91 protein-coding genes, 1 tRNA gene and 1 riboswitch are annotated in these 89,527 nt (G+C 58.3%); of the genes, 50 read left to right on the top strand and 42 right to left on the bottom strand.

Annotated elements, in window-relative coordinates; genetic code table 11:
- The coding region (locus BUB69_RS25880) for a transposase (RefSeq protein ID WP_141121912.1) at positions 1-322 on the top strand (322 nt) is incomplete at its 5' end.
- Between the two features lie 264 nt (positions 323-586).
- Here BUB69_RS25880 and trxB read toward each other — a convergent pair.
- Entirely contained in the window at positions 587-1,549 is a 963-nt protein-coding gene (trxB, locus tag BUB69_RS25875; RefSeq protein WP_024689449.1) for a thioredoxin-disulfide reductase, read from the bottom strand.
- 157 nt (positions 1,550-1,706) lie between these two features.
- Entirely contained in the window at positions 1,707-2,306 is a 600-nt protein-coding gene (locus BUB69_RS25870) for a peroxiredoxin (protein ID WP_073172512.1), read from the bottom strand.
- Positions 2,307-2,594: 288 nt separating this feature from the next.
- On the opposite strand from BUB69_RS25870, the gene cysZ reads away from it, so the two are divergent.
- From cysZ to BUB69_RS25855, 3 genes are all read left to right on the top strand, one after another.
- Positions 2,595-3,356: a sulfate transporter CysZ gene (cysZ, locus tag BUB69_RS25865; protein WP_073172508.1), complete on the top strand. Its 762-nt coding sequence runs from the start codon at positions 2,595-2,597 to the stop codon at positions 3,354-3,356.
- Positions 3,357-3,536: 180 nt separating this feature from the next.
- Positions 3,537-3,890: a hypothetical protein gene (locus BUB69_RS25860; protein WP_073172505.1), complete on the top strand. Its 354-nt coding sequence runs from the start codon at positions 3,537-3,539 to the stop codon at positions 3,888-3,890.
- Positions 3,891-4,679: 789 nt separating this feature from the next.
- Positions 4,680-5,894, top strand: a complete 1,215-nt coding sequence (locus BUB69_RS25855; protein ID WP_073172501.1) for a glycosyltransferase family 4 protein — start codon at positions 4,680-4,682, stop codon at positions 5,892-5,894.
- Here BUB69_RS25855 and BUB69_RS25850 read toward each other — a convergent pair.
- From BUB69_RS25850 to BUB69_RS25840, 3 genes are all read right to left on the bottom strand, one after another.
- Positions 5,863-6,972, bottom strand: coding sequence for an NADH:flavin oxidoreductase (locus BUB69_RS25850; protein WP_163032193.1), 1,110 nt, complete (start codon positions 6,970-6,972; stop codon positions 5,863-5,865). The two genes, BUB69_RS25855 and BUB69_RS25850, sit on opposite strands and share 32 nt — an antisense overlap.
- A 170-nt stretch (positions 6,973-7,142) precedes the next feature.
- A complete protein-coding gene (locus BUB69_RS25845; RefSeq protein ID WP_073172493.1) occupies positions 7,143-7,631 on the bottom strand; it encodes a glutathione peroxidase in 489 nt (162 codons plus the stop codon).
- Between the two features lie 130 nt (positions 7,632-7,761).
- Entirely contained in the window at positions 7,762-8,247 is a 486-nt protein-coding gene (locus BUB69_RS25840; RefSeq protein ID WP_024689456.1) for an FKBP-type peptidyl-prolyl cis-trans isomerase, read from the bottom strand.
- Positions 8,248-8,260: 13 nt separating this feature from the next.
- Here BUB69_RS25840 and BUB69_RS28340 point away from each other — a divergent pair, with 13 nt between their 5' ends.
- The 3 genes from BUB69_RS28340 to BUB69_RS25825 all read left to right on the top strand — a co-directional run bounded on the left by BUB69_RS28340 (position 8,261) and on the right by BUB69_RS25825 (position 11,699).
- Complete coding sequence (locus BUB69_RS28340; RefSeq protein WP_175561861.1) at positions 8,261-8,566, top strand: DUF3565 domain-containing protein; 306 nt, start codon at positions 8,261-8,263, stop codon at positions 8,564-8,566.
- Between the two features lie 79 nt (positions 8,567-8,645).
- Positions 8,646-10,736, top strand: coding sequence for a phosphate acetyltransferase (pta, locus tag BUB69_RS25830; protein ID WP_073172490.1), 2,091 nt, complete (start codon positions 8,646-8,648; stop codon positions 10,734-10,736).
- A gap of 63 nt (positions 10,737-10,799) precedes the next feature.
- A complete protein-coding gene (locus BUB69_RS25825) occupies positions 10,800-11,699 on the top strand; it encodes an acyltransferase (protein WP_073172487.1) in 900 nt (299 codons plus the stop codon).
- Positions 11,700-11,791: 92 nt separating this feature from the next.
- On the opposite strand, the gene BUB69_RS25820 is transcribed toward BUB69_RS25825, so the two are convergent.
- The 6 genes from BUB69_RS25820 to rutR form a co-directional block, all read right to left on the bottom strand.
- Complete coding sequence (locus tag BUB69_RS25820; protein WP_024689459.1) at positions 11,792-12,499, bottom strand: YiaD family glycine zipper/OmpA-like lipoprotein; 708 nt, start codon at positions 12,497-12,499, stop codon at positions 11,792-11,794.
- A gap of 97 nt (positions 12,500-12,596) precedes the next feature.
- Positions 12,597-13,523 (bottom strand): ABC transporter permease, encoded by a 927-nt coding sequence (locus BUB69_RS25815; protein ID WP_073172483.1) that lies wholly within the window; start codon positions 13,521-13,523, stop codon positions 12,597-12,599.
- Positions 13,523-14,638: an ABC transporter permease gene (locus BUB69_RS25810; RefSeq protein ID WP_073172481.1), complete on the bottom strand. Its 1,116-nt coding sequence runs from the start codon at positions 14,636-14,638 to the stop codon at positions 13,523-13,525. Before BUB69_RS25810 ends, BUB69_RS25815 begins: the two co-directional genes overlap by 1 nt.
- Complete coding sequence (locus BUB69_RS25805; protein WP_073172478.1) at positions 14,631-16,145, bottom strand: ABC transporter ATP-binding protein; 1,515 nt, start codon at positions 16,143-16,145, stop codon at positions 14,631-14,633. The genes BUB69_RS25810 and BUB69_RS25805 overlap by 8 nt, the downstream gene beginning before the upstream one ends.
- Positions 16,142-17,233: a BMP family ABC transporter substrate-binding protein gene (locus BUB69_RS25800; RefSeq protein ID WP_073172475.1), complete on the bottom strand. Its 1,092-nt coding sequence runs from the start codon at positions 17,231-17,233 to the stop codon at positions 16,142-16,144. Before BUB69_RS25800 ends, BUB69_RS25805 begins: the two co-directional genes overlap by 4 nt.
- A 439-nt stretch (positions 17,234-17,672) precedes the next feature.
- Positions 17,673-18,377, bottom strand: a complete 705-nt coding sequence (rutR, locus tag BUB69_RS25795; protein ID WP_163032192.1) for a pyrimidine utilization regulatory protein R — start codon at positions 18,375-18,377, stop codon at positions 17,673-17,675.
- Positions 18,378-18,685: 308 nt separating this feature from the next.
- On the opposite strand from rutR, the gene rutA reads away from it, so the two are divergent.
- From rutA to BUB69_RS25765, 6 genes are all read left to right on the top strand, one after another.
- Positions 18,686-19,768, top strand: a complete 1,083-nt coding sequence (gene rutA / locus BUB69_RS25790; RefSeq protein ID WP_073172468.1) for a pyrimidine utilization protein A — start codon at positions 18,686-18,688, stop codon at positions 19,766-19,768.
- On the top strand, positions 19,768-20,508 hold the full coding sequence (gene rutB, locus BUB69_RS25785; RefSeq protein WP_073172465.1) for a pyrimidine utilization protein B: 741 nt from the start codon (positions 19,768-19,770) through the stop codon (positions 20,506-20,508). The genes rutA and rutB overlap by 1 nt, the downstream gene beginning before the upstream one ends.
- 10 nt (positions 20,509-20,518) lie before the next feature.
- Positions 20,519-20,902, top strand: coding sequence for a pyrimidine utilization protein C (gene rutC, locus BUB69_RS25780; protein WP_002552194.1), 384 nt, complete (start codon positions 20,519-20,521; stop codon positions 20,900-20,902).
- A gap of 42 nt (positions 20,903-20,944) precedes the next feature.
- Entirely contained in the window at positions 20,945-21,724 is a 780-nt protein-coding gene (gene rutD / locus BUB69_RS25775; RefSeq protein ID WP_073172462.1) for a pyrimidine utilization protein D, read from the top strand.
- 12 nt (positions 21,725-21,736) lie between these two features.
- Entirely contained in the window at positions 21,737-22,270 is a 534-nt protein-coding gene (gene rutF, locus BUB69_RS25770; RefSeq protein WP_073172459.1) for an NADH-dependent FMN reductase RutF, read from the top strand.
- Between the two features lie 303 nt (positions 22,271-22,573).
- Positions 22,574-23,758: a cyclic di-GMP phosphodiesterase gene (locus BUB69_RS25765; RefSeq protein ID WP_073172456.1), complete on the top strand. Its 1,185-nt coding sequence runs from the start codon at positions 22,574-22,576 to the stop codon at positions 23,756-23,758.
- A 10-nt stretch (positions 23,759-23,768) separates the two neighbouring features.
- On the opposite strand, the gene BUB69_RS25760 is transcribed toward BUB69_RS25765, so the two are convergent.
- The 5 genes from BUB69_RS25760 to BUB69_RS25740 all read right to left on the bottom strand — a co-directional run bounded on the left by BUB69_RS25760 (position 23,769) and on the right by BUB69_RS25740 (position 32,899).
- Positions 23,769-26,501, bottom strand: a complete 2,733-nt coding sequence (locus BUB69_RS25760) for a winged helix-turn-helix domain-containing protein (protein WP_073172453.1) — start codon at positions 26,499-26,501, stop codon at positions 23,769-23,771.
- A gap of 219 nt (positions 26,502-26,720) precedes the next feature.
- On the bottom strand, positions 26,721-28,085 hold the full coding sequence (locus BUB69_RS25755) for a DUF1329 domain-containing protein (protein ID WP_163032191.1): 1,365 nt from the start codon (positions 28,083-28,085) through the stop codon (positions 26,721-26,723).
- A 30-nt stretch (positions 28,086-28,115) separates the two neighbouring features.
- Positions 28,116-30,053, bottom strand: a complete 1,938-nt coding sequence (locus tag BUB69_RS25750; protein ID WP_073172446.1) for a DUF1302 domain-containing protein — start codon at positions 30,051-30,053, stop codon at positions 28,116-28,118.
- Positions 30,054-30,417: 364 nt separating this feature from the next.
- Positions 30,418-32,100, bottom strand: coding sequence for a fatty acid--CoA ligase (locus tag BUB69_RS25745; RefSeq protein WP_073172442.1), 1,683 nt, complete (start codon positions 32,098-32,100; stop codon positions 30,418-30,420).
- Positions 32,101-32,269: 169 nt separating this feature from the next.
- Entirely contained in the window at positions 32,270-32,899 is a 630-nt protein-coding gene (locus BUB69_RS25740; protein ID WP_073172439.1) for a LysE family translocator, read from the bottom strand.
- An 86-nt stretch (positions 32,900-32,985) separates the two neighbouring features.
- Here BUB69_RS25740 and BUB69_RS25735 point away from each other — a divergent pair, with 86 nt between their 5' ends.
- From BUB69_RS25735 to BUB69_RS25725, 3 genes are all read left to right on the top strand, one after another.
- A complete protein-coding gene (locus BUB69_RS25735; RefSeq protein ID WP_073172436.1) occupies positions 32,986-33,954 on the top strand; it encodes a 2-hydroxyacid dehydrogenase in 969 nt (322 codons plus the stop codon).
- Positions 33,955-34,348: 394 nt separating this feature from the next.
- Positions 34,349-35,347, top strand: coding sequence for a methyltransferase (locus tag BUB69_RS25730; protein ID WP_073172433.1), 999 nt, complete (start codon positions 34,349-34,351; stop codon positions 35,345-35,347).
- A 38-nt stretch (positions 35,348-35,385) separates the two neighbouring features.
- Positions 35,386-35,524, top strand: a riboswitch (yybP-ykoY riboswitch).
- Positions 35,525-35,593: 69 nt separating this feature from the next.
- Entirely contained in the window at positions 35,594-36,178 is a 585-nt protein-coding gene (locus tag BUB69_RS25725; RefSeq protein ID WP_073172430.1) for a TMEM165/GDT1 family protein, read from the top strand.
- A 58-nt stretch (positions 36,179-36,236) separates the two neighbouring features.
- Here BUB69_RS25725 and BUB69_RS25720 read toward each other — a convergent pair whose 3' ends face one another.
- From BUB69_RS25720 to BUB69_RS25705, 4 genes are all read right to left on the bottom strand, one after another.
- The gene (locus BUB69_RS25720) at positions 36,237-37,055 is read right to left on the bottom strand and encodes a M48 family metallopeptidase (protein WP_073172427.1); all 819 of its coding nucleotides are present in this window, start codon (positions 37,053-37,055) and stop codon (positions 36,237-36,239) included.
- Between the two features lie 157 nt (positions 37,056-37,212).
- On the bottom strand, positions 37,213-37,842 hold the full coding sequence (locus tag BUB69_RS25715; protein WP_073172424.1) for an SOS response-associated peptidase: 630 nt from the start codon (positions 37,840-37,842) through the stop codon (positions 37,213-37,215).
- A 32-nt stretch (positions 37,843-37,874) separates the two neighbouring features.
- Positions 37,875-38,138 (bottom strand): putative signal transducing protein, encoded by a 264-nt coding sequence (locus tag BUB69_RS25710; protein ID WP_073172421.1) that lies wholly within the window; start codon positions 38,136-38,138, stop codon positions 37,875-37,877.
- Positions 38,138-38,320: a CPXCG motif-containing cysteine-rich protein gene (locus tag BUB69_RS25705; RefSeq protein WP_073172417.1), complete on the bottom strand. Its 183-nt coding sequence runs from the start codon at positions 38,318-38,320 to the stop codon at positions 38,138-38,140. Before BUB69_RS25705 ends, BUB69_RS25710 begins: the two co-directional genes overlap by 1 nt.
- 105 nt (positions 38,321-38,425) lie before the next feature.
- On the opposite strand from BUB69_RS25705, the gene BUB69_RS25700 reads away from it, so the two are divergent.
- Positions 38,426-39,589 carry a 1-acyl-sn-glycerol-3-phosphate acyltransferase gene (locus BUB69_RS25700; RefSeq protein WP_073172414.1) on the top strand — a complete coding sequence of 388 codons (1,164 nt, stop codon included), beginning with the start codon at positions 38,426-38,428 and terminating at the stop codon, positions 39,587-39,589.
- 157 nt (positions 39,590-39,746) lie between these two features.
- Positions 39,747-39,953 carry a hypothetical protein gene (locus BUB69_RS25695; RefSeq protein WP_073172411.1) on the top strand — a complete coding sequence of 69 codons (207 nt, stop codon included), beginning with the start codon at positions 39,747-39,749 and terminating at the stop codon, positions 39,951-39,953.
- Positions 39,954-40,026: 73 nt separating this feature from the next.
- Here BUB69_RS25695 and BUB69_RS25690 read toward each other — a convergent pair whose 3' ends face one another.
- Positions 40,027-40,611: a YajG family lipoprotein gene (locus BUB69_RS25690; RefSeq protein WP_073172408.1), complete on the bottom strand. Its 585-nt coding sequence runs from the start codon at positions 40,609-40,611 to the stop codon at positions 40,027-40,029.
- Between the two features lie 204 nt (positions 40,612-40,815).
- On the opposite strand from BUB69_RS25690, the gene BUB69_RS25685 reads away from it, so the two are divergent.
- Entirely contained in the window at positions 40,816-41,049 is a 234-nt protein-coding gene (locus tag BUB69_RS25685; RefSeq protein ID WP_073172404.1) for a hypothetical protein, read from the top strand.
- A 724-nt stretch (positions 41,050-41,773) separates the two neighbouring features.
- A complete protein-coding gene (gene mqo / locus BUB69_RS25680) occupies positions 41,774-43,282 on the top strand; it encodes a malate dehydrogenase (quinone) (RefSeq protein ID WP_073172401.1) in 1,509 nt (502 codons plus the stop codon).
- 94 nt (positions 43,283-43,376) lie between these two features.
- Here mqo and BUB69_RS25675 read toward each other — a convergent pair whose 3' ends face one another.
- Entirely contained in the window at positions 43,377-44,273 is an 897-nt protein-coding gene (locus BUB69_RS25675) for a homocysteine S-methyltransferase family protein (protein WP_073172398.1), read from the bottom strand.
- A gap of 110 nt (positions 44,274-44,383) precedes the next feature.
- On the opposite strand from BUB69_RS25675, the gene BUB69_RS25670 reads away from it, so the two are divergent.
- Both BUB69_RS25670 and BUB69_RS25665 read left to right on the top strand, forming a co-directional pair.
- Entirely contained in the window at positions 44,384-45,205 is an 822-nt protein-coding gene (locus BUB69_RS25670; RefSeq protein ID WP_024686029.1) for an ABC transporter substrate-binding protein, read from the top strand.
- Positions 45,202-46,029, top strand: coding sequence for an amino acid ABC transporter permease (locus BUB69_RS25665; protein WP_073172395.1), 828 nt, complete (start codon positions 45,202-45,204; stop codon positions 46,027-46,029). Before BUB69_RS25670 ends, BUB69_RS25665 begins: the two co-directional genes overlap by 4 nt.
- A gap of 66 nt (positions 46,030-46,095) precedes the next feature.
- Here the strand turns inward: BUB69_RS25665 and BUB69_RS25660 are convergent, their stop codons facing one another.
- The 3 genes from BUB69_RS25660 to BUB69_RS25650 form a co-directional block, all read right to left on the bottom strand.
- Positions 46,096-46,383, bottom strand: coding sequence for a PA4642 family protein (locus tag BUB69_RS25660; RefSeq protein ID WP_073172392.1), 288 nt, complete (start codon positions 46,381-46,383; stop codon positions 46,096-46,098).
- 66 nt (positions 46,384-46,449) lie between these two features.
- A complete protein-coding gene (locus tag BUB69_RS25655) occupies positions 46,450-46,944 on the bottom strand; it encodes a hypothetical protein (protein WP_073172389.1) in 495 nt (164 codons plus the stop codon).
- 70 nt (positions 46,945-47,014) lie between these two features.
- On the bottom strand, positions 47,015-47,572 hold the full coding sequence (locus BUB69_RS25650; RefSeq protein ID WP_002552171.1) for a hypoxanthine-guanine phosphoribosyltransferase: 558 nt from the start codon (positions 47,570-47,572) through the stop codon (positions 47,015-47,017).
- A gap of 213 nt (positions 47,573-47,785) precedes the next feature.
- On the opposite strand from BUB69_RS25650, the gene upp reads away from it, so the two are divergent.
- Positions 47,786-48,424: a uracil phosphoribosyltransferase gene (gene upp, locus BUB69_RS25645; RefSeq protein ID WP_002552170.1), complete on the top strand. Its 639-nt coding sequence runs from the start codon at positions 47,786-47,788 to the stop codon at positions 48,422-48,424.
- Between the two features lie 4 nt (positions 48,425-48,428).
- On the top strand, positions 48,429-49,706 hold the full coding sequence (locus tag BUB69_RS25640) for a uracil-xanthine permease family protein (RefSeq protein WP_024686034.1): 1,278 nt from the start codon (positions 48,429-48,431) through the stop codon (positions 49,704-49,706).
- A gap of 81 nt (positions 49,707-49,787) precedes the next feature.
- Here BUB69_RS25640 and hemH read toward each other — a convergent pair whose 3' ends face one another.
- Both hemH and BUB69_RS25630 read right to left on the bottom strand, forming a co-directional pair.
- Positions 49,788-50,810 carry a ferrochelatase gene (gene hemH, locus BUB69_RS25635; protein ID WP_073172386.1) on the bottom strand — a complete coding sequence of 341 codons (1,023 nt, stop codon included), beginning with the start codon at positions 50,808-50,810 and terminating at the stop codon, positions 49,788-49,790.
- Between the two features lie 23 nt (positions 50,811-50,833).
- The gene (locus BUB69_RS25630; RefSeq protein WP_073172383.1) at positions 50,834-51,736 is read right to left on the bottom strand and encodes a TIGR01777 family oxidoreductase; all 903 of its coding nucleotides are present in this window, start codon (positions 51,734-51,736) and stop codon (positions 50,834-50,836) included.
- Between the two features lie 300 nt (positions 51,737-52,036).
- Between BUB69_RS25630 and BUB69_RS25625 the strand changes: the two genes are divergently transcribed.
- From BUB69_RS25625 to BUB69_RS25570, 12 genes are all read left to right on the top strand, one after another.
- On the top strand, positions 52,037-53,023 hold the full coding sequence (locus BUB69_RS25625; protein ID WP_073172379.1) for an NAD(P)/FAD-dependent oxidoreductase: 987 nt from the start codon (positions 52,037-52,039) through the stop codon (positions 53,021-53,023).
- Complete coding sequence (locus BUB69_RS25620) at positions 53,020-53,235, top strand: TIGR02450 family Trp-rich protein (RefSeq protein ID WP_073172376.1); 216 nt, start codon at positions 53,020-53,022, stop codon at positions 53,233-53,235. The genes BUB69_RS25625 and BUB69_RS25620 overlap by 4 nt, the downstream gene beginning before the upstream one ends.
- A gap of 255 nt (positions 53,236-53,490) precedes the next feature.
- The gene (locus BUB69_RS25615) at positions 53,491-54,453 is read left to right on the top strand and encodes a YbgA family protein (protein WP_073172373.1); all 963 of its coding nucleotides are present in this window, start codon (positions 53,491-53,493) and stop codon (positions 54,451-54,453) included.
- Between the two features lie 2 nt (positions 54,454-54,455).
- Complete coding sequence (locus tag BUB69_RS25610; RefSeq protein ID WP_032610638.1) at positions 54,456-55,358, top strand: MerR family transcriptional regulator; 903 nt, start codon at positions 54,456-54,458, stop codon at positions 55,356-55,358.
- 9 nt (positions 55,359-55,367) lie between these two features.
- Positions 55,368-56,816 (top strand): deoxyribodipyrimidine photo-lyase, encoded by a 1,449-nt coding sequence (gene phrB, locus BUB69_RS25605; RefSeq protein WP_073172370.1) that lies wholly within the window; start codon positions 55,368-55,370, stop codon positions 56,814-56,816.
- The gene (locus BUB69_RS25600) at positions 56,809-57,234 is read left to right on the top strand and encodes a nuclear transport factor 2 family protein (protein ID WP_073172366.1); all 426 of its coding nucleotides are present in this window, start codon (positions 56,809-56,811) and stop codon (positions 57,232-57,234) included. The genes phrB and BUB69_RS25600 overlap by 8 nt, the downstream gene beginning before the upstream one ends.
- Entirely contained in the window at positions 57,231-58,028 is a 798-nt protein-coding gene (locus BUB69_RS25595) for an SDR family NAD(P)-dependent oxidoreductase (RefSeq protein ID WP_073172363.1), read from the top strand. Before BUB69_RS25600 ends, BUB69_RS25595 begins: the two co-directional genes overlap by 4 nt.
- Positions 58,025-59,272 carry an NAD(P)/FAD-dependent oxidoreductase gene (locus BUB69_RS25590; RefSeq protein WP_073172360.1) on the top strand — a complete coding sequence of 416 codons (1,248 nt, stop codon included), beginning with the start codon at positions 58,025-58,027 and terminating at the stop codon, positions 59,270-59,272. Before BUB69_RS25595 ends, BUB69_RS25590 begins: the two co-directional genes overlap by 4 nt.
- Positions 59,269-60,069, top strand: coding sequence for a DUF1365 domain-containing protein (locus BUB69_RS25585; RefSeq protein WP_073172357.1), 801 nt, complete (start codon positions 59,269-59,271; stop codon positions 60,067-60,069). Before BUB69_RS25590 ends, BUB69_RS25585 begins: the two co-directional genes overlap by 4 nt.
- On the top strand, positions 60,056-61,324 hold the full coding sequence (locus tag BUB69_RS25580; RefSeq protein WP_073172354.1) for an SAM-dependent methyltransferase: 1,269 nt from the start codon (positions 60,056-60,058) through the stop codon (positions 61,322-61,324). Before BUB69_RS25585 ends, BUB69_RS25580 begins: the two co-directional genes overlap by 14 nt.
- Positions 61,317-61,838, top strand: coding sequence for a DUF2878 domain-containing protein (locus tag BUB69_RS25575; RefSeq protein WP_073172351.1), 522 nt, complete (start codon positions 61,317-61,319; stop codon positions 61,836-61,838). Before BUB69_RS25580 ends, BUB69_RS25575 begins: the two co-directional genes overlap by 8 nt.
- 8 nt (positions 61,839-61,846) lie before the next feature.
- Positions 61,847-62,149: a YkgJ family cysteine cluster protein gene (locus BUB69_RS25570; RefSeq protein ID WP_122697432.1), complete on the top strand. Its 303-nt coding sequence runs from the start codon at positions 61,847-61,849 to the stop codon at positions 62,147-62,149.
- A gap of 125 nt (positions 62,150-62,274) precedes the next feature.
- Here BUB69_RS25570 and BUB69_RS25565 read toward each other — a convergent pair whose 3' ends face one another.
- The 6 genes from BUB69_RS25565 to hemA form a co-directional block, all read right to left on the bottom strand.
- Positions 62,275-62,793 carry an acyloxyacyl hydrolase gene (locus tag BUB69_RS25565; protein ID WP_073172348.1) on the bottom strand — a complete coding sequence of 173 codons (519 nt, stop codon included), beginning with the start codon at positions 62,791-62,793 and terminating at the stop codon, positions 62,275-62,277.
- Positions 62,794-62,909: 116 nt separating this feature from the next.
- Complete coding sequence (gene murI, locus BUB69_RS25560) at positions 62,910-63,725, bottom strand: glutamate racemase (RefSeq protein WP_073172345.1); 816 nt, start codon at positions 63,723-63,725, stop codon at positions 62,910-62,912.
- Positions 63,718-64,488, bottom strand: a complete 771-nt coding sequence (locus BUB69_RS25555) for a molybdopterin-synthase adenylyltransferase MoeB (protein ID WP_175561859.1) — start codon at positions 64,486-64,488, stop codon at positions 63,718-63,720. The genes murI and BUB69_RS25555 overlap by 8 nt, the downstream gene beginning before the upstream one ends.
- Positions 64,482-65,315 (bottom strand): peptide chain release factor N(5)-glutamine methyltransferase, encoded by an 834-nt coding sequence (gene prmC, locus BUB69_RS25550; RefSeq protein WP_073172338.1) that lies wholly within the window; start codon positions 65,313-65,315, stop codon positions 64,482-64,484. Before prmC ends, BUB69_RS25555 begins: the two co-directional genes overlap by 7 nt.
- On the bottom strand, positions 65,316-66,398 hold the full coding sequence (gene prfA / locus BUB69_RS25545) for a peptide chain release factor 1 (protein ID WP_073172334.1): 1,083 nt from the start codon (positions 66,396-66,398) through the stop codon (positions 65,316-65,318).
- Positions 66,395-67,672 carry a glutamyl-tRNA reductase gene (hemA, locus tag BUB69_RS25540; protein ID WP_073172331.1) on the bottom strand — a complete coding sequence of 426 codons (1,278 nt, stop codon included), beginning with the start codon at positions 67,670-67,672 and terminating at the stop codon, positions 66,395-66,397. The genes prfA and hemA overlap by 4 nt, the downstream gene beginning before the upstream one ends.
- 226 nt (positions 67,673-67,898) lie before the next feature.
- Here hemA and BUB69_RS25535 point away from each other — a divergent pair, with 226 nt between their 5' ends.
- The 11 genes from BUB69_RS25535 to BUB69_RS25480 all read left to right on the top strand — a co-directional run bounded on the left by BUB69_RS25535 (position 67,899) and on the right by BUB69_RS25480 (position 78,286).
- Positions 67,899-69,626: a tetratricopeptide repeat protein gene (locus tag BUB69_RS25535; RefSeq protein WP_073172327.1), complete on the top strand. Its 1,728-nt coding sequence runs from the start codon at positions 67,899-67,901 to the stop codon at positions 69,624-69,626.
- A gap of 4 nt (positions 69,627-69,630) precedes the next feature.
- Positions 69,631-70,248: a lipoprotein insertase outer membrane protein LolB gene (gene lolB / locus BUB69_RS25530; RefSeq protein WP_073172324.1), complete on the top strand. Its 618-nt coding sequence runs from the start codon at positions 69,631-69,633 to the stop codon at positions 70,246-70,248.
- Positions 70,249-70,250: 2 nt separating this feature from the next.
- Entirely contained in the window at positions 70,251-71,099 is an 849-nt protein-coding gene (gene ispE, locus BUB69_RS25525) for a 4-(cytidine 5'-diphospho)-2-C-methyl-D-erythritol kinase (RefSeq protein ID WP_073172321.1), read from the top strand.
- A gap of 37 nt (positions 71,100-71,136) precedes the next feature.
- A tRNA-Gln gene (locus BUB69_RS25520) sits at positions 71,137-71,211 on the top strand.
- Between the two features lie 45 nt (positions 71,212-71,256).
- On the top strand, positions 71,257-72,198 hold the full coding sequence (locus tag BUB69_RS25515) for a ribose-phosphate pyrophosphokinase (RefSeq protein ID WP_002552145.1): 942 nt from the start codon (positions 71,257-71,259) through the stop codon (positions 72,196-72,198).
- Between the two features lie 138 nt (positions 72,199-72,336).
- Positions 72,337-72,945, top strand: a complete 609-nt coding sequence (locus BUB69_RS25510; protein WP_073172319.1) for a 50S ribosomal protein L25/general stress protein Ctc — start codon at positions 72,337-72,339, stop codon at positions 72,943-72,945.
- Positions 72,946-73,110: 165 nt separating this feature from the next.
- Entirely contained in the window at positions 73,111-73,695 is a 585-nt protein-coding gene (gene pth / locus BUB69_RS25505; protein WP_024686059.1) for an aminoacyl-tRNA hydrolase, read from the top strand.
- A gap of 21 nt (positions 73,696-73,716) precedes the next feature.
- Positions 73,717-74,817: a redox-regulated ATPase YchF gene (gene ychF, locus BUB69_RS25500; RefSeq protein ID WP_073172317.1), complete on the top strand. Its 1,101-nt coding sequence runs from the start codon at positions 73,717-73,719 to the stop codon at positions 74,815-74,817.
- Positions 74,818-75,014: 197 nt separating this feature from the next.
- Positions 75,015-76,235 (top strand): tyrosine-type recombinase/integrase, encoded by a 1,221-nt coding sequence (locus BUB69_RS25495; protein ID WP_073172521.1) that lies wholly within the window; start codon positions 75,015-75,017, stop codon positions 76,233-76,235.
- An 871-nt stretch (positions 76,236-77,106) separates the two neighbouring features.
- Positions 77,107-77,328, top strand: a complete 222-nt coding sequence (locus tag BUB69_RS25485; RefSeq protein WP_073172311.1) for an AlpA family phage regulatory protein — start codon at positions 77,107-77,109, stop codon at positions 77,326-77,328.
- A 7-nt stretch (positions 77,329-77,335) separates the two neighbouring features.
- Positions 77,336-78,286, top strand: a complete 951-nt coding sequence (locus tag BUB69_RS25480) for a replication protein RepA (protein WP_073172308.1) — start codon at positions 77,336-77,338, stop codon at positions 78,284-78,286.
- 74 nt (positions 78,287-78,360) lie between these two features.
- Here BUB69_RS25480 and BUB69_RS25475 read toward each other — a convergent pair whose 3' ends face one another.
- Entirely contained in the window at positions 78,361-79,587 is a 1,227-nt protein-coding gene (locus tag BUB69_RS25475) for a hypothetical protein (RefSeq protein ID WP_073172305.1), read from the bottom strand.
- 907 nt (positions 79,588-80,494) lie between these two features.
- Between BUB69_RS25475 and BUB69_RS25470 the strand changes: the two genes are divergently transcribed.
- Entirely contained in the window at positions 80,495-81,337 is an 843-nt protein-coding gene (locus BUB69_RS25470) for a DUF3800 domain-containing protein (RefSeq protein ID WP_073172303.1), read from the top strand.
- A 258-nt stretch (positions 81,338-81,595) separates the two neighbouring features.
- Here the strand turns inward: BUB69_RS25470 and BUB69_RS25465 are convergent, their stop codons facing one another.
- The 4 genes from BUB69_RS25465 to BUB69_RS28705 form a co-directional block, all read right to left on the bottom strand.
- Positions 81,596-82,552, bottom strand: a complete 957-nt coding sequence (locus tag BUB69_RS25465; RefSeq protein WP_245825329.1) for a tyrosine-type recombinase/integrase — start codon at positions 82,550-82,552, stop codon at positions 81,596-81,598.
- Positions 82,549-83,427, bottom strand: a complete 879-nt coding sequence (locus tag BUB69_RS25460; RefSeq protein WP_073172301.1) for a TIR domain-containing protein — start codon at positions 83,425-83,427, stop codon at positions 82,549-82,551. Before BUB69_RS25460 ends, BUB69_RS25465 begins: the two co-directional genes overlap by 4 nt.
- Positions 83,428-84,121: 694 nt before the next feature.
- The gene (locus BUB69_RS25455) at positions 84,122-84,739 is read right to left on the bottom strand and encodes a DUF5677 domain-containing protein (RefSeq protein ID WP_073172298.1); all 618 of its coding nucleotides are present in this window, start codon (positions 84,737-84,739) and stop codon (positions 84,122-84,124) included.
- Positions 84,740-84,820: 81 nt separating this feature from the next.
- The gene (locus BUB69_RS28705; protein ID WP_141121911.1) at positions 84,821-85,210 is read right to left on the bottom strand and encodes a hypothetical protein; all 390 of its coding nucleotides are present in this window, start codon (positions 85,208-85,210) and stop codon (positions 84,821-84,823) included.
- Between the two features lie 141 nt (positions 85,211-85,351).
- Between BUB69_RS28705 and BUB69_RS25450 the strand changes: the two genes are divergently transcribed.
- The gene (locus tag BUB69_RS25450) at positions 85,352-85,546 is read left to right on the top strand and encodes a phage integrase N-terminal SAM-like domain-containing protein (protein ID WP_245825328.1); all 195 of its coding nucleotides are present in this window, start codon (positions 85,352-85,354) and stop codon (positions 85,544-85,546) included.
- 149 nt (positions 85,547-85,695) lie between these two features.
- On the opposite strand, the gene istB is transcribed toward BUB69_RS25450, so the two are convergent.
- Together istB and istA are read right to left on the bottom strand one after the other, a co-directional pair.
- On the bottom strand, positions 85,696-86,499 hold the full coding sequence (gene istB, locus BUB69_RS25445; protein WP_024677664.1) for an IS21-like element ISPsy20 family helper ATPase IstB: 804 nt from the start codon (positions 86,497-86,499) through the stop codon (positions 85,696-85,698).
- Positions 86,492-87,991 (bottom strand): IS21 family transposase, encoded by a 1,500-nt coding sequence (gene istA, locus BUB69_RS25440; protein WP_141121913.1) that lies wholly within the window; start codon positions 87,989-87,991, stop codon positions 86,492-86,494. The genes istB and istA overlap by 8 nt, the downstream gene beginning before the upstream one ends.
- 267 nt (positions 87,992-88,258) lie before the next feature.
- On the opposite strand from istA, the gene BUB69_RS25430 reads away from it, so the two are divergent.
- Positions 88,259-88,636, top strand: coding sequence for a hypothetical protein (locus BUB69_RS25430; RefSeq protein ID WP_005768891.1), 378 nt, complete (start codon positions 88,259-88,261; stop codon positions 88,634-88,636).
- Positions 88,637-88,641: 5 nt separating this feature from the next.
- Here the strand turns inward: BUB69_RS25430 and BUB69_RS25425 are convergent, their stop codons facing one another.
- Both BUB69_RS25425 and BUB69_RS25420 read right to left on the bottom strand, forming a co-directional pair.
- Positions 88,642-89,295 (bottom strand): hypothetical protein, encoded by a 654-nt coding sequence (locus BUB69_RS25425; protein WP_245825327.1) that lies wholly within the window; start codon positions 89,293-89,295, stop codon positions 88,642-88,644.
- Positions 89,296-89,314: 19 nt separating this feature from the next.
- Positions 89,315-89,527, bottom strand: a 213-nt coding sequence (locus tag BUB69_RS25420) for a transposase (protein ID WP_141121910.1), incomplete at its 5' end; no start/stop codon positions are given.

The following is an 89,527-nucleotide window of genomic DNA, read 5'->3' as shown; positions in this document are numbered from 1 at the left end:
GTACAACCGAGGCGACTTTAAAAGCAGCGATTCTTTCATCGCTTTTTTGGGCATGGATCTGAGGGTGAGTGACTCGGGCCAAAAAAATGGTCGTAGATCCTTAACCAAGCGAGGGTGCTCGGAAGTTCGTCGATTACTGCATAACGCAGCCATGTCGGCCTGTCGATCAAGTACCTGGAAAGGGTTCTACAACGAACACCTGAGCAGCGGAAAAGCGACTACCCAGGTGCTTGTCATGCTCAGCCGTAAGCTCGCTCGGATCGCGTTCTCCCTGCTGAAAAATCAGAGCGAGTACCAACCGAAAGGGCTGATTATGGCTTGATGACAACCATAGAATCTCCCACGATCACACTCAGCCCGTAGGAGTGGACTTGTCCACGAAGACTGCCTATCAGACGCTGCATCTCACGCAGATGGACCCCTTCGCGGACAAGTCCGCTCCCACGATCACACTCAGCCCGTAGGAGTGGACTTGTCCACGAAGGCTTACGGCAGGGCAATGGAGCGACCTGTTGTGTCGTACAGCGAGTGAAGCCCCAAAAAAAACCGGCACGAGGCCGGTTTTTTTTACACCTGAAAAACGCAATCAGAACGAGGCGTTCGCCAGGCCGTCCAGATAACGCTCCACGTCCAGTGCAGCCATGCAGCCCGCACCGGCAGAGGTGATCGCCTGACGGTAGACGTGGTCAGCCACATCGCCCGCCGCGAATACGCCCTCGACGCTGGTCGCAGTGGCGTTGCCTTCACGGCCGCCCTGCACAACCATGTAGCCGTCTTTCAATGCCAACTGGCCGTCGAACAGCGACGTGTTCGGGGTGTGGCCGATGGCGATGAACACACCGTCGACTTTCAGTTCGCTGGTGCTGCCGTCGTTGTTTTTCAGGCGAGCGCCGGTCACGCCCATGTTATCGCCCAGCACTTCATCCAGCGTAGCGTTGAGCTTGAGCTCGATCTTGCCTTCGGCAACGCGTGCATGCAGCTTGTCGATCAGGATCTTCTCGGCACGGAAAGTCTCACGGCGGTGAACCAGTGTCACCTTGCTCGCGATGTTGGCCAGGTACAGCGCCTCTTCCACGGCAGTGTTACCACCCCCGACAACGGCGACTTCACGATTGCGGTAGAAGAAACCGTCGCACGTGGCGCAGGCAGACACGCCCTTGCCCATGAACGCTTCCTCCGACGGCAGGCCCAGGTAACGTGCGCTGGCACCGGTCGCAATGATCAAGGCATCACAGGTGTAGGTCGCACTGTCGCCCTGCAGGCTGAATGGCTTGCCTGCCAGATCGACCGAGTTGATGTGATCGAACACGATCTCGGTCTCGAAACGCTCGGCGTGCTCACGCATGCGCTCCATCAGGACGGGGCCGGTCAGGCCATGGGGGTCGCCCGGCCAGTTATCGACTTCAGTGGTCGTGGTCAGCTGACCGCCAGCCTGCATGCCCGTAATGAGCAGCGGCTTGAGGTTGGCACGTGCGGCGTACACCGCAGCGCTGTAACCGGCAGGGCCGGAACCGAGAATGATCACTCGGGAATGACGTACGTCTGACATGACACACTCCTATCGACCGGCCGTTTACGCCGCGGTCGGAACGGCTGGATAAGTAAGGATGGCTGAGAAATCCGAGACCGCTCAGCCGTCCTGAAAATTCTGCTGCGACGATCCGGCCGTCAGCCGGATCGGCACAATCAGCTACAGGCTCTTGCAGTTACAGGCTCTTGGCGTTGGATGCCAGATAGTCGGCGACGCCCTGGGCGTCGGCCTTCATGCCTTTCTGGCCTGGACGCCAGCCTGCAGGGCAGACTTCGCCGTGCTCTTCAGTGAACTGCAGCGCTTCGACCAGACGCACCATGTCGTCCACATCACGGCCCAGCGGCAGGTTATTCACCACCTGGTGCTGAACAACGCCAGCCTTGTCGATCAGGAACGAGGCGCGCAGTGCGACGCCGTCATCATGCTCGATGCCGTAAGCACGAGTGATCTCATGCTTGACGTCAGCCACCATGGTGAACTCGACTTCGCCAATGCCGCCTTTTTCTACCGGCGTACTGCGCCAGGCGAAGTGGGTGAATTGCGAATCGATAGAAACGCCAACCACTTCGACACCCAGATCGCGAAATTTGGCGATGCGGTTGTTATGGGCAATGATTTCCGAAGGGCAGACAAAAGTGAAGTCCAGCGGCCAGAAGAACAAGACCACGTATTTGCCGCGCAGGGAGGACAGCTTGAAGCTGTCGACGATGGAACCGTCACCCAATACCGCTGCTGCGTCGAAATCCGGGGCTAGCTTGTTTACCAGTACGCTCATTGATAACTCCATGAAAATTGAAAGGACAGATCCTGAAAGTGCTGACAAGCCTATCGGGGTGGGAGAGAGTAAGGAAATATCGTTTCACAATCCACCTCATAGGTCACTTCTATAGAACGCCGACCGCGTGAGCATTCTGTTTATAAGCCTGTTGTCGAGCGATTCCATCTATCGATCAGCGTTGGGACCACAAGCAGGGCGACGCTGACCAAAAACCCTTGCAAGCGGCTCTTTCACGGCTACCGCAAAGCCGGTAAGGTCACGCCTTTCCAGCTTTCGGAGGCTGCCATGCCCGCTCCCGCCCTCACCGGCCCGCAATACCTCAGCGAAGGCCTGAAACTGGTCCTCAGCCCAGGACTGCGCCTGTTCGTCCTGCTGCCCTTGAGCATCAACCTGGTGCTGTTCTGCGCAGTGATTTACCTGGCCATCCACCAGTTCGAAATGTGGGTCGATGCCTTCATGCCCACCCTTCCACACTGGCTTGGTTTTCTCAGCTACATTCTCTGGCCATTGTTCGTAGCGCTGGTGCTGCTGATGGTGTTCTTCAACTTCACCATGGTCGCCAACATCATCGCGGCACCATTCAATGGATTTCTGTCGGAGAAGGTCGAAGCCGTGGTGCGCGGCGTGGACGAATCCCCAGCCTTCAGTTGGGCAGAACTGGTTGCCATGGTGCCTCGCACCCTGGCGCGTGAGGCCCGCAAGCTGGGCTACATGCTGCCTCGTATGCTAGGGCTGTTCGCCCTGTCCTTTATACCGGTAGTCAACATCATTGCCGCGCCGCTGTGGCTGCTGTTCGGGGTGTGGATGATGGCGATCCAGTACATCGACTATCCGGCCGACAACCACAAGCTGGGCTGGAACGAAATGCTTGCCTGGCTCAAGAGCAAACGTTGGCAGAGCCTGAGCTTCGGCGGCATCGTGTACGTTGCGCTGCTGATTCCGGTGGTCAACCTGCTGATGATGCCGGCTGCGGTGGCGGGCGCGACGTTGTTCTGGGTGCGCGAGCGCGGGGCGGATGCATTGCCGACACGAGTGACACAGGCCTGACGGGCAGTAGACGATTGTCGCAAGCCAGCCTTGCGACGACTCACAAAAAATCACCCTTGGTAAATATCTACAACTTCCCGGCTTCAGAACCCTTGTCTAATAGGCCCTCAATCAAACCGTTCATGGGGGCCGCGTTCAATCACGCGTGATGACCTGTGAACTCGACAAGGAAGTTAAATCATGACACTGCACACTCACCCTGACGTTGCCGCAAAACAAGCCAATGCCGACGAAATCAAAGAACAGATCCGCGCGTTTCTGGTCAGCGAACTGTTCGAATACTCCATCGACCCGGACGCCGTCTACATCAACGGCGTCAACAACATGGACGCGCGCGTCGTAACCTTTTCGAAGTCCATCAGCCAGGAAGCCTGGGATCGCGTCTACGAGAATGACGCCCCGGACTACCGCGCTTCGCCACACATCGGCCTGTTCAGCGTGCAGTATTCGTTTGCCGACGAACATCGCGTTGCCGAGCCAGACCTGGAAATGGTCTACCGACTGATCGGCCAACTGGTCGCTGACCTGGGTTAAGCGGTTCTGATTCCCGATCACAGGATCTGATACTGCCAATCGATCATACCGGGCACAGTCCAGGACTTGCCCGGCATGACGGTGTCAACCGAGAGACATGCACCTTTCAACGTCACGAGACGCCTCTTTTTTGTCGCTGACCGGCGCCTTATTTGCCTGAAATCGTCATGCGCCGGCAACCCTTCACCTTGAGCGGCAATTTTTTGTCCCTCTTCAAATTGCCTATTGTGTAGGAAGTGTATGTAGGACTAAAAAATAGATAACCGGGTTTACTCAGTGACATCCTGTAGGACTTGAAAAAATCATAAAACTGGCACTCGACTTGCTCTATCTGTTTCAACTAACAGGAGAGCATTTGCCATGGAAATAGACACACCTGCGGCCACTTTCCGGCTGAGCCAGACACGTCAGTCATCCGCACTGGAGAAAACGCCGCACCCTCGTTCAGGCTCATTTGCGCAGGTATTGAAAGGGGTTGAGTCATCAAATGCCCGCACCTCCATACCGCCTGCGTCCGCCACATATGGATGAACGGATATAAATCCGACAACCCGACGTTACTCAAAAGATCAGTAAAAGAACCTTAAATAAATACTGCAAACTACTTAGAGAAAAAACCCACACCGTCAAAGGCAAAAAGTTAACGCGATATAGTCCTGCCCATAAACGTTCTTGAACAGGACAGACCTGATACCGCCTCCACACCTGGCACCCATACCGTGGCAACCGATCACAAATCCATCACATACCCGCCACATAACCGACACGTCTTCGGCCGACACTCTTCTCATGAGCCAATCCTTGCATGTCACCCTTATCACCGAGACCTTCACGCCCGAGATCAATGGCGTTGCCAACACCCTGGGGCGGCTGTGTGACGGTTTGCGTTTGCGCGGGCACAGGGTCGAGTTGATCCGTCCGCGTCAGAGTGAAGACGCTGTGGCGGGCGCGGCCGATGATCTGATGCTGTGCCGGGGCTGGCCGATTCCGGGCTATCCGGGGTTGCAGTGGGGGCAGTCGTCGATGCACAAGTTACTGCGACGCTGGCAGCGCAAACGCCCTGACGTGCTCTACATCGCCACCGAAGGGCCGCTGGGTTTATCGGCTTTGCGTGCGGCCAGGCGCTTGGGCATCGCCGTGATCAGCGGTTTCCACACCAACTTCCCGCAGTACACGCAGCAATACGGTATGGGGTTCATCACGCGCCTGCTCACGCATTACCTGCGCTGGTTTCACAATCGCTCACGCGTCACGCTGGTGCCCAGTGTCAGTCAGAAGGTGGAACTGGAGCGGCGGGGTTTCGAGCGGATCGAACTGCTGTCTCGCGGTGTGGACAGCCAATTGTTCACGCCCTCCAGACGCTCACAGGCGCTGCGTGAAAGCTGGGGGCTGAGCGCGGGTGACGTCGGGGTGATTCATGTCGGAAGGCTCGCACCGGAGAAGAATCTGGGGCTGCTCAAGGCCAGCTTCGAGGCCTTGAGGGCCAGTTACCCACAGCGCAATCTCAAGCTGATTATCGTGGGCGACGGTCCACAGCGGGCTGAGCTCGAACAGCAGATCCCCGAGGCCATTTTCTGTGGCACACAGCGCGGCGAGACGCTGGCGACCCACTATGCATCGGGGGACATGTTTCTGTTTCCCAGCCTGACTGAAACCTTCGGCAACGTGGTGCTGGAAGCGCTGGCTTCAGGTCTGGGCGTGGTGGCTTATGACGAGGCGGCCGCCGGGCAACACATTCGTCATGGCCATAACGGCGCGCTGGCCATGCCTGGCGATGAAGCTGCGTTCATCGACGCTGCGCACTGGCTGCTGGAAGACAGCGAAACCCTGCGCCGCGTGCGTTTGAACGCAAGACAACATGCCAGCAGGCAAGGATGGACGGCGATCATCGATCAGTTCGAGCGACAACTGCTGCAGGCCTGCCCGCCTCAGGCGTCTGTCGCCGAGGTCGGGAAGCCCAAGCGTCAGCCCGTCAGACCAGCGTCGTCAGCGCCTCTCGACTGAACGGCAGGATGTCCTGCTCGCGCCCCTCGCGCACTTTTACTGCCCAATCCGGGTCAACCAGCAGCGCACGCCCGACCGCCACCAGGTCGAACTCGTCATTGCCCAGCCTTTCCAGCAGGTTCTCGAGGCTGGCCGGCTGGGCGACCTTGTCAGTGTTGACCATGAATTGCAGAAACTCGCCATCCAGCCCGACACTGCCCACGGTGATGGTTGGTTTGCCGGTCAGCTTGCGCGTCCAGCCTGCCAGATTAAGCTCGGAACCTTCGAATTCAGGTTCCCAGAAACGTCGGGTGGAGCAGTGAAAGATATCCACACCCGCGTCCGACAGCGGCTGAAGGAATTCACCCAAGGCTTCCGGGGTTTGCACCAGACGCGCGGTGTAATCCTGCTGCTTCCATTGTGAGAAGCGAAAGATGATCGGGTAGTCCGGTCCGACCGCCGCACGCACCGCCTCAATCAGCTCAATGGCAAAGCGCGAGCGATTGGCCAGGCTGCCACCGTACTCATCGGTGCGCTGATTGCTGCCTTCCCAGAAGAACTGGTCAATCAGGTAGCCATGAGCGCCATGGATTTCCACGCCATCCATGCCGATGGCCTTGGCGTCAGCGGCCGCCTGGGCAAAGGCGGCGACGATATCATCGATGTCCTGCTTGCTCATGCCATGCACCAGGACCTGCCCATCCTTGGACTTTTCCATAGGTCCATAGGCAGGCACGCTGCCGTCAGGCTCGGTACCGAGGCGACGAACCGCGCCAACATGCCAGAGCTGCGGAGCGATCTTGCCGCCTTCGGCGTGAACGGCATCGACCACTTTCTTCCAGCCCGCCAGCGGCGCATCGCCGAAGAACTGCGGAACATTGGGGTAGCCGTTGGAAGCCTTGTGATTCACCGTCGTGCCTTCCGTGATGATCAGCCCGACGCCTGCGGCGGCGCGACGTCTGTAATACTCGATCACCTTCGAATTTGGCACATGGCCTGGCGAAAAGGAGCGCGTCATCGGCGCCATGACCACACGTGACGATAATTCCAGGCTGCCCAGCTGAAAGGGTGTGAACAAGGCTTTTACCGGCATGCGCAGGTCTCCGATGAGGATGAGGTGTCGGCAATCCGGCGCGAGGGGGCCGAATCAAAGGCGCAGCATAGGGCTGACTGCGAGCGCAGGCCCAGTACTATTGATTTGACTGATTTTGATTCAAAAGCCGCATAGACGAGGGTGGCCGAAGCCTTTCAGGCCACCCGTGCGGACAGTCAGTTCAGGCCAAGGGCCTTTTCGATGGCCTGGATGACGGCGGCGTCATCAGGCAGTGTGCGCGGCGAGAAACGCGCGATCACTTCCCCGCTCTTGCGAACCAGGAATTTTTCGAAGTTCCAGGTAATGTCACCCGGAAACTCGGCACCCTCGCCCGCCAGCAGGCGATAAAGCGGGTGACGGTGCGGCCCGTTGACTTCAAGCTTTTCGCCCAGCGGAAAGGTCACACCGTAACTGAGCTCGCAGAACTCGGCGATTTCCTTCTCGCTGCCCGGTTCCTGACCTGCAAACTGATTGCACGGCAGACCTAGAATCGTCAGGCCCTTGTCCTTGTATCGCTGGTACAGGTTCTCAAGTGCAGCGTACTGCGGCGTGAGTCCGCACTTGGACGCCACGTTGACGACCAGAACCACGTTGTTCTTGAAATCCGCCAGTGAAAGCTCATGGCCATCCAGCGCCTTCAGCTTGATATCGTGAAAAGCACTCATGAAGAACCCCCTTGAAGCCCGAACGCTGCGCAAGAACCCGAAAAGGCGCAATGACCGCACGCGTAACGAAAGTCGTCATCGCAGAACAGCCAGAGCGCCTTTGTCAGTGACCTGAGCTTAGCAGCACAAATCAGTGATGATGGCCGCCTTCGCCATGAACGTGGCCATGAGCTACTTCTTCTTCGCTGGCATCACGGACGTTAACGATTTTTACGTCGAAATTCAGACGCTGACCAGCGAGCGGGTGGTTGCCGTCGACAGTAACGTCATCACCATCCAGGTCGCGAATGGTCACGATCTGCATGCTGCCGTCAGGGCCGGATGCGTGGAACTGCATGCCGACCTGAAGCTCATCGACGCCTTCGAACATGCTGCGGCTCAGGGTGCTGACCAGTTCGGCGGAGTATTCACCGTAGGCGTCTTCCGGCTCGATGGCGACTTTCAGTTCGTCACCGACGTCCTTGCCTTCGAGGGCTTTTTCCAGGCCCGGAATGATGTTGCCGGCACCTTGCAGGTAAACCAGCGGCGCGCCGCCAGCGGAGCTGTCGATGACCTCACCAGCGTCGTTGGTCAGGGTATAGTCAATGGAGACAGCCTTATTGGCGGCGATCGGCATGGGGACAAGACCTTTGCTTAAGATTGAAGAACGAGCAAGTTTAACCAAGCCATCGCCCGAAAGCGAACGCAACTCTGACAGACGGGCCCAATTGGAAAATTCAACGGTTGTCGATTTCAGGCAGGATGAGGACGGGCACTGGGTTGCGGTACTGTCCTGCGGGCATACGCAGCACCTTCGCCATCAGCCACCCTGGCAATCGCGCGCCTGGGTTCTGGACCCTGTTCGACGCCAACAGAAAATAGGTCAGGGCTTTCACTGCGGCTGGTGTGCGAAAGCCCCGGATAACGATAGTCTTGGCACAGAGGATCCGCGTTAGACGGTTCCCGGCCTTTTTTTGCGGTTGTCGGCTGTTCACCTGCGCCGCAACCCTTGCACTGCTCAATCGAGAAGCCAGTATGCAAACTTTTTTCATCGCCCCCACAGACTTTGGCGTGGGGTTGACCTCCATCAGCCTTGGCCTGGTGCGCACTCTGGAGCGCGCAGGCCTCAAGGTGGGCTTCTTCAAGCCCATTGCGCAGCCGCACCCCGGCGACCTGGGCCCGGAACGCTCCACCGAATTGATGGCCCGAACTCACGGTTTAAAACCACCCAAGCCTCTGGGCCTGGCGCACGTCGAGCGCATGCTGGGTGACGGCCAGCTCGATGAGTTGCTCGAAGAAATCATCAGTCTTTATCAGCAGGCAGCCGTCGGCAAGGACGTGCTGGTGGTCGAAGGCATGGTGCCGACGCGCAGCGCAAGTTACGCCGCACGCGTCAATCTGCACCTGGCCAAGAGCCTGGATGCCGACGTCATTCTGGTGTCCGCGCCGGAAAACGAAGTGTTGACCGAGCTTTCCGGGCGGGTCGAGTTGCAGGCGCAACTGTTCGGCGGCCCCAAGGACCCGAAAGTGCTGGGCGTGATTCTTAACAAGGTGCGCACCGACGAAAGCATGGAAGTCTTTGCCGCCCGCCTCAAAGAGCATTCGCCGCTGCTGCGCAATGGCGATTTCCGCTTGCTGGGCTGCATTCCTTATCAAGCCGAACTCAACGCGCCGCGCACCCGTGACGTCGCCGAGTTGCTCGGCGCGCAGGTGCTCAATGCAGGCGATTACGATCAGCGCCGTATGTCGCGGATCATCATCTGCGCACGGACCGTGCTGAATACGGTGCCTCTGCTCAAGCCGGGGGTGCTGGTGGTCACGCCGGGCGACCGCGACGACATCATTCTGGCCGTCAGTCTGGCAGCCATGAACGGCGTGCCGCTGGCCGGGCTGCTGCTGACCAGCGATACGGTGCCCGACCCGCGCATCATGGAGCTGTGCCGAGGCGCGTTGCAGGCAGGCTTGCCGGTGCTGTCGGTGAGCACCGGTTCCTACGACACTGCCAATCGCCTCAACCAGTTGAACAAGGAAATCCCCATCGATGACCGCGAGCGCGCGGAAATCATCACCGACTTCGTCGCCAGCCATCTGGACGCCAACTGGCTGCATCAGCGTTGCGGCACGCCGCGCGAGCTGCGCCTGTCGCCTGCGGTGTTCCGCTATCAGTTGATTCAGCGTGCGCAATCGGCCAACAAACGCATCGTGCTGCCGGAAGGCAACGAGCCGCTGACCATTCAGGCAGCAGCGATCTGTCAGGCACGAGGCATTGCGCGCTGCGTGCTGCTGGCAAAGCCCGAAGAGGTGCAGGCCATTGCCCAGGCCCACGGCATCGAGTTGCCGCCGGGCCTGGAGATTCTGGACCCGGACCTGATTCGCGAACGGTATGTCGCGCCCATGGTGAACCTGCGCAAGAGCAAGAGCCTGAACGCGCCCATGGCCGAACAGCAACTTGAAGACCCGGTGGTGATCGGTACCGTGATGCTGGCGCTGGACGAGGTCGACGGGTTGGTATCGGGCGTCGTTCATTCCACGGCCAACACCATCCGCCCTGCCCTGCAACTGATCAAGACCGCGCCGGGCTGCACGCTGGTCTCGTCGGTGTTCTTCATGCTCTTCCCCGAACAGGTGCTGGTCTATGGCGACTGCATCATGAACCCGCACCCCAGCGCCAGCGAACTGGCCGAGATCGCCCTGCAAAGCGCCGACTCCGCCATCGCGTTCGGTATTTCGCCTCGCGTAGCGATGATCAGCTATTCGAGTGGCAACTCGGCCAGCGGTGAAGAGGTCGAGAAAGTCCGCGAAGCCACGCAACTGGCGCGCGAATCCCAGCGTGATCTATTGATCGACGGGCCGCTGCAGTATGATGCCGCCGCCAACGAGCATGTGGCCCGGCAACTGGCCCCTGACAGCCCGGTCGCGGGACGCGCCAATGTGTTCGTGTTCCCGGACCTCAACACGGGCAACACCACCTACAAAGCGGTGCAGCGCAGTGCTGACTGCGTGAGCCTGGGGCCGATGCTGCAAGGCCTGCGCAAGCCGGTCAACGACCTGCCACGCGGCGCTCAGGTCGACGACATCGTTTACACCATTGCATTGACTGCCATTCAGGCCGACACACTGGCCTGATACACACTCAGGTGCCGCAGGCGAATCTGCGGCATCCCATCACTCTGCGGAGCTTCATCCTTCATGGATTTCCTGCCTGCCCCATTGCGCGGCGTCATTGCCTCGCTGCTGTTGGCGCTGAACACCATCATCTGCTGCACGGTGCTGTTCGTGGTCACGATCTTCAAGATCTGCCTGCCTTTCTCTGCCGCCCAGCGCCTCACCGACTGGATGATGAGCCATATTCAGGAAACCTGGATCGGCAACAACAACGCGTGGATCAGACTGCTGTGCAACACCCGCTGGCACCTGACGGGTCTGGAAGGGCTGGATTACAAACACTCGTATCTGGTCACCAGCAACCACCAGAGCTGGGTCGACATCATGGTGTTGCAGTACGTGCTGAACCGTCGAATCCGCCCGTTGAAGTTTTTCCTCAAACAGGAATTGATCTGGGTCCCTGTGATCGGTCTCGCGTGGTGGGCATTGGGCTTTCCGTTCATGAAGCGCTATTCCAAGGCGTACCTGGCCAAGCACCCGGAGAAGAAAGGCAAGGACCTGGAGACCACTCGCCGCACCTGCGCGAAGTTTCGCCACAACCCGGTGGGAATCTTCAACTTCGCAGAAGGAACGCGCTTTACGCCGGGCAAACATGCCGAGCAGAACTCACCGTTCCGCTATTTGCTGAAACCCAAGGCGGGCGGCATTGCCTTCGTACTGGATGCGATGGGCGAGCAACTGGAATCGATCATTAACGTGACGATCCACTACCCCGCCGGCCGGCCAGGCTACTGGGACCTGCTGTGCGGCAGGGTGAAAGACGTGGTCGCCCACTTCGAGGAGATCAGTATCCCGCCGCAGTTCGTGGGTAAAAACTATGATCAGGACGGTGAATACCGCCTGGAATTCCAGCAGTGGATCAATGGACTCTGGGAAGAAAAAGACCAGTTGCTGAAGCGGCTGCACGAGCAGTATCGCGGGTAACTTGCCTACGGAGAGTTTTCACAAAGGGAGGCGGAGCGTCCCGTGCTGCATACCCACGCAGCGCGTGGGTATGGCCATCACATCAGGCGAGCTTACTGCTGATACTGCTGGTATTGCTGACCCGGAATCGGCTTGAGGTTGACCTCGACGCGACGGTTCTGGGCGCGGCCGTTGGCGTCGGCGTTGCTGGCGATAGGCTGGTCGGGACCTGCGCCACGTACCGACAGGTGCGAGGGATCGACACCTTGTGAGGTCAGGTAGGTCGCAACACTCTGCGCGCGCTGTTGCGACAGGTCCATGTTGTGTTGACGCCCGCCGGTGCTGTCGGTGTAACCGATGATTTCAATGTTGCTCTGATTGAATTGCTTGAGCGAATTCGCCAGGTTGTTGAGCGGCGAATAGAAGCTGCTGGCGATGGCCGAAGAGTCGGTGGCGAAGGTGATGTTGCCCGGCATGATCAGCTTGATCTGATCACCCTGACGCTGAACCTCGACACCGGTATTGGCCATGCTTGCACGCAGCGCCGCTTCCTGTTTGTCCGCGTAGTAGCCGTAACCTGCCGATGCGGCGCCTACCACGGCAGCGCCGATCAATGCGCCCTTGCCGCGACTGTTATGGTCGATGGCCGCGCCTGCCAAGGCACCAGCCAGTGCGCCCAGCCCACCGTATTTGGCGGTCTTGTTCATGCCGCCGGAGCTTTGAGCCTGACCCTGGTTGTCATAGGGATTGGACGACGTCGCACAGCCAGACAGCAGCGCTACGGCGGTGGCGACAATAATCAAACGACGCGAGGTGAACATTCAGATGCTCCTGGGTTGGACTGACGCTGATGACCGATTAGAGCATGGCGCCTGTCAAAAATTCCTTAACCCGGCCTGAACCGTCTGCGTCGCACGGTCAGCGTCGCTCTTCGCGAATATACGGCTCGCCCAGCGCACCTGGCTGACTTGACGATTGTCGTTTGCCGGCGGCCACCCAGACCATGACCAGCAAGGTCACCGCATACGGCGTCATCAGCACGAAATACTGCGGCAGCTTCACGCCAGTGGCGGCCAATTGTGGTATCAGCGCTTCAATCCCTCCGAACAACAATGCACCGGCCAACGCGCGCCACGGCGACCAACGCGCAAAAATCACCAGTGAGACAGCGATCCAGCCGCGTCCGCCGGTCATGTCGGCAATCCACATTTTGGTGCTGAGCACCGCGATGAAGCCGCCCGCCAGGCCCATCAGGGCCGAGCCCGCAACGATGGCCGCCAGCCGATAGCCCAGCACCGAAATACCCGCCGCATCGGCCGCCTGAGGATTTTCGCCCACGGCACGCAAACGCAGCCCCGTACGCGTGCGTTCCAGCAGCCAGACCACGGCGATGAAAATCAGCACGGTCAGGTACACCAGTGGATTCTGGATGAACACCTTGCCCACCACAGGCAGCTCTGACAGGGGCCACAGCTCCACAGCCTGCAAGCCGCTCACCGGACGGTTGGTCCAGCCCAGCAGTGTGCCCAGCAACCCGGTCAGGCCCTGACAGAAGAACACCAGCGCCAGCCCCGCGATCACCTGATTGATGCGCAGCACCAGCACCATCAGGGCAAACAGCAACGACACCGCACCGGCTGCCACCATCGACGCCAGCAAGGAAATGCCGGGCGAGCCGACACTCAGTTGCGTGCCGATGCCCGCCAGCGCACCGACCAGCATCATGCCTTCGACGCCCAGCGCCAGAACGCCGCTGCGTTCGATCAGGATCAGGCCCAACGCGGCCAGCGCAAAGGGTACGGCGAAATCCGGGGCGCTGCCCAGCCAATGAGAAAGAAGGTCCATCAGCGTGCTCCTGCCTGGATACGACGCAGGCGATGGCGGATGAAAAAGTCGGACGAGGCCACACAGATCACCAGAATCGCCTGGATCAGTTGCACCATCGAAAACGGGATCTGGTAGAACACCTGCAGGTTGCGCCCCGCCACGAACAGCATGGCGATCAGCAGCGCCACGAGGGTCGCCGCCACAGGATTGTTACGAGCCAGAAACGCGATGAGAATCCCGGAAAACCCGTAGCCCTGATAGAACGACTGGGTGAGGCGCCCCTCTTGCCCCGAGGTCACGACGAACCCTGCCAGCCCTGCCAGCGCCCCGGACAGCAGGACTGTGCCAATGATCATCTTGCGCACCGGCACGCCAACTGCGCCGGCCACTTTGGGATTGGCATCGACGAAGCGCAGATAAAGACCGGCCCTTGAGATACCGATAAACCACAAGGTCAGCAGCGTGACCAGCAGCGCCAGAACGATGGCCGCGTTATAGCCGGCAAACAGATCCGGCAGACGTTCGAAACTGCGCAGTGCAGGTGAATACGGAAAGTTATCCCGCGGGTCTTTCCAGCTCCCGTAGACCAGATGCTGCAGGAAGTTGGCGGCGATGTAGTTAAGCATGAGGGTCGAGATGATTTCGTTGACCTGCCATTTGAGCTTCAACAGGATCGGCCCCAGGCTCCAGAGCATCGCGCAGCCAATCGCCGCAGCCATCATCATGGGCAGACGCAGCACCTGCGGCCCCACGTCAAACAGTGAAATGGCCGTGGCCCCGATGGCGCCCCAGATCATCTGACCCTCCAGCCCCAGGTTCCAGAACCTCGCACGGAACGCCATGCAGCCTGCCAGCCCGACCATGATCATGGGCGAGGCCTGAAACAGTACGGCTTTGAAGTTCTGTGCGTCGAATACCGTCTGCATGACGAACTCGTTGAGCAGTTCGCCTGCCGGAACGCCCGCCAGGATCAGTATCGCAGTACAGATCGCCAGCCCCACCAGCAACGCCAGCGCAATGATCAGCACCTGCAACGGCCAGCCGGTCTGCTGGCGGATTTCCAGCGTGTAGCGTCGCGATAACAAAGGGCTTCGCGGCGTACTGCCAGCGTGCAATACAGTCGATTCAGTCATGGCTCACCATCGCTTTGCCAATCGCCTGACGATCAGCGGGATGTTCGAACTCGGCGACGATACGCCCACCGTTCATCACGCCGATCCGGTCAGACAGGGTCAGAACCTCGTCCAGGTCTTCGCTGATCACCAGCACGGCTGCGCCTGCGTCACGCGCAGCACGCAGACGGTCGTGCACCGCCTGGGTGGCGCGAACGTCCAGGCCCCTGCTGGGACTGTGGACCAGCACCAATTGCGGGTTGCGACTGAATTCCCGCGCGATCACCAGCTTCTGGGCATTGCCACCCGACAACAGCGCAGCTTTCTGATCGAGCGAACGCACGCCCTGCACATCGAAATCCGTCACGGCCTGCTGCGCGTCCTGTTTCAGGCGCGTGTAACGCATGCGCCAGAACGAGCCGTACTGGCCGCCATGAATATTGCCGATACCGAAGTTTTCGGCCACCGAGAGCGAACCGGCCAGGGCGGCTCCGTAGCGATCCGCAGGAATCGACGCAATGCGCAACTGCCGCCGTTGCTCGGGCGATGCGCTGCGCAGATCGCCGAACTGCGCCAGATGAATCTCGCCTTCGGTGGGTTGTGGCAGGCCCATCAACGCGTTGGCCAGTTCCGCCTGACCATTGCCGCCCACGCCTGCGATGCCGTAGATCTGCCCGGCGCGCAGGGTCATGTTCACCCCGTTGAGCGCGCTGCTGCCTGCCACGCTGCGCAGGTCACGCACCTGCACACGAACCTCTCCCGGCGTCACCGGACTGCGCTCACTGACCGGTGCGGAATCGCCCACGGTCAATTGCACCAGTTGCTGAACGCTGACGGAGTGCGGATCAAGGGTCTGAATCGTGCGACCGCCACGCATCACGGTCACCCGATCGGCGTAGCGCTTCACGTCAGCCATCTTGTGCGTCACCAGAATCACGGCAGCGCCCTGACGGGCAAACGCCTGCACCGTCGTCAGCAACCGTTCGGCCTCCTGATCGGTGAGCACTGCCGTGGGCTCATCGAGAATCAGAATCCGCGCACCGGCCAGCAGCACCTTGAGAATCTCAACGCGCTGCTGCTCGGCCACCGACAAGCTGTCGACGCTGCGGGTTGGGTCGAGCACAAAGCCCAGTTCCTCAGCCTTGCTGACAATGTCCTGCTCAAGCGCCCGCAGACGCTTGCGATAACTGCCCTCGCCCGGCTGCTCACGCAGCCCCAGCAGAATGTTCTGCGCCACGGTGAACGGTTTCACCAGTTTGAAATGCTGATGCACCATGCCGATCCGATAGCGACTCGCATCCTTGGGGCCTTGGAGCTGGACCAGGTTGTCGTCGATCAGCAGCGAGCCGGTCTCCGGCGCATACAACCCGGCGGCAATGTTCATCAGCGACGATTTGCCCGCACCGTTCTCGCCCAGCAGCGCATGAACCTCGCCCCAGTGAGCCGTGAAGTCGGCGTCGATCAAGGCCTTGAAACCGTCGAACGACTTGCTGATACCAGTGAGTTGAAGCGCATTGACCTGACTCATTGCTGGGTCATCACGCCTTCGACGAACCAGTCCATTTTCCACAGGTCCGGGTCGGACATATGCTGCCCGGCGGCGATCCTTTCTTTACCGTCGCGATCCGCCATCGGCCCGCTGTAGAGGATTTTGCGGCCCGCCAGCAGCTCGGCACGCTCAGCCTCGATCTTCTGCCGGTTATCTGCCGAGATGATTGCGTCCTTGGTCAGGCTGATATCAGTGCCGCCCTGCTCCATCGACAGCAACGCGCCATTGGCCGCAGGCGTCCAGTTGCCAGCCATGACTTTCTTGAGTTCAGGCCCCAGGAAGCGTTCCCAGACCCAGACCGACGAACAAACGGTGGCCTTGGGGGCAAACTCGCTAAGGTCGCGGTGGTGGCCGGTGCCGTGAATGCCGCGCTCCTGAGCGACGATCTGGGGTGTCGGGCTGTCGACATGCTGGCCGACCACATCCACGCCGTTGTCGATCAGCGCCATGGTGGCCGCGCGCTCTTTCACCGGATCGTTCCAGGCACCGGTGTAGATGACAGTGACTGTCGCCTTCGGGTTGATCTGCCTGGCGCCCAGCTCGTAGGCGTTTATGGTCCAGTTGACCTGACCGAACGGGTTGGCGGCGACAAAGCCCAGCTTGCCGGTTTTCGACGCCGCGCCTGCCGCCATGCCGCATAGGTACTGGCTTTCATAGGTGCGCCCGTAGAACGACTCCAGATTAGGTGCGTTGGTGGTACCCGAACCGTTCAGAAACGCCACATCAGGGTATTTTTTGGCCAGCGTCAGGAAGGTGTCCGAGTAGCCGAAAGCGGTGCCGACGATAATATTGGCGCCACGTGCGATCAGGCGATCAACCACTGGTGTGATGGCTGCCGCGTTTTCAGGAACGCTTTCCACGTACTGGATCTTGGTGTCCAGGTCCTTTTCCAGCTTTTGCCGGGCTTCGTCGAACGCTTGGGTCCAGCCCCCGTCGTTGCGCGGGCTGATGTACACCATGGCGATTTTCGCCGGGCCTTTGAGGGTCAATCCTTCTGCCTGGGCAAGGCTGCCCATCCCGAACGCAACAGCCGCACACAAAGTCCCGGGCAACAGTTTCTTGTACATAGACGTTTTCCTGAGGGTAATGGCCTGCAAGAACAGCGCGGGGCCGACCCTGCAGGCCATAGCAGCATCCATGCCACTGCAGAAAAGACGTTATGAAACAACGGACTGTAGAAAACAGCATGACCAAAACGGATCAGATGGTCCGATTCAGAGCACTTGGTTTGTGCAGAGTGACCGATTGCTGCTCAGCCGGGGTGCGTAAGGCAAACACCGGACTGTAGGAGGCGCCACCACGTCTTCGACGTAGCGCTGTCGCGCGGCAAACTCAGTGGGAGCGGACTTGTCCGCGAATGCAGTATTTCAGCCACTGCATATGCGTCGGATGTACTGGCCTTTTCGCGGACAAGTCCGCTCCCACAAAATCGCGTCATCGTTCATCGCCGGCAAGCCGCCTCCCACACTGGAGCTAGCGTTACTTCAGCGATCACCTTGAGATATCTCAAGCACCCCGCGGCAGGATGCCGTCCAGAATCATGCTGCGCAGGCTCTCCAGCACCTCGTCAAAAAACGCGGGATCGTCCAGCGTTCTGCCGGTCACCGCCTCGACCTGCGTGCGAAAGTCTGCGTAATGCTGAGTGGTCGCCCACAACGAGAAAATAAGGTGATGAGGATTGATGGGCGCCAACTGTCCGCTGTCGATCCAGTGCTGAATCACTGCCACCTTGGCCTGCACGGTATCGCGCAACGGGTGCTGTAACTCACCCTGGATCAGCGGCGCACCCTGCATCACTTCCATGCAGAACAGGCGGGACTCGGCCGGGTGATCGCGGGACATCTCCAGCTTCGCCTTTATATAGGCACCGATGGCCTGCTGCGGATCCTTGTCGGCGGTGAAATGCAGCAGCGGGCTGAGCCACACCTCCAGCAACTGGCGCAGCACGTTCAGGTACAGGTCGTCCTTGCTGCTGAAGTAATAAAGCAGGTTGGTCTTGGACACATCCGCCAGGCTCGCCACCTGATCCAGGCTGCTGCCATGCACGCCATAACGGGAAAAGATTTCCAGCGCGGCATCGAGAATCACACTGCGCTTGCCTTCCATGAGACGCATGCGGCGCTTGAGGGCCGACGCACTGGGTTCACGGGTTGCCTTGATTGCCTTCTCGGGCTTGACCTTGCGCACGCGCTTGACCGCGGGCTCTGTCACGGGAGGTTTCTTGTTCACACACGTCAACCAGTGATGCCGAAATGAGCAGGCATCTTAACGGGCGGACACACTTTGTCGATATGAATGCAAAACGCATCGCGCATTCATGCGCCACATGCCCCATCACCGTGCGCACTGCACAAACCAAGTGCTCTCATCCAGACCAAATGGTCCGAATTAATGCGGTTTATTTTCTAACCCGTTGAATAAAAACAACAAAACAAAGCTGGCCCGCTTCATGCAAATTCGATTTCAAGTGCCGCCCGTTGTCCTTGGGGCACGCATCGACTATCGCAGAGAGGCCTCATATGGACATCGGTATCTTCATCCCCATTGGCAATAACGGCTGGCTGATTTCAAGCAACGCACCGCAATACCTGCCGACCTTCGAACTCAACAAACAGATCGTGCAGAAGGCCGAAGGCTACGGCTTCGACTTCGCGCTATCGATGATCAAACTGCGCGGTTTCGGCGGCAAGACCCAGTTCTGGGAACACAATCTGGAGTCCTTTACCCTCATGGCGGGGCTTGCCGCCGTGACCAGCAAGATCCAGCTGTTCGCCACCGTCGCGACCCTGACGATTCCACCCGCGATTGCGGCACGAATGGCCTCGACCATCGACTCGATTTCCAACGGCCGTTTCGGCATCAATCTGGTTACCGGCTGGCAGAAGCCCGAGTACGAACAAATGGGTCTTTGGCCCGGCGACGAATTCTTCCATACCCGCTACGAGTACCTGGCCGAATACGCCCAGGTGTTGCGCGACTTGTGGGCCACGGGCAGCAGTGACTTCAAGGGTGAGCATTTCAGCATGCAGGACTGCCGCGTCAGCCCGCGTCCGCAAGCCGATATGAAGCTGATCTGCGCCGGGCAAAGCGAAGCCGGCATGGCGTTCTCGGCCCAGTACGCCGACTACAACTTCTGCTTCGGCAAGGGCGTGAACACCCCGACGGCCTTCGCGCCCACCGCACAGAAACTGATCGAGGCCAACGAAAAGACCGGGCGTAATGTCACCTCCTGCGTACTGTTCATGATCATTGCCGACGATACCGACGAAGCCGCCCGGGCGCGCTGGGAGCACATCAAGGAAGGTGCCGACGAGGAAGCCATCGCCTGGCTAAGCGACAAGGGCTCGGCCGACAAGAGCGCAGGCTCGAACCTGCGGCAGATGGCCGACCCGACCTCGGCGGTCAATATCAACATGGGCACGCTGGTGGGCTCATGGGCCAATGTGGCACGCATGCTCGATGAGGTGGCCAGCGTCCCGGGCACCCAGGGTGTGATGCTGACCTTCGATGATTTCGTGAAAGGCGTCGAGGATTTCGGCCAGAAAATTCAGCCACTGATGAGCAGCCGCAGTCACATCGCGCAGCTCAAGGAGGTGGTGTGATGAACGCCCCGGCAACGATTGCCGGCGTGGATCTGCCACTGGATCTGCAGCCTGCACGCGAACTGCCCGCACGCCCCGAAAACCTGCGCATGAAAGCAGGCGAGACAGCCCTGGTGGTGGTCGATATGCAGAACGCCTACGCCTCGCTCGGCGGCTATCTGGACCTGGCAGGGTTCGATGTCAGCAGCACGGGGCCGGTGATCGCCAATATCAAGAAGGCCTGCGCCGCTGCGCGTGCGGCAGGTATCCCGGTGATCTTTTTCCAGAACGGCTGGGACCCGGCCTATGTGGAAGCCGGTGGCCCCGGCTCACCGAACTGGCACAAGTCCAACGCGCTGAAAACCATGCGCAAGCGCCCCGAACTCGAAGGTCAGCTACTGGCCAAGGGCGGCTGGGACTATCAACTGGTCGACGAGCTGAAACCTGAGCCCGGCGACATTGTGGTGCCGAAGATCCGCTACAGCGGCTTCTTCAATTCCAGCTTCGACAGCGTGCTGCGCAGCCGAGGCATTCGTAACCTGGTGTTTACCGGAATCGCCACCAACGTCTGCGTCGAGTCGACCTTGCGCGACGGCTTTCACCTGGAATATTTCGGCGTGGTACTGGCCGACGCCACTCATCAGGCAGGCCCCGAATTCGCTCAGCAGGCCGCCCTGTTCAACATCGAAACCTTCTTCGGCTGGGTTTCCAGCGTCGAGGACTTCTGCACCACTTTCAGCCCGGTCGGGCAACCTTCGTGAGGACGTACGCATGACCAAGAAAGCGATCATTCCTGCTGGCACCACCAAGCCTATCGCACCATTCGTACCGGGTTCGATGGCTGACGGCGTGCTCTATGTGTCAGGCACCCTGCCCTTCGACAAGGACAACAACGTGGTGCATGTCGGCGACGCCACCGCCCAGACCCGTCACGTGCTGGAGACCATCAAAAGCGTGGTCGAAACCGCAGGCGGGACGATGGATGACGTGACCTTCAACATGATCATGATTCGTGACTGGGCCGATTACGCCAAGGTCAACGAAGTCTATGCCGAGTACTTCGCTGGCGAAAAACCGGCGCGCTACTGCATCCAGTGTGGCCTGGTGAAACCTGAAGCCCTGATCGAAATCGCCAGCATCGCCCACATCGGCTGAACCTCGACCGTGGGCGCTCGCCGCCCACCTGGAGCGCCCCGCATGTTCCATGAACTTCATGCTTCGCAAAAAGCCGGTGCACCGACGCTGGTGCTCAGCTCGGGACTCGGCGGTTCCGGTCAATACTGGAGCAACGATTTGCCCATCCTGACCCGGGATTATCAGGTGCTGATCTACGATCACGCCGGGACAGGACGCAGTCCGGCCGTGATCCCGCCCGACTACACGATTCGGCATATGGCGGTCGAACTGATGGAGCTGCTCGACTCGCTCGACATTCAGCACTGCCATTTCATGGGCCATGCGCTGGGTGGGCTGGTCGGCCTGGAGCTGTCGCTGTTACGCCCGAAAATGCTCGACAGCCAGGTGCTGATCAACGCCTGGAGCGGCCCGAACCCGCACAGCGCCCGCTGCTTTTCGGTGCGCAGGAAACTGTTGCTGAACAGTGGCCCAGAGGCCTATGTGCAAGCCCAGGCGTTGTTTCTGTACCCCGCCGACTGGATCGCAGCCAATACCACGCGACTGGCCAGCGATGAAGCACACGCACTGGCGCATTTCCCCGACACCGACAACCTTTTGCGGCGCATTCACGCATTGGAAAGCTTCGACATCGAGGCAAGGCTTGCGGACATACGCACACCCACTCTGTTGATCGCCAACCGCGACGACATGCTGGTGCCGTGGCAGCGATCACAGCACCTGGCCGACACCTTGCCCGACGCCAGGCTGGTGCTTCTGGAATATGGCGGTCACGCCTCGAACATCACTGATCCACAGCCCTTTCACCGAGCCCTGCTCGACTTTCTCAGCGCCCAGGCCTGAAGGACCGTTGCCATGCAAACTCAATCAGCGATATGCCCAGCCGACGCCACTGCCGTCACCCAGGTTCAGTTTCGCGACGCCATGTCCAGCCTCGCTGCCGCGGTCAACGTCATCACCACCGACGGCCCGCACGGTCGCGCCGGGTTCACGGCGACGGCCGTCTGCAGCGTGACCGATCAGCCGCCGACCCTGCTGGTCTGCATCAATCGCAGTGCCTCGGTGTATGACGCGTTTGTCGGCAACGGCACACTGTGTGTCAACACGCTGGGTCATGACCAGCAAGCGCTGTCCAACCTGTTCGGTGGCAAGACCTCGCAAGTGGAGCGTTTTGCAGGCGGCCAATGGCTGGAGGGATTGACCGGCGCTCCGTTGCTCGACGGCGCCAAGCTGGCACTGGACTGTCGCATCAGCCGGTCAGTAAGTGTCGGCACCCACGACATTCTGTTCTGCGAAGTGCAGGACATCCGGCATGAAAGCGAATCGGATGCGCTGGTGTATTTCGGGCGTCGCTATCATCCACTGCCCGGGCTGCTGCCGACGCCCTGACCGAATAACGGCTTTAACTTTCACTGGCAACTCTGAAACAGCGATTGAATGTTTTTATCGAGTGATCGACGCACACCACATAAACGACGTAACTTATTGATTTAATTGGTACAAAAACAAAAGCCCTCTTTTTGACGCCTGACAGATACACAAGATTTTTTCTTTATCTGATGCGTATACTGGCGTTATGAGATCAGGATGATCCTTGTCGTCTAAAGAGGTGAAATCATGTCGATCAACAACCCTGGCGTTGTCACTCCCCCGAGCCCTTCTTTCAGTCACCCGACATCCGGGTGACTGAACATGCTGAAAAAAATTCCTGTTTCCGAACTCTCCCTGGGTATGCATATCCACAAGTTCTGCCGCCCGTGGAACAGCGACCCCTTCTGGATCACTCACGTCGAAACCGTTCTTCACGATGCCGAAGTGCTCAAGCGCATTCAGACGTCCGATACCCTGGAAGTCTGGATCGACACGTGTCTAGGCGCAGACAGTACGGCAACACTCACCCAGGCTTCGTCTGAAAGCGACACAGCGGCTGTCAGCCTGGAACAGGAGGTCGAGCGCGCCAAGGCCATCTGTGGCCGTGCCCGAGACGTGGTCATGACCATGTTCAACGAGGCTCGCATGGGCCAGGCCATGAAGATGGATAACGTGCAGTTGATGGTCGAGGAAATCTCCAACTCGATCCTGCGCCATCCGCATGCACTGATCAGCCTGTCGCGTCTGAAGACGTCGGATGAATACACCTACATGCATTCGGTCGCCGTCTGCGCATTGATGGTGGCACTGGCCAGAAGAATGGGCATGGCAGATGAGCAGATTCGCGAAGCGGGCGTCGCAGGCCTGATGCACGATGTCGGCAAGATGATGATCGCGCCTGAAGTCCTTAATAAACCCAGCAGGCTGACCACCGAAGAATTCGACCTGATGAAGACCCACCCTGAGCAGGGTCTGAAAATTCTTGAAGAGAATCTGCCCGTCGCCACCGCGGTCATGGACGTGTGCCTGCATCACCACGAAAAGTTCGACGGCTCCGGCTACCCTCACGGCCTGCTGGGTTCAGACATCAGTCTTTTCGCCAGAATGAGCGCAGTGTGCGATGTGTACGATGCAATCACCTCCGACCGCCCGTACAAAAAGGGCTGGGGCGTTGCGCATTCGATTCGTGAAATGGCGTCCTGGAAAGGCCACTTCGATGAGCGGGTATTCCAGAGTTTCGTCAAGACCGTGGGCATCTACCCGGTAGGCGCGCTGGTGCGCCTTGAGAGCGGAAATCTGGGGGTGGTGGTCGAGCAGAGCGAGACGTCACTGCTGCGTCCCAGAGTGAAGGTATTCATGTCGGCGCGAACCCGAAAAGCCTTCGTGCCACGAATCATCGACCTTGCCAGCGAGACGGACAGGGACGCGATCGTGAAAATCGAACTGCCCGACGACTGGGGCCTGGAAAATGTGGATCACTTGTGGTCGCAAGGCAAGCGGGACTGAACCGGATTCGCTACCCCAACAGCCCTAACGCCTTGGCCCGGGCTACGGCCTGGGTGCGACGCTCGACCCCCAGCTTGCTGTTGATATGACTGGCGTGGGTCTTGACCGTGTGCAGCGAGATGAACAACTGCTCGCTGATTTCCTGATTCGAGCAGCCTTGGGCAATCAGATGCAGAACGTCCAGTTCACGCACGCTCAGGCAATCGCCACCCGGCTGAGACTCGGCAATCGGCGGCGCTGAACAGGAAGGCAGTTGCTCAAGCAACGCATTGCGCAGCGGACACGGTGGCGCAGGGAGTAATTGCTCACGCAACCACTGCGCGTGCTCGGTGAGCAGTGTCCTGAACGGCATCAGCGCTCCACCTGTTGCGGCCTTCATGCTGCGAACAAGCATCCCGCGCGCCTCCTCAAAGCGCCCGGCCGTGAGCATCAGGCCTGTCTGTTGCGTCATTGCGATGACGGCGAGCAACTGCGCCCCCACTTCCTGAGCGTGCTGGCCGAGCCGTTGCAGGCGTTGTTCGCTGGCAGCGGCATCGCCCTGGATACGCTCCAGCAAAGCGCGCTGAAACTCGATGTGCTGAGACAATTGGGGATGACATTCAGGTGCAGCAGCGGCCAGATCGCCGCGGTACGTCTGAGTCAGACGCAACAACCAGCCTTCGGCCAGATCGACACGCCCCTGCGCCAGCCAAAGCTCGCATTTGACCAGGGTAATCATCGCCAGGTAATAAATCGGCGGGACGTCCCAGATGTGCATCAACCTCTCGGCCTCTGCCAGCTCCGCGAACGCTTCAGCAAAGCGACCGGCGCAGCCTTCCATGGTGGCGATGACACAGTGACCGATCAACACACTGATGTCGCGACAGGCGCGCGCTTCGGCAAGTCCGGCCAGTAATTTCGCGCGCCCTGCATCGACCTGCATGCGCAGGGTCAGCAGGTAGCCTTCATACAACGTCAGACGCGCACGGACGGCGTAGAGCCTTGATGCAGAAAGTCCCTTGAGGCGTTGCAGGCCCTGACGCACCTCGTCCAGTGCGCGAAGAATCTCGCCGCGAGCCTGCAGCGCTCTGGCACGGTCGTAATGCGCCAGGGCTTCGAACAACGGATTGGCGACCCGTTGCGCCAGTTCCAGCGCATCACGATTCAACGCACGGGCGCGCCATAGATCGCCCTGGGCAATGGCCAGGTTGGCCAGCGTGGAGAGACACACCAGGCGCTGGCCGTAGCGTTTTTCCGGCAGGCTGAGCAGGGCTTCGCTGCAATACCTCAGGGTCTTGGCACTATCGCCCCGGCCGCGGGCGATGACGCCACTCAACGCCAGCCATTGGGCAAGCATGGACTTCTGCGCGGTGGCCGAGGGGGCGGGTAAAAACCGGCTCAACTTGTCGGCCAGTTCTTCGGCAGCGTCCAGCTGGCAGGCCAGCCCCAATGCCCAGGCGTACAGCACGATCAATCGGGGCGTGCTGGTCAGCAGGCTGTCAGGCAAATCCATTTTCCAGCGCAGCAGCATGCCGACATTCTGCTCAGCCAGCAGTTGTTCTTCGGAGAGGTTTTGCACCAGGTTGGCCGCGACATCCAGATTCCCGGCGCGCAGGGCCTGCTCGACCGCTTCGTCGAGCAGGCCCTGGTCGCTGAACCAGCGGCAGGCGTTCAAGTGCAGGCGCGTCTGTTGCGGCCTGCTGGCCTGACGTGCGCGCAGCAAGTCCGAAAAAAGATGGTGGTAGCGAAACCAGTGCCCCTGTTCTTCCAGTGGCACCAGAAACACCTGATGGGCCTGCAGATAGCGCAGCATGTCGGCGCTGTCGTGGGTGTCCCGAGCCGCGTCGCACAAGGCGCTGCAAAAACGCTCGAGACAAGCCGTTTCGTAGAGAAACGCCTGAGCCTCGGCAGGCAGGCAGTCAATGACTTCCTCAAGCAGGTATTCGCGAATCAGCACCTCGCCGCCATGCAAGGATTGCGGCAGCGCGTTTTCATCCCCGGCTTCGGCAGCTGCCAATAACCAGAAACGCAACCCTGCCACCCAGCCTTCACTGCGCTGAATCAGCCGTTGCAGTGCTTCGTTATCAAGAGAACGGCTGTGCCGATCCAGCAGGGCCATGGACTCGGCCTGCGTGAGCCTCAGGTCCTGTTCGTTGATTTCAAGGAGCTGGCGAGACAGGCGCAAGCGCGCCAGATGCCAGTCGGGGCGCTGGCGACTGGTGACCATCACCACCAGACCGACAGGCAAATGGTTGAGAAAGAACTGCAGACAACGGTCAAGAACCGACCCTTGGGCCAGATGGTAATCGTCAAGCACCAGCAGCAGCGGCCGACTCAGCATCAGGTGCACGGCCAACTCATCCAGTAACCCGTCAAGCCACTGTTCGAACGCGAACGGCTGATGACGCTGGCGCATTTTCAGCAGCCCCAGCGCCTGAGTCCCCAGTTGCGGAAAGAACTGCTGAAGCCCGGTCAGCAGACGCTCCAGAAAACGTCCGGGGTCGCTGTCTCGCGAACTCAGCCCCAGCCATACGCTCTGCCATTTGTCTGGCAAGGCCTGACAGAACTCGACCGCCAGCGAGCTTTTGCCGAACCCTGCAGGCGCACAGACCAGCAGCAGGCGTCCAGCCAACCCTTCGTTGAGACGCTGACAAAGACGGGGCCTGAGCACGTAACCATCGGGCAGTGGTGGTCGGAAGAATCGCCCTTCCAACGCAGGAATCGCGCTGTCTGCGAACCCTTGCATGCGGGACAGATCAGTCATGGCCGGCTCTTGTATGAATCAGTTTTTTCGGCGTAACGGTGCTCGGAGACTAGCGGGTTAGTGGCGCGTTTTGAAGGCCATCACTGAAAAGACTGTAACAAAATTCCTACAGCTTATAAGGCAGACGTCCGACGCAAAAAAGCCCCGCAAGCGGGGCTTTGATGCTCAAGCGTTGATTCAGACGCGCTTCATGTATCCAGAAGCGCTACACACGTTGGCTTAACGAACGCCTTCCTGACGCAGCGCGTTGGGTGTGAAGTCGCTGGTGCCCGCAGTGAAACCGAACTCGTAGGCCCGTTTCTCTTCGTTCTTCATGCCCAGCGCCACGTATCGGCCCGATTGCAGGTCGTACAGCGTTTCGATGGCGTACCACGGCACTTGCTTGTCGTAGTAGTTCTCGGCATGCGCTTCAGCGACGCGCCACAGTTGGCCACGACCGTCGTAGTGATCGATGACTGCTGCCTGCCAGGTGTCTTCGTCGATGAAGAAGTCACGCTTGGCATAGATGTGGCGCTGACCCTCTTTCAAAGTGGCCGTCACGTGCCAGACACGACGCAGCTCGTAACGGGTCAGGTCCTGATTGATGTGACCGGCCTTGATGATATCGGCGTACTTGAGCGTCGGATCGTCCAGCTTGTGGCTGTTGGAAGCGATGTACATTTCCTGTTTGCCGATCAGTTTCCAGTCGTAGCGATCCGGCGCGCCGTTGTACATGTCCAGGTTGTCGGACGTACGCAGGCCGTCCGATGCAGTGCCAGGACCGTCATACGACACTTGAGGCGCACGACGCACACGGCGCTGACCGGCGTTGTACAGCCACGCCGAGCGCGGCTCCTTAACCTGATCGAGGGTTTCGTGCACCAGCAACACACCACCGGCCAGACGCGCCGGAGCGGTTACTTCCTGCTTGAAATAGAACAGCACGTTGCCCGGATTCTTGGGATCGAAGTCGCGCATCTTGTCGCGGAACACGAACTGGTCAGCGAAGTACACCAGGCTGTAGGAACCATTGGGCTGTGGCGTGGCCTGGGTGACCAGACGTTTCACGCTGCCGCCACGGTAGCGGGTGATGTGGTTCCAGATGACTTCCACACCATTGGACGGGATTGGAAACGGAATGGCGGTATCGAAATTCTCCAGACCGCTGCCGCCACCGACCAGCTTGGTCGTGGTTGCGTTCTTCTTGATGGCCGCATACACGTCATCCGGCACGGTCGCGCCACGGTGCGTCGGGTACACCGGGATCCTGTAGCTGTCCGGGTAACGCTTGAACATCGCGTATTGGCCGGGCGCCAGCTTGTCCTTGTACTGCTCGACGTTGGCCGCCGTGATGATGAACAGCGGTTTTTCACTGGCGTATGGATTGGCCAGGAAGCCCTTGCTGTCGACGGCACCGGCGTTTTTCGGCATCGGCGACCAGGCCGAAATCGTGTTCGCCGCATTACCCGCCTTTTCTGCCCCCATGGGTGTCAACGACGTCCCCAGTTTGGCTGCCTCGGATTCAGACACCGCCGCCATGACGCTGGTTGCCAGCAACGACACGCCCAACAGACCGGCTTGCAACAGACCCTTTGTTATTTTCATTCTCATAGTCATCCCGAAAAAACCGTGTTCTTAGAAGTTCATGCCGAAGCTGAGCGCAACGAAATCGCGGTCATCCACCGTGGTGTACTTCCCATCGAAGAAGTTGGTGTAGGAAAGGCCTGCGGTATAGGTGTTCTGGTATTCGGCATCCAGACCGAGGCTGACAGCCTTGCGACCTTCCTCGAAGTTGCCGCCAGGGCCAGGCGAGTAGCCTTTGACGTCATGCGACCAGGCGACACTGGGCCGAAGGTTCACACCGGCGAAGAAGCTGTTGTAGTCCCAGATGGCGCGCGCGCGGTAGCCCCAGGAGTTGGCGGTGGTGAAACCGTCGTTCTCGCAATAACGGGTCAGGTTGTTCTGATCGGCGCCGGTCAGGGTGCCGGCGTTCAGCGTCGCGCACTGACCGCCTGGCAACGGGCCTGGTCCATACACCGGGTCGCGGCCATAACGAATCTTCGAGGTGCTTTCCAGTCCCCCCACGTGGGTAAAGCCGACCTCGCCGACCAGGGTCAGACGCTCGGCGCCCATGACCTGATCGAAGAACTGGGTGAAGGTGGTTTGCAGCTGGGTGATTTCCTTGCGGCGATAGCCCGGCTGATCGGTGTTGGGCTGCCCGCTCAGCAGCGACACGTTAGGGTTGAGCGGCGAAATGCCCGAATACAGGATGTCGGTGGTGTTGACCTGAACCGGCGCGTTCGGACGGTAGCTGATCTCGCCACTCCACGCAGTGCCGGTAGGCAACGTGGTGGAGAAGCTCAGGCCATAGAGACGGATATCTTCAGGGTATTCGACGTAGTAACTGGAGTTACCGGCGACCACGACAGGCAGCAAGGTCGGCGCCAGCGCAGTGGCGGTCGCTTGCGGCAGGCCATTGCGAACCAGCGACCCCACAAGCCCCGCAGGACTGAACGACGCCGCCGAACCGCCACGACCGCTGAAGATCGGTGCACGGCTATGGTAATTCATCATGTACGCGCCGAATTCGGTGTCCAGCGGCTCGAAGTTGTAGCGCAACGCGAAACCGAACTGCCCGCTGTCACGTGCATCGCGGTCAGGCCCCCGACGTACGATTGCGCCTTCGTCAGGGTTGCCGAACACCACGCCTTGCTGGCTCAGCGAATTGAAGATCGCACCGCGCGCGCCGGCAGGCAGGCCAGCAGCGGTCAGTGAGCTGTTAAGACCATTGCGGCTGCGCAGTACCGCGAGGTTGTTGTTGCAACCGTCGGCAATCACATCAGGCTGCGAGAAGAAGGTGCCGCAGTTGTCGGTCACCGTCTGGTCCCATTCCAGCTGGTAGAAGCCTTCGGCAGACAGGTTGTCGGTCAGGCTTTGCGACAGGTAGAACATGTTGACCGGAATCAGGCCTTCCTTGATTTCCGAGCCAGGACGGCGGAACGCCGAAACGTCGATCGGGTTGACGCTGTTGATGCCGCCGCCGATGAAGGTGCTTTCACCCCAACTGATGACCTGTTTACCGAACCGCACAGCACCGGGCTGATCAGCGATCGAATAGTTGTGGTACACGAATGCGTCGAGCAACTGGAACCCGGACGACTTGGCGCCCTCCTTGCGGTTCGAGTCGCTGATGTCCTTGAACTCGCGGCCTTCGTCCTTGAGTTCGAAGTCATACCAGTATTTGCCACGCACAAACACACCGGTATCACCGTATTTCAATTCCAGGTCATGGATGCCCTTGAAGATCTTCGAAAACGTTTCCCCACGCTTGAAGTTCAAGTGGCCGTCGTCGGATGTCTGAGACAGTCCGCGCCCGCCATTGTTAGCGCCGATCAGGTTCTTGTTGGCGTTTTCAGTGGACCAGCTGGCACCGACCGAAAGCGAGGAGTCGAAGCTGCCTTCGATTTCACCGATATTGAACGAGACGCCGAAAGCAGGGCCGGCGAGCGAAGAGGCAAGGCTGACGGCCAGGGGCAATTTCGCCCGGCGCCAGAAGGGGGTGGTTGTTGTCATCGACGCTACTCCATGTGCTTTTATTGTTATGGCAGTGGGAATTTTCAGAAAAACGACTCAGCCGTCGAATCAAATACTGACTGTCAACACTCTTCAGGCAGCCCGGATGGCTACAACACAAAGTGTCATTTCGCTCTCGCACATTCCCTATGCCGACTATATCCAGCGGGCGCTGATACCAGATCCCTCTAAAGTGTGATTTGCAGCATCAACGCCTCTGGCCCGCCTGTTCCCGCGAGGTCGCTCGACAGGCCTGGAGGGGAGAATGGCTTAAAATCGGAATTTGGCAAGGCGCAGAGCCAGCCTGGCGACGTAAGCACCTGCCGTGCGGCTCGCAACGGCAGGCGCAACAAACGCAAATGCGTCAGAGCGTCGAGAGAAATGCGCTGTTGCTGGTTTGCCACTCGACAATATCCAGACGCATGCGCTTTTTATCGAGCTTGCCGACACTGGTCTTGGGAATTTCGGTAACAAGCGCGATCTGGCTGGGAATAGCCCACTTATTGATGTGACCTTGCTCGACAAAGGGCTTTAGGTGCTCCTTGAGGATTCGGGCATCGAGCTGATGACCGTCGTGCACCACCAGCAATGCGAAAGGCCGCTCGCCCCATTGCGGATCCGGGATACCGACCACCGCGACTTCGCGCACTGCCGGATGCCGGCTGCACAGGTCTTCAAGCTCGAGCGAAGACACCCATTCACCGCCGGTCTTGATCACGTCCTTGATGCGGTCACGAATGTCGATGAAGCCCATGCCATCCAGCGTGGCAACGTCACCTGTATGCATCCAGCCGCCCGCCCACAACGCAGCCCCTTTCTCGGGTTCGCGGTAGTAACTCTCGCTCAGCCAGGGTGCCCGCAGCACAAGCTCGCCCTGGGTCTCGCCATCGGCCGGCAGGAAGTTGCCCTGCTCGTCGACAATAGCGGCGTCCACCAGCATGCCCGGCACACCGGCCTTGATGCGATAGGTAATGCGCTCGTCCTCGCTGCCCGCCTTCAGCTCTTCGTTGATGTGCGCCACGGAAATCAGCGGCCCGGTTTCGGACATGCCATAAGCTGCCGTGAGCTGAATCCCTTTCGCCTTGGCGGCCTTGTACAGCGTGCGTGTGAGCGAGCTGCCGCCGATGATGATTTTCCAGCCGCCGAAATCCACATCCTGCGCGCCCTTGGCATTGAGCAGCATCTGCATGATGGTCGGCACGCAGTGGGAGAACGTGACCTTCTCCTTGCGCCACAGCTCGACCAGCAGTTCGGGCTCGTAGCGACCGGGATAGACCTGCTTGAGCCCCAGCATGGTCGCCGCGTACGGAATACCCCACGCATGCACATGGAACATCGGGGTAATGGGCATGTAGACGTCATCGGTGCCCAGCAGGCGCACGCTGTCGATGCACCCCATGATGGTCGCCACGCCCAGGGTGTGCAGAACAAGCTGTCGATGCGTGAAATACACACCCTTCGGGTTGCCCGTGGTGCCGGTGGTATAGAACGTGGTGGCGACCGAGTTTTCGTCGAAATCCTCGAACGCGTACTCGGGACTGGCCGCCGCCAGCAAGGCTTCATATTCGCCGACCAGGTTGGGCAGGTCAGCGGTCTTTTCCGGCAGATCGGTCAGCAACACGGTCTTTTCGACCGTGGTCAGATGCCCGGCGATAGCCTGGTACAAGCCTGCGAATTCACTGTTGACCAGCACGACGCGGTCGTCGGCATGGTTGATGGTATAAGCGATCTGTTCAGGCGAGAGGCGCACGTTGACGGTGTGAACCACCGCGCCAATCATCGGAATGGCGAACATGCATTCCAGGTAACGATGGCTGTCCCAATCCATGACAGCAACCGTATCCCCGGCCTTGACCCCGGCTGCGGTCAGCGCATTGGCGAGGCGGCAGATGCGTTCGTTCAGTTCCACGTAGGTATACCGGACCAGATCCCGGTAAACGATTTCACGCGTTTTTTCGTAGCGGCTGCCGGACATCAGGAGCCGTTTGATCAACAGAGGGTACTGATAAGCGCCATCGGCTGGCGCAAGAACGCGAGTCTGTAACATATGAGTCCCTTTCCAAAGTTTACAGGCCAAGCCTGAAATATGGACTCTAGAGCCCTGCCTCGCCAGCCAAATCAGCCGAAGGGATGATTTGGCGACCAGTGAGCGAAGAGACGAACCGTCGATTCAAAGGACCATTACAGATTCATGTGTCAGTTTTGTGCACCGAAAATCAACGCACCTCGGTCAGCGCAAGCTTGATACCCAGCGCGATCAACACCCCACCCATCGCCCGGTCGAACCAGTGGCCCATGCGCGCAAAACCGGCACGCACGCGTGCCTGGCTGAACAGCCGGGCCACCAGACAGAACCAGACGGCCGTGGCGACGGCCAGGTAAACGCCGTACCCGCCTTGCACCAGCAACGGGGTATGCGGGTTGATCACCACCGTGAACAGCGACAGGAAAAACAAGGTCGCCTTGGGGTTCAGGCCGTTGGTAACGAACCCGCTCACATAGGCGCCACGGGCCGTGCGCTCGCCAGCGACGGTCTTGATGACGTCATCGGCGGCACTGGCCGGCCTGGCGCGCAGGGCCTTGAAGCCGATGTAGAGCAGATAGGCCGCCGCCGCCCATTTCAGCGCATTGAACAGCACGATGGACTGCGAAACGATGATTCCGATGCCCAGCAGCGAATACCCCACGTGCACAAAAATCGCCGAGCCGACGCCCAGCGCCGCCCATGTACCCGCCTTGCGGCCATGGGTAACACTCTCGCGCACCACAACCGCGAAATCGGGGCCGGGGCTTGCGACAGCCAGCAAATGGATCAATGCGACGGTCAGAAATTCTGGCCAATACATGGCGGCTCTCCTGGAATGTGGTCGAGCCTGGGCTCTGATAGGCTGATCAGACTACGCCTTCCAATTCCCCGGTAAAAGGTACAGCTATGAGCAAACCCGGCAGAGCAGTTTTCCTCGACCACACGTCGCTGGATCTGGGCGATCTGGATCTTGGGCCCCTGCGTGAACGCTTTGACGAACTGGTGCTGCACGCCAGCACAGGACCTGAGCAGGTGGCCGAGCGTCTGAAAGGTGCTCAGGTCGCCATCAGCAACAAGGTCTTGATCGATGCCGGCACGTTCGCAGCATGTCCCGACTTGAAGCTGATTCTGGTCACGGCGACAGGCACTAACAATGTCGATCTGGCGGCGGCTCGCGAACATGGCGTGACGGTGTGCAACTGCCAAGGCTACGGAACGCCCTCCGTGGCTCAGCACACACTCCTTTTGCTGCTGGCGCTCGCCACCCGCCTGCCGGACTATCAGCAGGCCGTGCATCAAGGGCTGTGGCAGCAATCTAAACAGTTCTGCCTGCTGGATTTCCCCATTGTCGAACTTGAAGGCAAGACTCTGGGCCTGCTGGGTCATGGCGAACTGGGCGGCGCGGTCGCGAAGCTGGCGCAGGCATTTGGCATGCGTGTGTTGCCGGGACAGATTCCTGGCAGGCCTGCACGCCCGGATCGCCTGCCTCTGGAGGAGCTGCTGCCGCAGGTCGACGCGCTGACCCTGCACTGTCCGCTCAACGACAACACCCGCGACATGATCGGTGCTCATGAACTGAGCCTGATGAAGCCCCATGCGTTCATCGTCAACACCGCACGCGGCGGGCTGATCAATGAGCAGGCCTTGGCCGACGCGCTGCGCAATGGGCATCTGGGCGGCGCAGCGTCAGATGTGTTGAGTGTCGAGCCTCCCGTCGCAGGCAATCCTCTGCTGGCAGGCGACATCCCGCGCCTGATCATCACCCCGCACAGCGCATGGGGCGCGAAGGAAGCCCGTCAGCGCATCGTCAGCCAGGTAGCCGAAAACGCCCGGGCATTTTTCGCCGGTGCGCCAGTCAGGGTTGTGAGCGGGTGACAGAACAGGTCAAAGACCCCGTGGCAGTGAGCGTGGTCACCAGGGCTGATACAGGCGATATGGACTATGGCGTCAGCGCCGGCCCTTTCGCGAGCAAGCTCGCTCCCACAAAAACTGTTTTTGTTCAGTCAGTTGCATGTTGTTGCGCAGCACACACCGGATCGTGGGAGCGGACTTGTCCGCGAATACTGTGTTTGCGTCACTGAATATTTGTCGGATGCACTCGCCTTTTCGCGGACAACGGAACGCCGCCCGGCCCGCGCCAACAAAATCTTTTCACTCGCGGACTTACGGGCTGTTTGATGGGAGGCGGCTGGCTGCCGATACGGTTTCTCAAGCGCCCTGTGTAAGCGAGCAATCCTGTTAAACTGCGCGCTTTTTCAGGAGCCATTCCATGGACCCGCGCAGTGAAGTGTTACTCCGTCAGGCCGAGCTGTTTCAAGGCTCGCTGCTGTTGGCCGGTTTGCCCGCCGACGACCTGCTCGGGAAACTGCCGCAGGCACGTGGCTGGTGCTGGCATGCCGGTGATCAGTCGGCGCTGGATGCGCGCTTCGAGGGGCGTACTCACTTTGGTGTCGAGGCGCCAGAACAGCCATTCGACGCCGCCGTGCTGTTCCTGCCCAAGGCCCGCGACCTGACCGACTACCTGCTCAATGCGCTGGCCTCGCGCCTGCAAGGCCAAGAGCTGTTTCTGGTCGGCGAAAAACGGGGCGGTATCGAAGCCGCTGCCAGACAATTGAGCCCGTTCGGACGTGCACGCAAGCTCGACAGCGCACGTCACTGCCAACTGTGGCAGGTCACGGTCGAAAACGCCCCACAGGCAGTCAGCCTGGAAAGCCTTGCCAAGCCTTATCAGATCGACCTGCAGGACGGTCCGCTGATCGTCATCAGCCTGCCGGGGGTATTCAGCCATGGCCGCCTCGATCGCGGCTCGGCCCTGCTGCTGGACAATATCGACAAGCTGCCAAGCGGCAATCTGCTCGATTTCGGCTGTGGTGCGGGTGTTCTGGGTGCGGCGGTGAAACGTCGCTACCCGCACAACGAGGTGGTGATGCTGGATGTGGATGCATTCGCCACGGCCAGTTCCCGCCTGACGCTGGCCGCCAATGGCCTTGAAGCACAGGTATTGACGGGTGACGGTATCGACGCCGCGCCGATGGGTTTGAACACGATTCTGAGCAATCCGCCGTTTCATGTCGGGGTTCATACCGATTACATGGCGACAGAAAACCTGCTGCGAAAAGCACGCCAACATCTGAAATCAGGCGGCGAACTGCGCCTGGTGGCCAATAACTTCCTGCGTTATCAACCGCTCATCGAAGAGCATGTCGGTGCCTGCGAAGTCCGTGCCCAAGGCAACGGCTTCAAGATTTACAGCGCCAAACGTTCTTGAAATAAGAGCTTGCCGAAAGGATTTTGCGAAGGCAGAATCCGCTCCGTCCTAGGGGAGTAGTCTCCCACGAGCCCCGCGCTCGTCCGGCACGTATCAACATACTTGGTCCTCAGACCATGGTACGTGCGACCCGGAATCCGCTCAGACGGATCGGTGGTTTGACAAGACCTATGACACGCACACCTTACCCGGGGCGGGAAGGCTGTACGTGTCATAGCCGTGTCGACCCGCCCCTTAGGAAACCTGATGCTGGAATCATTTCTCGTCCCTACTGCAGTCGTTGCGCTCGCCGAAATCGGTGACAAGACGCAGTTGCTCGCGCTCATCCTCGCCGCACGCTTTCGCAAGCCCTGGCCCATCATCGCCGGTATCGTTGCCGCCACCCTGGCCAACCATGCCGCGGCCGGTGCAGTAGGCGCCTGGTTCAGCAGCTTCCTATCCGATGCGGTGTTGCACTGGATTCTGGCTGCCAGCTTCACCGCCACGGCGCTCTGGACCCTGGTGCCCGACAAGATGGACGATGACGAAGCCAGCACAGCACGTAAATTCGGTCCGTTCATGACCACCCTCATCACCTTCTTCATCGCGGAAATCGGCGACAAGACGCAGATCGCGACCGTCATGCTGGCAGCGCAGTATTCCTACCTGTGGCTGGTGATTCTCGGCACCACGGTCGGCATGCTGATCGCCAACGTGCCGGTGGTACTGGCGGGTAATTTCGCGGCCGAAAAGCTGCCGCTGACGATGATTCGTCGACTGGCCGCGTGTGCGTTCTTCGTGCTGGCACTGGTAGCGGTGTACAAGGCCATGCAGGTCAGCGGCTGGGTCTGACCGCAGCCTGTCAGGCGCGTTGCGAGGCCTTACGCTTCGCCCCGCGCCTTCGCACTCATCAGGACTTGGGCGCGCTCTGATACAGCGGCATCACCTTGGGAATGGCAGCCTGCAAGGAGGAAATCCGGTTTTGCGATGCCGGGTGCGTGCTCATGAACTCGGGCTGCGAACCACCGGCGTTCTGCGTCATTTTCTGCCACAGGGTGATCGCCGCGTTAGGGTTGTAACCGGCGCGTGCGGCGAGTTCCAGACCCAGCAGGTCAGCTTCATTTTCGTTGCTGCGGCTGTTGGGCAGGGTCAGGCTGTAATTGACCACTGTATCGGCCAGCGCCAGGCTGTCCTGGCCCATACCGAGCAAGGCTCCTGCGCCCTGCTTGGCCATCGCTACACCATACGCCTTGGACATCGCTTCACGACCATGCTCACGCAAGGCATGGGCGATTTCGTGGCCCATGACCGCAGCAATTTCGTCGTCGGTCAGTTTCAAGGTATCGATCAGGCCTGTATAAACAATGATCTTGCCGCCTGGACCACAGTTGGCGTTCAGATCATCACTCTTGATCAGGTTCACTTCCCACTGCCACTGAGCCGAATCGGGCCGCAGTTTTGGCGCCTGTGCTATCAGTCGTTTGGCAATCGCATTGACGCGTTTGGCCTCCGCGCTGGTGGTGTCCAGTACCCCCTTGCTGCTCGCCTCGCCAACGGTCTGCTGATACGACTGCGCGTACATTTTGTTCACTTCATCCGTGGAGAGCATGCTGAACATGTACTGCTTTCGCTCTACCCCGACCGAATCGCCCGAGGTCGTGTTGACGGCCTGACACCCGCCGAGCAATAACGCTGCGCTCAAGGCACATAGGGCAAATGACTGACGCATGAGACTTCTCCTTGTTGATGAGGCGGTCATCCTAGGACGTGAATACGTCCAGCGCCAGATACCAGCCAATTGCCATGTTGGTACGTTGCAGCAGCAATTGGTTCCTTCTGTATGTCAGGTATGTATCAGAAGAGTGTCGACTCCCCTACCTGCCTTATCAACTCAACGGCGTCAGGCACTCGGGCGCGTTGAGTTTCGGGTCGTTGACCAGATTGGCCAACGGACGCTCGCGCAATGCGATCTGCGGCGCTGCGAGCAAGGCTTGCAGTGTGTGGAGCGGCGTGTCGGCAGCCAGCCAGGCTTTCTGCCCTTCGGCATCGAGAATCAGCGGACGACGCTGGGTCGCTGCCGCCTGAGTGACCACTGCCACACTTAGATAGGTGTGCCCCTGAACCGGGTACGCTTCCCATATGGCGGCGAAAAACAACGCAGCCCCCTCGCCCGGCGTGAGCCAGAACGGGCGTTTGCGTGAGGTGCCGCGCCACTCGTAAAAGCCATTGGCGGGAAGCAGGCAGCGACGTTTAAGGAACGCCTCGCGGAACATGGGTTGTTCGGCCACGGTTTCAGCCCTGGCGTGGGCCGGCGTGCGGGAAAGATCCGTGAGCCATGCCGGTGTCAGTCCCCAGCGGGCCCGTACCAGCTCGACGTCGCCGTCGCCCTCGGCGGCGCGCATGATCAACACCCAGTCAGCCGGAGAAATATTCCATTGGGCCTGCTGGTCGGCCGGAAAACCGGGCAAGGCCGCAAACGCGGGGGTCCAGCGAAACAGGGCATAACGTCCACACATGAGGGGTAATCGGACTCTTTAAATGAAGGCGTTCAACACACCAGTACATCGGGAAAACTGTCCGGCTCATCGCCACCGGGCATCGGCGAAGCGGCATTGTACGCAGTGATCAACGCGCGTGCGCGCTCAACCTCATCGTCTTCGACGGTGATCCAGAGCAGACCGAAGACCGGCAACTCGCCCATACCGCCGAGCAGATCACGCCCCGCCAGGTACGCTTCGATGCCTTCGCTGGCCAGCATGCCTTGCAGCAGCTCGCCTTCCATAAGGTTTTCCGGCTCGTAGATTCTCTGCATCACTCGTTCTCGGTGCGTACATCCAGCGTCCACTGCTCGCCGTCGGTCTGGAGGTCGAATACGATCGGGCGGCAGCAGACCTGACAGTCTTCAATGTACTGTTGATCACCGCCGGAGAGATCCAGCAACGTTTCCACGGCCTCACCGCAGTAAGGGCAGTCGTAACTCTGTAATTCCTGCATCGCGGTCTCCGGGATCAGTTGTGCGTATAATTGCGCCATTCTTCGAAGGTTGTCGTGACATACCTGCCTTCTTTTTACCCTATCCGATTCAAACAAGAGAGCATGATGGGCGAATTCGATGCCATCCGACCTTACAACGATTCAGAAGTGCCGGCCGTTCTGGCCCGTCTGCTGAGCGATAAAGCTTTTCTCGCGATCCTGACCAAATTCCGCTTTCCACGCCTGGCGCCTGCATTCGGCTGGTTTCTGCAACCGACCCTGGCGCGCAAGCTGCGCCGCGAATTCGCAGGCATCGACTCGGTCGCCACCTTGCAGGACAAGGTCGAGTACTACGTCGACCACACCATCGAGCGCGCCACTGACGGCGTCACGTATACCGGTGTCGAGCAGCTCAAGTCCGGCTGCGCCTATCTGTTTCTGGCCAACCACCGCGATATCGTGATGGACCCCGCGTTCGTCAACTATGCCGTGTACCACGCAGGCCTGCCTACACCACGCATTGCCATTGGCGACAACCTGCTGCAAAAGCCCTTCGTCAGCGACCTGATGCGCCTGAACAAGAGTTTTATCGTGCACCGTTCGATTATTGGGCGTCGCGAGAAGATGGCGGCGTATCAACTGCTGTCGGCGTACATCAACCACTCGATTACCCAGGATTGCCAGTCGATCTGGATCGCCCAGGCAGAAGGTCGCGCCAAGGACGGGGATGATCGTACCGAGTCAGCAATCCTCAAGATGTTTCACATGAGCCGCAAGGAAGAACCCTTCGGTGACGTGATCCGCTCGCTGAACCTGATTCCGGTGTCGATCAGCTACGAATACGATCCGTGCGACCACGCCAAGGCCCGCGAACTGTATATCCGCGCCACTACAGGCTCTTACACCAAGACGCCGGGCGAGGACGACGTGAGCATTGCGCTGGGCATCACCGGCTATAAAGGCCGCGTGCACGTGAACTTCGCGCCACCGATCACCGAGCATTTCGAAGACACCAAGCAACTGGCCATCGAAATGGACCGGCAGATCCTTGGTGGCTACCGTCTGTTCCCGGTGCATTACCTGGCTTACGCGCAATGGGCCGACGCCGACCCGAGCCTGAATGTGCCACTGGCTGCCGACCTGTTCCCGGCCGACGAGCTCAATCGCGCCAAGGATGAATGGGAAAGCAGACTCGCCGGCGCTCCCGCCGAGCACCGGCCTTATCTGGTGCAGCAGTACGCGACGCCGGTGCGTAACCAGTATCGGGTAAAGGCTGGTCTGGCGTTGTGAGTGTGAACGGCTGATCGTGCCCATCGTTGCGCGTGGGCACGATCCAGCCTCGAATCATCCTGTAAGAAATTTCCCCGCAGCTGTCACCTAACCGTAACGCGCCCTCGGCATTGTGTGGCTCCTCAAGAAACGGACTTCCTTCCTTTTGGAGCTTGTCATGCTGCATGCAAAAAACCAGGATCGCCTTTATCTGATCGCCCAAAGCGATGAGCAGCAGGAGCTGATCGACGCCTTGGCGTTCAACGTTCAAGACCGCCACTGGCTGGTCTACTGCGCCTTGGGCGGCCATGTGCATCACGATCTGCCGGATGTGGATCAGGACACCGGGTTCAGCTTTCTGGGCTTCTATCAGCAGGCAGCCTGATCAGGCCAGCCGCCTGCAGATGTAAAAAAGCCCGGCCCTCTCATCGAGGGCCGGGCTTTTTAGTCAGCGCAGGTTACTGCGACAGGGTCGAACCAATGGTCGGATCCTGGAACACACGGGTCAGCGCATCGCTCAACACGTCACTTACCAGCTTGGTGTTGGTTTCCTGATTCGGTGCCATACCGAAGCGCTGGTCCAGCGACGCGGCATAACGACCACTGTAGTTACGGCCGTTGTTGCGTACATCGGCGCGGAAGGTCGAACTGATCGTGGCTTCAGTCACGTACAGACCTTCTTTTGGCGACTGATACTTGAGGTCGGCCAGGGTCACGGTCAGTTGGGGTGCGTTGCTGCCACCCTGGGTGGGCGTGAAGCCCAGCAGACGTACAGCGGCTTCCGCCTGAGCCTGCAACTTGGGCACGATGTCGTTGCCGCTGACGCTGATGGAGCTCGTTTCAGGGTACATACCGCCACGCGTGCCCAGTGTCGGGCCCGGACGACCGTCTACTACACGCACAACGACCGGCTGACCGCGCCCGACAGGCGCGAGCTGGGCATTGATCTTGGGTTGCGGGCTGAGTTGTTGAGGGCTGTGGGCGCAGCCCACCAGGGTCAAACTGCTTACAGCAAGCAAACCGAACAAAAGGCGACGCAGCATGCTCATCTCTCCATGGGCCAGGCACTAAATGTGCCGCAGTATAGCGGCGTGCAACACTGGCAAACCAGTGTCCACCTACCAGTAAGGCTGGGACCCTCAAAAAACCCTGATGGTTCAGCTGCGCGCCGTGTAATCAGGGCGTCATAACAAGGCGGCAGACTCGCCTTCACTGCCTCGACGCTCACTCACCCAAGGAGCTGCGCCATGAATCTTTTCTGGTCCCTCTTCACCGCCCGCCCCCAGCACCGTCACTACGCGCGGGTTGACCACGCCGGTATCTGCCGTGCCTTCAAGCACTGCGCCGAGCGTCCATCAGGGCATGAGTGGGTCGAAGTCAACGAACAACGGATCAACTGGCTGAACCAGCCACTGCCCGCCAGCGCACGTATTGCGCAGCGTGACGTGCGAGCGGCGCGTCGTCAGTTAATCACCGCCTGACCCGATCGCGAATAAAAGTCACTTAAACCGATCAATTTCCGTCGTTTCATCGCTATAATCTCCCCCCGATTATAAGGACGTCTCCTGATCGGGCCTCGCAGCACTGCTAATCGCCGTATTAGCGCCTCCGTTCTGCCCACAGAGAGCCGCCCACACAGGTCATTGCACGCGGGTGTGCTCGATGAACGGTGCAGAATCGCTCGAATCCTATCGAACCTTTCTGATCTGTCAGCGCCTCACCTTGTATGCACCGACCTGCCAGCGCTGCTACCGCAGCCATTTTTGAGGTTTGGTTCGCGTTTCCAAAAGAACGTGAAAAACGGTTTCACTACTTCACAAGAGTGTGGCGAGCAAATGAATAGGTACGCGTTTGTAAATGCACCATCAGCGTCTGAACCGGCCCTTTTGAACAGGACTGACCGCGACTGCGCCTCCATCACCGGAGCCTGACGATCATCGGCAGGGACCGGTCGCCTGCGTGACCGACACCTTGACGATGGTCGAATGGCCGAGCGGGTTCGAACATGCGTTCATGCCTTACTATGAACCTTGACTGAGCCTGACCGGGACCTGCGCTTGAGATGCGAAAAATTGCGAAGAATCGGACAGGCGATCCTGGCCGGGAAGCGATGGGCACAACCCAGACCCTTGCCCCGACCTTCCGGCACACAGCCTCAGGATCGTATGCCGTCAATTTGGTGCTGCAGATTTTGGAGACGCGTTAATGGCGCATAACGAAGCAGTCGATGTAGTACTGGTAGGTGCGGGCATCATGAGTGCCACGCTGGCCGTACTGCTCAAAGAGCTCGACCCCGGCCTCAAGCTGGAAGTCGTTGAGCTCATGGACTCCGGTGCTGCAGAGAGTTCCAACCCATGGAACAACGCAGGCACCGGCCACGCCGGCCTGTGCGAACTCAACTACACCCCGCCCGCTGCCGATGGCTCAATCGACATCAAGAAAGCGGTGCACATCAACACCCAGTTCGAAGTCTCGAAGCAGTTCTGGGCCTATCTGGCCCGCAAAGGCACCTTCGGTTCGGCGAAATCGTTCATCAATCCGGTTCCGCACCTGAGCTTCGTTCAGGGCGAAAACGGTATCTCGTTCCTCAAGACCCGTTTTGAGGCCATGCGCAAGCACCACGCGTTTTCTTCGATGGAATACACCGAAGACAAGGCAACGCTTGCCGAGTGGATGCCGCTGATGATGCCGGGCCGTCCGGCAGACGAAAGAATTGCCGCGACGCGCATGATGAACGGCACCGACGTCAACTTCGGCGCGCTGACCAATCAGTTGCTCAAGCACCTGTCCAGCGCCCCGGATGCCCAGGTCAAATACTGCAAGCGTGTAACCGACCTCACCCGTAAGGGCGATGGCTGGACCGTCACTATCAAGGACGTGAACAGCGGCGGCACGCGTCAGATCGACGCCAGATTCGTGTTTCTCGGTGCGGGCGGCGCGGCACTGCCGTTGCTGCAGATGTCCGGTATCGAAGAGAGCAAAGGGTTCGGCGGCTTCCCGGTCAGCGGTCAGTGGCTGCGTTGCGACAACCCGGAAGTGGTCAAGCACCACCAGGCCAAGGTCTACAGCCAGGCAGCAGTGGGTTCGCCGCCGATGTCCGTACCGCACCTTGATACTCGCGTGGTCGACGGCAAGAAGTCCCTGTTGTTCGGACCTTATGCCGGTTTCACCACCAAGTTCCTGAAGCACGGCTCGTTCCTCGACCTGCCGCTGTCGGTGCGTGTGGCCAACATCAAGCCGATGCTGGCAGTGGCGCGTGACAACATGGACCTGACCAAGTACCTGGTCAGCGAAGTGATGCAGTCGATGGAGCAGCGTCTTGAGTCACTGCGTCGCTTCTACCCCGAGGCCAAAGCTGAAGACTGGCGTCTGGAAGTGGCTGGTCAGCGCGTGCAGATCATCAAGAAGGACGCCAAGAAAGGGGGCGTGCTGCAATTCGGCACCGAACTGGTCTCGGCCAAAGATGGCTCACTCGCGGCATTGCTCGGCGCTTCGCCGGGTGCGTCCGTCACGGTGTCGATCATGCTGGAACTGATCGAGCGCTGCTTCCCGGAAAAAACCCGCACGGAATGGGCTGCCAAGCTCAACGAGATTTTCCCGGCGCGGGAAAAGGCGCTGGAAACTGACGCCGAGCTGTACGAGCGCATCAGCAGCCAGAGCGACGAGAACCTGGAACTGGCCGAGAAGACCAATCAGGAACAGAGCTTCGCCTGATCTGATTGCCAGTTGATTGAGCCGTCAGCATGAAAAACCCCGTGGACTCGAAAGGGCCACGGGGTTTTTCTTTTCGACGCTTTACAGCAGCGGCTTAAAGGCTGCGGGACAGAACCGCGATGTGCTCAGGGCCGATGCCGCAGCAGCCGCCGATGTGCGTGGCACCCCGTTTGACCCAGTCTGCCGCCCACTGCTGATAACCCTGCGGATCGAGGTCTTCACGCAATTCATCCAGACCGTCGTTGGCCTTGGCATCCTTGGGTTGCGGCGGGAAGGCGTTGGCGTAGGCACCGATGGCGATATCGACGTTCAGCGACTTGAACACGTCGCGGGCGGCATCAATGGCGCCGCCAATCACTTCCGGCTGACTGCAGTTGAACAGCAAGGTGGCGACGCCCATTTCAGCCGCTGCCCGGGCAGCATCCGCCACGGGCTCGCCGGAACGCAGGCGTGGGACCTCGTCGGTGTCTTCGTCCTGCAACGTGAAGGACAGCCAGAACGGTTTGCCGTCGGCCGGCAGGCCCGCGCGGATGGTCTGCGCTTCGAGAATGCAGCTCTGGGTTTCGGCTAGCCAGAGGTCTACATACGGCGTCAGGCCGGCGACCAGAGGCTGCAGGATTTCCGCGGCACGCTCCGGCTTATACAAGTCGGGACGATAGGAGCCGAACAACGGCGGAATCGAACCTGCCACGCGTGCGCGACCACCCGATGCATCGGCAGACGCCCGGGCCAGTTGTCCGGCCAAGGCCGCCAGCGCCTGACCCTCTTTAGCAAAACGCACTTCGCCAATATGAAACGGCACCACCGCGTAACTGTTGCTGGTAATCACCTGAGCGCCGCTTTCGATATAAGCAGCGTGCACGTCGCTGACGGCTTCCGGCGCTTCGCTCAAGGCCAGAGCAGACCATTCAGGTTGACGAAATGGCGCGCCGCGACGCTGTAGTTCGCGGCCCATGCCGCCATCAAGAATTACAGTTGTGCCTTGGGTCATAGGTCATCTACTTATATGTATATGAAAAAAACTCATTATGAGTCAGTCTTGTATAACGTATTTAATACGGCTCTTTCATCAAACTACAAACACTTTCTCAGGGGACATCTGTGAAACTTAGCGCTTTGCTGGGCATTGGCCTGGTTACTCTGGCGGCCTCCACTCAAGCCCTGGCCGGCGCCACACTGGACCGCGTGCAGAAGAACAAAGAGCTGGTCAACGTCCTCATGGAAAGTTACCCGCCCTTCTCGTTTCTTAACGACAAGAACGAACTCGACGGCTTCGATGTTGACGTGGCCAAGGCCGTGGCACAGAAGCTGGGCGTCAAGCTGCGCCTGGAAACACCGTCCTGGGATGTGATCGCTGCCGGTCGCTGGAGCGGCCGTTACGACATCTGCGTCTGCTCGATGACCCCGAGCAAGGCCCGTGCTGAAGTGTTCAACTTCCCGGTCGAGTACTACGCATCACCTGCCGTCATCGTGGTCAACGCCAAGGATGATCGCATTCATTCGGCCAAGGACCTGAGCGACAAGAAGGTCGGGCTGACCAGCGCTTCCAGTTATGAAAGTTACCTGAACAAGAACCTGGTGATCGAAGGCGCTGAAGACAAGCCGTTGCAATACCCGTTCGAGAACGTGCAGATCGCCCCGTACGACAACGACAACGTGGCCTTCCAGGACCTGGGGCTTGGCGCAGGCGTGCGACTGGATGCCGTGCTGACCAACCTGGTGACCGCCAAACCGCGTCTGGATCAGGACAAGCGCTTCAAGCTGGCCGGCGAGTCGCTGTATGAAGAGCCTAACTTCGTCGCCATCGAGAAGAACGATCCCGAGTGGGACGCCAAGGTTCGCGACGTATTCGCCGAGCTGAAAAAGGACGGCACCCTGAGCAAGCTGTCGCAAAAGTGGATCGGCGCCGATATCAGTAAATGACTTCTTTCCCACGTCCACCCGAGCAGGCTGATCAAGGCCTGCTCAAGCGCATCTTTGGCTTCCGCACACGGCTTTATCTGACCTGGCTGGTCATGTTTGTGCTGTTTGCGGGCTTCTTCCTCAGTTTCGACCTCAAGCTGTCGATCATTCTCGACAAGCTGCCTAACCTGATCGGCCTGCACCTGGCGCCCAACGGCTTCCTGCAGGGCGCGGCGCTGACGCTGTTCGTGTCGTTGTGCTCGATCATCGTGTCTGTGGTGCTAGGCTTCGTAACGGCGCTGGCACGGCTGTCCAACAGTGCGGTAGCGTTCGGCATTGCCAGCTTCTACGCGTCGTTCTTTCGCGGCACGCCACTGCTGATTCAGATCCTGTTGATCTACCTGGGCTTGCCACAGGTGGGAATCGTGCCGGGCGCGATCATGGCAGGCGTGATTGCCCTGTCACTGAACTACGGCGCCTACCTGAGCGAAATCTTTCGCGCGGGGATCATTGGGGTAGCCGCTGGACAGCGTGAAGCAGCACTGGCGCTGGGGCTGCGTCCTGCGCAGATCTTCTGGCGCGTGACCCTGCCTCAGGCGATGCGCACCATCATCCCGCCGACGACCAACCAGTTCATCTCGATGCTCAAGGACTCGTCACTGATTTCTGTGATGGGGGTCTGGGAAGTGATGTTTCTGGCGCAGTCCTACGGCCGGTCCAGCTATCGCTACATCGAGATGCTGACCACCGCAGCAGTGCTGTACTGGATCATGTCGATCGGGCTTGAATTGTTGCAGTCCCGCCTGGAACGGCATTACGGCAAGGCATACAAGGCTCGAAAATAGCGAACCTTGCAGTGTGGGAGCGCTCCGTCCAGGACGTGGTGGCGCCTCCCACAAAGGCGTGATGCTTCAGCCGCGCGCCTGTTCGATCAGCTCGATGTACTCTTCGGCATTACGCTGATCCTTGATCAGGGCGATGAAGTCGTTGCCGTGCTCGTCCTTGCCGTCGAAGCCATGACCGGCCTCTTTGAAGAACACCAGAAAGCGCTCGAAGTCGTTGATGCGCAGGCCGCGATAGGCCTTGATCAGCTTGTGCAGCGATGGCGAGGTGGCGTCGTAGGGTTCGAAGTTCAGGAACAGTTTGATCTGCTCGTCACCGATCTCATCGCCAATCAACTGTTTCTTGTCTTTACGCATTGCGGGCTCCACCTTGTCGCAGACACTTTCACGGGCGGGCAGTTTACCCTTGCGTGAGCGTGCGGCTCAACGCGCGCGTGCAGGCGTGGTATGCAGGTCGGCCCAGATATGACCGTTGGCATAGCTGAGAAACTGGCAATACACCTTTTCGTTGCGCAGCAGGTCCACCAGCACGCGGTATTGAGACAGCGGGTAGTAGAGCGTCAGCGTGCGCGAAGGCTCATCATAGGCAGGCTTCTTCAGGCTCTTGCTGTCGCCTGCATCGAAGTGCACCAGAACCTGCGAGATGGACGCGCCCTTGTTCAACGACTTGCCCTTCAGGCGCAGCAGTAAAGGCGAAGTGACCGGGATCGGCTGCTGACTCGACGTGCGCTGGTTTCCGGCAACGATCGTGAACTCGGTGACCCGCATCAACTGTTGATGCTCAGGTTCTGCAGCGCGCAGGCCCTGCTCGTCAGGCGGCAGGTATTGCTCGTGCATGGGGCTGGCTGACACCGTTGCAACAGCAGTCAGACCCGACAACAACGCCAGCGCAAGGGCGCCTGGAAACAGTAGCTTCATGCTGAATAGTCCCTGATCGATGCGTTGAAGCGCTGCCTTGGTGTATGCGCAGACAGCGCCTCAGAGACGCTTACATGCCTTTGACGGCGTAGATACCGGCAGCGTTACGCCAGTAGCCTTTGTAGTCCATACCGAAACCGAAGATGTAACGGTCGATGCACGGCAGCCCCACGTAATCGGCTTTAAGGTCCGGGCGGGCCTTGCGGTCGTGGTCCTTGTCGATCAGCACGGCCGTGTGGACGGCGCGGGCACCAGCGTGTTTGCAGAAGTCGATGATCGCGCCCAGTGTGTGGCCCTCATCGAGAATGTCGTCGATGATCAGCACATCGCGGTCGATGAACGAAACTTCCGGCTTGGCTTTCCAGAACAGGTCGCCGCCGGTGGTTTCGTTGCGATAGCGGGTCGCGTGCAGGTAGGACGCTTCCAGCGGGAAATTCAGGTGGGTCAACAGCTTGCCGGAAAAGATCAGGCCGCCGTTCATGACGCAAAACACAACCGGGTTGCGTTCCGCCAGTTCGGCATTGATCTGCGCGCCGACACGAGCGATGGCAGCATCGACTTCGGCTTCTGTGTACAGGCAGTCAGCCTCGCGCATGATTTGACGGATATGCTCGAGATCAGCAGACATGAAGCGCTCTCCAGGTGGGGGCAGTGTGAGAAAAGCGGGCAAAGGTACGCATCCGTTCGACTCAGGGCAAGCGATTCTGGACTAACGTTGCGAGTGTCTTCTAAAAGCCGCGAACGTCCAGGCCGAAGAACAATACTGCACACATCGTAAGACAGTGTCTGCTGAATAGATTAATCTAGGCCGTTTTTTTTGCCCCCGCTGGAGCCTTTCCTTATGCCCATTCGTGAGATCCGTCATCCGCTGATCCGCCACAAGCTCGGCCTGATGCGCCGCGCAGACATCAGCACCAAGAATTTCCGTGAGCTGGCCCAGGAAGTGGGCGCTCTGCTTACTTATGAAGCCACTGCCGACCTGACGCTGGAAAACTACGATATTCAGGGCTGGGCCGGAACCGTGTCGGTCGAGAAGATCGCCGGCAAGAAAATCACTGTCGTGCCGATCCTGCGCGCCGGTATCGGCATGCTCGACGGCGTGCTCAGCCTGATTCCGGGCGCCAAGGTCAGTGCCGTCGGTGTGGCCCGCAACGAAGAAACCCTGCAGGCCCATACCTACCTTGAAAAGCTGGTGCCGGAAATCGACGAGCGCCTGGCGATGATCATCGACCCGATGCTGGCGACCGGCAGTTCCATGGTTGCGACCATTGATCTGCTCAAGAAAGCCGGCTGCAAGGAAATCCGTGCCATGGTGCTGGTTGCAGCCCCTGAAGGCATCGCCGCTGTGGAAAAAGCACACCCCGACGTGATGATCTACACCGCGTCCATCGACGAACGCCTCAACGAACACGGCTATATCATTCCGGGCCTGGGCGATGCCGGTGACAAGATTTTCGGCACCAAACAGAAGGACGCATAACCCGATGACGCAGCAGGAGTTCAACGATCCACTGTGGCGTACGGTTCTATCCGGTGCGCAAATGCTGTTCGTGGCTTTTGGCGCGCTGGTCTTGATGCCGCTGATCACCGGACTCGATCCCAACGTTGCACTGTTCACCGCAGGTCTGGGCACGCTGTTGTTCCAGATCGTGACCGGCCGCCAGGTGCCTGTGTTTCTGGCATCGAGCTTTGCCTTCATCACACCGATCATCCTAGCCAAGGGGCAGTTCGGCCTGGCCGCGACCATGGGCGGTGTGATGGCGGCGGGCTTCGTCTACACCTTCCTCGGCCTGGCCGTGAAGATCAAAGGCACCGGTTTCATCGACCGCCTGCTGCCGCCGGTGGTGATTGGCCCGGTGATCATCTCCATCGGCCTGGCCATGGCACCGATTGCCGCCAACATGGCGATGGGCAAATCAGGTGATGGTGCCGAGCTGATTCATTACCAGACCGCGATGCTGATTTCGATGCCCGCCCTGCTGACCACGCTGATCGTGGCGGTATTCGGCAAAGGCATTTTCAGGCTGGTGCCAATCATCTCCGGCGTACTGGTCGGCTTTGCGCTGTCGTTCTACTTCGGCGTGGTCGACACGGCCAAGATCGCCGCCGCACCCTGGCTGGCGATCCCGCACTTCACCGCGCCGGAATTCAACTGGCAGGCGATTCTGTTCATCGTACCGGTTGCACTGGCTCCTGCAATCGAGCACATCGGTGGCGTGATCGCAGTCGGCAGTGTCACCGGTCGCGACTACCTGAAGAAGCCGGGCCTGCACCGCACGCTGTTCGGTGACGGCATCGCCACCACCGCAGCCGGTCTGTTCGGCGGTCCGCCCAACACCACGTATGCCGAAGTGACAGGCGCGGTGATGCTGACCAAGAACTACAACCCGAAAATCATGACCTGGGCGTCGATCTTCGCGATCACCCTGGCGTTCATCGGCAAGTTCGGCGCGCTGCTGCAAAGCATCCCGGTGCCGGTGATGGGCGGGATTCTGTGTCTGCTGTTCGGTTCGATTGCGGCGGTGGGCATGAACACCCTGATTCGTCACAAGATCGACCTCTCAGAGGCGCGCAATCTGGTGATCGTTTCGGTGACACTGGTGTTCGGTATCGGTGGGGTGTTGATCGGCACCGGCAACGGCCCGGATGACTTCGGCCTCAAGGGCATCGCCCTGTGCGCCGTGACCGCGATCGTGCTGAACCTGATTCTGCCCGGCAATGACAGCTGGAAGAACAAGCACGTGGACGATCAGTTGCCGTAAAGCCTGAGGTTGACCGAACCTGCCCATGCGCCGCATGGGCAGGCAGTCCGGGACGTTCGGTGTCCCTTTTGGCTCGGCACGTCACAACATCAGCGGTGCACGCTCGCAGAGCTTGTTCAATTCCCTGGCCCAGTTCGGGTCGTCGTTCAGGCACGGCACCAGCACCAACTCCTCGCCGCCCGCCTCCTTGAACTGTTCGGCACCCCGGTCGCCAATCTCTTCCAGGGTCTCGATGCAGTCGGCAACAAACGCCGGGCACATGACCAACAGCTTCTTCACGCCCTGCGCCGCCAGCTCCTCAAGGCGTACTTCGGTGTAGGGTTCGATCCATTTGGCGCGCCCCAGACGCGACTGGAACGATACCGACCACTTGCCGTCAGGGAGACCCATGCGCTTGGCAAACGCCGCAGCCGATTGCAGGCATTGGGCGCGGTAGCAGGTGGCAAGCACTTCGGCGGGCGCGGTCATGCAGCAATCGTCCTTGATACAGTGCTTGCCCGTCGGATCGAGCTTGTGCAGATGGCGTTCCGGCAGACCATGGAAACTCAGCAACAAGTGATCGTATGGCTGCTCCAGATGCGGGCGCACATTTTCCACCAGGGCGCTGAGGTATTCAGGCTGATCGAAGAACGGCTGCAGCAGCGAGAACTGCATCTTCAGCGACTTGGCGCGAACGACGCGCTTGGCCTCTTCAATCACCGTGGTGACCGTACTGTCGGCAAACTGGGGGTACAGCGGCGCAAGTGTCACCTTCTTGAAACCCTGCTCCGCCAGGCGCGTCAGTTGAGTCTCGATGGAAGGCTCTCCGTAGCGCATCGCCAGCTCAACCGGTCCGTGGCTCCACTCTTTCTTCATGGCCTGTTGCAGACGCTTGCTGAGCACCACCAGCGGCGAACCTTCGTCCCACCAGATCGATGCGTAAGCGTGCGCGGACTGCTCAGGGCGCTTGATCAGAATCAACGACACCAGCAGCCTGCGCACCGGCCACGGCAGGTCGATGACGTAGGGATCCATCAAGAACTGATTGAGGTAACTGCGCACATCTGCCACCTGGGTGGAAGCAGGCGAACCTAGGTTGACCAGCAACAACGCGTGATCGGTCATGCAACATCCTAATTCAATGGCTTTCAGTGTCGACCCAGCAAATCCTGCAGGGCGGTTTTCAGATCGGTAAAGCGGAACGTGAAACCGGCTTGCCGCAGACGCTCGGGGCGGGCTCGCTGCCCGCCCAACAACAACACCGACAATTCGCCCAGCAGCACTTTGAGCGCCAGCGCAGGCATTGGCATGAAGGCGGGCCGATGCAGAATGCCGGCAAGGGTCTTGGCAAAGTCGCGGTTGCGCACCGGCGCAGGCGCGCAAAGATTATAAGGACCGCGCGCATCATCCAGCGTCAACAGAAAATCAATCGCCGCAATTTGGTCCTGAACATGAATCCAGGGCATCCACTGCCGACCGTTACCGATCGGGCCTCCCATGCCGAACTTGAAAGGCGGCAACAGTTTTTGCAAAAAGCCGCCACGATCGGATAGCACCAGACCGGTGCGTATCACCACCACGCGCACACCCAGCGCTTCCCCACGCTGCGCTGTTTCTTCCCACGCACCACACAACTGACTGGCAAAGTCCTCCTTGGCGGGGTGAGACGTTTCGTCCAGTTCACGCTCGCCGCTGTCGCCATACCAGCCCACAGCAGAGCCGGAGATCATCAGGGCAGGCTTTTGCGTCTGTTGGCCCATCCAGGCCAGCAACTGCTCGGTCAGGCCGATACGGCTGTCCCACAGCATCAGACGCCGCTTGCGGGTCCAGGGCCGGTCAGCGATGGGCGCACCGGCCAGGTTGACGACAGCATCGATCGGCTGATCGCCAAGCTCCTCGAGACGAGCGACGCCCTTCACCGAGGGACCGCACAGCTCAGGAACGTGCGCAGGCTTTCGGCTCCAGACGGTCAACTGATGGCCTTGGGCAGACCAGTGCCTGCAGAGCGCTCGTCCTATCAGACCAGTACCGCCGGTCAGCAATATGTGCATGGCAGGTTACCTCGCGTGGCGTTCGTGGCAATTGAGTAGTCTATTTTTTACGGGTGACGCTTTTCCAGACAACGAAACCGTTGACTGAACAATAGGCCACACCTGAACGGATTGGAGCTTTACTGCCCCGCCGGGGTGGTTGGCCCATTGTCGATCGGTAGCAGACTGAACGTCTTCGACCTTCAAGGTTGCAGAGTGACTCACATCAAAATCGAGAACCCCTGCAAGTTATACCAGACAAGAAGATTGTACAGGTTTTAACTACGGCGTAGTCTGTGCAGACAAGGTAACGAGGCCCCTATGACTGTCCCTATCGCAATCATCGGTACCGGTATCGCCGGACTTTCAGCAGCCCAGGCACTCACTGACGCCGGGCATCAGGTGCACCTGTTCGACAAAAGCCGCGGCAGCGGTGGTCGGATGTCCAGCAAACGCAGCGATGCAGGCTCGCTGGACATGGGTGCGCAGTACTTCACCGCTCGCGACCGGCGCTTTGCGACCGCGGTCAAGCAGTGGCAGGCCCAAGGCCATGTCGCTGAGTGGACCCCTTCCCTCTACAACTTCCAGAACGGCAGACTCAGTCCATCGCCCGACGAGCAGGTGCGCTGGGTGGGCAAACCGGGCATGAGCGCCATCACGCGCGCCATGCGCGGTGATATGCCCGTGTCCTTTTCGTGCCGCATCACCGAGGTGTTTCGCGGTGAGCAACACTGGAATCTGCTCGACGCCGAGGGCGAGAGCCACGGGCCGTTCAGCCACGTCATCATTGCAACGCCAGCCCCTCAGGCCACGCCATTACTGGCTGCGGCTCCCAAGCTGGCCGGCGTGGTGGCCGGAGTCAAGATGGACCCGACCTGGGCCGTTGCGCTGGCCTTCAACACGCCGTTGCAAACGCCGATGCAAGGCTGTTTCGTACAGGACAGCCCGGTCGACTGGCTGGCGCGCAATCGCAGCAAGCCCGAACGCGACGACACGCTGGACACCTGGATTCTGCACGCCACCAGCAACTGGAGCCGGCAGCATCTGGACATGTCCAAAGAAGAAGTCATCGAGCACCTGCAAGGCGCCTTTGCGGAAATGATCGACTGCACCATGCCGGAACCGGTGTTCACCCTCGCCCACCGCTGGCTGTATGCGCGACCGGCAGGCTCGCACGAGTGGGGCGCATTGTCGGATGCCGATCTGGGCATCTATGTCTGCGGCGACTGGTGCCTGTCAGGCCGGGTCGAAGGCGCCTGGCTCAGCGGCCAGGAAGCGGCACGCCGCCTGCTGGCGAACGCACAATGAATCAGATCAACCCGCGCAAACTGCTGCTGTCGAAATGGACAGCAGCCACCCCGGTCAATCGTGAAAAGCATTTTCTGGTCACCGAGCTGTTCAAGGACGAAGAAGGTACGGTGCTGGAGATCGAACTGCAGGCGGTGCTGACCCAACGCAGCGAGCGGCTGCCGTGGCAGGTGCTGCAGGCAGAGGATGTGTGGCGCATGGGCTGGAAGTAAAGCGGCCGCTCAGGCAACGAGCATTTCCGCCAGGCACGTAGAAAGCGGCATGCCAGTGAAGGCGTCAGCCCCGTCAGTGACCGGGGAGCCTGACGATTGCTTCACGGGCAAGCCGCCTCCCATGGTCCCGTAATCACTGCCTCGCCGCCCACCCAAATCCTCTACAAACAATTTGACTTGTACAGCTAGGCACCTATGATGAGGACAAGTTGTACAGAGCATTCTGTCTGTACAAGTCTTTTGTAGAGGTCGTTGATGTCCACGCCCGTAATCGAAAAGCCCAAACTGGGGATCAGTGCCTGCCTGATGGGCGCCGAAGTTCGCTTCAATGGCGGTCACAAGGAATCTCACCTGTGCACACGTGCGCTGAGTGAGTACTTCGATTTCGTCCAGGCCTGCCCCGAAGTCGCCATTGGCATGGGCATTCCCCGCGAACCGATCCGCTTGGTCGGCGACGCTGAAAACCCGCGTGCCCTCGGCACGGTCAATCGCGAGCTTGACGTGACCGAAGCGCTGGCCGACTACGGCACGCAGATGGCCAGCGAACTGGGCGATATCTGCGGCTATATCTTCATGCAGAAATCCCCATCGTGCGGGCTTGAGCGGGTCAAGGTCTACCGTGAAAACGGCGCGCCGGTCGATGGGGGCGGCAGCGGGATCTATGCCAAGGCCTTCTGCGAGCGTCACCCTAACCTGCCGGTCGAAGAAGACGGTCGTCTCAACGACGCCGTGCTGCGCGAGAATTTCGTGACGCGCGTGTTCGCCTACTTCGCCTGGCAACAGCTATTGAAGGAAGGCGTCACGCGACGCGCGCTGACTGAGTTCCACTCGCGCTACAAGTATCAGCTCATGGCCAATGACCCGGTGCAGTACAAGGCACTGGGCAAGATGCTGGGGAGCATGGGCCGCAGTGATCCGAATGAAATCGCCCCGCAGTATTTCAGCGACTTGATGACCGCGCTCAAGAAGTGTGCGACGCGTCGCACCCATACCAATGTGCTTCAGCACCTGGCCGGTTATCTCAAACAGACCATCAGCGCCGAAGACAAGCAGGAAATCCAGCAGCTCATTGCTCAGTACCATCAAGGCATCGTGCCGTTGATCGTGCCGCTGACCCTGCTCAAACATCACTTTCGCCAACACCCGGATCCGTATGTGGCGCTGCAGGTGTACATGCAACCCCATCCGGAAAACCTCAGCCTGCGTAATGCGATTTGATCATGAATGAACTGGATAAGGATGCGCCGGACGACTGGCTGCCAATCCGCGAGGTGGCACGCCAGACCGGCGTCAATGCCGTCACCCTGCGCGCCTGGGAGCGGCGTTACGGCCTGATCGTCCCGCACCGCACCGCAAAGGGTCATCGCCTGTACTCGCAGGAACACGTGCAGCGCGTGATGATGATCCTCACCTGGCTCAACCGTGGCGTGTCGGTCAGTCAGGTCAAGGCGTTGATCGATGATGATCGGCAGGATGCGCCCAGTCCATCCAGTGACTGGGATGCGTTGCGCCAGATGCTGCTGGTCGCCATTGGCGAACTGGCCGAGCGCCGCGTGGACGATGTGTTCAACCAGGCGATGTCGCTTTATCCGCCGCGCACCTTGTGCGAACAACTCCTGATGCCGCTGCTGGCAGAGCTGGAGCAACGCTGGCAGGGCAAGTTCGGTGCGCAGCTGGAGCGCACCTTCTTCTACTCCTGGCTGCGCAGCAAGTTTGGCGCACGCATCTACCACAACAACCGCCAGCTCAGCGGCAAGCCGGTGTTGCTGGTCAACCAGTCCGATCTGCCGCTCGAACCTCATCTATGGCTCACGGCCTGGCTGGTCAGCAGCGCCGACTGCCCGGTAGAGGTTTTCGACTGGCCATTGCCCATGGGTGAACTGGCGCTGGCGGCTGAATACCTGCAGCCGCGTGGCATCGTGCTGTATTCCAGCAAAGCCCTGAACACCGCCCAGTTGCCCAGGCTGCTGGCCAACATCACCTGCCCCGTCGTGCTGGGTGGACCAACGGTGAAGATCCATAATGCCGAGCTGCTCGTAAGTGCAAACGAGGTTGCAGGTCTGACCCTCGTCGACGACCCGCTCAGCGCCCAGATTGAGCTCAACCGGCTCGGCCTCATCTAAGGACTCAACATGCAACTGCTTTGGCTGCGCAGCGACCTGCGCGTTCATGACAACACGGCCTTGCGCGCCGCCATGGAGCGGGGCCCGACGCTGGCGGTCTATTTGATCAGCCCGGCCCAGTGGCAGAGCCATGACGACGCAGACTGCAAGGTGGATTTCTGGCTGCGTAACCTGGTGGAGCTTGAGAAGGCGCTGGGCAAGCTCAATGTGCCGTTGCTGATACGAGACGCCGATACCTGGGACGAGGCACCCGAGGTGCTCTCGACACTGTGTGCACAGTTCAACATTGAAGCCGTCCACACGAATCAGGAATACGGCATCAACGAGACCCGCCGCGATGAGGCAGTGCAGAAAAAGCTGGAAGACGATGGCGTCCATTTCCACCACTATCTGGATCAACTGCTGTTCAAGCCCGGCAGCATTCTGACCAAGACCGGCAACTACTTTCAGGTCTTCAGCCAGTTCAAGAAAGTCTGCTACTCGCGGCTGCACGAAGCCACGCCGCGTACTGTGCGCACGCCCACACCTCAGGACCCGGTGTCGACCCGAAGCGATTCGATCCCGGATAAGGTCAAGGGTTTTGCAACCCCGTCAGAGGCGCTGCGCGACCTGTGGCCGGCCGGTGAAGACGAGGCGCATCGGCGTCTTGCCGTGTTCACCGACGATCAGATCCATTACTACAAAAGCGAACGCGACCTCCCGGCCAGGCCTGGCACCAGCCAGCTGTCTGCTTATCTGGCAGCGGGCGTGGTGTCGCCGCGCCAATGCCTGCACGCAGCCCTGACCAGCAATCATGGCGAATTCGAGACCGGTAACGAAGGCAGCGTGACCTGGATCAATGAACTGCTGTGGCGAGAGTTCTATAAACACACCCTCGTCGGCTTCCCGCGTGTTTCACGCCATCGCGCATTCCGCCCGGAAACCGAAGCCCTGAAGTGGCGCGATGCGCCCGACGAATTGCTGGCCTGGCAAGAAGCACGCACCGGCCTGCCGATCATTGATGCGGCCATGCGTCAGTTACTGGAAACCGGCTGGATGCACAACCGACTACGGATGGTCGTTGCCATGTTCCTCACCAAGAATCTGCTGATCGACTGGCGGGAAGGCGAGCGCTTTTTCATGCGCCACCTGATCGACGGCGACCTGGCCGCCAACAATGGCGGCTGGCAATGGAGTTCGTCCACCGGTACGGACTCGGTGCCTTACTTCCGCATCTTCAACCCGCTGTCACAGTCGGAGCGATTCGACCCTGAAGGCGTGTTCATCAAGCGCTGGCTGCCGGAACTGGCCGACCTGAACAAGAAGCAGGTCCACAACCCGGCCTCCGTCGGCGGCCTGTTCGGCGTGGCCGACTATCCGGCTCCGATCGTCGACCTGGGCAAAAGCCGCGCCCGCGCCTTAGCGGCCTTCAAGGCCCTTCCCAGCCGTCAATCGGCGACGGAGCAGGCCGATGTCTGATTTCCTGCATCGGTTCGCTGAACGCTTCGCGGCGCTGAACAAGGATAACCTTGACCAGCTTGGCGAGCTTTACAGCCAGGACATTTCCTTCCGCGATCCGCTGCACGAGATTCAGGGCCTTACGGCGATACGACATTATTTCGACGAGCTGTATGCCAACGTAAGTGACCTGCGTTTCGATTTTCACGCGTTTGACGAAGTCAGGTCTGGCGAAGGCTATCTGACCTGGACCATGCACTACTCACACCCGCGTCTGGCCAATGGCCGCAGCATCCACGTGGAAGGCTGTTCGCACGTGCAGTGGCGCGACGGCAAGGTTTATCGGCATCGGGACTACTTCGACGCAGGGGCACTGCTCTACGAGCATTTGCCTGTCATGGGTCGGGTGATCAATTGGCTCAAGAAGAGGTTGGCATGAACACTCCTGTCGCACGACGTATCTGGCTGACCGGTGCAAGCAGCGGTATTGGCTTTGCGCTTGCCGTGGAACTGCTCAAGGCGGGCCATCGCGTGGCGCTGACCGCCCGAACGCTGGAGCCGTTGCAGGGTCTGGCCCGTCAGTACCCCACCCAAGTGCTGCTGGCGACAGGTGACCTCACCGATGGCCTGCAAGTGACGTCCATCGCTGCGGTTATCGAGCAGGAATGGGGCGCACTGGACACGGCGATCCTCAATGCCGGCACCTGTGAATACGTCGACACGCAGCATTTCGACGCGGCTATGGTCGAGCGCGTTGTGCGTACCAATCTGCTGGCCAGCAGTTTCTGCATTCAGGAAGCCCTGCCGCTGCTGCGTAAGGGACGCAATCCGCATCTGGTCGGCGTGGCAAGCGCCGTCACCTTTCTGGCTTTGCCTCGCGCCGAAGCATACGGCGCATCGAAGGCCGGCCTGCGTTATCTGTTCGAAGCGTTGCGGCTGGATCTGGCCAGTGAAGACATCGACGTAACCGTGGTCAGCCCAGGATTCGTCGACACACCGCTGACCGCAAAAAATGACTTTCCGATGCCCATGCGCTGGCCGGTCGCCAAAGCCGCCAGTTACATCGCGAAAAGTCTGGCCAAGGACAAACGTCCGCTCGATATCGCCTTTCCTGCTGTATTCATTTTGAGCATGCGGCTTCTGGCAATGCTGCCGGCGCGTGCGCGACTCGCCATTGGCAAGCGCATGGCACGTTCGTCAGCTCAGGAAGCGGCGAATAAGGACATGCCATGAAAATTGCCGTGATCGGCAGCGGTATTGCCGGATTGACCAGCGCCCACCTGCTCAATCGCTCGCATGATGTGACCGTATTCGAGTCGTCCGACTGGATTGGCGGGCATACGCACACGGTCGATGTCCAGGTCGATGGGCGCCATCACGCCATCGATACCGGATTCATCGTGTTCAACGACTGGACTTACCCGAATTTCATCCGCCTGCTCAGCCAGTTGGGTGTTGCATTCAAACCGACCGAGATGAGTTTCTCGGTCCACGACCCGCGTACCGGTGTCGAGTACAACGGCAACAACCTCAACAGCCTGTTCGCACAACGCAGCAACCTGCTGTCGCCCAGGTTCTGGGGTATGTTGCGTGACATCCTGCGCTTCAATCGCCAATCCATTGATGATCTGGAAAGCCAGCGCATTGCGGCCGACACCACGCTGGGTGACTACCTGAAGAATGGCGGCTACGGCCAGCGCTTCATCGACCATTACATCGTACCGATGGGTGCGGCGATCTGGTCCATGTCGCTGGCAGACATGCTGGGTTTTCCACTGCAGTTCTTTGTGCGTTTCTTCAAGAATCACGGCCTGCTGTCCGTCACCAATCGGCCACAGTGGTGTGTGATCGATGGCGGATCCAGAAGCTACATCGAGCCCTTGACGGCCTCGTTCCGGCAGAAGATTCGCCTGTCCTGCCCGGTGACGCGGGTCGAGCGCGATCAGGACGGCGTCACGCTGCACAGCGCCATGGGCACCGAACGCTTCGATAAAGTCGTGTTCGCCTGCCACAGCGACCAGGCCCTTGCACTGCTGGCCGCACCGTCGAGTGCCGAGCAATCGGTTCTCGGGGCCTTGCGCTACGCCGAAAACGACGTGGTGCTGCACACCGACACCCGCCTGCTGCCTGACCGTCGCCTGGCTTGGGCCAGCTGGAACTACCGGCTGGGCGGTGGTGAGCAGCAACTGGCCGCAGTCACTTATGACATGAACATCCTGCAGGGCATTGAAAGCGACACCACGTTCTGCGTCAGCCTGAACCAGACCGCAGCCATTGCCCCGGACAAAATCATCGGCCGTTATCGCTACGCACACCCGCAATACAGCCTTGAGGCCATTGCAGCGCAGGCACGCTGGCAGGAGATCAACGGTGTCGATAACACCTGGTATTGCGGCGCGTACTGGGCCAACGGTTTTCATGAGGATGGCGTGGTCAGCGGCTTGCGCGTGGCGCAGGCATTCGGAGAAGCGCTGTGAATAGCGCGCTTTACAGCGGCTGGATCTCCCATCGGCGGTTTGCGCCCCGATCGCATGCATTCACCTATCGGATAGGCCTGCTGTATCTGGACCTGGACGAGCAGGACAATGTGCTCGGCCTGTCGCCCCTGGCAGGCAGCAAGCGCTTCGCGCCGTTCTCGTTCCGTGAGCGCGACTATCTGCCGGAACTGACGGGCCGGGGCCTGCCACTGATCCAGGCTGTACGCGAGCGGGTGAGCAGCGCGCTGGGGCGAACTCCCGCAGGCCCTGTCTGCCTGCTGACCCAGGCGCGAAGCTGGGGCCTGTCGTTCAACCCGGTGAGCTTCTTCTACTGCCATGAGGCGGACGGCACGCTGGCCGCCATCCTGTGTGAAGTGACCAACACGCCGTGGGGTGAGCGCTACAGCTATGTACTGCCGGCTAACGGCGAAGGGCACCAGCATTTCGCCGTGGCGAAGGCCTTCCATGTTTCACCGTTTCTGCCCCGCGACCTGGAATACCGCATGAGCTTCAGCCAACCCGCCGAGCGCATCGGCGTGCACATGGCCGACTGGCAAGGCGAACTGAAAATGTTTGACGCCACGCTCAACCTGACGCGCCAGAGCCTGAGCCGTCAGACGCTGCACCGCTACCTGATCTCGTTTCCCTGGATGACCGCAAAAACCTGTCTGGCGATTTATTGGCAGGCCATGCGCCTGCTCGTCAAACGCATTCCGATCTTTTCCCATCAGGCCGCCGACGGCGAGTACCGTGCAGCCGCCGTGCAACCCAAGGATTCACGCCATGAAAAGCAGTAGCAGCAGTTTTTCTGCCAATCTGGGGACCAACAGCCTGACCGCCAGCATCCTGCGTCGAGGCGTGCTTCGACAACTCTCAGGCTTGCGCAACGGTCAACTGGTCGTCATCGAGAGTGGCGAGCGACATGTATTCGGCAAGGCGGGCGCGTTGATTCAGGGTGAAGTGCATATCCTGGACTCCGCTGCCTGGGGCATGATCGCCAGCACCGGCTCGATCGGTGCCGCCGAAGCCTTCATCCACGGCTACTGGACCACGCCAGACCTGACGGCGGTGATCAGAGTGTTCGTCAGCAACCTGGATGTGCTGGACGCCATGGAAGGTGGTTTCGCCCGCCTGACACGCCCGGTGATTCATGGCCTGCACTGGCTCAATCGCAACACGCGCAAGGGCTCGCAGAAAAATATCGCGGCCCATTACGACTTGGGCAACACGCTGTTCGAGCAGTTTCTCGACCCGACGATGATGTACTCCGCCGCCCAGTTTCTGAGCGAGGAGGACACCCTCGAAGAGGCGCAGTTGAACAAACTGGAACGTATCTGCCAGAAACTGGCGCTCAAGCCGACCGATCACCTGCTGGAAATCGGCACCGGCTGGGGCAGCATGGCCATCTATGCAGCGCAGCATTATGGCTGCCGGGTCACCACCACGACGCTGTCGGCCGAGCAGTTCGCGTACACCGAGCGACGCCTGAACGAGCTGGGTCTGAAAGACCGTGTCACGCTCCTGCTGACCGATTACCGAGACCTGACCGGCGAGTACGACAAGCTGGTGTCCATCGAAATGATCGAAGCCGTGGGGCATCGTTTTTTGCCCACCTATTTCAAGCAATGCGCCAGCCTGCTCAAAAGCGACGGGCTGATGCTGCTGCAGGCCATCACCATTCGCGAACAACGTTACGCGCAGGCCAAACGCAACGTGGACTTCATCCAGCGCTACATCTTTCCCGGCGGCGCGCTGCCGTCGGTGGCAAAGATGCTCGACATCGTCGGCTCCGACACCGACATGAACCTGCTGCACATGGAAGACTTCGGCTTGCACTACGCCCGCACGCTGCGCCTGTGGTACGACAATTTCAGGCACGCCCACCTCAAGCTGACCGAGCTGGGTTACGACGAGTACTTCCTGCGGCTGTGGGAGTTCTACCTGTGCTATTGCGAAGGCGGCTTTCTGGAGCGCACCATCGGCACCGCGCAACTGCTGCTGGCCAAACCTGAAGCCCTGCGTGAGCCGCTGCTGGGACGCTTCAATGCTTAAGTCTCTGGCCAATGCGCTGCTGTTCCAGGCGGGCTGGTTTGCCTGCGTGCTGGGCAGCGACAGTTACTGGCTGCTGATCGCCGTCGGGGTGTTGCTTCTCCACTTTGTCTGGATCAGTTCATGGGCTGCGGAAGGCCGACTGGTGCTGATGGTCACGCTGACCGGTACAGTACTGGACAGCGTGCTGATGGCTCTGGGTGTCTTTGATTTCGGGACAGGCGGTTATCTGATACCGCTGTGGCTGATCATGCTGTGGGCGGTGCTGGGCACTACGCTCAATCATTGCCTGGCGTGGACCGCAGTTCCGTGGTGGCGGGCGGCGGTTCTGGGCGCTATTGGCGGCCCGATGTCTTACTATGCCGGTTCGCAACTGGCGCAGGTCCATCTTCCTCTCGGGTTCTGGCCAAGCATGGTCGTACTGGGGCTGGTCTGGGCAGGCATATTCCCCCTGCTTCAGTGGCTGGCAGCACGAACCGTTGCCTCTCGCGCCGAACACACTGGAGCCTCTCTCTGAACGATACATTGATTCCGGTCGTCGCCCTTGCTGGCGAGACGAAAGTCACCTGCTCCACCTGCGCGGCGTGCTGCTGCCAGCTGGAGGTGATGCTGATCACCGACACGGGCGTGCCTGAACGCTACATCGACATCGATGAATGGGGTGGCGAAGTCATGCTGCGTCTGGACGACGGCTGGTGCGCAGCGCTGGATCGCAACACGATGATGTGCACGATCTACGAGAAGCGGCCCTTGATCTGTCGGGAGTTCGAAGCGGGTGCGGAAGATTGTCTGAACGAGCGCAAGGGGATTGCGACCGCTTATCTTTGATATTCAGAACCAACGACACATAACGTGCTGAATGGACGCGATTCCACGGTCTGGTGTTTCTGACGAGACAACAGACCCTGTCGGATGCATGCCAACGCGAAGCATTGGCACGATCAATTCTGAAATCAGAACGGCATCTTGTAGTGCAGTGCGTAGCTCTCGATACCATCGTTCGGCTGTTTGATGCCGCCGTTGGAATAGTGAGTCGCACGAATACCGACTTCATGACCACCGGCAAAGCGCAGACCGAAGCCAATACGGTCTTCGAAGTTGAAGGCCGAGCCGAACTTGTGGTCTTCAACCTGGGTGTTCGAGAACACCGAAACGCCGATACCTGCCTCGACATACGGCTTCACGTTGTCGCCTGCGAACTCATAAACCAGCACCGGGGAGAACGACAGACTGTGGTTGTCCTTGTAATCCTTACCGTCCCAGTAAGTGTAAGCGCCGTCCCAATAGCCGGTCAGACGACCGATATCGCTCTGCAACCAGCTTTTGTCCCAATCGAACTGCACGCCGAGACGATACGTCATGGTCGATTCGCCGGTTTGCCCCACCGAGAATTCAACACCATCGGCCTGTGCCATTGAAGCCTGCCCCGCCAGGATGGCCGAGAACACGGCCAGGCAAAAGAGTCTCTTCATGAGAAACGTCCTAATTTGTATAAAGTTATGAAAAGTGTTGAAAATCATCAGCCGCGTTTATAGAAATCGAAAACGAAGCGTAAGTTCAGCCCCAAAACGCCTTTTTCACGTTTTTTTTACAAACTGAAGCTTCTCACATTGTCAGAACTTTTCCATAGGGCAGGTAGGATTTTTCTGAAATTGTCCGGATCGTCACTGGACCAATACATCGTCTCGCGAGCAGGGCCAGACGACAGCAGACCGTTATTGGCCAGAAGGCGCTGTAACTGGCGAGCGACGGCTGCGCCGGTATCGATCAGGCTGATCGACTCAGGGAGCATTTGCCGCAGAAGCGGCTTGAGGAAGGGATAGTGCGTACACCCCAGAATGATGGTGTCGCAACGAGCGGCCAGTAGCGGCTCGACATAACTTTCCAGCAGCTGACGAATCCGCTGGCTGTGCAGATCGCCGGTTTCGATCAGTTCGACCAGCCCAGGACAAGGCTGAGTCACCACACGCACATCACTGGCAAACAGATCGAGCAACGCTGCAAAGCGCGCGCTTTGCAATGTCCCGGTGGTGGCCAGCACGCCCACCACACCGTTGCGCGTCGCCAGCGCTGCGGGTTTGACGGCAGGCTCCATGCCGACGATGGGCCAGTCAGGGTAACGCTGCCGGATATGGGCAACGCCTGCCGCCGTGGCGGTATTGCACGCAACCACCAGCGCCTTGGCGCCTCGCTCGCGAAAGAAACCGGCAATGGTCAGGCAACGCTCGATAATGAATTCAGGGCTTTTCTCGCCATAAGGAATATGACCGCAGTCGGCCAGGTACATCAGTGACTCATGGGGCAGCAACTGGCGAATTTCGCTCAGCACCGACAGCCCGCCTACGCCGGAATCGAATACGCCGACAGGCGCATCGCCGCTGTAGTTCATGTGAACCTCAGGCATGTCCGCCCTGCCCGATCGCCACACCACACACCCGGCACCCCGGATCGCGCTTGACCTTCAGCTCTCGAAAACGGGTGCTCAGGGCATCAATCAACAACAACCTGCCAACCATCGGCTCGCCAAAGCCTGCGAGCAGTTTCAAGGCTTCAAGTGCCTGCAGGCTGCCCACCAGGCCAACCAGCGGACCGATGACGCCCGCCTCGCTACAGGTCAGTTCAGCTTCGCTGCCGTGACCATACAGGCAGTGGTAACAGGGGCTTTCAGGACGACGTGGATCGAAGACAGACAATTGGCCTTCAAGCCGGATGGCCGCGCCGCTGACCAATGGTTTGCCTGCCGCCACACAGGCGGCATTGACCGCCTCACGAGTGGAAAAGTTATCGGAGCAATCCAGCACCAGATCAACCGCCTGGACGGCAGCGCTCAACGAATCGGCGTCCAGCGCCTCGCGATGGGCGACCAGCTTCACTTCGGGGTTGATGGCGGTCAGGCGGGCAATGGCTGAATCCACTTTAGCCATGCCCACGCTCTGCGTGTCATGCATGATCTGCCGTTGCAGATTGGTCAGGTCGACACTGTCGAAATCCGCCAGATGCAACTCACCCACGCCTGCAGCGGCCAGATAAAGCGCAACCGGCGAGCCAAGCCCGCCCATGCCGACCACCAGCGCACGACTCTGCCTGAGACGCAGTTGCCCCTCGATATCCACGTGTTGCAGCAGGATCTGGCGGCTATAGCGCAACAGCTCCTGATCACTCAGCACGGCCTGCATCCAAAGGTAATGCGCTCGTGCTCACCGAGGTCGCGGCGAGTCTGTATGCGCTCGAAACCCTGCTGGATCAGCAGGTCCCGCACCGCGGCACCCTGATCATAGCCATGTTCAAGCAACAACCAGCCACCTGGACTGAGGTGAGCCGGAGCCTGGCCGATAATCATGCGCAAATCGTCCAGACCGTCAGCGCCTGCGGTGAGTGCACTGCTCGGTTCGAAACGCACATCACCGGCCGACAGATGTGGATCGGCGTCGGCGATGTACGGTGGATTGCTGATGATCAGGTCGAATTGCCGCCCTTGCAACGCACTGAACCAGTGGCTTTCAAGGACCTCGGCGTTATCCAGTTGCAGTCGTTGGCGGTTACGTTCGGCCAGGGCTACGGCTTCAGGCACACGATCGACAGCGGTCACTTTCCATTGCTGGCGATCGTTGGCCAGCGCCAGGCCGATGGCGCCGGTGCCCGTTCCCAGATCCAGAACCCGGGCGGGTGCGAAGGCCGGTACCTGTTCAAGTGCCGCTTCGACCAGCATCTCGGTTTCAGGACGCGGGATCAGCGTGTGCGGCGCCACTTCAAGGTCGAGCTTCCAGAAGCCTTGCTGACCCAGAATGTACGCCACCGGCTCGCCTGTGCGTCGGCGCTGCAGGTAATCGGCGAACGCCAGTGCCGCTTCGGTGCTGACGATGCGCTCCGGCCAGGTGTGCAAAAAGCTGCGAGGCTTGCCCAGAGCGGCAGCGAGCAGCAGCTCGGCGTCGAGCCGCGCGGTCGGAGAATCGGGAAGTTCAGCGCTTCTTAACAAGCTGGCGATGATGGTCATTTACTCACCCAGTGCCGCAAGTTGATCAGCCTGATATTCAGCGAGTAGCGGCTCTATCACTGCATCGACTCCACCGGCCATCACTTCATCCAGTGAATACAACGTCAAATTCACGCGGTGATCCGTCACTCGCCCCTGAGGGAAATTGTAGGTACGAATACGTTCCGAACGGTCGCCCGAGCCTACGAGCAGTTTGCGCTCGCTGGCGATTGCATTGGCGGCGGCGCTGGTCTGTTGATCGTTGAGTTTGGCAGACAGCCAGGACATCGCCCGGGCTCTGTTCTTGTGCTGCGAACGCTCTTCCTGACACTCGACCACAATACCTGACGGCAAGTGCGTGATGCGGATGGCCGAGTCAGTCTTGTTGACGTGCTGACCACCGGCACCGGACGAGCGGTAGGTATCGACGCGCAGATCGGCCGGATTGATCTCGATGGCCTGCTGCTCATCGGGCTCGGGCAGGACCGCAACCGTGCAGGCCGAGGTGTGAATGCGTCCCTGGGATTCAGTCTCGGGCACGCGTTGCACCCGATGGGCGCCGGACTCGAACTTCAGCTTGCCGTAGACATTCTCGCCTTCGACGCGGGCAATGACTTCCTTATAGCCGCCATGCTCGCCTTCGTTCTCGGACAACACTTCAACACGCCAGCCACGTCGCTCGGCGTAACGCGAATACATGCGAAACAGGTCGCCGGAGAAAATCGCGGCCTCGTCGCCGCCGGTGCCGGCACGAATTTCCAGGAAGACGTTACGCCCGTCGTTCGGGTCCTTGGGCAGCAGCATGCGCTGCAACTGCGCTTCCAGTTCGACCAACTGCAGTTTGGTCTCGCGCACTTCCTCGACAGCCATTTCGCGCATGTCAGGGTCGCTGTCCTTGAGCAACGCCTGCGCGCCCTCAAGGTCGGCCACCAGCTTGATGCGCTGAGTGTAGAGCGCGATAACCGGCTCTACCTCGGCGTACTCACGGGAATAGGCACGAAATCTGGTCTGATCGCTGATGACTTCTGCGTCGCCCAGCAACGCAGTCAGTTCCTCGAAGCGGTCGCTGAGCACATCCAGCTTGTTGAGCAGTGAAGCTTTCATTGCGGGGTTTTATCCGTCGAGCCCTCACCGAGGGCAAAAAGTTCCTGGGCCATGGCCAGCGCATCGACGCGGCCTTCGGCAGACAGCTTCTTGAGCTGAACGCTTGGCGCGTGCAGCAATTTGTTGGTCAGACCGCGCGCGAGTTGAACCAGCACCTCTTCGGCATTGCTGCCATTGGCCAGCATCCGTTGCGCCTTGCTCAGTTCTTCGTCCCGCAACCGCTCGCTCTGCTGCCGATAGGCGCGCAATACATCAACCGCTGCCAGCTCGCGCAGGCGGGACATGAAGTCCTCGGCCCCGGCGCTGACCAGTTGTTCAGCCGCAAGGGCTGCGCCCTGACGACTCTTGAGATTCTCGGCAACGACTTCGTGCAGGTCGTCGACGCTGTACAGATAAACGTCATCCAGTTCGCCGACCTCGGGCTCGATATCCCGGGGCACCGCGATGTCCACCATGAAGATCGGCTTGTGCTTGCGCAATTTGAGCGCGCTTTCCACCGCTCCCTTGCCCAGGATCGGCAGCTGGCTGGCCGTGGAACTGATGACAATATCGCTGTTGACCAGTTCGGCCGGAATATCCGACAGCAGCACCGCGTGGGCCCCGAACTCGGCGGCCAGAATACTGGCACGCTCCAGTGTACGGTTGGCCACTACGATACGTTTGACACCCAGATCGTGCAGGTGCCTGGCCACCAGCGTGATGGTCTCACCCGCACCGATCAGCAACGCCTGACTGCGCTGCAGGTCACTGAAGATCTGTTTGGCCAGACTGACAGCGGCAAACGCCACCGACACCGGGTTTTCGCCAATGGCCGTGTCGGTGCGCACCTGCTTGGCTGCACTGAACGTGGCCTGAAACAGACGACCGAGCAACGGACCGACGGTACCCGCCTCGCGGGCGACAGCGTACGCCGATTTCATCTGACCGAGAATCTGCGGTTCGCCCAACACCAGCGAGTCCAGCCCCGACGCCACACGCATCATGTGCCGAACGGCGTCATCGTCTTCATGAATGTAGGCGCTGGCGCGCAGTTCATCGAGACTCAGGTGGTGATAATCGGCGAGCCAGGCGAGGATCTGGTCGGCCGCCAGTTGATCGTGCTCGATGTACAGCTCGCTTCGGTTGCACGTCGACAGGATGGCGGCCTCACGGCTGTGGGTCAGACGACATAGCTGCTGCAGGGCCTCAACCAACTGTTCCGGCGTAAATGCAACGCGCTCGCGAACGTCGACCGAGGCGGTCTTATGGTTGATACCAAGTGCAAGGAAGGCCATTCAAGGTCGCTGGTGGTGACGTGAAGCCGACAATTGTCCTACTTCGATAGGCTCAGAACAACCACCGCATATTATTGTCCCACTAGAATCGCTCGTCGCAGGACACCCCAGAAGGCCTGCGGCATCGCTAAAATCAGCATTACGGTAGTTTTTTCGACGGCTGTGGGTTTGCCACCAGCCTTGTGTCATGATGCTCCAAACCGCAGGTAAGCCGCCCTTCTTATATATGAATAGATCCTCCGCGCTGTTCCTCGCCCTCGCCTTTCTCGGCGGCTGTCAGTCCATGGCTCCGGTTTCTCCGCAGCCCGAGCCTGCCCGGAAAGACGCTCCGCCCGCGCCCGACACCAAGCCGCAGGTCTACGGCTCGTTCACCCAGGAAACCCTGGTCAGCCTGCTGAGCGCCGAACTGGCTGGCCAACGCAATCGTTTCGATATTGCGCTGGACAACTATGTGACCCAGGCGATTAAGACTCAGGACCCAGGCGTTTCCGAGCGTGCCTATCGTATCGCCGAGTACCTGGGTGCCGACCAGTCGGCACTGGACACCGCGATGATCTGGGCGAAAAACGATCCGACCAACCTTGAGGCACAACGCGCCGCGGCCATTCAGCTGGCGCGCTCGGGACGCTACGACGACTCCATGGTGTACATGGAGAAAGTCCTTCAGGGCCAGGGCGACACGCATTTCGATTTTCTCGCGCTGTCTGCCGCCGAGACCGACTCCGACACCCGTAACGGGCTGCTCAAGAGTTTTGACCGCTTGCTCGGCAAATACCCGAACAATGGCCAGTTGATCTTCGGCAAGGCCTTGCTGCTGCAACAGAATGGCGACGCCGAACAGTCGCTCAAACTGCTGGAAGACAACCCGCCGAAAGAAGGCGAAGTGGCGCCGATTCTTCTGCGCACCCGCCTGCTGCAGAGCATGGGCCGTGGCAAGGAAGCGCTGCCGATCCTGGAAAAAAGCATCAAGAAATACCCGGACGACAAACGTCTGCGCCTGACCTATGCCCGCATGCTGGTCGAACAGAACCGCATGGAAGACGCCAAGGTGCAGTTCTCAAGCCTTGTGCAGCAGTATCCCGATGATGATGAATTGCGCTTTTCGCTGGCACTGGTCTGTCTGGAAGCCAAAGCATGGGATGAAGCGGCAGGCTACCTCGAAGAGCTGATTGCACGCGGCGCTCACGTTGACTCGGCGCATTTGAATCTGGGCCGTATTCATGAAGAGAAAGACGACCCGCAAAGTGCGCTGGACGAATACGCCCAGGTCGGTCCCGGCACCGATTTCCTGACCGCCCAGTTGCGCCAGAGCGATATTTTGATCAGCAACGGTAACGCAGCCGAAGCCTCCAGACGACTGGCCGAGGCACGCGCCGATCAGCCGGATTACGCGATCCAGCTGTACCTGATCGAAGCAGAAACCCTGACCAGCAACGATCAGGCCGATCGCGGCTGGCAGGTACTCAGCCAGGCGCTCAAGCAATACCCGGACGACATCAACCTGCTTTACACCCGCGCCATGCTGGCCGAGAAGCGCAACAATCTGGCGCAGATGGAGAAAGACCTGCGGGCGATCATCAAGCGCGAACCGGAAAACGCCATGGCGCTCAACGCGCTGGGTTACACCCTTTCGGACCGCACCACGCGTTACGCTGAAGCGAAGGAGCTGATCGAAAAGGCCCACACGCTGACGCCTGACGATCCCGCGGTTCTCGACAGCCTCGGCTGGGTAAATTACCGGCTGGGTAATCTGGACGAGGCCGAGCGCTTGCTGCGCCGGGCGCTCGAACGCTTCCCCGACCATGAAGTCGCCGCTCATCTGGGCGAAGTATTGTGGGCCAAGGGTGAACAGCGCGAAGCCCGAAAAGTCTGGGGCAAGGCCCTGGAACAACAACCCGATAGCCCTATTCTGCGCAGCACTCTGCGGCGCTTGACCGGATCAGAGACCCTTTGACGTTATGTTTTTGCGCCACGTAGTTGTATTCAGCCTCATCGCCCTGCTCGCCGGCTGCGCCGGCCTCACCTCCCGCGAAGCGGTTCAGGGCAAGGGCGATCCCGCGCAATGGCGCGAACACAAACAGCAATTAAGCAGCCTTGATGGCTGGCAGATCAACGGCAAGGTCGGCATTCGTGCACCGAAGGATTCCGGCAGCGGCACGTTGTTCTGGCTGCAACGCCAGGATTACTACGATATTCGCCTTTCCGGTCCTCTGGGACGCGGCGCGGCACGCTTGACCGGCAGACCCGGCGCCGTGGCGCTCGAGGTCGCGAATCAGGGCCGCTACGAAGCCAAAACGCCTGAAGAACTGCTTCAGGACCAGTTGGGCTGGAGACTTCCGGTATCGCACCTGGTCTGGTGGGTCCGTGGCCTGCCTGCGCCGGACAGTAAAAGCCAGGTCACGCTGGATGGCGACAGCCGCCTCGCCAGTCTTGATCAGGACGGCTGGCAGGTCGAATACCTCAGTTACGTCGAGCAGAATGGCTTCTGGCTGCCCGAGCGCGTGAAACTGCATGGCCAGGACCTTGATGTCACGCTGGTGATCAAGGACTGGCAGCCCCGCAAACTGGGGCAGTGATCATGCGCACACCACAGCTGGTACTGCCCGCCCCGGCAAAGCTCAACCTCATGTTGCACATTCTGGGACGTCGCCCTGACGGCTATCACGAACTGCAGACCCTCTTTCAGTTCCTCGATCACGGGGACGAGCTGGGCTTTGCGGTTCGGGAAGACGGCGAGATACGCCTGCAGACCGAAGTGCCCGGCGTTCCCCATGACAGCAACCTGATCGTCAAGGCAGCCCGCGCACTGCAAACCCAATCCGGCTGCAGACTCGGGATGGACATCTGGCTGGAAAAGCGCCTGCCCATGGGCGGCGGCATCGGCGGCGGAAGCTCCGATGCGGCGACCACACTGCTGGGCCTGAACCATCTGTGGAATCTTGGCTGGGACGAAGATCGCCTGGCTGCACTGGGCCTGACGCTGGGCGCGGATGTTCCGGTTTTCGTGCGTGGACATGCAGCCTTTGCCGAGGGCGTCGGAGAAATTCTGACCCCTGTGAACCCCGAAGAACCATGGTATTTGGTGCTTGTGCCGCAAGTCGCTGTAAGTACAGCAGAAATTTTTTCAGATCCGTTGTTGACACGCGACTCTGCTCCCATTAAAGTGCGCCCCGTTCCCAAGGGAAACAGTCGAAATGACTGTAAAGCGGTTGTAGAGAGGCGTTACCCAGAAGTACGTAACGCTTTGAATTTGCTAGGTAATTTTACCGAAGCAAAATTAACCGGAACTGGAAGTTGTGTGTTTGGGGCCTTCCCAAACAAAGCTGAAGCTGATAAAGTCTCGGCCCTTCTTGCAGAGACCCTTACAGGGTTTGTAGCGAAAGGAAGCAACATCTCGATGTTGCATCGCAAGCTTCAAGAGCTGTAGCAGGAACTGAGTGCAAGGCACTCGATTGATTCAATACAGGGGCGTCGCCAAGCGGTAAGGCAGCAGGTTTTGATCCTGCCATGCGTTGGTTCGAATCCAGCCGCCCCTGCCATTTTCTATACTCATCCAGGTTACCCTCAGCCTCTAGGTACTGCGCGTGTCCAAGATGATGGTCTTTACGGGGAATGCTAACCCCGATCTCGCTCGGCGTGTAGTACGTCAGCTGCATATCCCACTGGGTGATGTTTCTGTTGGAAAGTTCTCCGACGGCGAAATCAGCACTGAGATTAATGAAAACGTCCGCGGTAAAGACGTCTTCATCATTCAGCCGACCTGCGCACCGACGAACGATAACCTGATGGAACTCGTCGTGATGGCTGATGCCTTCCGCCGCTCCTCAGCGTCCCGAATCACTGCTGTGATTCCTTACTTTGGTTATGCCCGTCAGGATCGCCGTCCGCGTTCCGCACGTGTTGCTATCAGCGCGAAAGTCGTTGCCGATATGCTGACCGTGGTGGGTATCGATCGTGTTCTCACGGTCGATCTTCATGCTGACCAAATCCAGGGTTTCTTCGATATTCCGGTAGATAACATCTACGGCTCCCCCGTTCTGGTGGATGACATCGAAGACCAGCGCTTTGAAAACCTGATGATCGTTTCCCCGGATATCGGCGGTGTCGTGCGTGCACGTGCAGTGGCCAAATCCCTGGGCGTCGATCTCGGGATCATCGACAAACGCCGTGAGAAAGCCAATCACTCTGAAGTGATGCACATCATCGGTGATGTCGAAGGGCGTACCTGTATTCTGGTCGACGACATGGTCGATACCGCCGGCACTCTGTGTCATGCGGCCAAGGCCCTGAAAGAGCATGGCGCTGCCAAGGTTTTTGCCTACTGCACACACCCTGTGCTGTCGGGTCGGGCGATCGAAAACATTGAAAATTCCGTGCTGGACGAACTGGTGGTGACCAACACCATCCCGTTGTCCGCTGCAGCACAAGCCTGTAGCCGTATCCGCCAACTGGATATCGCACCGGTAGTCGCCGAAGCGGTTCGCCGCATCAGCAACGAAGAATCGATCAGCGCGATGTTCCGCTAAGGGTTTTCCCCAAGCCTGCATTTCGTCGACGAAAAGCGCCCCGCCCTGGCATCCGGTCAGGGCGGGGCTTTTTTGCCCATATCGCTCTGGCGCTGGTCGCAAACGCCATTGTGAATGTGGTTATTTTGGAGAAACAACATGAACGATTTTACTCTGAATGCTGAACAGCGTTCCGACCTGGGGAAAGGTGCGAGCCGCCGCCTGCGTCGTATCGCTAGCCTGGTTCCAGCTGTTGTCTACGGTGGCGACAAAGCCCCTGAGTCCATCAGCATGCTGGCCAAGGAAGTTGCAAAACTGCTCGAAAACGAAGCTGCTTTCAGCCACGTTATCGAACTGAACGTTGCTGGCAAAAAGCAGAACGTCCTGATCAAGGCACTGCAGCGTCACCCGGCCAAAGGCCACGTGATGCACGCTGACTTCGTGCGCGTTATCGCAGGTCAGAAACTGACCGCTATCGTGCCGATCCACTTCATCAACGAAGAAGCTCCGGTCAAGAAAGGCGGCGAGATCTCGCACACTACCACTGAACTGGAAGTGACCTGCCTGCCGAAAGATCTGCCTGAGTTCATCGAAGTTGATCTGGGCGCACTGGAAATCGGTTCGAACGTTCACCTGTCCGAGCTGAAAGCTCCTAAAGGCGTTGAGTTCGTAGCACTGGCACACGGTACTGACCTGGCAATCGCCAACGTTCACGCACCACGTGTTGTTGCTGAAGATACCGACGCAGAAGAAGGCGCTGCAGAGTAATTTCATTACTGTGTAGCGTCGGAGTTGCTCTGGAAACATCGCGAGCGATAGCAGGCAAAACGGGCGAGATCGCGGAGTTTACATCATGGTAAATGAGCAGTTTTCGTTCGCATTGCCGCTGTCGCCAGCGGTTTGATCCACAACTCCAAAGGAAGAGCCCCTGTCGTGACCGCCATACAACTGATCGTGGGCCTGGGAAATCCAGGCGCTGAATACGAACAGACCCGGCATAACGCAGGGGCTCTTTTCGTTGAGCGTATTGCTGCGGCGCAACGAGTCAACCTCGTTCCCGAGCGCAAATTCTTTGGCCTGACCGGACGCTTCACGCATCAGGGTCAGGATGTTCGTCTGCTGATCCCCACCACGTACATGAACCGCAGCGGCCAGGCCGTGGCGGCACTCGCCGGCTTCTATCGCATCCCGGTCGACTCGATACTGGTGGCACACGACGAACTGGATCTACCTCCCGGCGTTGCCAAACTCAAAGTGGGCGGCGGCCATGGCGGACATAACGGTCTGCGCGACATCATCGCGCAGCTGGGTAACCAGAACACTTTTCATCGCTTGCGGCTTGGCATAGGCCACCCGGGCGATGCCAGCAAGGTGTCGGGTTTTGTCCTGGGTCGAGCGCCGCGCGCCGAGCAGGAAAAACTGGACGCCAGTATCGACTTTGCCCTCGGCGTGCTGCCGGATATCTTCGCCGGTGAATGGAACCGGGCGATGAAAAACCTGCACAGCCAGAAGGCCTGACATCACTCGAGGGGAAACACCATGGGATTCAATTGCGGCATCGTCGGCCTGCCTAACGTCGGCAAGTCCACCCTGTTCAACGCCCTGACCAAATCGGGTATCGCGGCCGAGAACTTCCCCTTCTGCACCATCGAGCCGAACAGCGGCATCGTGCCGATGCCTGACCCACGTCTGGCTGCTCTGGCCGCGATCGTCAATCCGAAGCGCATCCTGCCGACCACCATGGAATTCGTGGACATCGCTGGCCTGGTGGCGGGCGCTTCGAAGGGTGAAGGCCTGGGCAACAAATTCCTGGCCAACATTCGCGAAACCGACGCGATTGCTCACGTGGTGCGCTGCTTCGAAGACGACAACGTGATTCACGTCTCCAACAGCGTCGACCCCAAGCGCGACATCGAGATCATTGATCTCGAACTGATTTTCGCTGACCTGGACAGCTGCGAAAAACAGCTGCAGAAAGTCACTCGCAACGCCAAGGGCGGCGACAAGGACGCTGTTGTCCAGAAAGGCCTGCTCGAGCAACTGATCAGCCACTTCACCGAAGGCAAGCCGGCACGCAGCCTGATGAAATCCATGAGCAATGACGAGAAAGCCGTCATTCGTGGTTTCCACCTGCTGACCACCAAGCCGGTCATGTACATCGCCAACGTCGCTGAAGACGGTTTCGAAAACAACCCGCTGCTGGACGTGGTGCGCGCCATCGCCGAAGAAGAAGGCGCGATGCTGGTCCCGGTCTGCAACAAGATCGAAGCAGAAATCGCCGAGCTGGATGACGGCGAAGAGAAGGACATGTTCCTCGAAGCCCTGGGCCTTGAAGAGCCCGGCCTGAACCGCGTGATCCGCGCAGGCTACGAAATGCTGCACCTGCAGACCTACTTCACCGCAGGCGTCGAAGAAGTCCGCGCCTGGACCGTGCGCGTCGGCGCTACCGCGCCTCAGGCCGCCGGCGTGATTCACACCGACTTCGAAAAAGGCTTCATCCGCGCCGAGTGCATCGCCTACGACGACTTCATCCAGTACAAGGGTGAGGCCGGTGCCAAGGAAGCAGGCAAATGGCGCCTGGAAGGCAAGGACTACATCGTCAAGGACGGTGACGTGCTGCACTTCCGCTTCAACGTCTGAATGTTCCTACTGAACCCTAGTGAACCGTACTGCACCTTAATTTGATCTGTAACCCTCTATTTACAAGGGGAAGCCAAATTTTAAGAGCTTAGCGCGGTTCACCAAGGTTGATAGTGTTCTAGAGAAAAGCGGGGTAGCATCAGGGGTATCACGATTTCAGGATGGGGGTATTTACCTCATCCATCACGGATACCCAAATGCCTAAAGACCTAATCACAGACGCTAAAGTACGCACGGCAAAGCCCGCTGCCACCCCTTACAAGCTTGGGGATGGCGGCGGGCTTTTTCTTTTGGTGCAGCCTAGTGGTAGTAAGCTATGGCGATGGAAATTTCGACTCGATGGCAAGGAAAATGTCTTTGCTATCGGTTCTTACCCAGAGATTGGGCTTGCCGAGGCCCGCTCAGAACGTGACGCAGCACGCAAACTGACAAAGCTAGGAATCAACCCAGCGCAACACAGAAAAGACGGCAAGAAGCGCAATATTGACGCAGCTGCAGAGCGTAAAAGGGCCATGGAAAGCTCGTTTGCAAAGGTTTCGGCTGCTTACCTTGAGCATGTCAAGTCGAGCTACACACCGGGCTCCTACCGTGGCAAAGAGTCACGGATCAGGCGTCATCTCAGCCCCAAGCTCGATGGGCTCCCAATTGCAGAAATCACTGCAAAAGAAATTCGTCCTGTACTGGAAGCTTGTAAAAGCTCCGGTGCATGGGCGGCTATTCATGTCAAAGGCGACCTATCTGCAATTTTCAAATATGCGGTAGTGCGTGGGTTGGCAGATTTCAATCCAGTACCCAGTTTGGAAGGCTTCCTCAGGATACCAACCTGCCAAAGCAAGGCCGTGTTGACCACCAGCCAGATCAAGCAGTTTTATCAAGCGCTGCGATCCTATAGGGGTTATCCAGAGACTGCGTTGTGCCTTCGTCTTATCGCGCTTACGGCGTGTCGTCCCGGCGAGGCAGCGGACGCTGAGTGGGACGAGTTCGACTTCACCGCGAACCTATGGAGACGTCCGGCAGAGAAAATGAAGGCTCGTCGCGATCACGTTTCACCTCTATCGACCGGTGCCCTTGCCGTGCTGGAGGAGCTACGGCTGATTTCCGGCAGCGGCCGTTATCTCTTCCCCCACCGCAGCGGTGAAGGTTTCACTACTCCCAATCGGCTCACTTACGCCATGAGGGATATGAACCTAGGTGAGAGAACCACCCCACATTGCTGGCGTACCACTTTTTCGACTTGGGCCAACGAGCATGGCTGTAGGCCGGATGCGATTGAGCGTCAGTTAGCCCACGTGGAAAACAATAAGGTAAGGGCGACCTACAACAAGGCACTCTTGCTCAAAGAACGGGGGGAAATTATGCAGACGTGGGGCGAATATCTGGAATTGGCCCGTACCCACGGGATGAACTCGAATGGATGAGGGCAAAGCTGCAATTTTGGAGAACGGCATGCGCTACCTAGAAATCTATCGAGATCAGGGTCGCTCGAGATGCGACAGAATAGTGCCCGGGCCGTTAGTGGCGGAGATCCTCCGTTACATTGAAAACTCATTGGCTGGCCGCTCTCAGTATGACTTGGAGCAAATGCTTCTCGGCACCAACCAATTAGGAGCCCAGTGGCGGGCATACGTTGCCCACCCACGGCGTGATGCCGAAGAACGAAAAACCTGGCGGACGTGGTACGGCAGACACGGATTTAAAAACAGCATCAGTGAACAGAGGGCTGCGGATCCATTCGCAATACAGCCACCTCCCCTGCCACAACTGGATGAGGGAGAGAGTGAAATCCCTAGGCTCGAAACTGAACAGCCTCGCCCCTTGATGCGGGCGCTACCAAACGATGGCAGATCCATGACCTTTCATTTACTACGCGAGGTCGTTCGTCGCTGGTCAACAATCGTAGTTGAAAGATATCTCGCCGAATCTACCTCTCAGGACTGCCGCAACACGAGGGACGCTGAACGAACTCTGTCTAGACATATCACATCGCTGATGACCATCAGGACGTCCCTGAACGCATGGGAAGCTGCCTACGAGCTTCTCACCTTGCCGGCCAGTCCTGGATCGATAGATAGTGAAACTGAGTTCTTTCAACGCTTCCAAAGGCTGGAGGAACGAGATCACGAACGCGATCTGTGCTCACACACAGAAAGCATGCGTAGACCTGCCTCCATCTCGCCCTCCCGGCGACCCTCTCCAAGAAATAAGAAGCCCTGATAACTCGTTCTCTCTCAAAACAACCCACCTGCTTATTGTCACCTCACAGTTCATAGCAGTTCAGTGAGGTTGAGCATGGAACAGAGCAACGATCCAAACGCGATTGTAATTCTCCGTAGGCCACAGGTTGAAAAGCGTACCGGCCTGACAAAGTCAGGGATCTATTTTCTGATAAACAACGGAAGCTTTCCAAGACCAGTACCACTAGGCATCAGAGCCGTCGGCTGGATTGAGGCAGAGGTGTCAGCGTGGTTAAGCCATAAATGTGAGAAACGACTAACGCAAGCTGTTCGCTGAGGTAAAAATGAGCCTCGCTAAAAATAATGCTCTGGATGAAATATCTTGGGAGCTTAACCCCCGCTTGCTCCGCATGATGAATGACGCGACTAGGATGGAAGCTGCTCAGAGAACGAAACCGGGGCCCACGGCGTTCACGACCCGTTTTCTAGTACAGGCTACCTTTCCTCATAGCGACCCTGGTATTCATTATTTTGAACGCGGTACGGAATGGCTGAAGCTATCGATTTCGGCACCTCCACATATCGGAGTACCGTATGGAAGCCTCCCGAGATTGCTACTGGTTTGGATCTGCACTGAAGCAGTCAAAACTCAAAGCCCCGTGATAGGGCTAGGTAAATCACAGTCGGCGTTCCTTAAAAAACTGGGACTGCATAACGATGGTCGATATATCGGTAAACTTAAAGAGCAGACATTAAGGCTTGTAAGATCGATGATTTCAGTAACTGGAAGCAACAGCGGCGCGATCACAATTGAAAACATGATGGTAGCAAAGAAAGCATTTTTCTTTTGGGATGTTAGAACACTAGACTGCGAGAAATGGGAGAGCAGCCTTACACTCAATACAGACTTCTTTGAAGCAATCGTTAGCGCCCCAGTTCCGCTCAAAATGGAAGCATTGCAAAGCCTAAGGCATTCCCCGCTAGCGATGGATATCTACGCCTGGCTTGTCTATAGGATGTACACGTTACGGAAATCCAAAAGAACAGAAATGAAGATACCAATCTCAAGTTTACGTAGGCAATTTGGTGCCAACTACGCAACGGATAAACAAGGCGCTCGTGACTTCAAGAAAACTTTTATTAGACGCCTCGACGAAGCCCTGTTGTTTTACCCTGAGGCCCGTCACCACGTGGAAATCTACCGAGAATATATCAAACTGACTCCCGCCCAGCTTCATATACCGCCTGATAAAAAGCAGTCAAAACGAATACGAAGTTTAGATCATTGCGTCTGAAGATTCGTTTGCTGGCGCTCTCAAGGTGTTCACCTCAATGAGATGGACACCTCGCGCCGATTACCGGGATACACTCACACCAATGGGACTCGCTTGCCCATGTACTGAAGTCCGTTCGGAGTACCCACCACCTTCAAGGCATTTTTGTAGCCGAAAAATTCCCCGGGGCCATCGCCTGCAGGAATTACATCAAGGCCGTTTACGACTGCGGTATGGTCACCGAAGCCCAAGAGCCGAGGCGCATAGGGCGTAGCTCCGTCGGACACGTAAAGCATGGGCGAGCGCTCATCTCGACGCTGTCGCCAAGAGAAGTACGAGTGGACTACACCTGCAAGCACCTCGCTAGCCGGATCGTTTCTTGAGAAGAGAACGACGTATGGCCGCCACCGACTTTCGTGTTCGCTAGACACGCCGAGCCCAAAATTGCGACTATCCAACGCCTTAATAAGGTCAAGTACGATGTCCTTGGATCCCTTATGGAGTTCTGGCGGACATGCACCGATTGCAGAGGTCTGCCGCGCAGCATCTTCGCTTATCCATAGTGGCCATGATTTTCCTGATGCGAGTTGGAATGCAGCCTCTTGCACCGAATAGAAAGGGATGGCCTCAAAATCTTTTGAGCTACGTACCTGATTCCGCGATTTGGCGTTCTCGTAAGCGCTAACTTCCAACCCTGCTTCCCACCCACTCTGCTGCAGCAGGGTCTGTAGATCTTTCGGCAGAACATCGGTGATCGCTTTGACCCACCACCTAGCTTCGGTGCTTAGCGATACTGGTAGATTCTGATCGCGCAAATCTAACGAACGGAACCCCTCAAAGACCTCTTCAAGCCCAAGTTTCTTAACTCCATCGAAGATAAACGTGTCCTGAATTGAGGGAGCTTCCGTCTCCAGAAGGAGTAGACCCGGCAATTTTTTGAGGCTCATTTGCTCAAAAAAAAGAACCAGCGCCGGAAGCACGGAATGTATCTGCTCGCCGGTGAACACCACTGGGGCGTTCTCCGTGTATTCGAGATTCAACCGATAAAGAGCATTTAGCACATCTTGGTGTGTATCGCTGCGGCCAACAATAGTCCAGAAAGGAGCTTCTTTATCTAGCCCTAGGCGGTGAGCCAGGTTTTCTACATCAGCGAGCGAACGGAACCCACGCGAAACGGCCACTGCATGCTGGCAAACCTTGAGCGGGTACTCAGTTCCAAATACGAGCTGGGAGTGTTTTTGAAGACGTTTGGCATCGCGCTTCAACGCCGATACGTTACGAACAACCGACGCAGTCAGACTGCGGATCAAAGAAATAGCCATATTTCGCCCCTGGGCGCCCACTGAGGACACCTTACGGTGGTAAAAACCGGCTCGCCGTGAAAAAAGAATTTTAATTAGGCAGAGCCATCAGAACAGCAGTGCGTCCCTCTCAGGTTTCGATGCGCCGCACCAGCGCGGTAACGACATTAGCTCAATTTTTTGGACCAATGCAAGACTTAGGCGTTTGTAAAGACACTTCTGTTGACCTGCGCTAACACGCGCCACTCCAGAGTCGTGCACGTGAAATCGCTCCCAAAATACGTCTCCGACCCCAGGCAGCAATGCCTGGGAAAAGCTACACTTATCCACAACCGACAACGTGAAATCGATCCCGGCCAAGCGTGATATCAGTCCCGCAGGACGTGAAATCGCTCCCACCCTGTCTCGGGCGACGCCGCCGGAGCCCTTATATTTCAAGGGTTTCAGCTAACCCACCTCCTCTTCTTGTAACTTTCTTTTAGTTTTTTTCAGGTAGAAAGAAACAAGTAGCTGCAATATGAGACAGAAAAAGATGTGGTGCATAGCTCTGCCCTACTCAATTGAGCGGACCTGCATCGTGAGATGTTCAGGGGGGCGAATAGAAAAAACGGAAAAATCGTACGCTGCGTGAATCCTGCCAGATTCAGGTCCTAGACGTTGGCATCGATCGCCTAGGAAATACAGAAAACCGCCTAGTCTGAGCGCGTGCCCGTGAGGGGCCTGACGCCGGGTTAAGGTGTATTCTGACAGGACAACTTGTCCTGCCTCACTTAACCTCACTCACGGCCAACAAAGCGGGTTGACACAAGCGTCACCTTGCGTATGATTGCAGTCAACGCATGAAAGCTTGCTTTCGTGCCTACCTTCCGAGACCCGCCTAGCGAAAGCTGCGGGTTTTCGTGTTTTTGGGGCAGGGAACCCAGTAGCTATGACGCACTACGTCGCGTACCTTGACGAATTCGGGCACGTCGGCCAGTACGTCTCACGCAACCACCCAAAGTACAAAACACATCCAGCTTTCGGGTTCGCTGGCTTGATCCTGCCTGCGGCTGAAATCCGAGAGTTCGCGATCTATTTCTACAAGGCCAAATGCCAGCTTTTGGCGTATGACCTAGCCAACGACAATCCCAGAAATCTACCGGCATATCAGTGGGAAAAAAAGGGCTCTCAGCTCTATGCACTGCGGAACGTCACCAAATATGAGCAGCTCCGTCGCTCAACGTTTCGCCTCTTGAACCACATCGAAAAAATCGGCGGACACGTGTTCTACACGGGCGAGCACAAGACCACCGATCCCGATGCTCACAACTCCACCGAGACATTCAAGCGGCAGCTCTTGCAATCTGTGCGCAAGATCGATCGATTCTGCGCGCAGAGCGGCTCGACCTTCATGCTTATGCTCGATGAACAACGCGCTGGTAACGAGTGGCGGGAGACCAACGTGGAGGTCTGCACGTTGGCTATGTTCGAGGATGCTTCAGAGAAGTGCAGGACACTCATCGAGCCGCCAATTCAGGCTGAAAGTCACCTGTTCCAAACCATCCAATGCGCCGACTGGATCTGCGGCCTTATTGGCCGTCTGACAGCTTTGTTGCTTGCGCCAGATGAATATTCGGAGTTGGAGCCATTCGACAAGTATTTCTCGGATCGTATCGCCAAGGTAACCATGCCAGGCACTGGTCTGGAACACCAAAAGACCGCTGAGATACCCGCAGAACTGGCCGGAGAGGCCATGCCAGATGCAGCCGGTGCCCTTGCGGGCGATCAGTAACTTGAAGCGCGGCTGCAGGTTGTTAACCCTTAACGTACAATTTTTCGAACTCTATGCTTCCGTTCATATGCGCCATCGCGGGCGGTTTTGTCCGTTTTCTAACGGTTTTTCTTCATTCACTGCAACCCAAGATAGTAGCCAGTAGCTAAATAGCTGTTAGATAGAGCTGGCTAGCGTTGTTGAAATAGCAAAGTCTTTTCAACATAGGTATCCAGCTGACAACGAGCAAAGCGAGGCGTAAGTACATGCGGAGAAGCTCTATAGGCGGACACGTTCACTGTCATCCATACTGATTTCTTCATTACGTCTGTCATATAGCTGAGTTGTACGTGTTGATGCATGATTTGCCATCGCTGCTGCGTTTTCTAAAGTGCCTCCACTTTTAAGGTAGGCTGTTATACCGGTCGCTCTAAACGTGTGATTTCCGATCAACGTTTTGATCCCTGTAGCAGCGGCACGGCGCCGAACCATGGCATGCGCATTGGCTTGGGGCAGTGCGGCTTGACTTAGCTGCCCAGTGCCGCGCCCAAGGGTGCGAAACAGCGGCCCTTTAGGATCGTTTGCAATCCCACTCTGTTCTAGATACGCGTGTAGATATTCTTCCAGTTGGTGATGACATGGCATTGCGTGCTGCTTACCGCCCTTCTCGCGCAGCCGTACCCACAGGCGTCGGTTTTGCGTGTAAACGTCCTCAACCTTCATGGCTAGCGCCGCGCCGATCCGGGCGAAGGAAAAGACCATTAATGCAATCAACGCCCGGTCTCGCAGTCCAGCAGGTTTGCTTGTATCGATGCTGTCCAGGAGCTGCCACGCTTCGGCTGGATCGAGCACTGGGGTTTTTCCGGTGCGTGAGGTGTGACTTGGCCCACATACCGACGCCGCGGGGTTATGGGTCACTACCTGACCTATTACGAGCCAACCGAACAGGTGCCGGATGGCCGCCAGGCGTTGCTTCACCGACGGCGCGGCTAGCGTTTGCGTTTGCTGCTCGATCCAGGTCGCCACGTGCAACGGGCCCACCGCGACCAGATCGGGTACACCCACCCCCTGGCACCAGCTCAGGAACTCATTGACCGCCCGCGCATAGGCACGCCGCGTGTGCTGGTTGCGGATATTCGCGGTAAAGAATTCCACAAAGCGGATCTGTGCCGACTCCCCGGCCGCCACGATCAAGGCGGGCAGCGCGCGCCCCATAAGAGTGACAACCGTGTTCACTGCCACAGCCTGTTGGCATCAAAATCCAGTTTCGCGGCTTTGAGCTCCTTCACCAGCTTGGTTTGCCAGCCATCTGCAGCATCCATTTCGGTATAGATGACGCCGTACAGGTCTGAAGGGATCTCCACCTGACCTTTGCGCAGCAGACACACACGGCCTCGGCCGAGCTTACCGGCAAAATAGCCGAGTTCAAAAATCACGTTCTGCCGCGCGCGGGCGTCTGAGGTCTCAGCCTTCACCGAAGCACCCACATCGTCAGGGGTTAACAGCACCACTGCAAAACCGACATCACCTGCCGTGGCCTCGAACTTCTCGATAATGGTACGACCCTGATCCGGTTGTTCCTTGAGAATAATGGCTTCCAATCCAAGCTTTTCGAGAAACCTGGCTAAGCCATGCATCGCGGTTTCATCATGGCCATGGACTACGAAAACGCGCCGTGAATTGATAGACGAAACAATGGCAGGTTGGTCAGATTCTGAATTCTCTTCAAGGTATTCCAGATCGTCCTTCAAGGAGCTTTGCGCGGCCTTCATTAGCGCGATGGATCGAGTGATGTTCTGTTGTGTAGGGCCTTGATAATCGACGTGTCGAGGACGCCCATCCATAGAAATGGACATAGAAACGTGCTGCAGCTTTGTAGCCGCAGAATAACGCTGATAGGCGGATGTGTTTTCACCAAACGCACGTTCCAGCGTTCCTGCGATGGAGGCTGATAATGCATTCAGCTCCGGGGTCGACCTAGTCACCGTACTGATGTCGAATTTTTCCAACTCGACGATCCTGTCGTCGATACGTTTGATGGCCCATTCGATTTCTCGAGCAGACAGTGCCAACTTAGCAGCAACAGGTGCAGGCGGTTTTGCTCGTGCCATCGGGTGCATCCTTTCTTATGTGTGATAAATGCAATTATCACACATAGATCGTGTCATTGTGGCCGTTTTTAGTGACGTGTCGTAGAATGATCTGATCAGGAGCTGATCTCGACAGGACGTACTACATGACAGAAAACCAAACCATCACATGCCCACATTGTATGAACAATGTTCCTTGGGGTGCTCGCGTATGTAGAGGGTGTCATGCACAGATATCATATGGCACGCCTTTAAGCTTGATAGTAGTATTAACAACCGTTTCGGTAGGAGGCAGTTGGTACGCTACAAAATTGGTGTATGACCATGTATCTAAAAATGAAACCTTTCTATGGTGCGTTTTTGGCGGCTTACTTTTTATATGCTTTATTGGCTTCTGGAAGTTTTGTCGGCGACTGTACAAAAACAGCACATCTTTCCGCCGTTTTTATAGCCGAACCTAATGGATAGCTGTTCTTCCACAGCCTAGAGATTTTTATTCAGGGCGGCCGAAACAGCCGAGTCCTGCAGCGGAATAAGGCCGATAAAATTCATGATCTGTGTGATCGATTGAACGCTTGGCCCCCGCTGAGCGAACTACAGAATGGCCGGGGCCAAGCGCCCATCACAGGCCGGATATACGAGTGCAACCGCGATGACGAAAGGTGCAAAAGAAAGGCTTTGCTCACTACTTGTGGGGAGAGTCCATATACCAGTGTTAGGGGGTTTGCGGGCAGTCCTGAAGAAGCAGTATCATTTGTAAAAAATCACGCATATTTTCCAACGTGATGATTATTTCTTCTTCTTTTATTTCTGAAATCAGCGATAAGTAGGTTGAGTGAGCATGAGAAATAGATATGACTCTATAGAGATTATTGTAAAGGTGACTTATTTCTGATTTTTGTGAGGCATTGTATATTGAATAGCCAAGCTCTTTTATTTCTTTAGACCCTATATCTTTGGCTTGATCGCTGAGTGCGGATATTCTTTCTTTATCTATTTGAGGGGGAGTTTTCTCAAAGTCTGCGTTAAGTGTTTTTATTGCTTTAGAGAGCCCTGATTCCGCACTGCTCAGAAAGCAATCCAGATACCCCTTATCTTTTTTTATTGCAAATATGTTGAATAAGTGCTCAATGGACAGCCTGTGAACTGTGAGTGCTTCAGCCAAAAAATTGCGTTCTATTAGGATTAAAGTAGCTGATTGGTTTTCAATGAATTTTCTCCATAATTTAAGCGTGATTTTTTCACTTTTGTTATTGGGTGTCATTTTTAGAATCGCTACGTCTGAATCAATTATCAGTTCACTTACTTTCGATATTAGTTCGTTCTTTTGCACGTTTACTTCCTTAATACCTAACATTTGGTTAAGGGGCGGGCTTAAGCCCGTCCAAGTGAGCGAAGCGAGTGATTTGAACCACTAGTTAGGTTTTGCACGCGCAAGGATTATTGCCTCGTTGGCGCTATACAGTGCGCCAGTTTGCGGGTCGCATACCATGCCGCCAGTTATTTTTGCTAGGATTGAAATGGAGCACAGAGCCAATTTTGATTCAACTTCATCTTTAGCGCTTAAAGTAACTACAAAGTCGAAATTTAAATCGTTTATTTGATATTCAGCAGCTTCCTCTGGCGTTATGGAGTACGCAAGATATTCAAACCCTGACGCTCCACAAGGTAAAAACCCAAAAAAATGTCGCAGATTGAAATCGCTGAATAGCTCTTGGCCAAATTCCTTTTGCAAGCAAGAAGCCCAGTCGGAAGCCGTTGGAATTTCTTTCTCAAGTAGGTACAGGCAGATGTCAGTACTCATGTAAAACCTAACGATAAATAGACACCAAATGGTGCATAACTCCCCGGCGGGGTGGTGGATAACATTCCTTGTTCCTCTGGCTATCCGTGTCTAGGCTGAGGTTTTCAGCGTTCCGATGACCGTATAAGGGAGTTATACACCATGGACGGAAAGCCTCGTTTGCTCGATCAGGTGCGTGAGCTAATTCGCTTGAAACATTACTCGATCCGTACGGATCGTGTCTATTGCGAGTGGGTGAAGCGCTTTATTCGTTTTCGCAGCTATCGTCATCCGTCTGAAATGGGCGCGGCTGAGGTCGAGGCGTTTCTGTCTGATCTGGCAGTGTGTTGGCGCTGATTGAAAACTGACCCACCCTGCCGATTGAAAATTGACCCAGGACGGATTGCTGATTTCTGTCCCAGCAATTGTGGATAAGCTTAGCAGCAGTGTTCCGATTAAAGACGCATCAAGCCCCACCGCATGCAGCAGGGCATTTATGGTGCGGATCAAAATGGCTCATCGTCCTCGATATCATTTCCGTCCTTTCGCTTTCGTTCGCGTGTTTTGATCTTTGTCTGGGCGGCCAAGGTGCTGTGTTGCAAGCGGTAAGACTCGTTGCCCGTTTCGACGATGTGGCAGTGATGTGTCAGCCGATCCAGCAGCGCCGTAGTCATTTTGGCGTCGCCAAACACACTCGACCATTCCGAGAAGCTGAGGTTGGTGGTGATGACCACGCTGGTGTGTTCGTACAGTTTGGACAGCAGATGAAATAACAGGGCACCGCCGCTTTGACTGAAGGGCAAATACCCCAGCTCATCCAGTATCACCAGGTCTGTTCGTAGCAGTCCCTGGGCGATTCGGCCTGCCTTACCATCGTACTTTTCACGCTCCAGCAGATTGACCAGATCCACCGTGGAGAAAAAGCGCACGCGTTTGTTGTGGGCCGTAATGCCGGATACAGCCAAGGCACTGGCCAGGTGTGTTTTCCCGGTTCCAGGGCCGCCGATGAACACGACATTCTGCGCGGTTTCAGTGAACGCTAAGCTGGATAGATCGCTGACCAGCCGGGCATCAGCGCTGGAAGCGCTGAAGTCAAAGCCAGCTAAGTCACGGTGCATGGGGAGTTTTGCCATGTTCATCTGATGATTCACCGAGCGCACCGCGCGATCCGCATGTTCCTGCTGAAGCAGATGTTCCAGCAGCCATTTCGATGAAGCCGTCGACGCTGTTCCTTGAGATACCAGTTCTTCCCAAGCACTGGCCATGCCGTGCAGGCGCAGTTCTTTGAGTTCAGTCATCAGGTCACGCATTGCGATTCTCCTCATCGGTCGTACGGAGCCGGTCGTAGCGCGCCGTATTGGCAACAGGAGCGACCTTGAGTTGCAGGCTGGTTTCTACATTCGGAGGTGGTGCGGTGGAGGTCAGGCGGGCAAGGACATTGAGGATGTGATCGGCGCTCAGACTTCCCGATTCAAGTACCAGCTCCACCGCCACCAGCACAGGTTCGAGACCCGCAATTGGCACAGCAGCCAGTACCTGCATCATGATTCGATCACCGTTGGTGTGACGCCTCAGTCCTCGTTTGAGAAGCCGTAACGGTTTTGGCAGATCAGCAAATGGCGCGCCATTGCGCAGTGCACCAGGCTTGCGTTCGATGAGTGGGATGTAGTGCTGCCAGTCAAAACTGACCTGATCTCGATCAAAGAGGCGCTCATGGCTGGCGATCACCGTTTCGTCGGCAATAACCACGATCCGCGAAGGGTACAAACGGCTGCTGACCCACTGACCAACACGCTCGCAAGGCACCGAATAACGATTGCGCGCCACGCTGATCAGGCAGGTGCTAGAGACACGGACGGTGCGTTCCACGTAGCCATCAAAGGCCGTCGGCATCGGCATCATTTCAGCCTGCTCCAGCTCCAGGACTTCTGCCACCGTCAAACCGTTGTACTGCGGATGTACAAGTTCGGCCCAGAGCGTACGACAGCGTTGGCCGAGCCAGACGTTCAGCTCCTCGAAGGTATGGAACATGCAGTTTTGAGCATCGAGCCAGATTCGTCTCCGGCTGTCCTGCACGTTCTTTTCGACGATGCCTTTCTCCCAGCCAGAGGCCACGTTGCAGAAGTCCGGATCGAACAGATAGTGCGCGCACATCACGGAAAACCGGGCGTTGACCGTGCGGCCTTTGCCTTTATTGACCTTGTCCACAGCCGTTTTCATGTTGTCGTAGATGCCGCGACGTGGCACGCCACCCAACGCTCCAAACGAACGGGTATGGGCATCAAACAGCATCTCGTGGCCTTGGCTAGGGTACGCAACCAACCAGAATGCGCGACTGGCGCACAGCTTCATGTGGGAGACCTGGATGCGTCGAAACAGGCCACCGATCAGCAGACTCTCTTCGCTCCAGTCAAATTGAAACGCCTCGCCGAGCGCAAAAGTCAGCGGTACAAAAGCGCGTAAAGACTTGCCTTGCTCACCTCGCCACGAGCGTACAAACGCCGTGAGCTGGCTGTAGCCGCCGTCGTAACCCTCGGCCTTGATCTGCTCGAAAAGCGCTTTGGCGCTCCTGCGGTTGTATTTTGGCCGGAACGCATCGGCCTTGAGCGCCTGCTCCAGCGTCTCGTGGAAAGGGCTGAGTTTGTTGAAGGTTGCGCACCGTTGGTACGCCGGCTGAGTGGCTTCGGGCGCTCTGACCCATTTTCGGATGTTTTTTCTAGAAAGCCCGGTACGCTTGGCTATCTGATGCAGCGAGAGCTTGTCGCGGAAGTACATCCGCCGGATTTTCCCCAACATTTCCATGCTGATCACCCTGTGTTCTCCTGCTCAAAAAGTGAGCAGAAGCAGTTGAACACCTGGGTCAGTTTTGAGTCGGCAGAACAGCCTCTACTGGGTCAGTTTTCGGTCAGCGGCAACAAGCAGCACGGCAGACCGAAGCTCAGCGGTTGCAGCAGCGTCAGGAAGAGCAAGAGCGTGAGCGTGAGCGTCAGCGTCAGCGTCAGCGTCAGCGTCAGCGTCAGAACTCATTGAACCGGGACTCGCCGGATTTGGATATGTGAGGGTGGGATCATGCTCGATAGAATGAAGTACGTGTGGCGGTTCAACCCGGAAACGCAAGAGTTCGACGATGTTTTGCCGCTCATGGTGCGTAACGACCCCGGCGCGTATTACGTCATTCGGGACGGTTTTGGTGACTTGTGGGTGCATGATCCTTGGGGGCGTGAGTGCCATGCGAATTTTGAATATGTAGAGGTATGCGGTATGACATTCGATAGAGAGCAGTTCGACCCGGACGGGGTCGATGGGCAGCGCACAACTGAAGAACCACCCACGAGGTCGCTGTATTATTCGCTCACCCCAGAGGAGCTGGACGACCTGCGTGCAGAAATGCGGCGTGACGGCCAATTGATGAAAGAGCGGCTTGCTGTCTTAGGTAAAAAATTTTAATGCATCTAATCAGTATCTGATTTTTCGGCGACGCAGCGTGCCTGTAACGCTTTGTAGCGTTCCACTATCCCCCGATAGGCACACTCAAGCGGGGAGCCAAGTTGTTCTAGGTTCGGCATTATGGGCATTCCTATTTCTGGGGAAGGCAATTTTGTCGAAGATGGCCGACCGCGCCCCCTTATAGGACGATCTATTCCAGCTTTCACCATGGCACGATTGAATGCGTCCAGAGCCAACCAAATAGCGGTTTTCTGTGCCTCATCGACGGTACACGCTTCGTCAGTCAAGGCGGTAGCTGCATAGCTCAACGTAAGAGGTAAGACATCCAGTGATGCTTCGAGCTGCTTACGTCTGAACGCAGCATCATGGGCTGCCTTCCATGCCTTCCACTCCTCGACTTCAACCTTTGTCAGCAACTGGACTGCGTGTTCTGGCAGCTTGGTATCCCATCGGCTGATCGTGCAGACATAGCTTTGCTTTTGGTTGCCGCTCTCGGTCGTTTCATCGAGAAGGCGTACGCAAGCTACGGGGTTGCCAATGTACTGGATACCTAAGGATGCTCCGATCAACTTGCCGCGCGTCAGCGGCAAGTCGAAAATGCACTCGGCAAACAGCGCTATTCGCTGAAAATGGCCTGGTGCAGCCTGCGTTGAGGGCATTTTCGCCCTGTTTCCCTTGTTAAACGCGCAACTCACCCATACCCATCAGCTGTTTTCGAGCCATCCACAGATTCGACAGGGCGAACAGCGTGGTCAGCTGAGCTGTGTTTTTCACCAGCCCACGAAAGCGCACTTTCACGTAGCCAAACTGACGCTTGATTACGCGAAACGGATGCTCGACCTTGGCCCGTGTTTGAGCTTTGCAGTACTCGATCTTGCGCTTGGCCTTGTA

The organism is Pseudomonas asturiensis (assembly GCF_900143095.1).
In the GTDB taxonomy this organism is placed as follows: domain Bacteria; phylum Pseudomonadota; class Gammaproteobacteria; order Pseudomonadales; family Pseudomonadaceae; genus Aquipseudomonas; species Aquipseudomonas asturiensis.
Note: the sequence above shows the minus strand (reverse complement) of the source record. Positions and strands in the feature narration are given on the sequence as shown.

Excerpts from the sequence above, each read along its gene's own strand:
- trxB (WP_024689449.1), bottom strand. The coding sequence starts at position 1,549 with ATGTCAGACGTACGTCATTCCCGAGTGATCATTCTCGGTTCCGGCCCT.
- BUB69_RS25870 (WP_073172512.1), bottom strand. The coding sequence starts at position 2,306 with ATGAGCGTACTGGTAAACAAGCTAGCCCCGGATTTCGACGCAGCAGCG.
- cysZ (WP_073172508.1), top strand. The coding sequence starts at position 2,595 with ATGCCCGCTCCCGCCCTCACCGGCCCGCAATACCTCAGCGAAGGCCTG.
- BUB69_RS25860 (WP_073172505.1), top strand. The coding sequence starts at position 3,537 with ATGACACTGCACACTCACCCTGACGTTGCCGCAAAACAAGCCAATGCC.
- BUB69_RS25855 (WP_073172501.1), top strand. The coding sequence starts at position 4,680 with ATGAGCCAATCCTTGCATGTCACCCTTATCACCGAGACCTTCACGCCC.
- BUB69_RS25845 (WP_073172493.1), bottom strand. The coding sequence starts at position 7,631 with ATGAGTGCTTTTCACGATATCAAGCTGAAGGCGCTGGATGGCCATGAG.
- BUB69_RS25840 (WP_024689456.1), bottom strand. The coding sequence starts at position 8,247 with ATGCCGATCGCCGCCAATAAGGCTGTCTCCATTGACTATACCCTGACC.
- pta (WP_073172490.1), top strand. The coding sequence starts at position 8,646 with ATGCAAACTTTTTTCATCGCCCCCACAGACTTTGGCGTGGGGTTGACC.
- BUB69_RS25825 (WP_073172487.1), top strand. The coding sequence starts at position 10,800 with ATGGATTTCCTGCCTGCCCCATTGCGCGGCGTCATTGCCTCGCTGCTG.
- BUB69_RS25820 (WP_024689459.1), bottom strand. The coding sequence starts at position 12,499 with ATGTTCACCTCGCGTCGTTTGATTATTGTCGCCACCGCCGTAGCGCTG.
- BUB69_RS25815 (WP_073172483.1), bottom strand. The coding sequence starts at position 13,523 with ATGGACCTTCTTTCTCATTGGCTGGGCAGCGCCCCGGATTTCGCCGTA.
- BUB69_RS25810 (WP_073172481.1), bottom strand. The coding sequence starts at position 14,638 with ATGACTGAATCGACTGTATTGCACGCTGGCAGTACGCCGCGAAGCCCT.
- BUB69_RS25805 (WP_073172478.1), bottom strand. The coding sequence starts at position 16,145 with ATGAGTCAGGTCAATGCGCTTCAACTCACTGGTATCAGCAAGTCGTTC.
- BUB69_RS25800 (WP_073172475.1), bottom strand. The coding sequence starts at position 17,233 with ATGTACAAGAAACTGTTGCCCGGGACTTTGTGTGCGGCTGTTGCGTTC.
- rutA (WP_073172468.1), top strand. The coding sequence starts at position 18,686 with ATGGACATCGGTATCTTCATCCCCATTGGCAATAACGGCTGGCTGATT.
- rutB (WP_073172465.1), top strand. The coding sequence starts at position 19,768 with ATGAACGCCCCGGCAACGATTGCCGGCGTGGATCTGCCACTGGATCTG.
- rutC (WP_002552194.1), top strand. The coding sequence starts at position 20,519 with ATGACCAAGAAAGCGATCATTCCTGCTGGCACCACCAAGCCTATCGCA.
- rutD (WP_073172462.1), top strand. The coding sequence starts at position 20,945 with ATGTTCCATGAACTTCATGCTTCGCAAAAAGCCGGTGCACCGACGCTG.
- rutF (WP_073172459.1), top strand. The coding sequence starts at position 21,737 with ATGCAAACTCAATCAGCGATATGCCCAGCCGACGCCACTGCCGTCACC.
- BUB69_RS25765 (WP_073172456.1), top strand. The coding sequence starts at position 22,574 with ATGCTGAAAAAAATTCCTGTTTCCGAACTCTCCCTGGGTATGCATATC.
- BUB69_RS25760 (WP_073172453.1), bottom strand. The coding sequence starts at position 26,501 with ATGACTGATCTGTCCCGCATGCAAGGGTTCGCAGACAGCGCGATTCCT.
- BUB69_RS25755 (WP_163032191.1), bottom strand. The coding sequence starts at position 28,085 with ATGAAAATAACAAAGGGTCTGTTGCAAGCCGGTCTGTTGGGCGTGTCG.
- BUB69_RS25750 (WP_073172446.1), bottom strand. The coding sequence starts at position 30,053 with ATGACAACAACCACCCCCTTCTGGCGCCGGGCGAAATTGCCCCTGGCC.
- BUB69_RS25745 (WP_073172442.1), bottom strand. The coding sequence starts at position 32,100 with ATGTTACAGACTCGCGTTCTTGCGCCAGCCGATGGCGCTTATCAGTAC.
- BUB69_RS25740 (WP_073172439.1), bottom strand. The coding sequence starts at position 32,899 with ATGTATTGGCCAGAATTTCTGACCGTCGCATTGATCCATTTGCTGGCT.
- BUB69_RS25735 (WP_073172436.1), top strand. The coding sequence starts at position 32,986 with ATGAGCAAACCCGGCAGAGCAGTTTTCCTCGACCACACGTCGCTGGAT.
- BUB69_RS25730 (WP_073172433.1), top strand. The coding sequence starts at position 34,349 with ATGGACCCGCGCAGTGAAGTGTTACTCCGTCAGGCCGAGCTGTTTCAA.
- BUB69_RS25725 (WP_073172430.1), top strand. The coding sequence starts at position 35,594 with ATGCTGGAATCATTTCTCGTCCCTACTGCAGTCGTTGCGCTCGCCGAA.
- BUB69_RS25720 (WP_073172427.1), bottom strand. The coding sequence starts at position 37,055 with ATGCGTCAGTCATTTGCCCTATGTGCCTTGAGCGCAGCGTTATTGCTC.
- BUB69_RS25715 (WP_073172424.1), bottom strand. The coding sequence starts at position 37,842 with ATGTGTGGACGTTATGCCCTGTTTCGCTGGACCCCCGCGTTTGCGGCC.
- BUB69_RS25710 (WP_073172421.1), bottom strand. The coding sequence starts at position 38,138 with ATGCAGAGAATCTACGAGCCGGAAAACCTTATGGAAGGCGAGCTGCTG.
- BUB69_RS25705 (WP_073172417.1), bottom strand. The coding sequence starts at position 38,320 with ATGCAGGAATTACAGAGTTACGACTGCCCTTACTGCGGTGAGGCCGTG.
- BUB69_RS25700 (WP_073172414.1), top strand. The coding sequence starts at position 38,426 with ATGGGCGAATTCGATGCCATCCGACCTTACAACGATTCAGAAGTGCCG.
- BUB69_RS25695 (WP_073172411.1), top strand. The coding sequence starts at position 39,747 with ATGCTGCATGCAAAAAACCAGGATCGCCTTTATCTGATCGCCCAAAGC.
- BUB69_RS25690 (WP_073172408.1), bottom strand. The coding sequence starts at position 40,611 with ATGCTGCGTCGCCTTTTGTTCGGTTTGCTTGCTGTAAGCAGTTTGACC.
- BUB69_RS25685 (WP_073172404.1), top strand. The coding sequence starts at position 40,816 with ATGAATCTTTTCTGGTCCCTCTTCACCGCCCGCCCCCAGCACCGTCAC.
- mqo (WP_073172401.1), top strand. The coding sequence starts at position 41,774 with ATGGCGCATAACGAAGCAGTCGATGTAGTACTGGTAGGTGCGGGCATC.
- BUB69_RS25675 (WP_073172398.1), bottom strand. The coding sequence starts at position 44,273 with ATGACCCAAGGCACAACTGTAATTCTTGATGGCGGCATGGGCCGCGAA.
- BUB69_RS25665 (WP_073172395.1), top strand. The coding sequence starts at position 45,202 with ATGACTTCTTTCCCACGTCCACCCGAGCAGGCTGATCAAGGCCTGCTC.
- BUB69_RS25660 (WP_073172392.1), bottom strand. The coding sequence starts at position 46,383 with ATGCGTAAAGACAAGAAACAGTTGATTGGCGATGAGATCGGTGACGAG.
- BUB69_RS25655 (WP_073172389.1), bottom strand. The coding sequence starts at position 46,944 with ATGAAGCTACTGTTTCCAGGCGCCCTTGCGCTGGCGTTGTTGTCGGGT.
- BUB69_RS25650 (WP_002552171.1), bottom strand. The coding sequence starts at position 47,572 with ATGTCTGCTGATCTCGAGCATATCCGTCAAATCATGCGCGAGGCTGAC.
- upp (WP_002552170.1), top strand. The coding sequence starts at position 47,786 with ATGCCCATTCGTGAGATCCGTCATCCGCTGATCCGCCACAAGCTCGGC.
- BUB69_RS25640 (WP_024686034.1), top strand. The coding sequence starts at position 48,429 with ATGACGCAGCAGGAGTTCAACGATCCACTGTGGCGTACGGTTCTATCC.
- hemH (WP_073172386.1), bottom strand. The coding sequence starts at position 50,810 with ATGACCGATCACGCGTTGTTGCTGGTCAACCTAGGTTCGCCTGCTTCC.
- BUB69_RS25630 (WP_073172383.1), bottom strand. The coding sequence starts at position 51,736 with ATGCACATATTGCTGACCGGCGGTACTGGTCTGATAGGACGAGCGCTC.
- BUB69_RS25625 (WP_073172379.1), top strand. The coding sequence starts at position 52,037 with ATGACTGTCCCTATCGCAATCATCGGTACCGGTATCGCCGGACTTTCA.
- BUB69_RS25620 (WP_073172376.1), top strand. The coding sequence starts at position 53,020 with ATGAATCAGATCAACCCGCGCAAACTGCTGCTGTCGAAATGGACAGCA.
- BUB69_RS25615 (WP_073172373.1), top strand. The coding sequence starts at position 53,491 with ATGTCCACGCCCGTAATCGAAAAGCCCAAACTGGGGATCAGTGCCTGC.
- BUB69_RS25610 (WP_032610638.1), top strand. The coding sequence starts at position 54,456 with ATGAATGAACTGGATAAGGATGCGCCGGACGACTGGCTGCCAATCCGC.
- phrB (WP_073172370.1), top strand. The coding sequence starts at position 55,368 with ATGCAACTGCTTTGGCTGCGCAGCGACCTGCGCGTTCATGACAACACG.
- BUB69_RS25600 (WP_073172366.1), top strand. The coding sequence starts at position 56,809 with ATGTCTGATTTCCTGCATCGGTTCGCTGAACGCTTCGCGGCGCTGAAC.
- BUB69_RS25595 (WP_073172363.1), top strand. The coding sequence starts at position 57,231 with ATGAACACTCCTGTCGCACGACGTATCTGGCTGACCGGTGCAAGCAGC.
- BUB69_RS25590 (WP_073172360.1), top strand. The coding sequence starts at position 58,025 with ATGAAAATTGCCGTGATCGGCAGCGGTATTGCCGGATTGACCAGCGCC.
- BUB69_RS25580 (WP_073172354.1), top strand. The coding sequence starts at position 60,056 with ATGAAAAGCAGTAGCAGCAGTTTTTCTGCCAATCTGGGGACCAACAGC.
- BUB69_RS25575 (WP_073172351.1), top strand. The coding sequence starts at position 61,317 with ATGCTTAAGTCTCTGGCCAATGCGCTGCTGTTCCAGGCGGGCTGGTTT.
- BUB69_RS25565 (WP_073172348.1), bottom strand. The coding sequence starts at position 62,793 with ATGAAGAGACTCTTTTGCCTGGCCGTGTTCTCGGCCATCCTGGCGGGG.
- murI (WP_073172345.1), bottom strand. The coding sequence starts at position 63,725 with ATGCCTGAGGTTCACATGAACTACAGCGGCGATGCGCCTGTCGGCGTA.
- prmC (WP_073172338.1), bottom strand. The coding sequence starts at position 65,315 with ATGACCATCATCGCCAGCTTGTTAAGAAGCGCTGAACTTCCCGATTCT.
- prfA (WP_073172334.1), bottom strand. The coding sequence starts at position 66,398 with ATGAAAGCTTCACTGCTCAACAAGCTGGATGTGCTCAGCGACCGCTTC.
- hemA (WP_073172331.1), bottom strand. The coding sequence starts at position 67,672 with ATGGCCTTCCTTGCACTTGGTATCAACCATAAGACCGCCTCGGTCGAC.
- BUB69_RS25535 (WP_073172327.1), top strand. The coding sequence starts at position 67,899 with ATGAATAGATCCTCCGCGCTGTTCCTCGCCCTCGCCTTTCTCGGCGGC.
- lolB (WP_073172324.1), top strand. The coding sequence starts at position 69,631 with ATGTTTTTGCGCCACGTAGTTGTATTCAGCCTCATCGCCCTGCTCGCC.
- ispE (WP_073172321.1), top strand. The coding sequence starts at position 70,251 with ATGCGCACACCACAGCTGGTACTGCCCGCCCCGGCAAAGCTCAACCTC.
- BUB69_RS25510 (WP_073172319.1), top strand. The coding sequence starts at position 72,337 with ATGAACGATTTTACTCTGAATGCTGAACAGCGTTCCGACCTGGGGAAA.
- ychF (WP_073172317.1), top strand. The coding sequence starts at position 73,717 with ATGGGATTCAATTGCGGCATCGTCGGCCTGCCTAACGTCGGCAAGTCC.
- BUB69_RS25495 (WP_073172521.1), top strand. The coding sequence starts at position 75,015 with ATGCCTAAAGACCTAATCACAGACGCTAAAGTACGCACGGCAAAGCCC.
- BUB69_RS25485 (WP_073172311.1), top strand. The coding sequence starts at position 77,107 with ATGGAACAGAGCAACGATCCAAACGCGATTGTAATTCTCCGTAGGCCA.
- BUB69_RS25480 (WP_073172308.1), top strand. The coding sequence starts at position 77,336 with ATGAGCCTCGCTAAAAATAATGCTCTGGATGAAATATCTTGGGAGCTT.
- BUB69_RS25475 (WP_073172305.1), bottom strand. The coding sequence starts at position 79,587 with ATGGCTATTTCTTTGATCCGCAGTCTGACTGCGTCGGTTGTTCGTAAC.
- BUB69_RS25470 (WP_073172303.1), top strand. The coding sequence starts at position 80,495 with ATGACGCACTACGTCGCGTACCTTGACGAATTCGGGCACGTCGGCCAG.
- BUB69_RS25460 (WP_073172301.1), bottom strand. The coding sequence starts at position 83,427 with ATGGCACGAGCAAAACCGCCTGCACCTGTTGCTGCTAAGTTGGCACTG.
- BUB69_RS28705 (WP_141121911.1), bottom strand. The coding sequence starts at position 85,210 with ATGAGTACTGACATCTGCCTGTACCTACTTGAGAAAGAAATTCCAACG.
- BUB69_RS25450 (WP_245825328.1), top strand. The coding sequence starts at position 85,352 with ATGGACGGAAAGCCTCGTTTGCTCGATCAGGTGCGTGAGCTAATTCGC.
- istB (WP_024677664.1), bottom strand. The coding sequence starts at position 86,499 with ATGCGTGACCTGATGACTGAACTCAAAGAACTGCGCCTGCACGGCATG.
- istA (WP_141121913.1), bottom strand. The coding sequence starts at position 87,991 with ATGGAAATGTTGGGGAAAATCCGGCGGATGTACTTCCGCGACAAGCTC.
- BUB69_RS25430 (WP_005768891.1), top strand. The coding sequence starts at position 88,259 with ATGCTCGATAGAATGAAGTACGTGTGGCGGTTCAACCCGGAAACGCAA.
- BUB69_RS25425 (WP_245825327.1), bottom strand. The coding sequence starts at position 89,295 with ATGCCCTCAACGCAGGCTGCACCAGGCCATTTTCAGCGAATAGCGCTG.